92 protein-coding genes, 4 tRNA genes and 2 pseudogenes (1 of these 98 running past the window's edge) are annotated in these 115343 nt (G+C 62.8%); 65 read left to right on the forward strand and 33 right to left on the reverse strand.

Annotated features, from left to right (window positions below):
• Positions 1-722: fructosamine kinase family protein (locus HMPREF3227_RS07180; RefSeq protein ID WP_066511738.1), on the forward strand; the 722-nt coding region annotated here is incomplete at its 5' end.
• A 24-nt stretch (positions 723-746) separates the two neighbouring features.
• Here the strand turns inward: HMPREF3227_RS07180 and nadE are convergent.
• The gene (gene nadE, locus HMPREF3227_RS07185; RefSeq protein WP_066491933.1) at positions 747-1571 is read right to left on the reverse strand and encodes an ammonia-dependent NAD(+) synthetase; all 825 of its coding nucleotides are present in this window, start codon (positions 1569-1571) and stop codon (positions 747-749) included.
• Between the two features lie 27 nt (positions 1572-1598).
• On the opposite strand from nadE, the gene HMPREF3227_RS07190 reads away from it, so the two are divergent.
• The 5 genes from HMPREF3227_RS07190 to nrdE all read left to right on the forward strand — a co-directional run bounded on the left by HMPREF3227_RS07190 (position 1599) and on the right by nrdE (position 6920).
• Positions 1599-2933 (forward strand): sugar porter family MFS transporter, encoded by a 1335-nt coding sequence (locus HMPREF3227_RS07190; RefSeq protein ID WP_066511740.1) that lies wholly within the window; start codon positions 1599-1601, stop codon positions 2931-2933.
• A gap of 119 nt (positions 2934-3052) precedes the next feature.
• Positions 3053-3175 (forward strand): type B 50S ribosomal protein L36, encoded by a 123-nt coding sequence (ykgO, locus tag HMPREF3227_RS07195; RefSeq protein WP_012732041.1) that lies wholly within the window; start codon positions 3053-3055, stop codon positions 3173-3175.
• 681 nt (positions 3176-3856) lie between these two features.
• A complete protein-coding gene (gene nrdH / locus HMPREF3227_RS07200; RefSeq protein ID WP_066491460.1) occupies positions 3857-4090 on the forward strand; it encodes a glutaredoxin-like protein NrdH in 234 nt (77 codons plus the stop codon).
• Between the two features lie 81 nt (positions 4091-4171).
• Positions 4172-4600, forward strand: a complete 429-nt coding sequence (gene nrdI, locus HMPREF3227_RS07205) for a class Ib ribonucleoside-diphosphate reductase assembly flavoprotein NrdI (protein ID WP_066491463.1) — start codon at positions 4172-4174, stop codon at positions 4598-4600.
• Between the two features lie 157 nt (positions 4601-4757).
• Positions 4758-6920, forward strand: a complete 2163-nt coding sequence (nrdE, locus tag HMPREF3227_RS07210) for a class 1b ribonucleoside-diphosphate reductase subunit alpha (RefSeq protein ID WP_066491466.1) — start codon at positions 4758-4760, stop codon at positions 6918-6920.
• Between the two features lie 132 nt (positions 6921-7052).
• Here nrdE and HMPREF3227_RS07215 read toward each other — a convergent pair whose 3' ends face one another.
• Positions 7053-7766 carry a FadR/GntR family transcriptional regulator gene (locus HMPREF3227_RS07215; RefSeq protein WP_066491470.1) on the reverse strand — a complete coding sequence of 238 codons (714 nt, stop codon included), beginning with the start codon at positions 7764-7766 and terminating at the stop codon, positions 7053-7055.
• Between the two features lie 288 nt (positions 7767-8054).
• Here HMPREF3227_RS07215 and nrdF point away from each other — a divergent pair, with 288 nt between their 5' ends.
• The 4 genes from nrdF (at position 8055) to HMPREF3227_RS07235 (ending at position 13201) form a co-directional block, all read left to right on the forward strand.
• The gene (gene nrdF / locus HMPREF3227_RS07220) at positions 8055-9044 is read left to right on the forward strand and encodes a class 1b ribonucleoside-diphosphate reductase subunit beta (RefSeq protein ID WP_066491475.1); all 990 of its coding nucleotides are present in this window, start codon (positions 8055-8057) and stop codon (positions 9042-9044) included.
• A 427-nt stretch (positions 9045-9471) separates the two neighbouring features.
• Positions 9472-11223, forward strand: a complete 1752-nt coding sequence (ctaD, locus tag HMPREF3227_RS07225; RefSeq protein ID WP_066491481.1) for an aa3-type cytochrome oxidase subunit I — start codon at positions 9472-9474, stop codon at positions 11221-11223.
• An 86-nt stretch (positions 11224-11309) separates the two neighbouring features.
• On the forward strand, positions 11310-12482 hold the full coding sequence (gene serB, locus HMPREF3227_RS07230) for a phosphoserine phosphatase SerB (protein WP_066511742.1): 1173 nt from the start codon (positions 11310-11312) through the stop codon (positions 12480-12482).
• Positions 12479-13201: a peptidyl-tRNA hydrolase gene (locus tag HMPREF3227_RS07235; RefSeq protein ID WP_066491486.1), complete on the forward strand. Its 723-nt coding sequence runs from the start codon at positions 12479-12481 to the stop codon at positions 13199-13201. The genes serB and HMPREF3227_RS07235 overlap by 4 nt, the downstream gene beginning before the upstream one ends.
• A 133-nt stretch (positions 13202-13334) precedes the next feature.
• On the opposite strand, the gene HMPREF3227_RS07240 is transcribed toward HMPREF3227_RS07235, so the two are convergent.
• Together HMPREF3227_RS07240 and HMPREF3227_RS07245 are read right to left on the reverse strand one after the other, a co-directional pair.
• Positions 13335-15290: an ATP-dependent DNA helicase gene (locus HMPREF3227_RS07240; protein WP_066491489.1), complete on the reverse strand. Its 1956-nt coding sequence runs from the start codon at positions 15288-15290 to the stop codon at positions 13335-13337.
• Between the two features lie 111 nt (positions 15291-15401).
• On the reverse strand, positions 15402-16751 hold the full coding sequence (locus HMPREF3227_RS07245) for a nicotinate phosphoribosyltransferase (RefSeq protein WP_066511751.1): 1350 nt from the start codon (positions 16749-16751) through the stop codon (positions 15402-15404).
• A gap of 524 nt (positions 16752-17275) precedes the next feature.
• On the opposite strand from HMPREF3227_RS07245, the gene clpS reads away from it, so the two are divergent.
• The 8 genes from clpS to rdgB all read left to right on the forward strand — a co-directional run bounded on the left by clpS (position 17276) and on the right by rdgB (position 22897).
• Positions 17276-17599: an ATP-dependent Clp protease adapter ClpS gene (gene clpS, locus HMPREF3227_RS07250; protein ID WP_066491494.1), complete on the forward strand. Its 324-nt coding sequence runs from the start codon at positions 17276-17278 to the stop codon at positions 17597-17599.
• Between the two features lie 19 nt (positions 17600-17618).
• On the forward strand, positions 17619-18155 hold the full coding sequence (locus tag HMPREF3227_RS07255; RefSeq protein ID WP_066491496.1) for a DUF2017 domain-containing protein: 537 nt from the start codon (positions 17619-17621) through the stop codon (positions 18153-18155).
• A gap of 12 nt (positions 18156-18167) precedes the next feature.
• Positions 18168-19172, forward strand: coding sequence for a P1 family peptidase (locus HMPREF3227_RS07260; RefSeq protein ID WP_066491503.1), 1005 nt, complete (start codon positions 18168-18170; stop codon positions 19170-19172).
• Between the two features lie 31 nt (positions 19173-19203).
• On the forward strand, positions 19204-19890 hold the full coding sequence (locus HMPREF3227_RS07265) for a rhomboid family intramembrane serine protease (protein ID WP_066491508.1): 687 nt from the start codon (positions 19204-19206) through the stop codon (positions 19888-19890).
• Positions 19887-20693: a glutamate racemase gene (gene murI, locus HMPREF3227_RS07270; RefSeq protein ID WP_066491510.1), complete on the forward strand. Its 807-nt coding sequence runs from the start codon at positions 19887-19889 to the stop codon at positions 20691-20693. Before HMPREF3227_RS07265 ends, murI begins: the two co-directional genes overlap by 4 nt.
• 68 nt (positions 20694-20761) lie before the next feature.
• Positions 20762-21529, forward strand: coding sequence for an MBL fold metallo-hydrolase (locus HMPREF3227_RS07275; protein WP_066491512.1), 768 nt, complete (start codon positions 20762-20764; stop codon positions 21527-21529).
• A gap of 13 nt (positions 21530-21542) precedes the next feature.
• Entirely contained in the window at positions 21543-22274 is a 732-nt protein-coding gene (rph, locus tag HMPREF3227_RS07280) for a ribonuclease PH (RefSeq protein WP_066491519.1), read from the forward strand.
• Positions 22275-22288: 14 nt separating this feature from the next.
• A complete protein-coding gene (rdgB, locus tag HMPREF3227_RS07285; protein ID WP_066511756.1) occupies positions 22289-22897 on the forward strand; it encodes an RdgB/HAM1 family non-canonical purine NTP pyrophosphatase in 609 nt (202 codons plus the stop codon).
• 45 nt (positions 22898-22942) lie between these two features.
• On the opposite strand, the gene HMPREF3227_RS07290 is transcribed toward rdgB, so the two are convergent.
• Positions 22943-23296 carry a DUF3817 domain-containing protein gene (locus HMPREF3227_RS07290; protein WP_066491524.1) on the reverse strand — a complete coding sequence of 118 codons (354 nt, stop codon included), beginning with the start codon at positions 23294-23296 and terminating at the stop codon, positions 22943-22945.
• Positions 23289-23726, reverse strand: a complete 438-nt coding sequence (locus tag HMPREF3227_RS07295) for a hypothetical protein (RefSeq protein ID WP_066491532.1) — start codon at positions 23724-23726, stop codon at positions 23289-23291. Before HMPREF3227_RS07295 ends, HMPREF3227_RS07290 begins: the two co-directional genes overlap by 8 nt.
• A gap of 89 nt (positions 23727-23815) precedes the next feature.
• On the opposite strand from HMPREF3227_RS07295, the gene HMPREF3227_RS07300 reads away from it, so the two are divergent.
• Positions 23816-23897, forward strand: a tRNA-Leu gene (locus HMPREF3227_RS07300).
• A 154-nt stretch (positions 23898-24051) separates the two neighbouring features.
• On the opposite strand, the gene HMPREF3227_RS07305 is transcribed toward HMPREF3227_RS07300, so the two are convergent.
• Positions 24052-25995, reverse strand: a complete 1944-nt coding sequence (locus tag HMPREF3227_RS07305; RefSeq protein WP_066491534.1) for a solute carrier family 23 protein — start codon at positions 25993-25995, stop codon at positions 24052-24054.
• 316 nt (positions 25996-26311) lie between these two features.
• Here HMPREF3227_RS07305 and pflB point away from each other — a divergent pair, with 316 nt between their 5' ends.
• From pflB to HMPREF3227_RS07330, 5 genes are all read left to right on the forward strand, one after another.
• Positions 26312-28405, forward strand: coding sequence for a formate C-acetyltransferase (pflB, locus tag HMPREF3227_RS07310; protein WP_066491537.1), 2094 nt, complete (start codon positions 26312-26314; stop codon positions 28403-28405).
• An 11-nt stretch (positions 28406-28416) separates the two neighbouring features.
• Positions 28417-28734: an autonomous glycyl radical cofactor GrcA2 gene (grcA2, locus tag HMPREF3227_RS07315; RefSeq protein ID WP_255356877.1), complete on the forward strand. Its 318-nt coding sequence runs from the start codon at positions 28417-28419 to the stop codon at positions 28732-28734.
• 82 nt (positions 28735-28816) lie between these two features.
• Positions 28817-29686: a pyruvate formate-lyase-activating protein gene (pflA, locus tag HMPREF3227_RS07320; protein WP_066491552.1), complete on the forward strand. Its 870-nt coding sequence runs from the start codon at positions 28817-28819 to the stop codon at positions 29684-29686.
• A 10-nt stretch (positions 29687-29696) separates the two neighbouring features.
• Positions 29697-30944 (forward strand): alpha/beta fold hydrolase, encoded by a 1248-nt coding sequence (locus HMPREF3227_RS07325; RefSeq protein ID WP_066491557.1) that lies wholly within the window; start codon positions 29697-29699, stop codon positions 30942-30944.
• 183 nt (positions 30945-31127) lie between these two features.
• Positions 31128-32201, forward strand: a complete 1074-nt coding sequence (locus HMPREF3227_RS07330) for an SPFH domain-containing protein (RefSeq protein ID WP_082723292.1) — start codon at positions 31128-31130, stop codon at positions 32199-32201.
• 206 nt (positions 32202-32407) lie between these two features.
• Here HMPREF3227_RS07330 and HMPREF3227_RS07335 read toward each other — a convergent pair whose 3' ends face one another.
• Positions 32408-33124, reverse strand: coding sequence for an HNH endonuclease family protein (locus tag HMPREF3227_RS07335; protein WP_066491565.1), 717 nt, complete (start codon positions 33122-33124; stop codon positions 32408-32410).
• A 37-nt stretch (positions 33125-33161) separates the two neighbouring features.
• On the opposite strand from HMPREF3227_RS07335, the gene HMPREF3227_RS13300 reads away from it, so the two are divergent.
• The gene (locus HMPREF3227_RS13300) at positions 33162-33308 is read left to right on the forward strand and encodes a hypothetical protein (protein ID WP_154666922.1); all 147 of its coding nucleotides are present in this window, start codon (positions 33162-33164) and stop codon (positions 33306-33308) included.
• Here the strand turns inward: HMPREF3227_RS13300 and HMPREF3227_RS07340 are convergent.
• Positions 33262-34677, reverse strand: a complete 1416-nt coding sequence (locus HMPREF3227_RS07340) for a peptide MFS transporter (RefSeq protein WP_066491567.1) — start codon at positions 34675-34677, stop codon at positions 33262-33264. The genes HMPREF3227_RS13300 and HMPREF3227_RS07340 overlap by 47 nt on opposite strands.
• Positions 34678-34722: 45 nt before the next feature.
• Between HMPREF3227_RS07340 and HMPREF3227_RS07345 the strand changes: the two genes are divergently transcribed.
• The 7 genes from HMPREF3227_RS07345 to HMPREF3227_RS07375 all read left to right on the forward strand — a co-directional run bounded on the left by HMPREF3227_RS07345 (position 34723) and on the right by HMPREF3227_RS07375 (position 49135).
• Complete coding sequence (locus tag HMPREF3227_RS07345) at positions 34723-35994, forward strand: adenosylmethionine--8-amino-7-oxononanoate transaminase (protein WP_066491569.1); 1272 nt, start codon at positions 34723-34725, stop codon at positions 35992-35994.
• 8 nt (positions 35995-36002) lie between these two features.
• Complete coding sequence (bioD, locus tag HMPREF3227_RS07350; protein WP_066491572.1) at positions 36003-36683, forward strand: dethiobiotin synthase; 681 nt, start codon at positions 36003-36005, stop codon at positions 36681-36683.
• A 75-nt stretch (positions 36684-36758) separates the two neighbouring features.
• Positions 36759-45563 carry a type I polyketide synthase gene (locus tag HMPREF3227_RS07355; RefSeq protein WP_231732333.1) on the forward strand — a complete coding sequence of 2935 codons (8805 nt, stop codon included), beginning with the start codon at positions 36759-36761 and terminating at the stop codon, positions 45561-45563.
• A 338-nt stretch (positions 45564-45901) separates the two neighbouring features.
• Positions 45902-46885 carry a substrate-binding domain-containing protein gene (locus HMPREF3227_RS07360; RefSeq protein WP_066511758.1) on the forward strand — a complete coding sequence of 328 codons (984 nt, stop codon included), beginning with the start codon at positions 45902-45904 and terminating at the stop codon, positions 46883-46885.
• Complete coding sequence (locus tag HMPREF3227_RS07365; RefSeq protein ID WP_066511761.1) at positions 46882-47943, forward strand: ABC transporter permease; 1062 nt, start codon at positions 46882-46884, stop codon at positions 47941-47943. The genes HMPREF3227_RS07360 and HMPREF3227_RS07365 overlap by 4 nt, the downstream gene beginning before the upstream one ends.
• 4 nt (positions 47944-47947) lie before the next feature.
• Positions 47948-48706 carry an ATP-binding cassette domain-containing protein gene (locus HMPREF3227_RS07370; protein WP_066491591.1) on the forward strand — a complete coding sequence of 253 codons (759 nt, stop codon included), beginning with the start codon at positions 47948-47950 and terminating at the stop codon, positions 48704-48706.
• A gap of 9 nt (positions 48707-48715) precedes the next feature.
• On the forward strand, positions 48716-49135 hold the full coding sequence (locus tag HMPREF3227_RS07375) for a holo-ACP synthase AcpS (RefSeq protein WP_066491593.1): 420 nt from the start codon (positions 48716-48718) through the stop codon (positions 49133-49135).
• Here the strand turns inward: HMPREF3227_RS07375 and HMPREF3227_RS07380 are convergent.
• Positions 49125-49757: a TetR/AcrR family transcriptional regulator gene (locus HMPREF3227_RS07380; RefSeq protein ID WP_066491604.1), complete on the reverse strand. Its 633-nt coding sequence runs from the start codon at positions 49755-49757 to the stop codon at positions 49125-49127. The genes HMPREF3227_RS07375 and HMPREF3227_RS07380 overlap by 11 nt on opposite strands.
• Positions 49758-49763: 6 nt before the next feature.
• A complete protein-coding gene (gene bcp / locus HMPREF3227_RS07385) occupies positions 49764-50246 on the reverse strand; it encodes a thioredoxin-dependent thiol peroxidase (RefSeq protein ID WP_066491606.1) in 483 nt (160 codons plus the stop codon).
• A 107-nt stretch (positions 50247-50353) separates the two neighbouring features.
• Here bcp and HMPREF3227_RS07390 point away from each other — a divergent pair, with 107 nt between their 5' ends.
• A complete protein-coding gene (locus tag HMPREF3227_RS07390) occupies positions 50354-50629 on the forward strand; it encodes a DUF3618 domain-containing protein (RefSeq protein ID WP_066491608.1) in 276 nt (91 codons plus the stop codon).
• Here the strand turns inward: HMPREF3227_RS07390 and HMPREF3227_RS07395 are convergent.
• On the reverse strand, positions 50626-51174 hold the full coding sequence (locus tag HMPREF3227_RS07395; protein WP_066511844.1) for a nicotinamidase: 549 nt from the start codon (positions 51172-51174) through the stop codon (positions 50626-50628). The genes HMPREF3227_RS07390 and HMPREF3227_RS07395 overlap by 4 nt on opposite strands.
• Positions 51175-51202: 28 nt before the next feature.
• Here HMPREF3227_RS07395 and HMPREF3227_RS07400 point away from each other — a divergent pair, with 28 nt between their 5' ends.
• The gene (locus HMPREF3227_RS07400; protein WP_066491610.1) at positions 51203-52483 is read left to right on the forward strand and encodes a glutaminase; all 1281 of its coding nucleotides are present in this window, start codon (positions 51203-51205) and stop codon (positions 52481-52483) included.
• 212 nt (positions 52484-52695) lie between these two features.
• Here the strand turns inward: HMPREF3227_RS07400 and HMPREF3227_RS07405 are convergent.
• Positions 52696-52768: transfer RNA gene (locus HMPREF3227_RS07405), tRNA-Lys, on the reverse strand.
• 377 nt (positions 52769-53145) lie between these two features.
• Between HMPREF3227_RS07405 and HMPREF3227_RS07410 the strand changes: the two genes are divergently transcribed.
• The 3 genes from HMPREF3227_RS07410 to HMPREF3227_RS07420 all read left to right on the forward strand — a co-directional run bounded on the left by HMPREF3227_RS07410 (position 53146) and on the right by HMPREF3227_RS07420 (position 56438).
• Positions 53146-54366, forward strand: coding sequence for a L,D-transpeptidase (locus HMPREF3227_RS07410; protein WP_066491612.1), 1221 nt, complete (start codon positions 53146-53148; stop codon positions 54364-54366).
• The gene (locus HMPREF3227_RS07415; protein ID WP_066491620.1) at positions 54367-55293 is read left to right on the forward strand and encodes an MsnO8 family LLM class oxidoreductase; all 927 of its coding nucleotides are present in this window, start codon (positions 54367-54369) and stop codon (positions 55291-55293) included.
• 269 nt (positions 55294-55562) lie between these two features.
• Positions 55563-56438 carry an endonuclease domain-containing protein gene (locus tag HMPREF3227_RS07420; RefSeq protein WP_066511767.1) on the forward strand — a complete coding sequence of 292 codons (876 nt, stop codon included), beginning with the start codon at positions 55563-55565 and terminating at the stop codon, positions 56436-56438.
• Between the two features lie 51 nt (positions 56439-56489).
• Here the strand turns inward: HMPREF3227_RS07420 and HMPREF3227_RS07425 are convergent.
• Positions 56490-56565, reverse strand: a tRNA-His gene (locus HMPREF3227_RS07425).
• Between the two features lie 49 nt (positions 56566-56614).
• Positions 56615-57262 carry an oligoribonuclease gene (orn, locus tag HMPREF3227_RS07430; protein ID WP_066491630.1) on the reverse strand — a complete coding sequence of 216 codons (648 nt, stop codon included), beginning with the start codon at positions 57260-57262 and terminating at the stop codon, positions 56615-56617.
• 223 nt (positions 57263-57485) lie between these two features.
• Between orn and HMPREF3227_RS07435 the strand changes: the two genes are divergently transcribed.
• Positions 57486-59033 (forward strand): alanine/glycine:cation symporter family protein, encoded by a 1548-nt coding sequence (locus HMPREF3227_RS07435; protein WP_066491632.1) that lies wholly within the window; start codon positions 57486-57488, stop codon positions 59031-59033.
• A 61-nt stretch (positions 59034-59094) separates the two neighbouring features.
• Here the strand turns inward: HMPREF3227_RS07435 and cmrA are convergent, their stop codons facing one another.
• Positions 59095-59904, reverse strand: coding sequence for a mycolate reductase (gene cmrA, locus HMPREF3227_RS07440; RefSeq protein WP_066491641.1), 810 nt, complete (start codon positions 59902-59904; stop codon positions 59095-59097).
• 189 nt (positions 59905-60093) lie between these two features.
• On the opposite strand from cmrA, the gene HMPREF3227_RS07445 reads away from it, so the two are divergent.
• Positions 60094-60285, forward strand: a complete 192-nt coding sequence (locus HMPREF3227_RS07445; RefSeq protein WP_066491643.1) for a PspC domain-containing protein — start codon at positions 60094-60096, stop codon at positions 60283-60285.
• A gap of 14 nt (positions 60286-60299) precedes the next feature.
• Here HMPREF3227_RS07445 and HMPREF3227_RS07450 read toward each other — a convergent pair whose 3' ends face one another.
• The gene (locus HMPREF3227_RS07450) at positions 60300-60959 is read right to left on the reverse strand and encodes an alkaline phosphatase family protein (RefSeq protein WP_066491645.1); all 660 of its coding nucleotides are present in this window, start codon (positions 60957-60959) and stop codon (positions 60300-60302) included.
• Positions 60960-61281: 322 nt separating this feature from the next.
• On the opposite strand from HMPREF3227_RS07450, the gene HMPREF3227_RS07455 reads away from it, so the two are divergent.
• The 5 genes from HMPREF3227_RS07455 (at position 61282) to HMPREF3227_RS07475 (ending at position 69467) form a co-directional block, all read left to right on the forward strand.
• Positions 61282-64080: an FAD-binding and (Fe-S)-binding domain-containing protein gene (locus HMPREF3227_RS07455; RefSeq protein ID WP_066491648.1), complete on the forward strand. Its 2799-nt coding sequence runs from the start codon at positions 61282-61284 to the stop codon at positions 64078-64080.
• A 663-nt stretch (positions 64081-64743) separates the two neighbouring features.
• Positions 64744-66282, forward strand: a complete 1539-nt coding sequence (locus HMPREF3227_RS07460) for an AbgT family transporter (protein WP_066491650.1) — start codon at positions 64744-64746, stop codon at positions 66280-66282.
• A gap of 3 nt (positions 66283-66285) precedes the next feature.
• Entirely contained in the window at positions 66286-67656 is a 1371-nt protein-coding gene (locus tag HMPREF3227_RS07465; RefSeq protein ID WP_066491653.1) for a M20 family metallopeptidase, read from the forward strand.
• 214 nt (positions 67657-67870) lie between these two features.
• Positions 67871-69214 (forward strand): TRAP transporter large permease subunit, encoded by a 1344-nt coding sequence (locus HMPREF3227_RS07470; protein ID WP_066491661.1) that lies wholly within the window; start codon positions 67871-67873, stop codon positions 69212-69214.
• A 16-nt stretch (positions 69215-69230) separates the two neighbouring features.
• Positions 69231-69467, forward strand: a complete 237-nt coding sequence (locus HMPREF3227_RS07475; protein WP_066491671.1) for a hypothetical protein — start codon at positions 69231-69233, stop codon at positions 69465-69467.
• An 89-nt stretch (positions 69468-69556) separates the two neighbouring features.
• On the opposite strand, the gene HMPREF3227_RS07480 is transcribed toward HMPREF3227_RS07475, so the two are convergent.
• Entirely contained in the window at positions 69557-70312 is a 756-nt protein-coding gene (locus HMPREF3227_RS07480) for a GntR family transcriptional regulator (protein WP_066491673.1), read from the reverse strand.
• 95 nt (positions 70313-70407) lie between these two features.
• On the opposite strand from HMPREF3227_RS07480, the gene HMPREF3227_RS07485 reads away from it, so the two are divergent.
• Both HMPREF3227_RS07485 and HMPREF3227_RS07490 read left to right on the forward strand, forming a co-directional pair.
• A complete protein-coding gene (locus tag HMPREF3227_RS07485) occupies positions 70408-73290 on the forward strand; it encodes an FAD-binding and (Fe-S)-binding domain-containing protein (protein WP_066511770.1) in 2883 nt (960 codons plus the stop codon).
• A 506-nt stretch (positions 73291-73796) separates the two neighbouring features.
• On the forward strand, positions 73797-75044 hold the full coding sequence (locus HMPREF3227_RS07490; protein ID WP_066511772.1) for an SGNH/GDSL hydrolase family protein: 1248 nt from the start codon (positions 73797-73799) through the stop codon (positions 75042-75044).
• A gap of 131 nt (positions 75045-75175) precedes the next feature.
• Here HMPREF3227_RS07490 and hutI read toward each other — a convergent pair whose 3' ends face one another.
• The 4 genes from hutI to HMPREF3227_RS07510 all read right to left on the reverse strand — a co-directional run bounded on the left by hutI (position 75176) and on the right by HMPREF3227_RS07510 (position 80684).
• Complete coding sequence (hutI, locus tag HMPREF3227_RS07495; RefSeq protein ID WP_066511775.1) at positions 75176-76363, reverse strand: imidazolonepropionase; 1188 nt, start codon at positions 76361-76363, stop codon at positions 75176-75178.
• Between the two features lies 1 nt (position 76364).
• On the reverse strand, positions 76365-78041 hold the full coding sequence (locus tag HMPREF3227_RS07500; protein WP_066491708.1) for a urocanate hydratase: 1677 nt from the start codon (positions 78039-78041) through the stop codon (positions 76365-76367).
• Between the two features lie 196 nt (positions 78042-78237).
• On the reverse strand, positions 78238-79791 hold the full coding sequence (hutH, locus tag HMPREF3227_RS07505; protein WP_066491719.1) for a histidine ammonia-lyase: 1554 nt from the start codon (positions 79789-79791) through the stop codon (positions 78238-78240).
• Between the two features lie 149 nt (positions 79792-79940).
• Positions 79941-80684: an IclR family transcriptional regulator gene (locus tag HMPREF3227_RS07510; RefSeq protein ID WP_066511777.1), complete on the reverse strand. Its 744-nt coding sequence runs from the start codon at positions 80682-80684 to the stop codon at positions 79941-79943.
• 112 nt (positions 80685-80796) lie between these two features.
• Here HMPREF3227_RS07510 and hutG point away from each other — a divergent pair, with 112 nt between their 5' ends.
• Positions 80797-81708 (forward strand): formimidoylglutamase, encoded by a 912-nt coding sequence (hutG, locus tag HMPREF3227_RS07515; RefSeq protein WP_066511783.1) that lies wholly within the window; start codon positions 80797-80799, stop codon positions 81706-81708.
• 39 nt (positions 81709-81747) lie between these two features.
• Here hutG and HMPREF3227_RS07520 read toward each other — a convergent pair whose 3' ends face one another.
• Positions 81748-82779 carry an alcohol dehydrogenase catalytic domain-containing protein gene (locus HMPREF3227_RS07520; RefSeq protein ID WP_066511786.1) on the reverse strand — a complete coding sequence of 344 codons (1032 nt, stop codon included), beginning with the start codon at positions 82777-82779 and terminating at the stop codon, positions 81748-81750.
• A 212-nt stretch (positions 82780-82991) separates the two neighbouring features.
• Between HMPREF3227_RS07520 and HMPREF3227_RS07525 the strand changes: the two genes are divergently transcribed.
• The 9 genes from HMPREF3227_RS07525 (at position 82992) to HMPREF3227_RS14010 (ending at position 92437) form a co-directional block, all read left to right on the forward strand.
• Positions 82992-84341 carry a Na+/H+ antiporter family protein gene (locus tag HMPREF3227_RS07525; protein WP_066511790.1) on the forward strand — a complete coding sequence of 450 codons (1350 nt, stop codon included), beginning with the start codon at positions 82992-82994 and terminating at the stop codon, positions 84339-84341.
• A 745-nt stretch (positions 84342-85086) separates the two neighbouring features.
• Positions 85087-85974, forward strand: a complete 888-nt coding sequence (locus HMPREF3227_RS07530; RefSeq protein ID WP_066511793.1) for an aldose epimerase family protein — start codon at positions 85087-85089, stop codon at positions 85972-85974.
• 136 nt (positions 85975-86110) lie between these two features.
• Positions 86111-87772, forward strand: coding sequence for a sodium:solute symporter family protein (locus tag HMPREF3227_RS07535; protein ID WP_066491768.1), 1662 nt, complete (start codon positions 86111-86113; stop codon positions 87770-87772).
• Between the two features lie 49 nt (positions 87773-87821).
• The gene (locus HMPREF3227_RS07540; protein WP_066491778.1) at positions 87822-88151 is read left to right on the forward strand and encodes a hypothetical protein; all 330 of its coding nucleotides are present in this window, start codon (positions 87822-87824) and stop codon (positions 88149-88151) included.
• Between the two features lie 2 nt (positions 88152-88153).
• Entirely contained in the window at positions 88154-89263 is a 1110-nt protein-coding gene (gene galT, locus HMPREF3227_RS07545) for a galactose-1-phosphate uridylyltransferase (RefSeq protein ID WP_066491780.1), read from the forward strand.
• Positions 89250-90455, forward strand: a complete 1206-nt coding sequence (gene galK / locus HMPREF3227_RS07550) for a galactokinase (RefSeq protein ID WP_066491794.1) — start codon at positions 89250-89252, stop codon at positions 90453-90455. The genes galT and galK overlap by 14 nt, the downstream gene beginning before the upstream one ends.
• 128 nt (positions 90456-90583) lie before the next feature.
• Positions 90584-91411: a YwiC-like family protein gene (locus HMPREF3227_RS07555; protein ID WP_066491800.1), complete on the forward strand. Its 828-nt coding sequence runs from the start codon at positions 90584-90586 to the stop codon at positions 91409-91411.
• Between the two features lie 62 nt (positions 91412-91473).
• Positions 91474-91914 (forward strand): transposase, encoded by a 441-nt coding sequence (locus HMPREF3227_RS14005; RefSeq protein WP_082723293.1) that lies wholly within the window; start codon positions 91474-91476, stop codon positions 91912-91914.
• Positions 91811-92437 carry a transposase gene (locus HMPREF3227_RS14010; RefSeq protein WP_353935767.1) on the forward strand — a complete coding sequence of 209 codons (627 nt, stop codon included), beginning with the start codon at positions 91811-91813 and terminating at the stop codon, positions 92435-92437. Before HMPREF3227_RS14005 ends, HMPREF3227_RS14010 begins: the two co-directional genes overlap by 104 nt.
• On the opposite strand, the gene HMPREF3227_RS07560 is transcribed toward HMPREF3227_RS14010, so the two are convergent.
• From HMPREF3227_RS07560 to HMPREF3227_RS07570, 4 genes and pseudogenes are all read right to left on the reverse strand, one after another.
• Positions 92364-93242 (reverse strand): substrate-binding domain-containing protein, encoded by an 879-nt coding sequence (locus HMPREF3227_RS07560; protein WP_070594058.1) that lies wholly within the window; start codon positions 93240-93242, stop codon positions 92364-92366. The genes HMPREF3227_RS14010 and HMPREF3227_RS07560 overlap by 74 nt on opposite strands.
• Positions 93243-93267: 25 nt before the next feature.
• A pseudogene (locus tag HMPREF3227_RS13745) lies at positions 93268-93405 on the reverse strand (LacI family DNA-binding transcriptional regulator); the annotation flags it as partial.
• Between the two features lie 263 nt (positions 93406-93668).
• Positions 93669-95051, reverse strand: a complete 1383-nt coding sequence (locus tag HMPREF3227_RS07565) for a sugar porter family MFS transporter (RefSeq protein ID WP_066491805.1) — start codon at positions 95049-95051, stop codon at positions 93669-93671.
• A gap of 157 nt (positions 95052-95208) precedes the next feature.
• Positions 95209-96228, reverse strand: coding sequence for a LacI family DNA-binding transcriptional regulator (locus tag HMPREF3227_RS07570; protein WP_066511795.1), 1020 nt, complete (start codon positions 96226-96228; stop codon positions 95209-95211).
• A 178-nt stretch (positions 96229-96406) separates the two neighbouring features.
• Between HMPREF3227_RS07570 and HMPREF3227_RS07575 the strand changes: the two genes are divergently transcribed.
• From HMPREF3227_RS07575 to araA, 3 genes are all read left to right on the forward strand, one after another.
• Positions 96407-98056 (forward strand): FGGY-family carbohydrate kinase, encoded by a 1650-nt coding sequence (locus HMPREF3227_RS07575; RefSeq protein WP_197418404.1) that lies wholly within the window; start codon positions 96407-96409, stop codon positions 98054-98056.
• A 20-nt stretch (positions 98057-98076) separates the two neighbouring features.
• Positions 98077-98790: an L-ribulose-5-phosphate 4-epimerase gene (locus tag HMPREF3227_RS07580; RefSeq protein ID WP_066491827.1), complete on the forward strand. Its 714-nt coding sequence runs from the start codon at positions 98077-98079 to the stop codon at positions 98788-98790.
• Between the two features lie 64 nt (positions 98791-98854).
• Positions 98855-100363 carry an L-arabinose isomerase gene (gene araA / locus HMPREF3227_RS07585; RefSeq protein WP_066491836.1) on the forward strand — a complete coding sequence of 503 codons (1509 nt, stop codon included), beginning with the start codon at positions 98855-98857 and terminating at the stop codon, positions 100361-100363.
• A 143-nt stretch (positions 100364-100506) separates the two neighbouring features.
• On the opposite strand, the gene HMPREF3227_RS07590 is transcribed toward araA, so the two are convergent.
• Both HMPREF3227_RS07590 and HMPREF3227_RS07595 read right to left on the reverse strand, forming a co-directional pair.
• Complete coding sequence (locus HMPREF3227_RS07590; protein WP_066511797.1) at positions 100507-101634, reverse strand: 5-methylcytosine restriction system specificity protein McrC; 1128 nt, start codon at positions 101632-101634, stop codon at positions 100507-100509.
• On the reverse strand, positions 101618-103360 hold the full coding sequence (locus HMPREF3227_RS07595; RefSeq protein WP_066511798.1) for an McrB family protein: 1743 nt from the start codon (positions 103358-103360) through the stop codon (positions 101618-101620). The genes HMPREF3227_RS07590 and HMPREF3227_RS07595 overlap by 17 nt, the downstream gene beginning before the upstream one ends.
• 128 nt (positions 103361-103488) lie before the next feature.
• Between HMPREF3227_RS07595 and HMPREF3227_RS13555 the strand changes: the two genes are divergently transcribed.
• Together HMPREF3227_RS13555 and HMPREF3227_RS13560 are read left to right on the forward strand one after the other, a co-directional pair.
• On the forward strand, positions 103489-103749 hold the full coding sequence (locus HMPREF3227_RS13555) for a hypothetical protein (RefSeq protein WP_066511799.1): 261 nt from the start codon (positions 103489-103491) through the stop codon (positions 103747-103749).
• A 12-nt stretch (positions 103750-103761) separates the two neighbouring features.
• Positions 103762-104016 carry a hypothetical protein gene (locus HMPREF3227_RS13560; protein ID WP_066511801.1) on the forward strand — a complete coding sequence of 85 codons (255 nt, stop codon included), beginning with the start codon at positions 103762-103764 and terminating at the stop codon, positions 104014-104016.
• On the opposite strand, the pseudogene HMPREF3227_RS14015 reads toward HMPREF3227_RS13560, so the two are convergent.
• Positions 104014-104229 (reverse strand): annotated as a pseudogene (locus HMPREF3227_RS14015) (hypothetical protein); the annotation flags it as partial. The gene HMPREF3227_RS13560 and the pseudogene HMPREF3227_RS14015 overlap by 3 nt on opposite strands.
• A gap of 2 nt (positions 104230-104231) precedes the next feature.
• Positions 104232-109247 (reverse strand): DEAD/DEAH box helicase, encoded by a 5016-nt coding sequence (locus HMPREF3227_RS07610; RefSeq protein ID WP_066511807.1) that lies wholly within the window; start codon positions 109245-109247, stop codon positions 104232-104234.
• 102 nt (positions 109248-109349) lie between these two features.
• Between HMPREF3227_RS07610 and HMPREF3227_RS07615 the strand changes: the two genes are divergently transcribed.
• Positions 109350-110498, forward strand: a complete 1149-nt coding sequence (locus HMPREF3227_RS07615; RefSeq protein ID WP_066511812.1) for a YihY/virulence factor BrkB family protein — start codon at positions 109350-109352, stop codon at positions 110496-110498.
• A 406-nt stretch (positions 110499-110904) separates the two neighbouring features.
• Here HMPREF3227_RS07615 and HMPREF3227_RS07620 read toward each other — a convergent pair.
• Positions 110905-110981 (reverse strand) — tRNA-Arg (locus HMPREF3227_RS07620).
• Positions 110982-111035: 54 nt separating this feature from the next.
• Positions 111036-111959: a LysR family transcriptional regulator gene (locus HMPREF3227_RS07625; protein WP_066511817.1), complete on the reverse strand. Its 924-nt coding sequence runs from the start codon at positions 111957-111959 to the stop codon at positions 111036-111038.
• Between the two features lie 66 nt (positions 111960-112025).
• Between HMPREF3227_RS07625 and HMPREF3227_RS07630 the strand changes: the two genes are divergently transcribed.
• From HMPREF3227_RS07630 to ettA, 3 genes are all read left to right on the forward strand, one after another.
• Complete coding sequence (locus tag HMPREF3227_RS07630; protein WP_066511820.1) at positions 112026-114083, forward strand: bifunctional copper resistance protein CopD/cytochrome c oxidase assembly protein; 2058 nt, start codon at positions 112026-112028, stop codon at positions 114081-114083.
• Positions 114084-114303: 220 nt separating this feature from the next.
• Entirely contained in the window at positions 114304-114861 is a 558-nt protein-coding gene (locus tag HMPREF3227_RS07635) for a single-stranded DNA-binding protein (RefSeq protein WP_066511823.1), read from the forward strand.
• Between the two features lie 93 nt (positions 114862-114954).
• A protein-coding gene (gene ettA, locus HMPREF3227_RS07640; protein WP_066511833.1) for an energy-dependent translational throttle protein EttA crosses the window boundary here: on the forward strand, positions 114955-115343 show its start. 1282 nt of this gene lie beyond the right edge of the window; the window shows 389 of its 1671 coding nt (coding positions 1-389); its start codon is at positions 114955-114957; the stop codon falls past the right edge of the window.

Consider the following 115343-nt stretch of genomic DNA (forward strand, 5'->3'; position numbering starts at 1 on the left):
GCACATCCGGACACACATTCTGTCCCTTAACCCGGCTTGCCGATGCCGTCCCGGGTTCCGTCGTGCCCGTCCTCAGCGTCGGCGGGACGGAGCTCACTATCGAAAGGCTCGCCGCGGCGCGGGCCACTCCGCGCGCGGCGCACGAGTTCGGTGCGGCACTCCGGCGCCTCCACCAAGCCGGTGCGCCCGCCTTCGGCGCCCCTCCCGCGGGCTGGGCCGGACGTACGTACATTGGCAGCATCGAGCAGCCTTGTGAGCCGACGGATAACTGGGGTGAGTTCTACGCGGAGCAACGCGTGCGCCCCTTCGCCCGCGCCGCCGCACGGGTGGGAAACCTCGCCGCGCCGGCCCTCGCCCTCGTGGAGCGCGCCTGCGACGCCATCGCTGCCCGTGACTGGGACGTCGCCCCCGCGCGCCTCCACGGCGACTTGTGGTCCGGCAACCTCATCTTCACCCCGGCTCCGGGCGGGGGAGTGCGCGGCGTCATGATTGACCCCGCCGCGCACGGTGGCCACCCCTACACCGACTTGGGCATGCTCGCGCTGTTCGATGCCCCCTTGCTCGACGAGATCTTTGGCGGCTATGGCGCACCGGAGGATATCTGGGAGCAGCTCCCGCTCCACCAGCTCCATCCGCTCGCAGTGCACGCGCAGACACATGGACCCGCCTACGCCCAGCCACTGACGCGCGCGGCGCAGGCGACGCTCGAGCTTCTGCGCTAGCGCCGCCCGCGGCGGAGCGTCCGACTAATTAGTGACCGGACCGCCCGGCATGCGGCGCTTGTGTGCGCCGCGGCGCCACAGCTCCTCGATGCGCTCCTGCGCAGCGGGGGAGACCTCCTTGCCTTCCAGGAAATCATCGATATCGGTATAGGTCACGCCGAGCGCCTGCTCGTCCGGCAGCTGCGGCTTGTCCTCCTCGAGGTCGGCTGTGGGGATCTTCTCCCACGTGGAGTCCGGCGCGCCGAGGGCCTGGAGGAGCGCTGCACCCTGGCGCTTGTTGAGTCCCTCGAGCGGCAGCAGATCCGCTGCGCCGTCGCCCCACTTGGTGAAGAATCCGGTGACATTTTCTGCGGCGTGATCCGTTCCGAGCACGAGCGCGCCCACCTCGCCGGCGAGCGCGTACTGCGCCGTCATACGTAGACGAGCCTTCACGTTGCCACGGTTGAAGTCGCCAAGGCCGACCTTGCCTAGCTGTTGCGCGACTGCGTCATCAAGCGCCGCCGTTGCGTCCTTGATATTGACCGTGAGGGAGTGATCCGGCTCAATAAATCGCAACGCCACCTGCGCGTCCTCCTCGTCCGCCTGCACGCCGTGGGGCAGGCGCACGGCGTAGAACTCCGCGCCGTCGACGCGGTCGCACGCCAGCTGGGCGAGCTTGCCGGCGAGAGTGGAATCCTGGCCGCCGGAAATGCCAAGGACAAAGCCCTTCGCGCCGGTCGTGCGCAGGTAGTCCACGAGGTAGGTGACGCGGGTCTCAATCTCTCGGTCTGGATCGATAAAGGGCTTAACACCCAGCGCTTTTATGATGGTGGACTGGAGATTTCCGGTGGTAGTAGACATGCAGCCCATCGTAGTGGGCTGGAACAATAGCTGCTCGTGAATGAACGCACTTACATTCGCCTTGTCGCGGGCATAGCCGCGCTCGGCGGAGTACTCTTCGGCTATGACACAGGCGTCATGTCTGGGGCCCTCCTTTTTATTGCGCCGGAGTTTGGCATGTCTGCCCACGGGGAGGGGCTGGTGACCTCCACGCTGCTTATCGGCGCGGCCCTGGGCGCGCTCGTGGCCGGCCGCGTCGCAGACCTCCTCGGCCGTCGCATCACCCTCATCCTCGGCGGCATAGTCTTCGTCCTGGGCTCAGTGTGGTGTGCCCTGTCGGAATCCATAACGGGGCTTGCCTGCGCCCGCGCCTTCCTCGGCGTCGCCGTCGGCACCGTGTCCATCGTGTCGCCCATGTATATCGCGGAGATGGTCCCCGCTCGCGTGCGCGGACGCATGGTCTCGCTCAATACTCTCATGATCGTGGTGGGACAGCTTGCCGCCTATCTCGTGAACTCCGCCCTGGCTAGCGGCGGCAACTGGCGTCTCATGCTGGGGCTTGCTGCCGTTCCTGGCACCCTGCTCGCCGTGGGCATGGCCTTCCTGCCGGAGACTCCCACGTGGCTCACGCAGCACGGCCACAGCCGCACCGCCGCACGCGTGGCGTGCCGAACCAATATGCCTGTTCCTGACATGGATACGGATGACGCCGCCCCGTCTGTCGGCACGCAGCTACGCGAGCTCCTCAGCAGTCGCTGGATGCGCGTCTCGGTAGGTCTGGCCATGCTCATGGGGCTGACTCAACAGATCACCGGGGTTAACGCCATCGTGTACTTCGCCCCGACGATGATGAACCACGTGGGCATCTCGACACAGAACTCTGTCTACACCTCCATGCTCATCGGTGCCGTCTCCGTCGTTGCGTGCTGGGCCGGACTCCACGTCGTCGACCGGATTGGCCGCCGGCGCCTTCTTCTCATTGGCCTCGCGGGTAACGCCGTGTCCCTCTTTATCCTCGCCGTGGTCTATTCCTTTGCGGAGGACTCCACGACCATGGCCGGGGTCTCGCTCATCTTCATGGCGGTCTTCATCGCCTCGCAGCAGGCCGCCGTCTCACCCACGACCTGGCTGCTTATCTCTGAGCTCGTGCCGCTGCGCGTGCGCGGGCTGGGCATGGGTATCGCGGGGCTGACCCTCTGGGCCGCGAACTGGGTCGTGGCACAGTTCTTTCTGCCGCTGGTCGAGTGGCTCACCGGTCCCATAGCCTTCGCTATCCTCGGTGTGCTGGGCATCGTGGCCATGGGTTATACGCGTGCGCTCGTACCGGAAACGATGGGCCGCAGTCTTGAAGAGGTGGGCCGCACCCTGCGGCGTCGCTACTCCGAAGACTAAGCGTTTTGGTGTATGGGTAGGGCGTGGGGTAACATTTCACCTCGTGTCATGACGCGTATGTGTCATGCTATATTATTCACCCGCTGTTTATTTATAGCGCATAACGAAAGGAGCGCCCGATGAAGGTCCGCAAGTCGCTTCGGTCGCTGAAGAACAAGCCGGGCGCTCAGGTTGTGCGCCGTCACGGCAAGGTCTTCGTGATCAACAAGAAGGATCCGCGCTTCAAGGCTCGCCAGGGCTAAGAACTGCACATCTTTCACTGCGCCCCGCGCCACGGTTTTGTGGCCGCGGGGCGCAGTGCGTTTTGTCTTAGCCTTGGGGTGGCTGGGGAAATGGACGAAAGTCGAATCGACGGAGTGTGAGGGTCACGCTAGGGTCGGCTGGGTTGTGGCTCCGGGGCGTAGTCATCCCCGTGGGAGTGCGGGCTGTCGTGCGGGCCGTTCTGGCCGCGAGGGGCCTGGCAGTGTGCGCCTAACGCGAAGGCAGGGGAGAAGGGGCGATGGCACGAGTTCGGCGGCGTTGAGCGACGCCACAGGCTATCGGGGAACGTCCGGCAGGGGGATGGCGGTTGCACAAAAAATGTGACGTTGCTCACGCGCCCTGTGAATTTCCCAGGGACGGGTTGTGGATAAGTCTGGGGAATTCCATGTGTGTAACTTCGTGGGTGTGAAGCGGCTACCAACATGTAGGGCTGGGGGCAGTGCCCAGCTGGGAATTCCACCCCTGTAACTACTATATCTAGTATCGGTTGCGGCATATGGCCACAAAGTATAGTGTCATTCATGTTGAAGCGGTCGAGCTAAGGCGCTCGCTTGTGGCGGTCAGCAGTCCTCCGGGGAAGGAGGGAATGGGCCCGCTGCGACGCAATCGCACACGCCTTCAACGACCGAGAAACTCAGCTTTATCTTAAGGGAATCGCCGCTATGTCTATCACCGTTTACACCAAGCCCGCTTGCGTCCAGTGCAACGCTACGAAGAAGGCTCTCGACCGCGCAGGTCTTGAGTACAACATCATCGATGTTTCCATGGATGACGAGGCTCGTGACTACATCATGGCTCTCGGCTACGTCGCCGCACCGGTCGTCGAGGTCGACGGTGAGCACTGGTCTGGCTTCCGTCCGGACCGCATCAAGTCCCTGGCGAAGGCTGCTGCCTAGTTCTGGCTAGCTCCGGCAGCGTGGTCTCCACGTGAGCCGCGCGGCACCGTTTCATACCGCACAAACAAAGAAGGTCGCACCATGTTGGTCGTGTACTACTCCTCCGCCACGGAAAATACGCGCCGCTTCGTAGACAAACTTGGTCTGCCCAGCGCCCGCATTCCCCTCCGCAAGTCGGAAGAGCCGCTCATCGTTGATGAGCCGTATGTGCTGGTGTGTCCCACCTATGGTGGCGGCGCGAGCATCTCGCACCAGAACTCGCGTCCTGTGCCGCCACAGGTCATTCGTTTCCTTAATGACGAACACAACCGTTCGCTTATCCGCGCGGTGATTGCCGGCGGAAACTCGAACTTCGGTGCAGACTTTGGCAAGGCGGGCGATGTTATCGCTGCCAAGTGCAAGGTTCCCTATGTCTATCGCTTCGAGCTCCTGGGTACGGACGAGGATGTTCGTCTGTGCCGCGAGGGTCTCCTGGGAGCGGCCCAGGATCTGGGCCTCGAGGCGGCGTAAAACTTCATATTTCCATCCCTCGGCCAGGCGCCGTCTGCGCCTGCCGGGGGTTTATCAGTTCAGTGCTGTGACCACGTGCCCTGCGGCCGTGGCCAAGCAAAACTAAAGTGGGCGTACGCAGTCGTTATACCCCACGAATTTTAGGAAGGGCTCATACGTGTCGAATCTTGTAGGAAAGACCGTTCCGGAACCGGTCACCCAGGAGCAGCAACTCGATTACCACGCGCTCAACGCGCTTCTTAACCTCTATGACGAGAACGGTCGCATCCAGTTCGACAAGGACCGTGAGGCGGCAAACCAGTACTTCCTTCAGCACGTCAACCAGAACACGGTCTACTTCCACGATCTGGAAGAGAAGATCGACTACCTCATCACGAACAACTACTACGACAAGGCCGTCATCGACGCCTATGACTTCGCCTTCATCAAGTCGCTGTTCAAGCGTGCGTACTCGTACAAGTTCCGCTTCCAGTCCTTCCTCGGTGCGTTCAAGTACTACACGTCCTACACGCTGAAGACCTTCGATGGCCGCCGTTACCTCGAGCGCTTCGAGGATCGTGTGTCCATGACGGCGCTCTTCCTCGCTGATGGTGATACGGCTCTCGCTGAGAACCTCGTGGATGAAATCATGACCGGCCGCTTCCAGCCGGCCACCCCGACCTTCCTCAATGCAGGTAAGGCGCAGCGCGGCGAGCTCGTGTCCTGCTTCCTCCTGCGTATTGAGGACAACATGGAATCCATCGGTCGCTCCATCAACTCCGCTCTGCAGCTGTCCAAGCGCGGCGGCGGCGTGGCTCTGCTCCTGTCGAATATCCGCGAGTCCGGCGCGCCCATCAAGCATATCGAGAACCAGTCCTCCGGTGTCATCCCGGTCATGAAGCTGCTCGAGGATTCCTTCTCCTACGCCAACCAGCTCGGTGCTCGCCAGGGCGCCGGCGCGGTGTACCTCAACGCCCACCACCCGGACATCCTGAGCTTCCTCGACACCAAGCGCGAGAACGCGGACGAGAAGATCCGTATTAAGACCCTCTCGCTCGGCGTCGTCATCCCGGATATCACGTTCGAGCTGGCCCGCAAGAACGACGATATGTACCTGTTTAGCCCGTACGACGTGGAGCGCGTCTACGGCAAGGCCTTCGGCGATATCTCCATTACCGAGCACTACGCCGAGATGGTCGAGGATCCGCGCATCCACAAGAAGAAGATCAACGCGCGCCACTTCTTCCAGACCATCGCGGAGATCCAGTTTGAGTCCGGCTACCCGTACATCATGTTCGAGGACACCGTGAACCGTGCGACCCCGGTAAAGACCGGCTGGATCAATATGTCAAACCTCTGCTCCGAGATCATGCAGATCAACGAGCCCTCCGAGTTCAATGACGATCTCTCTTACGAGAAGCTGGGCTCCGATATCTCGTGCAACCTGGGCTCGCTCAATATCGCGATGACCATGGATTCCCCGGACTTCGCCAAGACCGTGGAGACTGCCGTGCGCGGACTGACCTCCGTTTCGGATAGCACGGCAATTAACTCTGTGCCGTCCATCCGCAAGGGCAACGATGACGCGCACGCCATTGGCTTGGGCCAGATGAACCTGCACGGCTACCTGGGCCGCGAGCACATCTACTACGGTTCGGAGGAAGGCTTGGACTTCACCAACGCCTACTTCGCGGCGGTGCTTTACGCCGCGCTGCGCGCCTCCAACGCCATTGCGAAGGAACGCGGCGTGCGCTTCGCCGACTTCGAGAAGTCCGAGTACGCCTCTGGCGCGTACTTCGACAACTTTGATCCGGAGGGGTTCAAGCCGCGCACTCCGCGCGTCCAGGAGCTTTTCGATGCTTCCTCGATCCACACCCCGACCGCGGACGAGTGGGCGCAGCTTAAGGCAGACGTCATGGAGCACGGCCTCTACAACCGCTACCTCCAGGCTGTCCCGCCGACGGGTTCGATTTCCTACATCAACAACTCGACCTCGTCCATCCACCCGATTGCCTCCAAGATCGAGATCCGTAAGGAAGGCAAGATCGGCCGTGTCTATTACCCGGCTCCGCACATGGATAACGACAACCTTGAGTACTTCCAGGATGCTTACGAGGTGGGCTACGAGAAGATCATCGACACCTACGCTGAGGCCACGAAATACGTGGACCAGTCGCTGTCTCTCACGCTCTTCTTCAAGGACACCGTGACCACCCGCGACATCAACAAGGCGCAGATTTACGCATGGCGCAAGGGCATTAAGTCCCTGTACTACATCCGCCTGCGTCAGATGGCACTCGAGGGCACCGAGGTTGAAGGCTGCGTGTCCTGCATGCTCTAAGCAGCACGCGATATGAGGAATGCCCCGTCGCTCCGTTCATACTGAATGGAGCGACGGGGCATTCGCCGGTGAGGGGGCGCTGTGCCGAGGGTAGGGGGCATCGGCAAGCGCGAACCTGCCTGGAGCCTGTGGCTAGATGCTGGTGGAGCTGGTCTCATCCAGAATCTCGCGGGCGAGACGCTCGGCCTGAGCGGCCTCGCCATCGCGGATGGCCTCTGCCAGCTCGATGTGGAGATCCACGGTGCCGGACATGGGGTCACGCTTGCGGGAACCGTAGACGGACTTGCCCTTGAGCATGGCCAGCAGAGACGGCGCCAAGGCCGCGAACATCTCATTGCCGGAGGCGTAGAGGATGGACGCGTGGAAGCGGAGATCGATAGCCAGCTCCTCGCCGACACGGTGGCTGGGGGAGACCTCCAGCTCGTGCAGGCGCAGTGCCAGATCGAGGATCTCTCCACGCTGCTCCTCGCTGGCCGTGCTGGCGGCAAGACGCGCGGCGATGGGCTCGATGGCCAAACGCACCTGGTTGAGGGAGTGCAGCTGCGGGCCGCGGGACTTCTCGCCGGCTAAGCGCCAGTTGATAACTTGCTGGTCGAAAACGTTCCATTCGGTCATGGGGAGGACGGTAAGTCCCACTCGGCGTGAGGACATGACCAAGCCCATTTGCTCGAGGGCGCGCATGGCCTCGCGCGCGACGGTGCGTGAAATGCCGAAACGCACGGAAATGTCCTGAAGTGTGAAGCGTTGATCGGTCTTGATCACGCCGGTGACGATTTCTGCACCGATCTCATCGAGAACGTGCGACAAGAGGGGGACTGCCGCCTCTGCGTGGGTTGAAGTCGTCATTGTGTGCTCCTTTGGGAAAGATAGGGGAATAATATGATTTTTGGAAACTAGACCTTGGCTTTCCATCATCAAGATAAATCGTAAGTCATATCAAGGCTAGACTTTAAGCGAAATTCCATGTAGCAAATTTGAAATATGACCTGTACACAACGTTATGTACGGTATCGATCAAGGAATAAAAGATCTTAACTGATCCCAGTGACCTGCGGTTGTGCTGGAGGGGGCGCGGACGGGTAGACTTGCACGAGTTACACACATCCTTTTCCGACAGAGCAAGGGGAGTCTGCAGTGACGCAGGATTACGAGGCGTACGTCAATAGCCATGAGAAGCCCATCAAGGCGATCAACTGGAACACCGTTCCGGATGAAAAGGACGCGGAAGTCTGGGACCGCCTGACCGGCAACTTCTGGCTGCCAGAAAAGATTCCGGTGTCCAATGACATCCCGTCCTGGAAGACACTCAATGACAAGGAAAAGGAAACCACCATGCGTGTGTTTACCGGCCTGACCTTGCTTGACACCATCCAGGGCACCGTGGGCGCTATCTCGCTGTTGCCGGATTCCCAGACGCTTCACGAGGAGGCCGTCTATACCAATATCGCGTTCATGGAGTCCGTCCACGCGAAGTCGTACTCCAATATCTTTATGACGCTGGCCAGTACGCCGGAGATCAACGACGCATTCCGTTGGTCTGAGGAGAACGAAAACCTGCAGAAGAAGGCGAAGATTGTCCTGTCGTACTACGAGGGCGAGGATCCGCTGAAGAAGAAGGTCGCCTCGACGCTGCTCGAGTCCTTCCTTTTCTACTCCGGCTTCTACCTGCCCATGTACTTCTCCTCGCGCGCGAAGCTGACCAATACGGCGGATATCATCCGCCTCATCATTCGCGACGAGGCCGTGCACGGCTACTACATCGGCTACAAGTATCAGCAGGGCGTGAAGAAGCTCGGCGAGGCCGAGCAGGAAGAGCTCAAGGCCTACACCTTCGACCTTCTCTACGATCTCTACGACAACGAGATCGACTACACCGAGGATCTTTACGACGACCTGGGCTGGACTGAGGACGTCAAGCGCTTCCTGCGTTACAACGCGAACAAGGCGCTCAACAACCTGGGCTATGAGGGCCTCTTCCCGGCGGATGAGACGCGCGTATCGCCGGCCATCCTCTCCTCGCTGTCGCCGAACGCGGACGAGAACCATGACTTCTTCTCGGGCTCTGGTTCGTCCTACGTCATCGGCAAGGCCGAGGACACCACGGATGACGACTGGGACTTCTAATCTCAGGGCTAGCGCGCCGCGGGGGAGCGCGCAGCAGGCCTATATATAAGGAAAGCGTCGGTGTGGTGCCGGCGCTTTCGTCGTGTCTTGGGCCGTAGTCCAATGGGGAGGGGCGCTGAGACCTCAGGGGCGATCAACCGATCGGTTGATACCTACCGGGGGTACAGTTCGTAGCTTTTTCCCAGGCACGTCCCAGTGTTTCTGTGGGGTACACCACTTAAAAACCTTGGGCGAATATGGAACTATTTCGACGGACGGCGCACGTCCTGCAGGAATGTGAGTCACATGTGTCACATGTGCAGGTGAGCGGAATGTTCAACATTGGGAAGGGCTGGAAAAACGCCCGCCGGCTCGCCTATTATTAACGCCTGTAAACCAACGGCGCGCGCGACTGCAGTCCCACGCGTCTTACATTCAGGAGGATTTTATGACCGCTGTGGCGCCAAGGCTGGAAAATTATGTCCAGCCCACCCGCCCGGAGCCTCAAGGAAACGGCAAGAACGGTTCCAAGGCTTGGGTGTTTTTGACCACCACCGACCACAAGCAGCTCGGCATCATGTATTTGATCATGGCCTTCAGCTTCTTCTTCCTCGGTGGCCTCATGGCACTGCTCATCCGCGCCGAGCTGTTCAGCCCGGGTCTGCAGTTCCTCTCTAACGAGCAGTTCAACCAGCTGTTCACCATGCACGGCACCGTCATGCTGCTGCTGTTCGCTACCCCGGTTGTCTGGGGCTTCGGTAACTACGTCCTGCCGCTGCAGATTGGCGCACCGGACGTGGCTTTCCCGCGTTTGAACTCTTTCGGCTTCTGGATCACCTTCCTCGGCGGCATCGTCATGCTCCTCGGCTTCGCTACCCCGGGTGGCGCTGCTGACTTCGGCTGGACGATGTACATGCCGCTGGCAGACTCCGTCCACACCCCCGGCATTGGCGCTGACATGTGGATCGTTGGCGTCGGTGCTACCGGTGTCGGTACCATTGCTTCCGCTATCAACATGGTCACCACCATTTTGACCATGCGCGCACCGGGCATGACCATGTTCCGTATGCCGGTCTTCACCTGGGCCATCTTCACGGCGTCTGTTATCGCCCTGATGATCTTCCCGCTGCTGACCGCCGCCGCCCTGGGCGTCCTCTACGACCGCAAGCTTGGCGGTCACATCTACGACTCCGCTAACGGCGGCGCCATCCTTTGGCAGCACCTCTTCTGGTTCTTCGGCCATCCGGAGGTCTACGTCCTGGCCCTTCCGTTCTTCGGCGTTATCTCCGAGATCGTCCCGGTCTTCTCCCGTAAGCCGGTCTTCGGCTACATCGGCCTTGTCTTCGCCGTCCTGGCGATTGGCTCCCTGTCCATGGCTGTGTGGGCACACCACATGTTCGTCACGGGCGCCATCCTGCTGCCGTTCTTCTCCTTCATGACGTTCCTTATCGCGGTCCCGACCGGCGTGAAGTTCTTCAACTGGGTCGGCACCATGTGGAAGGGTCACATCACCTGGGAGACCCCGATGATCTGGGCCATGGGCTTCCTGGCAACGTTCCTCTTCGGTGGTATGACCGGCGTTATGCTGGCTTCCCCGGCACTGGACTTCCACCTCGCTGAGTCTTACTTCCTCATCGCGCACTTCCACTACACGCTGTTCGGTACCGTCGTGTTCTCCGCCTTCGGTGGTTTGTACTTCTGGTTCCCGAAGATGACCGGCCGTATGCTGGACGAGCGCCTGGGCAAGATTCACTTCTGGCTGACCTTCATCGGCTTCCACGGCACCTTCCTGGTTCAGCACTGGGTCGGCAACATGGGTATGCCGCGTCGTTACGCCGACTACCTCGAGTCTGACGGCTTCACGGTCTACAACCAGATCTCCACCGTCTTCTCCTTCGTCCTCGGTGCTTCTGTTATCCCGTGTGTCTGGAACGTCTTCAAGTCCTGGCGCTACGGCGAGATCGTCACCGTCGACGACCCGTGGGGCTACGGCAACTCCCTCGAGTGGGCGACCTCTTGCCCGCCGCCGCGCCACAACTTCGTCTCCCTGCCGCGCATCCGTTCGGAGCGCCCGGCCTTCGAGCTGCACTACCCGCACATGGTTAAGCGCATGCGCGTCGAGGCACACGCTGGCCATAAGCCGGACCCGCGCGAGGGCGCTGCACGCACGAACCCGTCCGGTAAGGGCATCACCGTTTAATTCGGTACTCTCCTGAAGCTCTCGCCGCCGCCTGTTACGGGCGGCGGCTTTTGCCGTTTTTCCTATAGAGGCTCATAATCTTATTCATGACTAATGCTGTGATTACCACCACGGGCCCGGATAAGCCTGGCGTCTCCGCCGCCTTCTTCCGCGTTCTCGGCTCCTACAACGTGGAGCTCGTGGACGTCGAGCAGGCCCTGTTCTCGGGCCGCATTTCATTGTCTGCCTATGTCGACCTGAACCCCAACCGCCTCGAGGATATTGAGCAGGGGCTGCGCAATACCTTGAGCATTTACCAGCAGCAAATTTCTGCGGAGCTTTCCGATGCCCTGCCGCGCTCGCGTTCCACTCACGCCGTGGTCGTCATGGGGCGCCCCCTCACGGCATCCCACCTGTCTTCTGTTGCGCAGGAACTGGCCAACTTCAATGTCAACATCGATCGTATTCGCGGCCTGTCGCAGGAGCCCGTCACCGCTCTCGACCTGTCTGTGACGGTGCCGGGCGAGGAGGAGTCACTGCGCAAAGCGCTGGCGGCACTCTCGGCACAGCTGGGTATCGACATCGCGGTGGAGTCCGCTGGCCTGTCCCGTCGTTCGCGTCGTCTCATCTGCTTTGACTGCGACTCCACGTTGATCACAGGTGAGGTCATCGAAATGCTCGCGGCCCACGCCGGTAAAGAGGCCGAGGTTGCCGCGGTCACGGAGCGCGCCATGCGCGGCGAGCTTGATTTTGAGCATTCCCTGCGTGAGCGCGTCGCGACGCTAGCGGGTCTGCCGGCAAGTGTCATTGACGAGACTGCCGCGTCGCTCACGCTTACCCCGGGCGTGCGCACGACGATTCGCACGCTGAAGAACCTGGGCTACCGCGTGGCGGTGGTCTCGGGCGGCTTCATCCAGGTGCTGGAGGGGCTGGCCAAGGAGCTCGATCTCGACTACGTGCGTGCTAACACCCTGGAGATCGAGGATGGCAAGCTCACGGGTCGTGTCATTGGCAAGGTGGTCGACCGCCAGGCGAAGGAAGACTTTTTGCGCGAGTTCGCTGCGGATGCGGGCATTTCCATGTCGCGCACCATTGCGGTGGGCGATGGCGCAAACGATATCGACATGATTACCGCCGCCGGACTGGGTATCGCGTTTAACGCTAAGCCGGCCTTGCGCGAGGTGGCCGACGCACAGGTCAACCACCCGTACATGGACGAAATCCTGCAGATCCTCGGCATCCCGTCTGATGACGTCGTGCGGGCTGAGGACGCCGAATGAGCCTCGCCGTAGCGCATGCGCGTCTCGCCACGGCCTGCAACGACCGGTCCTGGCGCGATGACCCGGAGGATCCGGACCGTCCGGAGACTATCCAGGCCATGCAGATTGTGCTCAACCTGCCCAAGCAGGACACACCCACACGCACGGAGGTCCTCGAGGCCGCTGCACGTGCCGTCGTCGCTGCGTGCCTTGACCCGCGCGCCGGCGACGACACCGCTTATGCCGAGGCCTTCGCGGCGTGGTACGGCCATCGTATTCGCAAGGTGGCCCGCCGCGCCCGCAACAAGGCATGGCGCGACGTGCAGAACCTGCCCGGCGTCACAGTCGATGACCGTGCTCGCGCGTTTGCGCCCTCGGCGGTGGTAGACGTGGACCCGCTCATCTCCAAGCTGCAGATCGGCCACACCGAGCTCGAGCACGATGTGCCCGGGCCCGCAACGCCGGGCGAGCCCGTCATCTACATCGACGAGGGGCTTGCGATGACCGCCGGCAAAGCCGCCGCCCAGGTCGGCCACGGTTCTATGCTGCTCGCCGCGGCACAGCCTTATGCCTGGGTCGCGGACTGGGCCGAGCGTGGTTTCCCGCTGTCCGTACGCGAGCTGCCCACGGCCGAGTTCCAGGCTGCCTGCGCACGCCCCGGTGCTGTGGTTGTTCGCGACGCGGGCTACACCGAGGTTGCGCCGGACTCGGCGACGGTGGTCGCGCTTCCTGCGGCCTAGGTTCGCCGCTGACACCTGGTGCTGGAGGCTGCAACGACAGAGTCGGAATCTTAGGACATCGAAGGCCCAGATTGTCGAAAAATCTGGACCTTCGTTGTTCCGAAATCCGGCGCGTAGCCGGTGCGAGCGCGTGCTAGAGCTGCTGCACGAGCCGTTTGAGTGCGCCGCGGACGGTCTCTGGGTTCGTGGTTTGCCAGAAGCGCGGCATCGAGGCCTTGAGGAAGCCGCCGTAGCGCTTGGTCTCCAAGCGTGGGTCGAGGACGGCGACGACGCCACGGTCGCCGACGTGGCGCAGCAGCCGGCCGGCGCCCTGCGCCATGAGGAGCGCTGCGTGCGTCGCCGAGACTTCCATGAAACCGTTGCGGCCCGCGGCCTTGGCGGCATCGGTGCGTGCCTGCATGAGGGGATCATCGGGGCGGGGGAACGGAATGCGGTCGATGAGGACGAGCGAGCAGGCCGGTCCGGGGACGTCGACGCCCTGCCACAGCGTGAGCGTGCCGAAGAGACAGGAATTCTCGTTCTTCGCGAATTTATCGACGAGCGCGCCGATCGTGTCGTCTCCTTGGACGTAGAGGTCGAAGGGGAGGCGGGCACGGAGGGCATCGGCAGCCTGATTCGCGGCGCGGCGGGATGAGAAGAGGCCGAGGGTGCGCCCGCCCGCGGCCATGATGAGCTCATAGATTTCCGCGAGGGTTTCCGGGGACAATCCGTCGCGGCCGGGCTGCGGCAGGTGTGCTGCGGTGTAGAGGATGCCGGACTTCGCGGGATCGAAGGGCGTGCCGGCGTCGAGCGAATCCCACGTGCCGGTGGGCAGGCCCCATTGTGTGGCCATGACGTCGAAGCGGCCGCCGAGGGCCAGCGTGGCTGAGGTGAGCACGACGGTCTGTTCGCCAAAGAGATTGGAGCGCAGCAGGTCCGCGACAGACAGCGGCGCGACCGCGAGGGTGGCGGGGCCCTCCCCATTGCGGCGCGAGAGCCACACGACGTCCTCGTGCTCAGCCGGGTTGCCTTGGGCAAAGACGGCGCGCATGCGGGCGACGGCCTCGGCGAGATCGGAGAGGTGATTGGTGAGGTTCTGGCGCTCCGCGAACTTCTCTGGGTCGTCCTTTTGTTCGCCTTCGGGCGCACGGGCGATCTTCTCACGCATGCGCCGAAGGGTGTCTTCCATACCGGTGAGGTGCTGGGAGACGGGCTCGGGCATGTCCGTCCAGCGGCCCTCAGGGCAATCCGCGGTGACGATGGTGAATTCCTCCGCGAGGTCCGTCAACCCGGAGTCCGAGGCGAGTGCCTTGACGCGGTTGCCCGCCATGGAGATAACGCGGGCGGTAATCTCCGCGGTCGTGACGGAGGTAATTCGGTCATCGAGTTCGTGCGCCTCGTCGATGACCACGGCATCGTGGTCGGGCAGGATATTTGCCTCGGAGAGCGCGTCGATGGCGAGCAGCGCGTGGTTAGTGACGATGACGTCTGCGTCCGCGGCCTCGCGGCGGGCGAGCTCTGCAAAGCAGTCCTCGCCGTGCGGGCAGCGCGAGGCCCCTAGGCATTCGCGGGAGGTGACGGAAAACGCCTTCCACACGTCGTCTGGGACGCCTGGCTCGAGGTCGTCACGGTCCCCCGTCTCCGTTTCCTGGGCCCATTCCGTGACGCGTTGGGCGGCGCGCTCGCGCCACGAGCCACCATCGAGCCCCGCGCCGTCATCGAGCATGGCTTCCGGCGACTCCGGCTGCGCCAGCTTATTGAGGCAGAGGTAGTTCGCGCGGCCTTTCATAATGGCGAAGGTGGGCTCGCGGTCCATCTCCTCGGCCAGCGCCTCGGTGAGCCGCGGGAGGTCGCGGTGGACGAGCTGGCGCTGCAGCGCGAGCGTCGCCGTCGAGACGATGACCGAGGTCTCCGCGCCTTGGGCATGACGCAGGGAGGGGACGAGGTAGGCCAGCGACTTACCCGTACCAGTGCCCGCCTGGACGGCGAGGTGGCGCTGGGTCTCGAAGGCCTTGGTCACGGCCTTGGCCATGCGGACTTGGCCTTCGCGGCGGGCACCACCCAAGGCGGCGACGGCGGACTCTAGAAGCTCTTCGGTCGATTTCTCCACCCGGCCAGTCTAGCCTGCTGCCCCAACGTGCTGAAGGCAGCTAAACATGCGGAAGGGCGACGAGGCGTGGACGCGTCAGGCGATCACCGTGCGGGAAAGAAAGCCGATGGACTACTTGGCTGGCGGGAAGCCCACCATGCGCGTTGACACCGGCACATCGCCCTTGGACAGCGCCAGGCCCTCCCACGGCAGGGTGCCGCGGATTTCAGCGAGGAAGGCTCGGGATTCCTCGAGCGTGGGCAGGCCCTCGACCACATGCCCGTCGCGCATGAGCGGCACGGTGAGTTCGCGCACCGTGAGGTGCGACGGAACTTCCGGCTGCTCCGCGTTGAAGGGGAAGACGATTTCCTCGAGCGCGACGCCAGTGGAGCGGTGCGTGCGAATGGCGCGCTTGGCTCCGCCTACGGAGCGCTTGGAGGAGGAACGCTTGGCCACGGGGTGGCCCTCGACCTCAACAACCTTGTAGACCATGGACGCGGTCGGCTCGCCGGAGCCGGTGACCACGGACGTGCCCACGCCGTAGCCGTCGACTGGGTCGCCGCGCAGACCCGCAATGGAGAACTCATCCAAGTCGGAGGAAACAACAATGCGCGTGTTGTGCGCGCCCAGGTCATCGAGTTGCTTGCGCACGCGGCGCGTCACGGCACCCAAGTCGCCGGAGTCGATGCGCACGCCGCCGAGTTCCGTGCCCGCGACCTTGATGGCCGTCTCCACGCCCTTCGTAATGTCGTAGGTGTCGACGAGCAGGGTGGTGTCCACGCCGTCCGTTTCAATCTGCGAACGGAAAGCGGCCTCCTCGTTCGGCGTGCCGTCATCGTTGACGTGGGCGAGCGTCCACGCATGCGCCGCCGTGCCAGAAGCCGGAATGCCGTAGCGGTACGCTGCCTCAAGGTTCGACGTGGAGGTAAAGCCCGCAAGGTACGCGGCGCGGGTCGCGGTGACCGCGGCGTACTCGTGCGTGCGGCGCGAGCCCATCTCGATGATCGGGCGGCCGTCTGCGGCCACCACCATGCGGGAGGCTGCCGATGCCACCGCAGAGTCCGCGTTCATGATGGACAGGATGACCGTTTCGAGGATGACGCATTCGCCAAACGTGCCGCGCACGGTCAGCAGCGGCGAATTAGGGAAGTAGAGCTCGCCTTCGCGGTAGCCGTCCACCTGGCCGGAGAAACGGTAATTACGCAGGTACTCAATCGTCTGCTCGTCGAGGAAGTCGAGGTCTGCAAGCTGGTCCTCGGTGAAGCGGAAGGACTCAATGGCTTTGAGCACGCGCGGGATGCCCGCGACCACGCCGTAACGGCGCTCGCCCGGCAAGCGGCGAGCGAAAACTTCGAAAGCTGCCTTACGGTGCGCGGTGCCGTCACGCAGCCCTGCCTGAAGCATGGTGAGCTCGTACTTATCGGTCAACAAGCCCGTCGAGCGGCTGCCAGGGGAGGAAACGGCGGAAGCAGAGTCATTCATGCCGCTCAATCATACGCGGCGCACGATATTTTGTGAGGTCTTTAACAAGCCCCAGTCCAGATCACCACGGCAACGCAGGGGGCTCGCGAACTTACTCCATCGTCACAACGGTGTCGACGTAGCCGCTGTTGTAGTCGTACGCTACGCCGATCGTGGTGAGCGAGGGGTTGAGCAGCATCTCACGTCGTCCATCGGTGGAATCACCCGCCGGGGTCGAGGAGCCGTCCTTCGCGGCACCGACGAAGATGAAGAGAGTGCCAATGAGGGCTGCGACCGTCCACGCAGTTGTGACCAGATTGACCAGACTCTACAGACTCAGATTGCCGTTGCGAAGCTCGGCACAGAGCTGGGGGACGTTGATGGGTTCGTTCACAGAGGGAGGGGAGAGAATGCAGCTCTCGAAATAGGAAATAAACAGTTTCTGAGATTAATTTACGCCCTTGGCAAGGCAATTGCGCTCTTTCTCACGCGCCGGTGGGGCGGACTGTGGTCGAAAGAGGGACAGATTGATTAGGCTAAGTACCATGAATCTCTCCCTTAACCCGACCCTCGGTTCGCCGATGGCCACCCCGGAGCTGGATGAAGACATTCAGATTGATGTCGCCACGAGCGAAAACCTGCCGTGGATGTGCATCGTGTGGGACGATCCGGTCAACCTCATGTCCTATGTCTCCTATGTCTTCCAGACCGTGCTGGGTTATGACAAGAAGCGCGCGAACGAGCTCATGATGCAGGTCCATACCGAAGGCAAGGCCGCAGTGAGCACGGGCGAGCGCGACAAGATTGAGGCCGACGTAAAGAAGCTGCAGATTGCTGGTCTGTGGGCCACCATGCAGCAGGCCGGCTAGAGCAGACAGGACTGAATACATGCAGGCATGGAAGAAGAAAAAGTCGCTCATGCGTCCGGCGCGGTACGTCACGCGCTTTGAACCCATCGAGCGCGAGGTCATAGGCGATCTCACGGCGACGGTCTCCGAGGCGATCATCAAGCGCGCCCAGTCCGCGCCCAAGGACGACTTGGCGGAGATGATGGGCATTGCCTCCGGCCATAAGGAGGCCCCCGAGGATCCGTCGCTCGCGCGTCTCTTCCCGGACTTTGAGAAGGAAGGAGACGAGGAATTCGAAGGCGATAATGCGCTGCTGCGATCACTCCACGAAAACGACATCGCGCGCGCAAAGCTACAGAACCTCCAGGTCATCAACGAGGCACTCGGCCCCACCGGTGGCGTCGAGGTTTCCATCGAAGAATCCGAGGCCCCCGCGTTTGTCGCAGGTCTGAACGACCTGCGCCTCTACGTTGCCGCGGGCGATATGCGCGGCGAGGGAGCCCTTGCGGATCAGGAAGCCATCATCGAGTGGCTCGCCTTTGCGCAGGATTCGCTGCTCCAGGCCATGATGAACTAGGCGGTCGGGCGCATGGTTTCCATCGGCCACGCCACGCTCGGAGACACGGGCGTCACCGTCCTCTACGCCGGCCCGCAGGGCGCCGTCGCGTCCGTCGATGTCCGCGGCGGCGGTCCCGGCACCCGTGAGACCGATCTTCTCGAGCCGCATAATACGGTAGAGCGCGTCCACGCCATTGTTCTCTCCGGTGGGTCCGCCTTTGGCCTCGCCGCGGCGGACGGCGCCATGCGCGAGCTCGCCACGCGCGACATTGGCTTCCCCGTCTTCGGCGAGGGCCGCCCCGGCCCGCGCGTGCCCATCATCCCCGCGGCCGTCATCTTCGACCTCATCGTCGGCGAGGTCCACTATCCCACCGCCTCCGATGGCGCCGCCGCCCTGCGTGCCGCGCTTTCCGATGCCGCCTTCGCACCACTGCTGGAGGTTTCCGGCACCGTCGGCGCCGGGACGGGCGCCACGGCTGGCCGCCTGCGCGGCGGCTTTGGCAGCGCGAGCGTCACCGCACATGCGCCGTCTCACAACTATCAGGTCACCGCTTATATGGTCGCGAACCCGGCGGGTGAGGTCGTCGACGCCGAGACCGGAGAGCTCTTCGGCGCCCGCGCTTACGAGCGCGCGACGGGGGAGAGCCTCGAGGCGCTCGACCCAGAGGCCTACGCCGCGGTGCCGGACCCCAAGCAGTCGAAGCTCAACACGACCATTGGCGTGGTCGTCACCGACGCCCCGGTGACCAAGGCCCAAGCCAAGCGCTTGGCGCTTACAGCGCACGACGGCATCGCCCGAGCCGTGCGTCCGGCGCACTCGCCGCTCGACGGTGACACCATCTTTGCCCTCTCTGCTCCCCCTGCCGACGCGACAGCGGCGGCACCGGCAGCGGCGGCAGGCGTGGACACGCCGACCATGATGGCGCTCGGCGTCGCAGCAGCTGACGCCGTCGAGGCCGCCATCGTCGACGCAGTCGTGCATGCCGCGCCGGGATTTGGGCTTGCGACGTACGCGACGCTGCCGAAACGCGCCTGATGTCGCCCGCCGCGCTAAAGTAGGTCGCATTATGACTTATGGCGGAATGCAGAATTACCAGTACCGGCCCGGCGGCGCGCCCGCCCCGCGCCGGAATTCTGGTGATTCGAAGAATTACACGCGCAGCGGACGCATCCGTGCAGGCCTGACGTTTGCTATTGGCTACCTCGTCATCGAGTGGGGCGTGCACATCATCAACGCCGTCATCTTCGGCGGACACCTGGGCTACTTCGGTATCCGCCCGCTCGACTTCTCCGGTATCTGGGGTATCTTCTTCGCGCCCTTCCTTCACGCCAACTTCGAGCACCTCATGGGTAATTCCATTCCGGGCGCCATCTTCTGTTTCATCGTGGGCTTGTCCGGCCGCCGCGCGTTCTGGGAAGTTTCCGCTATCGTTCTGCTCGTCGCTGGCGTGGGTACGTGGCTCTTTGGTGGGCCGGGTACCTTGCACATTGGCGCCTCGGGCATGGTCTACGGTTGGCTCGCGTACCTCATCGTGCGCGGTGTGTTTAACCGTTCGCTCGTGCAGTTCTTTACCGGCGTTGTGTTGGCCTTCGCCTACTCCGGTCTTATCTGGGGCGTGCTGCCTGTCTATGAGGGCGTGAGCTGGCAAGGCCACCTCTTCGGCGCCATCGGCGGCATTCTCGCCGGCATGACCATTACCTCCGACGATCCAGTCAGGGCTCTGTCCGGTTCGCGAAAGCAGGAACTGCGTTGAGTTCTCCTGCTGCAGACGCTCCCATCGGCGTCTTTGACTCTGGTCTGGGCGGGCTCACCGTGGCTCGCACGATCATGGACCAGCTGCCTCACGAGTCCATCCACTACATCGGCGATACTCTTCACGGTCCGTACGGCCCACGCTCCATTGCCGAGGTGCGCCAGTTCTCTCAGAACATTGCGGACGAGCTCGTGGAGCGCGGCTGCAAGATGATCGTCATCGCGTGTAATACGGCGACGGCGGCGTTCCTGCACGACGCGCGCGAGCGCTACGACGTCCCCGTTGTCGAGGTCATCCGCCCCGCCGTACGCCGTGCGATGGCGACAACCCGCAACGGCAAGGTGGGTGTGATTGGCACGCAAGGCACCGTCAACTCTGGCGCGTACCAGGACCTCTTCGCGGTCAATCCCGGCGTCCAGGCCTTCGCCACCGCGTGCCCGGACTTCGTGCCCTTCGTGGAGCGCGGCATTACCTCCGGCCGCCAGATTCTGGGCGTGGCGGAAAACTACCTCGCGCCGCTGCAGGCCGAGGGCGTCGACACGCTCGTACTCGGCTGCACACACTACCCGCTGCTTTCCGGTGTCATCCAACTTGCGATGGGGGACAACGTCACGCTCGTCTCCTCTGCAGAGGAAACCGCGAAAGACGTGCTCAAGGTGCTCACGGAGTCCGATATGCTGCGCGCCAACCCCGAGCCGCCCACCCGCGTCTTTGAGTCCACCGGTGCGCCGGAGCTCTTTGATAAACTCGCCGCGCGCTTCCTCGGCCGCGGCCCCGGTGAATTCAACCACATTCAGGGATAACCCAGAAGTTTCTCGCAATCGAGTGACGATTGCCTGACTTTTGGTTACTTTCGTGCAACGATGTACCCATGAAGTTGACCATCCTTGGTTGTTCCGGCTCTGTGCCCACGCCTGCTAATCCGGCGTCGGGCTACCTCGTGTCCTTCGATAACGCCCCGTCCATCGTCATGGACATGGGCCCGGGGACGCTCGCACAGCTGCAGAAACACCAGGATCCGTGTGACGCTCACGTGACCTTTAGCCACCTCCATGCTGACCACTGCATGGATTTCCCGTCACTCATGGTCTGGCGTCGCTTCCATCCCACGGCCCCGGCCGCCGCGCGCAACCTGTGCTTCGGCCCGGCCGCCACTCCGGTGCACCTCGGCCGCCTGTCCGCAGACGTGCCGGATGAGGTCGACGATTTCTCGGATACCTTCGCTTTCGACAACTGGCGCCAGGGCGAACGCCAGCTCGTCGACGAGGTCTACATGACGCCGTACCGCACCATCCACCCCACTGAGACGTTCGCACTGCGCGTGGAGCACGCGAAGTCGGGCCGCGTTATCGCATACTCCGGCGACTCCGCATTTACCGAGGACCTCATTCCGGCCGCCCAGGATGCGGATATCTTCCTCTGCGAGGCGGGCTGGGGCGAAACCTCGGAGGGCAAGGCGCCGAATATGCACATGTCTGGTGGCGAGGCAGGGCGTCTCGCGACACTCGCCGGTGTGAAGAAGCTCGTGCTCGTCCACCTCCAGCCGTGGGGCGACCGCGAAGCCACCGTGGCCGCGGCCCGCGCCGAGTTCGATGGAGAGATCGTCGTTGGTGCTCCCGACATGGAGTTTGAGCTCTAGTACGCTAGAGCCCATGTCTGATTTCATTCGCTTCGATGGCCGCGCGCTCGATGAGCTGCGCCCTGTTCGCATCACCCGCAATTTCACGACCAACCCGGCAGGCTCCGTCCTCGTCGAGTTCGGCAACACCCGCGTCATGTGCACCGCGTCCGTCGAGTATGGCGTCCCGCGCTTTAAGAAGGACTCCGGCGAGGGCTGGCTTACTGCCGAGTACTCCATGCTTCCGTCCGCAACGCACGAGCGCATGCCGCGCGAGTCCATGAAGGGCAAGGTCAAGGGCCGCACGCATGAAATCTCCCGTCTCGTCGGCCGCTCCCTGCGCGCCGCCGTGGACCTGCGCGAGCTGGGGGAGAACACCATTCAGCTCGACTGCGACGTCCTCCAGGCCGATGGCGGCACCCGTACCGCCTCCATCACCGGCGCCTATGTCGCGCTGGCTGATGCTGTCGCACACCTCAAGGAAGCTGGCGTCGTCCCTGGCGAGCCGCTGCTCGACCCCATCGCTGCGGTCTCCGTGGGCATCATTGACGGTCGCCCGTCACTCGACCTGCCCTACGAGGAGGACTCCCGCGCCGAGGTCGACCTCAACGTCGTCATGGCCTCCTCCGGCAATTTCGTGGAGATCCAGGGCACCGGCGAGCACGGACTTTTCGGCCGCGCTGAGCTGAACCAGATGCTCGATCTCGCGGAGAAGGGCTGCTACGAGCTTATTGAGGCCCAAAAGGCAGCGCTCGGCTGGAACTAGGACTGGGACTTCACATGCAGATTCTCGTCGCATCGAATAACAAGAAGAAGCTGGGCGAGCTCGAGACCATCCTCGCCGAGGCTGGCATCGCCGGCGTCGAACTCCTCCCGCTGTCCGCGGTGGAGGCGTACGAGGAGCCGGTTGAGGACGGTCGAACCTTCGCCGACAATGCGCTCATCAAGGCACGCGCCGGCGTCGCCCATACGGGCTTGGCCACCATTGCGGATGACTCCGGCATCGCCGTCGAAGAGCTCAACGGCATGCCGGGAGTGCTCTCCGCGCGCTGGTCCGGCACCCACGGCAACGACGAGGCGAATAACGACCTTCTGCTCGCACAGATGGAGCACGTGCCGGATGAGCGCCGCGCCGCCGCCTTCGTGTCCACGTGCGCGCTCGTCACGCCGGATGGTCAGGAATTCCTCGCCGAAGGTCGCTGGCCGGGCATGCTCCTGCGCGAGCGCCACGGCGAAAATGGCTTCGGCTACGACCCACTCTTCCAGCCGGAAGGGGAGGAGTGCTCCTCGGCCGAGATGACCCCTGCCGAAAAGAACGCTGTCTCGCACCGCCATCGCGCGCTCGAGCAGCTCGTGCCCCACATCGCGGAGCTCGCCAAGTCCGCATAAAAAATCGCCGATCCCGCGTGGGGACCGGCGATTTTTGTATGCATCTTAGAGGTTGAACGCTGCGATGACTTCCTTGCGGCGCTTGGCTTCCATGAAGAAGGAGAAGAAAGGCACAACGCCGGCGAGGGCGGTGCCGAGCATCTTCGGGAAAGGCCACAGTGCCTTGGTGCCCAGGTTGAGCACGGAGAGCAGGTAGCCGACGTAGACCCAGCCGTGGGCGATAGCGATCCACGTGGCCCACTCCGGGATGTCGAGCTTCAGAATGTACTGGCACACCATGCGGACAACGAGGGCGAGCAGGAAGACACCGGTGACCCAGGCGAAGACGGAGAAGATGTTCAGGGCGGTCTTCACGCGTGCCTGGCGTTCGGGGTGGTGCTGCGCGGGCTGGTTAGTCATTGCTTTCACTTTCGTTGCGGGTTGAAGGGCGCTCACGGCGCTGGACATTCAAGGCGTTAAATTCCTCGACGTCCATCTGGGGACGGGAGGGCAAAAAGTCCTCGTCGATGGCGGTCATCGTATGCTTTGGCGCTTCGCGCTCGGAGACATACTGGTAGTCCTCGTCGCCGTCGGCGGCCGCCGCGTTCTCGGCGTCGATGCGCTCGTTTTCATACTTGAGCGCTGTGCGGTAGGCGTAGACCACGAAGACGGCGAACAGCGGCCACTGGAAGGCATAGCCCAGGTTCTGGAACGTGCCGGAGCCGGACTGAAAACGCGTCCACTGCCACCACGCGAGGAACAAGAACGTCACCACGAAGAACGCGATCAAGAGGATGTGCCACCATTTGACCTTGATCTTTTGACGTTTACGCGGTTCCTTGCTGCTCACTCGTCATAGCCTACCCACCCCGTGCCCCAATTTTCTAACCCCGCGCATTAACTCCCCGCCCAGTCCACTTGCTAAGCTTTATCCCGCACGCGCCCGTGGCGGAATTGGCAGACGCGCTAGATTTAGGTTCTAGTGTCTTAGGACGTGGGAGTTCGATTCTCCCCGGGCGCACAATAAAAGGGCCGGCCTCGTATCGAACGAGGCCGGCCCTTCGCGCGTTTGCGGCCAGCTTTGGTTTTATGGCGGTTGGTGGTGCGGTACGCGCTGCGAAACGCCATAAACCCAAAGCCAGGCTCGCGGGGCGCGGATGGCGAGCTCGGTGCTGCTAGTCGATTTCCGTGAACTTGCGGTCCCACGCCGAGCGCACCGGGTTGGCGTCGGCGAGCAGCAGGTCGAAGCGGTCGTTGGCGATTTCTACGATTTCGCTCAGCGCCACGCGGCGTTCCTGTTCTTCGGAGTTGGCGAGGCGGCGCACGCCCGCGTCGAGGACGCGCTCGACCGTGTCGGTGGTGTCGAGATACGCCACGAAGGGCAGCCCAAAGCGCGAGCGATAGGCGGCGGAGAGCTCTTGCAACTTCTCCGATTGGGCATCGTCAAGCTCGGCCAAGCCAATGGAGCCGCGGTCGGCCGTGGCGACGTCCTGCGGGCGTAGAAGGAGGTCGTCCATGGCGGGGTAATCGTGGATGAGGGCCTCGCGGCGCTCCGAAGGAGCGGTGAGCACCGCGACCTGGATGGCCGCGCGCAGCTCGTTGATGTCGGCGAAGGGGCGGGCTTCCCAGGCGGTCTCCAGCGGCCACGTCTCGTTGTTGAAGAGGGGACGCAGGGCTGCGACGAAATCGTCGCGTTCCATGTTGTTGAGCTCGTCGAGGGACACGCCGGTGCCCGTCGCGCGCGAGACATCGGCGCCGGACTGGCGGCCGAGGTGGAAGAAGAGGAGATTGAGCACGATGGCCGTGAGCGCGCCGATGGACATGCCGGAGGAGACGAAGGTCTGTGCCCAGTTCGGGAAGGCGGCCGCGATATCCGGTTTGAAGGTCACGAGCATGGCCAGGCCGAGGGCAGTGGTGACGATGGCGGCGTTGCGGCCGTCAGAGAGGTCCGACTTGGCGATGGTCTGCAGGCCGACCCAGGCGACGTTGGCGAACAGCGCGAGCGAGGCGCCACCGAGGACCGGCGAGGGGATGGCGGCGACGATGGCGCCGGCCTTGGGAAGCAAGCCGAGGAGAATCATGAAGCCTGCGGCGGCGACGGCCACCCAGCGCGACTTGACGCCAGTAAGCCGCACGAGGCCGACGTTTTGGGCGAAGCAGGTGTACGGGAAAGAGTTCATGACACCGCCGAGGACGGTGGATACGCCGTCAGCCCGGATGGCGCGCACGACGTCGTCGCGGCGAATGCGTTTCTTGACGATTTCGCCGGTGGCGAAGACGTCGCCAGTGGTCTCGACCATGGTGATGATCATGACGATGATGAGGGAGAAGATGGCGACGAGGTCGAACTTCGGAATGCCGAAGTAGAAGGGCGTGGTGATGCCAAACGCGTCGGCGGTGGCGACCTCGGCAAAGGAGGCATCACCCAGCGCGAGAGCGACGGCAGTGCCGAGCACGAGGCCGATGAGGACAGAGAGCGTACCCAGGAAGCCGCGGAAGAAGCGCTGGACAAGGACGATGACGGCGAGGGTGCCGAAGCCGTAGAGGAGGTCGCGGGTGGCCGGCACGCCTTCCGCGTAGTTGATGAAGTCGTTGGCGGAGACCGCGAGCAGCGATGTGCCCATGACGAGGAGCACCGTGCCGGTGACGATAGACGGGAAGAAGCGCAGCACCTTGCCAAAGACAGGAGCGGCGAAGAAGGTGAACAGACCCGCGACGATGATGGCGCCATAGATGGTGGGCAGGGAGGCGGTGCCGCCTTCCCCGTTCGTCGCGCCCAGGCCAATGGCGATGATGGGGGAGACCGCCGTGGTGGTCACGCCTTGGATGATGGGCAGACGCACACCCACGTGCTTGCCGATGCCCGCCGATTGGATAAGGGTCGCCAGACCACAGGTGAGCAGGTCAGCGTTGATGAGGTGGATGGTCGTCGCGGTGTCGAGATTGAGCGAGCCCGCAATGAGGAGAGGAACGATGACGGCGCCGGCGTAGAACGCGAGGACGTGCTGGAGGCCGAGCGCGGCGAGCTTGGGCGCAGGAGGGACGGCATCGACAGCGTTGGTGGGACGGGAAGTCACAGTGTTCGCCGTGTCTGGGGGAGGAAGCGGAGAAGAAGTCATGCGAATAAAAGTAGCCGGTGCGCAGTGCGGAAGCCTAGTCGCGTGACGTGAGCGAAGTCTGAACATACCAATCTGAACCGCTTCAGCACCGGGGGCGATGGGGGTAATTTGCCCCCGATAGATACGGAACGGCCGTTTTATATGAATTCGCTGAGCAGTAAGTACGGAAAAACTTGTGGTATTGGTCTCTTTGTGACCCAGGACTGAGGTAGGAAACAAGCAGGTGCACGGGTAAATTCGAGCGTGTCAGGGCACTGCCGGTTGAAGTAAAACGGCGAGCCCTTAAAAACGTCGAAACAGAAGGGAGTCACGCCTCGTGACCACCGCAACCGAGCCGCTGCAGTTTACCGCCTGGGAAGGTTTCAACCCGGGACCGTGGACCGAAGGAATCGACGTCCGCGACTTCGTGCAGCGCAACTACACTCCGTACGATGGCGACGCTTCGTTCCTCGAAGGCCCCACCGAGAAGACCATGCGTACCTTCGATTACTTGGAGAAGAACTACCTCTCCATCGAGCGCAAGAAGCGCATCTTTGATGTCGATACCCACACCGCCAGCGATATTGACGCTTTCCCGGCTGGCTACATCTGTGAAGACGACAACGTCATCGTCGGTCTGCAGACGGATACGCCGCTCAAGCGCGCCATGATGCCGTTCGGCGGCTGGCGCATGGTCGAGCAGGCCATCAAGGAAGCCGGCAAGGAATACGACCCGGCCGTGAAGGAAATCTTCACGCGCTACCGCAAGACCCACAACGACGCAGTCTTCGATATCTACACCCCGCGCATTCGTGCCGCTCGTTCCTCGCACATCATCACCGGCCTGCCGGACGCCTACGGCCGCGGCCGCATCATCGGTGACTACCGCCGCGTCGCCCTCTACGGCGTCGACTACCTCATCGAGGAAAAGCAGCGTTCCAAGGACGCCGTGGCAGACCTGGGCTTCTCTGAGCACTGGGCACGCTACCGTGAGGAGCACGCAGAGCAGATCAAGGCTCTGAAGAAGCTGAAGAAGATGGCTGAGTCCTACGGCTTCGATATCTCCGGCCCGGCTTCCACCGCTCATGAGGCTGTTCAGTGGACCTACTTCGGCTACCTGGCCTCCATTAAGTCCCAGGACGGCGCTGCCATGTCCATCGGCCGCCTGTCTGCATTCTTCGACTCCTACTTCGAGCGCGACTTCGCTCGTGGCATCCTTACCGAGTCTGAGGCTCAGGAGATCATCGACTCCCTCGTCATGAAGCTGCGCATCGTTCGCTTCCTGCGTACCGAGGATTACGACCAGATCTTCTCGGGCGACCCGTACTGGGCAACCTGGTCTGACGCCGGCTTCGGCGACGACGGCCGCCACATGGTCACCAAGACCTCCTTCCGCCTCCTGCAGACTCTGGTCAACCTGGGCCCGTCCCCAGAGCCGAACATCACCATCTTCTGGGACCCGAAGCTGCCTGAGGGCTACAAGAAGTTCTGTGCTCATATCTCGATTGAGACCTCGTCCATCCAGTACGAGTCCGACCGCCAGATTCGTGAGCAGTGGGGCGACGACGCCGCCATCGCGTGCTGCGTGTCCCCGATGCGCGTTGGTAAGCAGATGCAGTTCTTCGGCGCTCGCGTCAACGCTGCAAAGTCCCTCCTCTACGCCATCAACGGTGGCCGCGACGAGGTCACGGGCAAGCAGATCATGACCGGCTACGAGCCCATCCAAGGCGACGGCCCGCTCGACTTCGAAGAGGTCTGGGCAAAGTACGAGGACATGCTCGACTGGGTCATCGGCACCTACGTTGAGGCCCTCAACATCATCCACTACTCGCACGATAAGTACGCGTACGAAGCAGTCGAGATGGCTCTGCACGACTCGGACATCGTCCGCTCCATGGGCTGCGGCATCGCCGGTCTGTCCATCGTGGCCGACTCCCTCTCCGCCATCAAGTACGCCAAGGTCTACCCGGTCCGCGACGAGACCGGCCTGGTTGTCGACTACCGCACCGAGGGCGAGTTCCCGTTCTACGGCAACGACGATGACCGCGCGGATGACATCGCCGCCACCGTGGTCCACACCGTGATGGACAAGATTAAGGCCATCCCGATGTACCGCAACGCCATCCCGACCCAGTCCGTCCTGACCATTACCTCCAACGTGGTCTACGGCAAGGCCACCGGTTCCTTCCCGTCCGGCCACAAGGCTGGTACCCCGTTCGCGCCGGGCGCTAACCCGGAGAACGGTGCCGACTCCCACGGCATGGTCGCCTCCATGCTGTCCGTGGGCAAGCTGGACTACCAGGACGCACTGGACGGCATCTCGCTCACCAACACGATTACCCCGACCGGCCTGGGCCGCACGCCTGAGGAGCGCATCACCAACCTGGTGGGCGTCCTGGACTCCGGCTTCATTATGGACAACGCGGAGTAGTCCGAACCCCCATCCTTGCCGCGGCCAGCTCGGCCGCGGCACCCCAACCACTCACCACATTTCAGGAGACATACACAATGGCAACCCACACCTTCGAAGAGCGCCTGGCCGACATGAAGGCAAAGCGCGACGAGCACAACATGAACTCGGGTCTGTACCATGCCAACATCAACGTGCTGGACAAGTCCACCCTCGAGGATGCTGTGGAGCACCCGGAGAAGTACCCGAACCTCACCGTTCGCGTCTCTGGCTACGCCGTGAACTTCGTCAAGCTCACCCGCGAGCAGCAGCTGGATGTTATCTCGCGTACCTTCCACCAGGGCAGCTAGTAACACTCACTTATCCAGTAGCGGTCGTCGGCTCCCACGGAGCCTGCGGCCGCATTGGACTATTCGCAAGGAGCATTGAGCAATGGCAGATGGCGTAACCGGCGTCGTTCACCTCGAGCCGGAAGTCGGCGAGAAAGTCCGCGGCGTCGCGGGCGGCCTCGGCTCTGATAATCACTTGGACGAAATCACGCGCCCGGAGCTTATGGAAGCCCGTCGCACCGGCGATATCGCACTCATTCACTCGTGGGAGCTCGTCACGGCCGTCGACGGCCCTGGCACGCGCATGACCATGTTCATGTCCGGCTGCCCTCTGCGCTGCCTGTATTGCCACAACCCCGACACCATGGAGATGAAGACTGGCACTCTGGAGACCATCGAAGACGTGGTCAAGCGCATCAAGCGCTACAAGCCCATATTCAACGCCTCCGGCGGTGGACTTACCATCTCCGGCGGCGAGCCGCTGTTCCAGATTGCCTTTACCCGCCGCGTGCTCAAGGAAGTCCACGACGCTGGCATTCACACCGCGATCGATACCTCCGGTTTCTTCGGCGCGCGCCTGCGCGACGAGGATATCGACAATATCGATCTCTTCCTCCTCGATGTGAAGGCGGGCGACGAGGAGACCTACAAGTTGGTCACCGCCCGCGAGCTGCAGCCCACCATCGACTTCGGTGACAAGCTGCACCGCATGGGCAAGAAGGTATGGATCCGCTTCGTCGTCGTACCGGGTCTCACTGACTTCCCGGAGAACGTCGCCAACGTCGCGAATATCGTGGCCCGCTGGAAGGGCAACGTCGAGCGCGTCGAGGTGCTGCCGTTCCACAACATGGGCAAGGACAAGTGGCACGAGTTGGGCATGGACTACAAGCTCGAGGACGTTAAACCGCCCGCAGTCGACGAGATGGAGAAGATCCGCGACGTCTTCCGCGAGAAGGGTTTCACGGTCTACTAGCCTGGAGCGCATGAAGCGCTTTGGCCACGAATTCAAAGAACATCACGTCACGGTCCCGTGGGATTACTCCAATCCCGATAGCGGGACCTTTGACGTTTTCGCCCGCGAGATCATCCCGCCCGGCGGCGAGAATTATCCCGCGCTCGTCTACATGCAGGGCGGCCCCGGCTTTCCGGCCGAGCGCCCCGCCGCCGGTCTCGGCGGGCTGCTCAAGGCGGGGCTCACGCGCTACCGCTGGATTTTGCTCGACCAGCGCGGCACCGGCCGCTCGCATCGCATTGATGAGCTTTCCGATGCCGCCGACTTCGACAAGCTTCATCTCCTGCGCCAAGACAACATCGTGCGCGACGCCGAGCGCGTCCGCGAGCACCTGGGCTTGAAGAAGTGGTCGCTCTACGGTCAGTCCTTCGGCGGTTTTATCATCACCGCCTACCTGTCCATGTTCCCCGAATCCATTGAGCGCGCCTTCCTCACCGGAGGCCTGCCCACCACGCGCCTGGGCGCCGACGACCTGTACCGCGCGACGTATACGAAGCTGCGTGCCCGCGAGAGTCAGTTCTTCCGCGAAATTCCTTGGGCGCAGCAGCGCATCGAGGAGATTATCGACCACCTCGACAACCACGAGGAGACTGTGCCCACGGGCGAGCGCCTGTCCTCCCGTCGCTTCCGCACCATCGGCATTGAGCTCGGCCGCGGCGCCGGCTTCGATACGCTTGCGTTCCTCCTCGAGGAGCCTTTCCGCACCGTGCGTGGGGAGAAGCGCCTGCGTTCGGATTTCCTGCAGGACGTCGGCCAGCGCGTGACCTTTCAAGGTGGCCCGCTCTACGCAGCCATCCACGAGTCCATCTACGGCGGCGTCGTCGACTCCGCGCCCACGAACTGGGCGGCGCACCGCGTCCGCGAGGAATTCGACGAGTTCGCCGAAGACGGCACGTGGCTCACCGGCGAGCACATTTACCCCTGGCAGTTCGACGAGGATCCTGCGCTACGCCCGCTTAAGGCTGCTGCAGAAAAGCTCGCCCAGCACCCGTGGGAGTCCAGCCCCTACGACCTAGAGGTCCTCAAGGACGCGCCCGCCATTGCTGCGGCGGCCGTCTACCTCGACGACATCTTCGTGCCCTTCGAGGAATCGATGCACACCGCACACCTCTACCGCGACCTGCGCCCGCACGTGACGAATAAATACCAGCACAACGGTGTCCGCGTCGACGGCGAGGCCATTTTCACCGAGCTCTTGCGGCTGGCGGACGACCACTAAAGATGCGCATTTTTATCGGCTACATATTATAAATCTGCGAGTTTATCGACCGTAGTCGATAAAACTGCGAGCCAGATTCCGCAGAATCGTCACTGAGTTGTTACGTCTTCCAGACGATCATGAGGCCCAAAGTTATGGCACCCTATGTAGTGACAACCCCTCTCACTACGAAGGAGCTCTTTCATGTTCGGTGCCATTGTCGGAGTGATCTTTGCTCTGATCATCATCGCCACCATTCTCGACGGCTTCGTGGTCGTGCGCACGCGCGAGGCCGCCATCATCGAGCGCCTGGGTAAGTTCCAGCGCGTCGCCCACGCGGGTCTCAATTTTAAGATTCCCTACATCGACCGCGTCCGCGACAAGATCAACTTGAAGGTCCGCCAGCTTGATGTCATGGTGGAGACGAAGACGCAGGACAACGTCTTTGTCCAGATCCCCGTCGCCGTCCAGTACCAGGTCGTCGAGGGCCGCGAGCGCGAAGCGTACTACATGCTCTCCAACCACGAGCAGCAGATCATCGCCTACGTCCAGGACAACGTCCGTTCCTCCGTCGCGAACATGGGGCTTGACGAGTCCTTCTCGTCCAAGGACACCATTGCCCGCAATGTCGCGGTCTCCCTGCGCGACAATATGGCGGCCTACGGCTGGAACTTCGTCAACACCCTGGTCACCGATATCCGCCCGGACGCCCGCGTCCGTGAGTCTATGAACTCCATCAACGCCGCGCAGCGCGAGCGCGAGGCCGCCATTGCTCAGGCAGAAGCCGAGAAGATTCGCGTCGTCAAGGAAGCTGAAGGTGCTGCCGAGGCCCGCAAGCTCCAGGGCCGCGGTGTCGCGGAGCAGCGCAAGGAGATCGTCGAAGGTATTGCTGCCCAGTACGAGCTGCTGCGCGCCGCCGGCGTCGAGGAGAACCCAGAGACCCTCATGCTCGTCTCGCAGTACCTCGACGCGATGGTCGACGTTGCGGACCGCTCCCACACGAACGTCCTGTACATGCCGTCCAACCCGGGCGGTATGACGGAGCTCTTCAGCGGCATGCGCGACGTCCTGCTCTCCACCAATGCGCTCACCCAGGCCGAGCAGGCTGCCGATGCCCCCACCCCCTCGCCGCGCCCCAAGCGCTCGGCGAAGCCCCAGGCACCGTCCCAGCCGCAAACCGCACACGAGGTCTACGGCGCCCAGTCTGGCCCTGCATCGGGTTCTGAGCTCGAGGGCCCCTACGCTGAAATCAAGCGCCAGATCGAGGGCAACATGTAGCTCTCAGGTTGTCTCGCCGAGGCTTCCCTGGTTCGGTGAGGCACCGCGTCATTCCTCCATCCCCGCGTCCAACTCGCTTGGGTGCGGTGGGTGGAGGGATTTTTTATGCGGCTGTGAGGGCGAGGCGTCCGGTGAGCGCCGAAATCGTGGGGCGCTCGCGGGGCGTCCAATGGGGGAGCGCAGGGCCGAAGCTCATCTACGAATGCTTACGGGCAGTGTGCGAGTTGGCGGGCGAGCGCGTCGTGTTCGGCCTGCGTGACCCATAATCCGTAGGCGGACTTCACGTCGATGATGCGCTGTGCGTAGTCGCAGCGGAACGCCTTATTGGGCGGCAACCACGTTGCGGCGTCGCCCGCGCCCTTCTGCTGGTTGAGGCGTCCGTCCACGGCGAGTAGGTTGCGCGGGTCGTTGGCGAAGTTGCGGCGCTGCTCTGGCGTCCAGGCCTGCGCGCCTTTCTGCCACGCATCCGCGAGCGGGACGACGTGGTCGATCTGTACTGCCGAGGACGTGGATTTTCCGCGTTGGAATGCGATGTCCGTGCCCGAGTACGGGTCGTGCAATGTGCCGGAGAGCACCACGCACCCGTGCGTATTGTCTTTAATGACAACATTTGTGAGGTCGCGGCGCAGGATGTCGTTGCGGGTATCGCAGCCGTTATGGCCGAACTCGACGGTGACATCGTCCGACCAGCGCTGACCGAACTGCTCGCGTTCGTAGCCGGTCTTCGGCGCGCGACCCTTGACGGTCAGTGCGTCGAGACTGGCGAGTTCGACGGTGGTGTCGGTGGCGGCAGTGGTGTCTTTGGTCTCGGCGGCAGAACCAGAGCTAGAGCCGGGCAGCTCCGGCGTGGGCGCGTGATAGAACTGCGTCACCGCAATGAGAACGGCGGTGAGCGCGGCGACGACGTAGGGGGACTTGGACATGACCCAGATATCCTAACGCGCGGTAGGATCACGAGCCATGAGCATCGATAAGTTATTCGACGACTACCTCGCGGAGCAGGGCCTTGAGCGCCGAGTCGACGAGGGCTTGGACTACGACGTGCCGGTCGATGAGGCGCTTAGCTGCGTGCGCGAGGGGCTAGCGCCACAGCCAGACCAAGAATGACGGGTACGGCGCCCACGGCCACGATGTACGCCGTCTCATGGTCGAGCGAATAGAACGTGGAGATCGTTCCGGTAAGAGCGGTGCCGATGGCCATCGTGAGGAAGTAGAGGGCTGAGAAGCGCGTTGCGAAGGCGCGCGGGGCGTGCGCCGCTGAGGCTGCCATGCCTACCGGTCCGATGAGCATCTCGCCCAGGCTCATCGTGGCGATGCACCCGGCGAGTGCGATAAACGGCGCGGTGCCGCCGCCCGAGTAGGGCAGCAGCAGGAACATTCCGGCGCCGGCGAGCGCAAGCCCGCCGCCCATGAGCACGCGACGGGCGGGCATGCGGTAGCGCGCCATGATGGCCGCAAGGGGCAGCGTGAATACCAAAATGTAGAACGGGTTGAGCGACTGCGTCCATGCGGCCGGGATCTCAAAGGAACCGATGGTGCGGTCGAGACGCTCGCGCGAATAGACAGCGAGCACGCCGTAGATCTGCGACTGCAGCGCCCAGTAGACCGTGGAGCACGCGAAGAGCGGAATGAAGGCAAGGACGCGGCGGCGCTCGGGCGCGTCAACCTGCGGGGAGCGCAGCATCTGCATGAAAAGCGCGAGTGCTGTGCCCGCCGTGAGAATGAGCAGCGTGAGTGCCAAGCGCGAGGGAGGTAGGAGCGCGATGGCACCGAGGACAAGGGCTGCGACAGCAACGATAGCCAGCACTGCGCGGCGCGGCGCGATGGGCGAGGTGGGGGCGAGGATAAAGGGGGCATCGGCAAGCGAGGCGAGCGCGCGGCGGCGCAGGGAGAGATAAAAGACGCAGCCGATGGCCATGAGTCCGGCCGCCGCGGCAAAACCTGCGTGGTATCCGTGGTACTCGGCGAGCCAGCCGGTGAGCAGGGGGCCTAGGAGCGCGCCGACGTTGATGCCGAGATAGAAGATCTGGAATGCGCCATCGCGCTTGCCTGCCTCAGGCGGGAACGCGGCGCCGAGGATAGTAATCGCTGCGGTTTTGAGCAGACCCGAGCCCAGCGCGAGGGGGAGGAGCCCCGCGATGAGTCCGGCGTAACCGGGCACGAGGGAGAGCGAAAGATGCCCGGCCATGAGGAGGGCTGCGCCGGTAAGCAGGGTTTTCTCCGCGCCGAGGAGGCGGTCTGCTACCCAGCCGCCGGCGTAGGTGCACAGGTAGAGCGCGGAACCGTAGGCGCCGACGAGCGCGGTGGCCTGCGCTTGATCCATGCCCAGGCCGCCCTCGGCGGCGGTGGAATAGAGGTAGTAGGCGAGCAGTGCCTGCATGCCGTAGAAGCTGAAACGTTCCCAGGCTTCCACACCGGCGATGGCGGGCAAAGTAAGCGGAATACGCGTTCTTGAACGCCGTTCAATTATGGTCATGGATATTGAGTATGCACCATTCGGGCGTGTGGTAGACCTATTTTTATGAAAAACTTGAACAGTGTTCAATTTGTCCTTGACGTGGACTCTAAACATATGTGGCACCCCTACGCCGTGCCTGGTGCGCCGGCTCTGCCCGTCGCGCGCACCGAAGGCGTGTACCTGGAACTCATGAATGGGCGGCGGCTCATCGATGCCATGAGCTCGTGGTGGGCCGCGGCCCACGGGCATTCGCATCCGCGGCTCGTTGCGGCGGCGAAAGGCCAGATTGACCGGATGAGCCATGTCATGTTCGGAGGGCTCACGCACGAGCCCGCGGCACGGTTGACGGAGAACCTCATGCAGCTCACGCGCGGGGACTTCGCGCAGGTCTTTTACTCGGACTCCGGCTCGGTGGGCGTGGAGGTCGCGCTCAAGATGGCGCTGCAGTATGCGCGCGGCATGGGACATCCGGAGCGCACACAGTTCTTGACATGGCGCTCGGGCTACCACGGCGACACCTTCGGCGCGATGAGTGTGTGCGACCCGGAAGGCGGCATGCATGCGATGTGGGAGGGCATCCTCGCCCGTCAGATTTTTGCGCCAGCGCCGCCCGTGCGGGGTGCCTCGGCCGAGGAGCGCGCCGCGTACCTGCGGGAGTTCGAGTCCTTTATTGATGAGTCGATCGCAGCCGTCATTATCGAGCCTGTCGTGCAGGGCGCGGGCGGCATGCGCTTTCACGACCACGAGCTCGTCGCGGGAGTGAGGGAAATCTGCGACCGGCGGGGGATTGTGCTCATCGCCGATGAAATCGCTACCGGTTTCGGGCGCGCTGGTGACCTTTTTACCACCCAAACGGCCGGTATCGTGCCCGATATTTTATGCCTGGGCAAGGCGCTCACAGGCGGGTTCATGACGCTTGCAGCGACGCTGGCCACCGCGAAGGTAGCCGAGGGTATGGCGCCGCGCGCGCTCATGCATGGGCCGACGTTTATGGCGAATCCGCTCGCGTGTGCTGTGGCGGCCGAAGCGACGCAGATGATCCTCGACGGCGACTGGCGTACGCAGGTTTCCGCCGTGGAGGAGGGGCTGCGCTGTGGGTTGCAGGATGCGTGGGAGATCCCCGGCGTCGCGGACGTGCGGGTGCTCGGCGCCATCGGGGTGATCGAGATGGACCGCGACGTCGACATGACACGCGCGACTGCGGCCACGGTGAACGAAGGTGTGTGGCTGCGCCCCTTTGGCCGGCTCATCTACGCCATGCCGCCATTTATCGCGACGTCCGAAGAAGTCCAGGCCATCTGCCGCGGCATGTGTGCCGCGGCGCGGAACTACTAGGAGAAGACATGATTATCTGCGTAACCGGCACGAATACGGACGTCGGGAAAACCATCGCCACGGCGGCGTTGGCGAGTGTTGCGGCGGGCGACGGTGTTGACGTCGTTGTGGCCAAGCCCATCCAGACCGGCGAGCCCGACAGACAGGGGGATGCGAACACCGTTGCCCGGCTCACAGGGCTCGAGACCAAAGAGTTCGTGCGCTACCCCGAGCCGCTCGCGCCGAACCTCTCCGCGCGCCGGGCGGGCATGGCCGAGCCGGACCGGGCGGAGCTCGTTGCCTGGATTCAGGGGCTCGATGCGCCGGGTCGTCTCGTCCTCGTCGAGGGCGCTGGCGGTCTGCTCGTGCGCCTGGGCGATGAGCTCACCCTCGCCGATATCGCGGCTGACCTGGGCGCGCCGCTCGTCGTCGTGACGTCGATGGGGTTGGGCAGCCTCAATGCGGCGGAGCTTACCGTCGAGGCGGCCCGCCGCCGCGGACTAACGGTGAAAGGCCTGGTGGGCGGCTCGCTGCCGGAGGAGCTGGACCTCGCCACGCGCTTGAATCTTGAGGAGATGGAGCAGGTGACGGGGGAGGAGTTCTGGGGCGCGTTGCCTGGGGGCATCGGAAAGCTGGGGAAGGGGGAATTCGCGGCGGTGGCGCGGGAGGTTTTTCCGCGTGTCACCCAAAAGATGATGGATCCCTCATGATTTTGTGGCATGCTTAGTCATTGAATTTGTATCACTGACAAAACTGATCGCAGGACAAGAGGAGCACTTTCCATCGTGAGCTCAATCAACACCGAGTCATTTACCCTGCCCGCCGGCGCGCGTCCCCTCATCGAGCGCCTGGCCGAGGAGCCCTTTGCGCTGGAGTTTTCCGGCCAGGGCTACGCGTGGCTGCCTACCCTGCGTGCGCAGACCGCCGCGCACGCCACGGTGGCAGGCTATGTCACGCAGGCGGCTGCCGTGCTCGAACCGCTCGCCGATGAGCTCGCTCCTTTCTTCCCACACGGCTTCGACCCGCTCACCTGGGCGCGCGAGTCGGCGCCGGGCGACCCGACCGACGCGGCCGTGTCCACGCCGGGCATCCTCGTCACGCAGATCGCCGTGCTGGAGCAGCTTGCGGCGCAGGGCCTGGATATCTCTCGCGCGGTAGCACGACTGGGCCATTCCCAGGGCACCCTTGCCACCTTCGTGGCGGACGGCTCCATGCAGCCGGAGCATGCTATCGCCCTGGCGCAGCTCATTGGTGCGGCGCTCACGCGTACCGCGCGCGCCGAGGGACTCCTGCGTACGGCGGACAACGCCCCGATGCTTTCTGTGAAGGGTGCGACCCGCGCGCAGCTCGAGGCCGCTGGCGCGACGATTGGCCTGCGCAATGGCCACAAGAACTTCGTCATCGTGGGCGCGGACAACACTGCCGTGCGCGCACGGCTGGAGAAGGCCGCGGCGCGCTCTGCCCAGGCGCATGAGAATAAGGAACGCGGTGGCGCCGTGTTCGCGCCGAAGTTCACTGAGCTCGATATTCAGACGGCCTACCACCACGCGTCGCTGGAGGCCGCGGTCACGCAGGTCGTGGCCTGGGCATCTGATCTTGGTCTGGATGCGCAGCTTGCCGAGCGCGGTGCGCGTGTAGTGCTCACCGACACGGTGGACTGGAGTGCAGAAGTTTCCAGCGCCGTCGAGGCCGGTGCTAAGTGGATCCTCGAGTGCGGGCCCGCCGGTGGCGTCGCATCGCTGACCCGCGAGCTTGTCGCGGGCCGCGGCGTGGGCGTCCTCGCCGTCGACTCCGCCGCAGGCCAGGCCGCGCTCTTCGACGCGGGTCGCGCGCCGGAGCTGCCGTCCTCGTGGGAGCGCTTCGCGCCTCGTATTCTTCCGGGGACCGAAGGTCTCCGCGTGTCGACCCGTTTTACCGAGGTCACCGGCTACTCGCCGGTCATGCTCCCGGGCATGACCCCGTCCACCGTGGACCCGGCCATCGTCGCCGCGGCCGCGAACGCCGGCCACTGGGCCGAGCTCGCTGGTGGCGGGCAGACGACGAATGCGTTGCTCGTTTCCAATCTCGAGCGCCTAGAAGAGCTCCTCGAGCCGGGGGTCAACGCCCAGTTCAACGCCATGTACCTCTCTGCCTCGCAGTGGCGCCGCCAGATCTCCGGCGAGCGCGCGGTGCCCAAGGCGCGCGCGAATGGCGCCCCGATTTCCGGCATCATCGTCTCCGCCGGCATCCCGCCGCTCGAGGAGTCCGTCGCGCTCGTGGAGCAGCTCCACGCCGATAACTTCCCGTGGGTGGCCTTCAAGCCGGGCACCGTGCGCCAGATCGAGCAGGTGCTCGCCATCGCTGACGCGGTGGAGACGCCTGTGATCATGCAGGTCGAGGGCGGCCACGCCGGCGGCCACCACTCGTGGGAGGACCTCGATGAGCTCCTCATCGCCACCTACGCCACGATTCGCGAGCGCGACAATGTCATCCTGGCTGTGGGCGGCGGCATCGGCACGCCCGAGCGCGGCGCCGAGTACCTCACCGGTTCGTGGGCAGGCGCCCACGAGATGGCGGACATGCCGGTGGACGCCATCATGGTGGGCACCGCCGCCATGGCGACCCTCGAGTCCACCGCGTCCCCGCAGGTCAAGCAAGCCCTCGTCGACGCGCAGCCCGTCACCGACAATGACGGCTGGGCCGGCGCTGGCCAGGCCCGCGGCGGCATCGCGTCCGGCCGTTCGCAGCTGGGCGCCGATATCCACGAGATCGATAACGCCTGGGCCCGTGCGGGCCGCCTCCTTGACGACGTCGCTGGCGACGCCGAGGCCGTCGCCGCCCGTCGCGACGAGATTATCGCCGCCATCAACACGACGGCCAAGCCCTACTTCGGCGACCTCGAGTCCATGACCTACGAGGAGTGGCTTAACCGCTACCTCGAGCTGTCTTACCGCGGTGAGTGGGCGGATGTCTCTTGGGCCAACCGCTTCGCCCAGATGGTCGCGCGCGTGGAGGCCCGCCTCAATGATGCGGACCACGGTTCCTTCGATGCGCTCGTCACGGTCGGCTCCAACCCGGCCGTTGCTGTTGCAGACCTGCGCGCGGTCTATGATGACAAGCTTGACCTCACGCTCGTGGCTGCCGATGCCGCCTGGTTTATCACTCTGCTCGGCGAGCGCGGCAAGCCCGCTAACTTCGTGCCCGTCATCGACGCGGACGTGCGCCGCTGGTGGCGCCAGGATTCCCTGTGGCAGGCCCACGATGACCGCTACGACGCGGATGGCGTCTCCATCATTCCGGGCACCACCGCCGTTGCTGGCATCACCCGCGTCGACGAGCCGGTGGCCGAGCTCCTCGGCCGCTTCGAGGCCGCCGCTGCTGCCCAGGTTTCTGAAACGGCTACCGTGGCCCCCGCCATCGCCGACGCTCCCTCCGTCAACTGGGTCGGCCGCGAGCAGACCAATCCGTTGCGTGTTACCGCTGAGGTCGAAGGCGTGCACTTCAACGGCTCGACTCTGACGGTTCCGCTCGCCGGTGCCATCAAGGGCGCGGAGCTCAACCTTCACTTCACCGAGCCCACCATTCCGGGTGCCTCGCCGTTGATCACCGAAATCGACGCCGTGAATTCTATGCGCGAGCTCGCCCGCGTCGCCGCCGGCGGTAAGCTGCCGTCCGTGACGGAGGGCACCGCAACCTGGACGGCGGAGCTAACCGCCGAGGATCGCGCATCCTACGAGAACGTCACCGCTGGCTACGCGCCCGGCGAGACCGGCGTGGCTGCCGACATCCTGGTCGGCAAGGCCTGGCCGGCCGTCTTCGCGCTCATCGCCGCCGCTGAGACTCCGGATGGCGCGCCCGTCGTCGAGGGCCTGCTTAACCTCGTCCACCTGAACCACCACCTGGAGCTGCGCCGCGAGCTCCCGAACGCCGCGCAGCTCGACATCACTGCGAAGCTAGGCGACGTCGCCGACACGCAGCTCGGACGTGTCGTCCCCGTCACGGTCGACATCGAGGCCGATGGCGAACTCCTTGCCATCCTCGATGAGCAGTTCGCCATCCGTGGTCGCAAGGGCGGGGACGAAGTCCCGAAGACAGCGGGTGGCGAGCCCGTTGTCGAGAAGACCAAGTCTCACCGTCATCGCCTCGAACTCGACGCGCCGGAGTCCATGCACCCGTTCGCCGTCGTCACGGGCGACCGCAACCCGATCCACGTCTCGGACGCCGCAGCCAAGCTCGCCGGCCTGCCCGGCGTTATCGTCCACGGAATGTGGACCTCCGCTGTGGCCCAGCTCGCCGCCGGATTCGATGGCACGCACCTCGAGTCCTGGGACGCGCAGATGCTCAGCCCCATCCTGCCCGGCGCGCATCTCGTCATCGACGTCGCCCGCACCGCGCTGTCGGCCCGCGGCGGCGAGGTCCGCACCGTGACCGTCAACGTCGACGGCGAGCCCGCGCTCATCGGTACCGCCACGATGGCTGCACCGGTGACCTTCTACGGTTTCCCGGGCCAGGGTATCCAGTCCCCGGGCATGGGTATGGACGCCTTCGCCAACTCGGCTGCGGCCCGCGACGTGTGGGAGCGCGCGGACCGCCACACCCGCGCCAAGCTGGGCTTCTCCATCCTGGAGATCGTGCGCACCAACCCGCAGTCAGTCGTCGTGGCAGGGGAGACCTTCGCTCACCCGGACGGCGTGCTCTATCTCACGCAGTTCACGCAGGTCGCTATGGCGACCCTGGGCTGCGCCCAGATCGCGGAGATGGAGGAAGCCGGCGTGCTCCAGCACCCCGCCTTCTTCGCGGGCCACTCCGTGGGTGAGTACAACGCGCTCGCCGCGTACGCGCAGGTCCTCTCGCTCGAGGCGGTCGTTGACATCGTCTACGCTCGCGGTCTCACCATGCACCGCCTCGTCGAGCGCGACGAGCACGGCGTCTCCAACTATGGCCTGGCGGCCCTGCGCCCCAATAAGATGGGCATCTCCGCCGAGGACGTCTTCTCGCACGTCGCCGCCATCGCGGAGCAGACCGGCGAGTTCTTGGAAATCGTCAACTACAACATTGCTGGCGTCCAGTACGCCGTCGCCGGCACCAAGGCTGGGCTCGCTGCGCTCGCTCAGGACGCAGAACGACGCGCCCCGGGCACGCGGGCCTTCATCCAGATTCCGGGCATCGACGTGCCGTTCCACTCCTCGCACCTGTTGAACGGCGTTCCGGCCTTCCGCGCGCACCTCGACTCGCTCATCCCGGCTGACGTGGACCTCGACGTCCTCGTCGACCGCTACATTCCGAACCTCGTCGCGCGCCCCTTCGAGCTCACTCGCGAGTTCGTCGATTCCATGCTCAGCGTCGTGGAATCCGAGATCCTTGCCGGCATCCGCGCGGACTTCGACTCCGCCATGGAGGACCCGGTGAAGCTCGGTCGCACCCTTCTCATCGAGCTGCTGGCCTGGCAGTTCGCCTCGCCCGTGCGCTGGATCGAGACCCAAGACCTGCTGCTCACGGGCCTGGGCGTCGAGCGCTTCGTCGAGGTCGGCGTTGGTTCCTCGCCGACGCTCGCCAACATGCTGGGCCAGACCCTGCGCCTGCCGCAGTATGCGGAGTCCACCATCGAGGTCCTCAACATCGAGCGCGACCGCCCTAAGGCCTTCGCCGAGGATGCTGCCGATGCCCCCGCTGCTCCCGTCGCAGAGCCCACTGAGGAAGCTCCCGCCGAGGAGACCTCGGCTCCGGCCGCCGCTCCGGCAGCAGCGCCTGCCCCGGTCTCCGCTGCTCCCGCGGGCGCAGCCGCGCCGGCGGACAAAGCCTTTTGCGTCGCCGATGCCGTGGAGATGCTCGTCGCCGTGTGGACCAAGGTTCGCCCGGACCAGATGGGCGCCACGGATACCATCGAGGCTCTCGTTGAGGGCGTGTCCTCCCGCCGCAACCAGTTGCTGCTCGACCTCGGCGTCGAGTTCGGCCTCGGCGCCATCGAAGGCGCTGCCGATGCCCCGCTCGACGACCTCAAGCAGACCGTCGCCGGCATGGCCAAGGGCTACTCCGCCTTCGGCCCGGTGCTCGCCGACCAGGTTGCGGATACCCTGCGTCGTCTCACCGGCCCGGCGGGCAAGAAGCCGTCCTACATTGCGGAACGCGTCACCGGTCCGTGGGGTCTGGGCTCCGGCTGGGTTGACCGCGTGACCGCCGAGATCGTTCTCGGCGCGCGCGAGGGCGCCTCCCTGCGCGGCGGCGACCTTGCCACTCTGCCCACGGCTGCGGCCAACGCTGCGGCGCTCGACGACCTCATCGATGACGCTGTGCGCGCCGCCGGCCAGAAGGTCGGCCTCGACATCGCTATGCCGTCTGCCGGCGGTGCCGCCGGTGGCGTTGTCGACTCCGCTGCCCTCGACGAGTTCGCCGGCCAGATGAATGGCGCTCTCATCGAGACCGCCCGCACGCTGCTCGCCAAGCTCGGCGTCGAGCGGGCCACCACGGACTTTACCGATGCTCCAGATGAGCTCGCGGAGCTTGTGGCCAATGAGCTCGGCTCCGACTGGCCGCGCCTCGTGGCACCGGCCTTTGATGCTGACAAGGCCGTCCTTCTCGACGACCGTTGGGCCTCCGCCCGCGAGGACCTTGCGCGGGTCGCGAACGGCGAGGAGCTCCAGGTCGACGTCACGGGCGCCGGCGAAGAGGTTGCACAGATCGCGGATTACCTGGGGCTTGAAGAACACGCCATCGCCGCGCGTACCACCGTGGCCCTGGAGCACGCGAACGATATCGCGGTCGTCACCGGCGGTTCGCCGCGCTCCATCGCAGCGAGCGTCATCGGCGAACTGCTCCACGCAGGTGCCACCGTCGTCGCGACCACCTCGCGCCTGAACCATGAGCGCCTGGAGTTCTACAAGGAGCTCTACCGGACCCACGCCCGCGGCCGCGCCGCACTGTGGGTCGCCCCGGCGAACCTGAGCTCCTTCGCGGACCTCGACGCCTTCATCGACTGGGTCGGCCATGAGCAGACCGCGACCGTCAATGGTAAGTCCACGCTGCTTAAGCCGGCGCTCATCCCGACGCTGCTCTTCCCGTTCGCGGCTCCGCGCGTCCAGGGCACCCTCGCCGATGCCGGCGCTGCCGCCGAGTCCCAGATGCGTCTGCTGCTGTGGTCCGTGGAGAAGCTCATCGCGGGTCTCTCCGCGCTTGGCGCCGACACCCACGTGGGCCAGCGCCTGCACGTCGTCCTGCCGGGCAGCCCGAACCGCGGCCGCTTCGGTGGCGACGGCGCCTACGGCGAGGCCAAGGCTGCACTCGACGCGCTCGTGACCCGCTGGAAGTCCGAGCCCGTCTGGGGCGAGCGCACCTCGATCACCCACGCCCACATCGGCTGGGTCCGCGGCACGGGCCTGATGGGCGGCAACGACCCGATGGTCGAGCTCGTCGAGGCCAAGGGCGTGACCACCTACTCCACCGAGGAGATGGCCGCCAAGCTCGTGGGCGAGGGCACCAACGCCGAGACCCGCGCCCAGGCCCTCGAAGCACCCGTCACGCTGGACTTCACCGGCGGCCTGGGCGGCGCAGACCTCAATCTGCCGGAACTCGCGCGCCAGGCGGCGGCGAAGGCCGACGCGTCTGCGGAGACGGAGTCTCTCACTGCGCCAGTCACCGTGCGCGCGCTGCCGAGCCCGCGCCAGCCCATCGCGTGGACGCAGCCGGACTTCTCCGGCGTGACGACGAACCTCGAGGACATGGTCGTCATCGTCGGCGCCGGCGAGCTGGGCCCGGTGGGCTCCTCGCGCACGCGCTACGAGGTCGAGCTCACCGGCGATCTCACCGCGGCGGGCGTGCTCGAACTCGCCTGGACCACGGGCCTTATCAAGTGGGACGAGACCAACCGCACGTGGATGGCCGGCGACGAGGCCATCGCGGAGGAAGACATCTACGAGCGCTTCCACGATGAGGTCCTCGCGAACGTGGGCGTCCGCCGCTACCACGATGACTTCGGCCCGCACATGCCGATGGTCGACAACCTCGCGCCGGAGCTCACCACTATCTACCTCGAGCGCGACATGACGTTCGCGGTCGCCGACGAGGCCACGGCCAAGTCCTTCGTCGACGAGGTCGAGGGCGCGTCCGCGTACTTCGACGGCGAGGAATGGCAGGTCACCCGCCCGAAGGGTTCGCCGGTACGCGTGCCGCGTCGCGTCGCCATGTCGCGCTACGTCGGCGGGCAGGTGCCGAAGGGCTTCGACCCGGCTGTCTACGGCATCCCGGCGGACATGATCGATAACCTCGATCGCGTCGCGCTGTGGAACATTGTGTGCACCGTCGACGCGTTCCTCTCCGCGGGCTTCAGCCCGGCCGAGCTGCTTAGCATGGTCCACCCGGCGCGCGTGTCCTCCACGCAGGGCACCGGCATGGGAGGCATGGCGTCGCTGCGCTCGCTCTACGTGGACAAACTGCTCGCGCAATCGCGACCGAACGACATCCTGCAGGAGGCGCTGCCTAACGTCGTCGCCGCGCACGTCATGCAGTCCTACGTCGGCGGCTACGGCCAGATGATCCACCCGGTCGCCGCGTGTGCGACCGCAGCGGTCTCCGTCGAGGAGGCCATGGATAAGCTGCGCCTGGGCAAGGCGGACTTCGTGGTTGCCGGTGGTATCGACGACCTCTCCATCGAAGGCATCACCGGCTTCGGCGACATGGCCGCCACCGCGGATTCCGCGGAGATGGACGCCAAAGGCATCGACCACACGTACTTCTCGCGTGCGAACGACCGTCGTCGCGGCGGTTTCATCGAGTCCGAGGGTGGCGGCACTCTGCTGCTGGCCCGCGGCTCCTTCGCCGCGGAACACGGCCTGCCGGTCCTGGGCGTCGTCGCGTTTGCCGAGTCCTTCGCGGACGGTGCGCACACCTCCATCCCGGCTCCTGGCCTGGGCGCGCTCTCCGCTGCTCGCGGCGGCGTGAACTCCCGCCTGGCGGTGGCGCTGCGCGAGCACGGCGTGACCCCGGACGAGGTGTCCATCATTTCTAAGCACGATACCTCGACGAACGCGAACGACCCGAACGAGTCGGACCTGCACGAGCGCATCGCTGCCTCGATGGGCCGCGCGGAGGGCAACCCGCTGTACGTCATCTCGCAGAAGTCGCTCACCGGTCACGCAAAGGGTGGTGCCGCGGCCTTCCAGCTCGTCGGCCTTACCCAGGTCCTGCGCGAGGGTATTCTCCCGCCGAACCGCTCGCTTGACTGCGTGGATCCGGCGCTGCGTCAGTACAGCCACCTCACCTGGCTGCGTCGTCCGCTTGACCTGCGCTCCGCGGCGCCGAAGGCGGGGCTGGTGACCTCCCTGGGCTTCGGCCACGTCTCGGCGCTCATTGCAGTCGTTCACCCCGGCGCGTTCCTTGCGGCACTCGCCGAAACCTGCAGCAACGCCGCGGCGCAGTGGCAGGAGGCCGCTCATGCTCGCGAGGCCGCCGGCCTTGCCCGCTACGATGCCGCCATGCACGGCGGGGCCGCTCTCTTCGAGCGTCCCGTAGACCGCAACTTGGGTGGCAACGGCGATGCCGTCAAGGACCGCGAGGTTGCCGTCCTCCTCGACGAGAACGCGCGCCTCGTGGACGGCGTGCTCACGCCGGGCTCTTAAGTTCCTTGCGAAAATCTCCTCCCGCGTTGATGCGGCGAGAGGATTTTTGGCAGCAACTGTCTTGTTCCTTGCGAAAATCTCCTCCCGCGTTGCTCGCAGGAGGAGATTTTCGCAATCAACGGCGGAGGGCAGGGTGTGAGGGCCTTGTTGGGCGAAAATGCGCACGGGCACAGGCGAGGAGTGAACCGACCCATCTTTTAAAGAACACGCCGTCATGAGACGGGGCCGCGAATGGGGGTACAAGAGCGTAGGAAAAGCGCAGGCGGTGTGCGCTTGAACGATAAAGGTGCAGGTCATCGGGGTTGAGCTGGGGGAGTGGGGTGGGGCACGATACTCGAATGAGAAAGATGTGGAAGGCTTGGGCGACCGTTGTGACGGTCGCGGCGTTGGCGGGATGCTCGGCGACGGGTGGTGCGCCACGCAAGGATGCGGGCGTTGGAATGGCCGGTGGTGTCGACACGCCGCGGCTCACGGTCGCGATGGTCTCGCACGGCGCGCCGGGCGATACGTACTGGGACCTCGTGCGCAAGGGCGCGGAGGACGCGGCGCAGAAGGACAATATCGAGCTGCGCTACTCTTCGGACCCGCAGGCGCCGAACCAGGCGAACCTCGTGCAGTCCGCGATTGACGCGGGCGTCGATGGTATCGCGGTGACCATGCCGAATGCGCAGGCCATCGGGCCGGTCGCGCAGAAGGCCGTAGACGCGGGGATTCCGACCGTGGGCCTGAACGCGGGCATGGATGAGTACGAAAAGTACGGCATGAGCGCGTTCTTCGGCCAAGACGAGTCCGTCGCCGGTGAGAAGGCTGGCGAGAAGCTCAAGGGTGAGGGCGCGAAGCACACGCTGTGCGTCATCCACGAGCAGGGCAACTCCTCGCAGGAGGCGCGCTGCGCGGGCGTGAAGAAGGGCTCGGGCGCCAACGTGGAGCTGCTCTACGTCAACGGCCAGGACCTCACGGCGGCGCAGTCGACGCTGCAGGCGAAGCTGGCGCAGGACAAGAGCATTGATTGGGTCATGGCGCTGCAGGCCCCGGTGGCGTTGCGGGCTGTGGACGCGGTGAGGGACGCGGGCTCGCAGGCGAAGATCGCCACGTTTGATACGAACGCGGAGCTCGTCGGTGCCATCCAGGACGGCACCGTCGCCTGGGCCGTGGACCAGCAGCCGTACATGCAGGGCTACATGGCAGTCGATGCCCTGTGGCTGGCAAAGCGCAATGGCTCGACGCTCGGCGGCGGGCAGCCGGTCTACACAGGCCCGAGTTTCGTCGATGCCGAGAACGTCGACGCTATCGCCGAGTCCGCTAAGGAGGGCCTGCGATGAGTATCGCCGTGACAGAAGCAGACATCACCGCGCCGGAGACGGTGGGGGATGAACGCGTGCGGGAGCGAGGGGGCATCGGAAGGCTGGTGCGCCGCCCGGAGATGGCGAGCGTGCTCGGCGCGGTGGTCATCTTCGCGCTGTTTATGATAGTCGCGCCGGCGTTCCGGTCGCTCGAGGCGTTCTCGACGGTGCTCTACTCGAGCTCGACGCTGGGGATTGTGGCGCTCGCCGTGGGCCTGCTCATGATTGGTGACGAGTTTGACCTGTCGAGCGGTGTCGCGGTGACAACCTCGGCGCTCGTGGCGACGATGCTCAATTACAACCTGCACCTCAACTCGTGGGTCGGTGCGGGGCTGTCGCTGCTCGTGGCGCTGGGGATTGGTGCCCTGAACGGATACCTCGTGGTGCGCACAAAGATCGCGAGCTTCCTCATCACGCTGGCGGCGTTCCTCGTGCTCCAAGGCCTGAACCTGGCGGTGACGAAGCTGGTCACCGGCCAGGTGGCGACGCCGACGATTGCGGATATGGAAGGCTTTCCGTCCGCGCAGGTCGTCTTTGCGGGCACGATTCACATCGGTGGACTGAGTATCCGCGCGACGGTGATGTGGTGGATCTTCTTCGTCGCCGTGGCGTCCTTCTTGCTCTATAAGACGAAGTTCGGCAACTGGATCTTTGCGGTGGGCGGCAACGCGGACGCGGCGCGCGCCGTGGGCGTGCCCGTCAAGCGCGTGAAGATTATCTTGTTCATGTTCGTCGGCTTCGCGGCGTGGTTCGTGGGCATGCATACGCTCTTCGCGTTCGACTCCATTCAGGCGGGCCAGGGTATCGGCAATGAGTTCTTGTACATCATTGCGGCGGTCATCGGCGGCTGCGCGATGACGGGCGGCCGGGGCACGGCGGTGGGCACGGCGATCGGTGCGCTCATCTTCGGCATGACCAACCAGGGCATCGTCTACGCCGGCTGGAACCCGGACTGGTTCAAGGCCTTCCTCGGCGCCATGCTGTTGTGGGCGGTGCTCACGAACACCGGATTTACGAGCTGGGCGAAGAGGAGCTAGGAAGATGACAATTTTTGAAGCGCGGGATATCGCGCAGCAGTTTGGCAATTTTCAGGCTCTTTCCGATGTGTCGTTGCGGCTGGAGTCCGGCCAGGTGACATGCGTGCTGGGCGATAACGGCGCGGGTAAGTCGACGCTCATCAAGATTCTGTCGGGCTTGCAGCGTCCGACCGCGGGATCGTTGGCGCTGGACGATGCTGAGGTTTCTTTCACCAGCCCGCGAGACGCCCTCGACCACGGTATCGCGACGGTCTACCAGGACTTGGCGCTCGTGCCGTCCATGCCGGTGTGGCGCAATTTCTTTGTGGGGCAGGAGCTCACAGGAGCCTTCGGCCGGCTGAAGGAAGCCGAGATGCGACGGATTACCTCGGAGCAGCTTCAGGAGATGGGCATCGATCTGCCGGATGTGGGCGTGGACCTGGAGGCGCTCTCCGGCGGCCAACGCCAGGTCGTGGCGATTGCACGTGCCATCTACTTCGGCGCGGAGTTCCTTGTGCTCGACGAGCCGACCGCAGCATTGGGCGTGAAGCAATCCGGGATGGTGCTGCGGTTTATCGCGGCGGCGCGCGATCGCGGGATGGGTGTTGTGTTCATTACGCACAACCCACACCACGCGCACCTGGTGGGCGACCACTTTGTGGTGCTCAACCTGGGGCGGATGGTCCTCGACGCGGCGCGCAAGGATGTCACGCGTGAGGAACTCACCCGCTGGATGTCCGGCGGGGCGGAGCTGGAGGTGCTCGAGCACGAGCTCGCCCGCTAGTCTGAAGACATGTTCTCCGTCGGCACAGACCTCGTCCACATCCCCGGTTTTGCGGAGCAACTCGCGCGGCCGGGCACGCGATTTACGGGTGTGTTTTCCGCGGCGGAACTGCGCCTGGCCACGCAGCGTTTCGGGAGCGGATCGGCGCGTCAGGCCGAGCACCTGGCCGGTCGCTGGGCCGCGAAGGAAGCATTCATCAAAGCCTGGTCGCAGGCGCTCTACGGGCGCCCGCCGGTCATCGCACCGGACGACGTGGACTTCGCTGAGATCGAAGTTCGCGCGGACGCATGGGGACGCGTCGGCCTTGAGCTGCGCGGCGCAGTGAAAGACGCCGTGGACGAATCGCTGGGGCAGTGGACTGCGTCCCTGAGCATCAGCCATGATGGGGATTACGCGACGGCCACGGTGCTGCTTGTCGCTAACTCGTAGCGACCGCAAAGAGGTAGGCGACGAGCATGCGCTTGATCTCCGCGACGACGTGGTCGAAGTTTTCCTCTGGGCCAGAAACGGCGTAGTTGAGCAAGGAGACGACGGTGTGCACGAGGAAGCCGGCGAGCTCGATGCGCTGCTCATAGGGGGAATCGGGAGCAAGCGGCGCGAGGATATCGGCGAGGGGCTCGAGCATCTCGCGCTCGGTCGCGGCCGCGGTAGCACGGGTGGCCGGCGTGGATTGGACGGCGTGCCACACGGCGCGGCGGGAGGGGTCCTCGCGCCACATGCGCGCGAGGTGGTCGATGAACTCGTCTAGGAAGTCCGGCCACTGGAGGGCAGGGACGTGCTCCGAAAAGGAACGGATCTCCTCGAGGTTCGCCGCGGTGTCTTGGCGGTCGAGCTCACAGATGAGCACGTACTTGTTGGCGAAGAACTGGTAGAGCGTGCCGATGGGTACTTCGGCGCGCCGGGAGACCTCGTCGAAAGTGAAAGACTCGAAGCCGGCCTCGATGAGCACCGCGCGCGCCTCTTTGAGGATCCGCTCAAAGCGCGCGCGGCTGCGGGCTTGAGCGGGGCGGCGGCGCGGGACGAGGAGCTCGGCGTCGGAGGAACTGATCATAAAACGCTAGTCGAGCTCTTTGAGAATACGCGCGACGTGGCCGGTGGCCTTGACGTTGTACTTGGCCAGACCGATGGTGCCATCCGGCTCGACGAGGAAGGTGGAGCGGATAACGCCCTGGATGACCTTGCCGTAGTTCTTCTTCTCTCCAAACGCGCCGTAGGCCGTAAGCGTCTCCTTCTCCGGATCGGACAGCAGCGGGAAGTTGAGGTCGTGGTCCGCGCGGAACTTGGCCAGGGCCTCCGGCTTATCAGGGGAGATGCCCACGATAGCCACGTCAGAACCGTTGAGCTGCTCGAAGGCGTCGCGGAAGTCGCAGGCCTCGGTGGTGCAGCCGGGCGTATTCGCGCGCGGGTAGAAGTAGACGAGTACGCGCTGGCCCGCGAAGTCGGACAAGGAGACCGTGTTGCCCTTGTCGTCGCTCAGGGAAAAGGCGGGGGCGGTGTCGCCCTCAGAAAGTCGAATCTGCTCAGTACTCTTCTCAGTCATGTATCCCACCATACCGCGTAGGAGTGAGCAGCCTATCACAGCACGCAGACGCGCTGTGCGCTAGTGTGGGGAGAGCAAAAACTTAGGCGAAACTTGAGGAGTACACCATGGCACGCAGCACCGATGACATCCAGCGCGATATCGAGCGCACCCGCCGCCAGCTGGCCGGCACCCTGGACGAGCTGACGAACCGCACGAAGCCGCAGAACTTCGTTAACGACGCAAAGGTACAGGCCACCAGCAAGCTGCAGGAGCCGCAGACCCAGAAGGTCCTCGCCGGCGTCGCCGTAGCTGTCGTTGGCCTTATCGCCCTGGGCGTTGCCCGTTCGCGCCGCCGTTCCAACGACATCAAGGAGCTGCAGAAGCTCCTCGCGCAGCGTTAAATTACTTCAGCGCCGCCCTCTGCCAACTCGGTGAGGGCGGCGTTTCCGCGTTTTTCATCCACCGGCGAGCACAACTCCCGCAGTACCCGCACCTCAAAGCCCGCCTTCAGCGCGTCGAGCGCCGTGGCGCGCACACAATGGTCCGTCGCAATTCCGCAGACGTCGAGCTTTCCGATGCCCCGTTCCCGCAGCCAGGCTTCCAGCCCCACCCCCGAGCCATCACCGTTCGTGTCGGCCTCGAACCCTGAATACGCCGCGGTGTAGGCGCCCTTTTTAAAGGCGGCATCGGCAGGCTGGAGCGCCGGGTGAAGCTCGGCGCCGGGGGAACCGGCGACGCAGTGGACGGGCCACGTGTCGATGAAGTCTGGCTCGTCTGCGAAGTGCCCGGCTGGGTCGATATGCCAGTCCTGGGTTGTGACCACCATGTCATAGGTGCCCTGCAGAGCAGCGATTTTCTCGGCGATCTCGTCGCCGCGGGCGGTGCCCAGCGCGCCGTCGGGGCAGAAGTCATGTTGGACGTCGACAATCACGAGTGCACTCTTCATGGCGCATAAGTCTATATGCTGGGCAGGCATGAAGACGCCGATTCCGTATTACCTGGGCCAGATTCTCGAGTCAGTCCGCGACGAGGACGGGGGAGAGGTCGCTGACTACATCCCGGAGCTTGCCAACGCCGACCCAAACAAGCTCGCCGTGGCGCTGTGCTCGTCTACCGGGCACGTCTACTCGGCGGGCGATGCGGAGCATGAATTTTCCATTCAGTCCATCTCTAAGCCCTTCGTCTATGCGCTGGCGCTCCAGGAGCTGGGACTCGATGCCGTGCGTGACGTCGTGGGCATGGAGCCCTCCGGCGAGGCCTTCAACGAGCTCTCGCTGGGCCGCGACTACCGCCCCGTCAACCCGCTCATCAACGCGGGCGCCATCGCGGTCAATCAGCTCATCAACGGCGTCGACTCCTCCGTCGAGGACCGCAACGCGCGCCTCAACGAGTACTTCTCCCGCCTCGCCGGCCGGGACCTCTCCGTCGACGCTGGTGTCGCCGACTCGGAGCTCAACCACGCCGACCGCAACCTCTCGCTCGCGCACATGCTGCGCAACTACGACATCATCAAGGATGACGCGCACGACGCCGTCCTCTCGTATACGCACCAGTGCGCCATCCGTGTGGACGTGCGTGACTTGGCCGTCATGTCCGCGACGCTCGCCAACGGCGGCCGCCAGCCCGTGACGGGCGACAAGATCCTCGACGCGGACGTCTGCCGCCTCACGCTCGCCGTGATGAGCTCCTGCGGCATGTACGACGGCGCCGGCCGCTGGATGGCCGAGGTCGGCATTCCCGCCAAGTCTGGCGTCGCCGGCGGCCTGTTGGGTACCCTGCCCGGCCAGCTCGGCGTGGCGACCTTCTCGCCCCGTCTCAATGAGTCCGGCAACTCCGTGCGCGGCGTCGAGGCCTTCAAGCTGCTCTCCTCAGACATGGGCCTGCACCTTATGAGCACGGACAACCGCGTGGGTACCCACCCCATCCGCTCCAAAGAGGAAGACGAGGACCACGCCGTTATTCACCTCCAAGGCCACATCAACTTCTCCGCCGCCGAGGCCATCCTCTACGAGCTCCAGGGCTACGACCTCGACGCGTGCCGCGTGGCCCTCGATATCTCCCAAGTCCCCAGCCTCAACCGCGTGGGCCGCCGCATGCTCAAAGAAGGCCTCCGCCGCCTGCGCGAGGGCGGCAACGAGATCGCCGTCATCGACCCCGACGGCACCCTCACCGACCGCGAGCTTTCCGATGGCACCGTCGTCCCTCTCGCAGACGCCGAGGACTATCACATCAACGGCGAGGACGTCCGCGATTAAGCCCTGGCTCCGTGTCCTGCGGTGACCTGCTCTTACCTTACGAGACGCCCACGCGAATATCGGGCGCGTGAGAGCCTATCTTCGCCTAGAATCGCTCGCAACGCGCCCGAAAACGACGTGCCAGCGCCGTAAGTCCCGCAGCGACGCGGAGCTCCCCTCAGGGCGGGCGGGAAAACGCAAAATCCCGCCGGGCGAACCCGGCGGGAAGATTGTGCGCCATCAGGGACTTGAACCCCGAACCCACTGATTAAGAGTCAGTTGCTCTGCCAATTGAGCTAATGGCGCTCACGTTGTCCGTCTGGGCTGTGCGCCCTGCCGTGCAACGAGAAATAACTTTAACCCGCGTTGGCTTGGATGTAAAATCGCCTGGTAGGCACTGCTTTTTACCCCTGTTCTATCGTCCGAGTCTAGCGCGAAAATGTGGGAAGCGTGCCTCGGCCTCTCGCGGTGGGGCGCTCTCTAGGTGCTCCGTACGCCGGTGGCCGTCGGTGATTAAAGGTGTGATGTGCCCGAATTTAAATCGGTGCCAACGCGGGCGATCGCCGCGGCGCAGTGGGCCATTGTGCTGCCGCGCCACTCCGAGAATTGGGTTAGCAATTTAAGAAATTTCACATTAGGATATTGCGCGTATGTCTGCCCCCTTATCACTTAAGGCTTGAACCGTGACAATTCCTCGCCGTCTGTCGGTCATTGCTACCCTGACCGTTGCCTCTATTTCCCTCGCTGCCTGCTCGTCCGCTGGTAACGGCGAAGACACCTCCCCCGTTGCGGAAGTTTCTTCCGTGGCCAATGAAGCTCATGACGCCGCCGCATCCTCGGCTGCACAGGCTGCTAAGAAAGCGCCTAAGTTCTCCGTGAAGAACAATGCGACGGGCGTCTCCGTCACGAAGCCCACTACCGTGACCTCGGACGAAGGCGACGGCCTCGCTAAGGTCACCATGACTAATGAATCCGGCGGCGCCGTGGAAGGCGAGTTCTCCGAAGATAAGCAGACCTGGTCCACGACGGAGGTCCTCGGCTACGGCCGTACCTACACCGTCACGGCGAAGGACAAGAATGGCAAGTCGAAGACCATCACGTTCACCACGGATAGCCCGGCGTATACGACGGGCGTGGGGCTGAGCCCGCTGCCGGATTCCACTGTGGGCGTGGGGCAGACCATCGGCTTTAATTTCTCGTCCGCCCCGCAAGACCGCCAGGCAGTTCAGGACGCTATCGAGATTGAAACCTCCCCGCACGTGGATGGCGCTTTCTACTGGCTGAGCCCCACGGTCCTGCGCTGGCGTCCGCAGAAGTTCTGGGAGCCGGGCACGCAGGTCAAGGTGAAGGCCAACATCTACGGCCTCGACATGGGCGGCGGACTCTTCGGCGACGCGGACAACGAAACGAACTTCACGATTGGTGACCGCACGGTCTCCATCGTCGATGACAACACGAAGACCATGCAGATCTGGAAGAACAAGAAGCTCATCAAGACCATGCCGGTCTCCCTGGGCCTCGAGGTTCCTGGCCGCGTGACCCCCAACGGTTGGTACACGGTGGGCGACCAGTATGACCAGCTCATGATGGACTCCACCACCTACGGCCTGGCTCTCGACGCCGGCGGCTACCAGACCATGGTGGACGACGCGACGCAGCTGTCCTACTCGGGCATCTACGTCCACTCCGCCCCGTGGTCCGTGTGGGCACAGGGAAGCCAGAACACCTCGCACGGTTGCATCAACGTCTCCCCGGAAAACGCTCAGTGGTACCTGGATAACGTCAAGCGCGGCGACGTGGTCTATGTCAAGCACACCTCCGGTGGCATCCTGCCTGCCACGGATGGCTTGGGCGACTGGAACATGGGCTGGGACGAGTGGTCCGCAGGTAACGCGGAGCAGTAAATGCGTTTCTCTGTCCTCGACCGTGCCGACCGTGCGACCGGCGAGGGCTTTCCGGACGTCGTGGGTCATGCCCGCCACGTCGAGCGCCTCGGCTTCGAGCGCTTCCTCGTAGCTGAGCACCACGGCGTGCCCGGTATTCCCGCGGGCCAGCCCGCGCTGCTTGCTGCCCACGTCGCGGCGCACACGCAACGTATTCGTGTCGGCACCGGTGGCATCATGGTGCTCAATCACGCGCCTTTCATCGTCGCGGAGCAAATCCGCCTGTTGGAGACCCTCTACCCGGGCCGCATCGACATCGGCCTCGGCTCCTCGGTCGGCTTTACCGCGCCCATCCGCGAGGCCCTCGGCTCGCGCCCCAAGGAGCGCTTTGAGGCCCACCTCGGCGAGCTCCTCGCCCTCCTGGACGGCACTCCTCCCACGCCCCAGCCTGCCGATGCCCCCACACCCTCACTCTTCCTCCTCGCCGGCTTCCGCTCCGCTTTGACGGCCGCCCGCTTCGGCCTTGGCGTCATCCTGGGCGGGCCCGTCCACACCCAGGAGGCCGCGGCGAAGGCCTACCGCGAGAACTTCGCGCCCGGCGTTCTCGACGCGCCGCACGTGATCTCCTCGCTCAATATCGCGGTGGCTGATACGGAAGACGATGCCCGCGCGCTTCTCCTTCCTGAGGCCGTCGCGAAATCCCTCTCTCTATCTACAGGTGAGTTCCCCTCGCTCGATCCGCGTCCGGACCTCGAAATGCTCACAGCCCAGCAACGCCGCCGCGTCACCGAAGCCCAAGCCCACGACGTCTTCGGCACCCCACGCGTCGTCCGCGACCGCCTCCATGCCATTGCGCAGACCCTCGGCGTCGACGAATTCCTCGTCACCGGTGACATGCCCGACCGTCCCGGCCGCGCCCGCAGTGAGGAACTCCTCGCACAGCTCTAACCTCGCATAGACCAGCCTCGGGCACGTCTTTTTTTGTCCCGTTTGCTCTCCCCGTGAACCTCATTCAGGACGTAGGGACAAGGAAACCCCACAGGCAGGCGTTTGCATCCTGCGGAGGTCCGGCGGTCTCCAGCGACTGTCTTTTCTTGTCCCGTTTGTCCTCCCCGCGCCCCTCGTGCCGGAAGCAGGGACGAGAAAACTTCTGCCCTGCGCGAGGTGGGATTGTCCGCTAATCTGTGGGCAACAAGGAATGAAGGGGGGAGAGTTCCATGGGGGATCTCGTCGCGACCGGTGCGAGTCCGCGGGAATTGAGAGCGGCAGCGCAGAAGAATCACGTCATCAAAATCTGTCACGGCTTGTACGTCACCAGGCGGCCGACGGCACACGAGCTCTGGGCTATCGTGAGCACTCGGTGGCCGCGGGCGGCGCTGACCGGAGAGACTGCAGTGCAGGTCTTCTTGGGTGAAGAGCTCACCTTTCCGCTGGAGATAGCTGTGCCTAGTTCCATGCCGCGGTCTATGTGGTGGAACGTTCGTCGGCGTAAAGGTGCAGCCGTGGTGAACGTGAACGGCCTGCGCGTCGTGTGTCCTGCGCAGGTCATTGAACACCTTGCCGACGATGAGCGGGCCGTGCAGCTCCTTGAACACCGGTATTCGGGTAGGAACGGCAAAGAATTCCTCGATACCGAGCTTCAGGACGTCCCCAAACTTCCGCACCGCACGCGAAGGTTGCTTGTGCAGGCTGCGATCGGGGCCGATTCCGTACCCGAGCGCACCGTGGCTCGAGCATTGAAAGAGAAAGGATTCCATGTCGAGTCCAATTTCATCATCGGGCCCTACCGTTGGGACATTGTCCTCCCGAAGGAGAGGATTGCGGTGGAGATTGACGGCTATGAGTTTCATATCGACAAGAAGCCTTTTGTGCGCGACCGGTGGAAGAACAATGACGCCGTTCTACGTGGCTGGCTTACGCTGCGCTACAGCGGGATGTGCGTTACTCACCATCCGAGTTATGTCATTGAGCAAATAGCCACTGCCCGTAAACCGAATTTATCCTCAGCTTGGCATTCGTTTGTGGGGCGCTGGCACCGACTCTGGAACAATATTACGCATTTCGATCCATGGGATGCGCCGCCGGTTCATTAGCTAGGCGGACGACAAAAGCTCCGAACCCTGAGGTTCGGAGCTTTTAGACTTTGGGGTGGCTGACGGGGCTCGAACCCGCGACACCCAGGATCACAACCTGGTGCTCTACCAGCTGAACTACAGCCACCATCGCTACTCAAAAGCAGCAATGAGTAGATTAACCCACAGGCGCTAAATTACAAAAACGCCTGGTAGACGGCCACAGACTCTTCCTGCGCGGCGAGCGCCTCATCGGAGTCGGGGCCTTCGCCTGGAACGAAGACGCTGCGGCGGTAGTAGTCGAGCTCGCGGATGGACTCGATGATGTCGGCCAGCGCGCGGTGGGCCATGCCCTTTTCTGGCTGGTGGTAGTACGCCTTGGGGAACCAGCGGCGCGAGAGCTCCTTGATAGTGGAGACGTCGATCATGCGGTAGTGCAGGGCGGCGTCAAGGCGCGGCATGTAGGCGCGGATGAACGTGCGGTCCGTGGCGATGGAGTTGCCGGCCAAAGGCGCGGGATGCTCCGGATCGCAGTGCTCAGCGATAAGGGCCAGTACAGCATTTTCGGCCTCGTGCACGGACACGGTGGAGGCGCGGATTTCGTCGAGCAGCCCATTGGAGGAGTGCATATTGGTGACGAAGTCATCCATCTCGGCCAGTTCTTCCTCGGTGGCGTGAACGACGAGGTCCAAGCCTTCGCCCACCACGTTGAGGTTGCCGTCGGTGATGATGGCGGCGACCTCCACGATGACGTGGCGGGAAGTATCCAGGCCTGTCATCTCGAGGTCAATCCACACGAGGCGGTCATGCTTGGGGGCGATGTCAGCTTGAGTCATGGCAACCATTGTAGCCCTCGTGTCTTACCCCCAAAGCGGGGCGTTGTGTTCAACGTTTTCGACGCAGCCTGAGTCCAAACGTGCTGCATATCACAACTAATCGCATATTGCGGAGTGAAACATGTACGAGAAAATTCGTTATCTAGCTCACTTTTTCTTAACTGTTGGTGCATTATCGTTATCAACTCATCGCCCTTCTCTGGATGAGGACTCACTTGAGTAGGAGCCCGCAATGTCAGCGTTTTTAGACTCACTCAATTCAATTATTTGGTCGCCAGCACTCGTCTTCCTTTGCTTGGGGGCTGGCATTTACTTCACCCTCGTCACGAAATTCCTGCAGATCCGGTGTATCCCGGACATGTTGCGCCAGCTCGTCCACGGCGAGAAATCCGAAAACGGTGTCTCATCATTCCAGTCGTTGATGATCTCGCTGGCTGGGCGCGTCGGCGTGGGCAATATCGCCGGCGTGGCCACGGCTATCGCCTTTGGTGGGCCAGGAGCCGTGTTCTGGATGTGGGCGGTGGCGCTGCTCGGCTCGGCGACGTCCTTCGTGGAATGTACGCTCGCGCAGATTTATAAGGAACAGGACCGCGATACCGGCGAATACCGCGGTGGTCCGGCGTACTACATCGAAAAGGCGTACAGCCACACCAAGGCTGCTCCATTCATGCTCATCTATGGCGTCGTGTTCGCGATCTCAATGATTCTCGCCACCAGCTACTTCCTGCCGGGAATCCAGGCCAACGGCGTGGCGGCAGCGGTCAACAATGCGTGGGGCATCGACTTCACGTGGTCTGCGGTGGTCCTTGCCAGCATCCTCGCCATCATCATCATCGGTGGCGTGAAGCGCATTGCCAACTTCGCCTCCGTTGTCGTGCCGTTTATGGCGGCGGCGTACATTATCATCGCCGTGGTCATCCTGTTCATGAACTTCTCCGACATCCCGCACGTCTTCGGGCTGATCTTCCGCTCCGCATTCAACATGGAAGCTGGCTTCTCCGGCATGCTCGGCGTGGCGATTATGTGGGGTGTTAAGCGCGGTATTTACTCCAACGAAGCCGGCCAGGGCACCGGCCCGCAGTCTGCCGCCGCAGCTGAGGTTTCCCACCCGGCGAAGCAAGGTTTCGTCCAGGCCTTTGCGGTCTACATCGACACGCTCTTCGTGTGTTCTGCGACCGCGTTCATCATCATCTCGACCGACATGTACAAGGTCTTCGAGGGCGAATCCGAGGACGGCCCGGTGCGCTACGCAGGCTCGTTGGCAGAGGGCATTCCCGTCGGCCCTGGCTTCGTGCAGGAGGGCATGAGCTCTGCCTTCCACGGCGTGGGCCCGACCTTCGTCGCCATCGCTATCGCATTCTTCGCCTTTACAACGGTGCTTGCGTACTACTACATGGCAGAGACCAACCTGACCTACTTCAATCGCTGGGTGAAGAACCGCACCGCCCGCCGCGCGCTCGTGTGGCTGTTGCGCGTGCTCATCATCGTCTCGGTGGTCATCGGTGCATCCACGACGCCGGGCGCGGCCTGGGCGCTGGGCGACATCGGAGTCGGCGCTACCGCGTGGCTGAACATCGTGGCCATTCTCTTCCTGCAGGTCCCGGCCCTCAAGGCTCTCAAGGACTACAGCGCGCAGAAGAAGCAGGGGCTCGATCCGCAGTTCGATCCGGAGGCGCTGGGCATCAAGAATGCGGGCTTCTGGACCGAGCGCAAGGCCGCGCGCGAAGGGTTCGCAGCGGACGTGCGCGCCACCGAGCGCACGGCCCCCGAAAACGTCTAGCTTGCCGATGCCCCCGTTCTACTCCCCGCCGCGCCCCCAGCGCCGCGGGGAGTAGTCGTCCTTAAGCCATTTTCGCGTAGAAACTGCCGATGACCGGCGCGGCGATAGGCGTGGGCACGACCTGGCCGGCCAGGTTCATGAGCTTCGACAACGGGCCGGGGACCACGCGGCGCTGGTTGCGCGCCATGGCTTTCAACGTTTCGGCCGAGCAGGACTCGTACGTGGTCCACAGGAAGTCCGGCACGACCTTGTCCACGATGGACTGCTCTTCCTCGGGAACGACGGCGTCGCGCACGGGTCCCGGCGCCAGCAGCGTGCAGGTCACGCCGGTGTCCTTGAGCTCGTAGTGCAGTGCTTCTGTAAACGCGTTGACGCCGGCCTTGGTAAACACGTACGTCGCGTTGTTGGGAATGGAGACGTTGCCGGCCGCCGAGCCGACGTTGCAGATGGCACCGCGGCGGCGCGGCAGCATCTGCTCGAGCGCTGCGCGGGTGAGCCGGTGGACGGCTGTGCCGTTGAGCGCGAACTGCTTGGTCTCGTAGTCCCAGTCCTGGTCCATGAATTTGCCGAAGCTGGCGATGCCCGCGGAGTTGATAAGGATGGTGACCTCGAGCTCGCCCATGCGGGCAATGAGGCGGTCGACATCGGCGGCATCGGAAAGATCGGCGGCAAACGCCTCAGACTCCACGCCGAAGCCGCGCAGCTCGGCTGCGATGGATTCCAGTACGGCCTCGCGGCGCGCGACGAGGATCGTGTTGTAGCCCATCTTGGCCAGGTCCGTGGCCATTGCCTTGCCGATGCCCTGGGAGGCGCCGGTCACCACCGCGTACGAGGTGGGGGAAGGGGCAGGCAGGCCGTGTGCACGGGTCATGAGGGTCCTTTCAACAGATAAATTACGTTGGGCACCAGCGTAGCGTGTCGCACGGACACGAGGCGGCAATTGTGGCGAGCACAGGTGAGGCTGGAAATCAGGGTAAACCCGGATGCGCAGGGCTTCTACTTCGAGTTGAATAAAAAGTGTCAGACAACACTAGACACGACGACCAGCAAGGAGACCACCATGAACAACCGACTTACTCGTTCGACGACCGACCGCTACGTCGCAGGCGTTTGCGGCGGCATCGCGGAGACCTACAACGTTGACCCCGCTGTGGTTCGCATCATCTTCATCGTGCTGACCCTCATGGGGTTCTCCGGAGTGTTGGCCTACGCCCTCATGTGGTGGATCATCCCCGAGGGCCCGGCCATCTAGGCACTGTCATCTCGCTACTGCAGCGGTCCGAACCCCATAAAGCCGCGCCAGGTGTCCCATTCGTCCTGGAGCGCCGCGCGCAGGCTTTCGGGGTGGGCCTCGCCGTCGATGAGAGAGGCGTCGATGGTGCGGATGCCGTTGTCAAAGAACAGGGCCGCGTGTCCCGCCGCGCCGTAGCGCAGGACGGGCACGAGGTTGAGTCCGTCGAAGGACAGGCGCGCGTTAGGGCGCACGTCGAGTCCGGCGATGGCCGCGAGCGTCGGTGCCAGATCAAGGGGCGAGACGAGCTCGGCGCAGTCGCCATCTTCGACAACGCCAGGCCAGTGCAACGACATCGTCGTGTGGTCGCCTGTGAGCGTCACGGCTGCCAGCACGCACTGTGGGTTCGTGTCGAGCAGGTCTGTGAGAATCGCGGGGTCGGGTTCTTCCAACAAGAGGAATGTGGGCCCAGCGTGTTGCGCGGTGGGATCCTCGGTGACGGTCCAGCCAGCCTCGGCGAATACGTCGGTGATTCGCTTCGTCGCTTCTCGCTGCGGATATTGCCCGGTCAGTGCGGCTCGGCGGTTAGCCGGATACGCCGGGGCGGGGTTGTAGCAACGGCTAAAGGCTTGGCCGGGGGCATCGCTAAGCGGGGCGGCGAAGGTGGCGAGGACAATAAGGCTAGGCGAGTGCATATTCCCATGGTGCCACTGGGCCGTGCTCCGTGCGGGCGGTGACCTCGACGCGGGAGTATTCGATGCCTTCGAAATCGTCGAGGTGTTCCCCACGCGGCCGCGAGGTTTCCGGTCATGGTCACGATCCGGGAGCGCACCCAGATGTGGTCGGTGTTCGACCACAGTGATGGTTAGCTTGGCGGTGCACACGATACAGCCGCGCTGCAGGGGCTGGGCTAGACCCAGAAGGCCACAAGCGGCCCTGTGGCAGCGCCCCTATGCGGGGTAAAACTAAGGCAATACTTCATCGTTAAAGCAGGTTTGAGCTTCTACGATGAAGCATATGACCACGCCTGTTTTGGATAAGTCCCTGCCCGCCCAGGATGTTCGCACGCAGCTCGTGGAGCGCGTGAAGTACGCCTCGGATGCGTCCCACTACTATCAAATGCCGGAGGCCGTCGTCGTCGCGAAAGACGCGGCCGAGGTCGCCGCGGTGTTCAAAGCCGCCGCGCGCGATGGCAAGCCGGTGACGCTGCGCTCCGGCGGCACTTCGCTGGCCGGCCAGGCCTCGGGTGACGGCATTCTGGTCGATACCCGCCGCCACTTTAAAGACATCGAGGTCCTCGACCAAGGCAAGCGCGTGCGCGTGCAGCCGGGCGCGACAGTCCGCCAAGTCAATGCGCGCCTGCAGCTGTGGGGCTACAAGCTTGGACCGGACCCGGCCTCGAGCTCGGCTGCGACCATTGGCGGCGTCGTCGCGAATAACTCGTCCGGCATGGCGTGTGGCACCGAATTCAACACGTACCGCACGCTCGAATCCATGACGTTCATATTGCCGTCCGGCACGATGATCAATACCGCGGACAAGGACGCCAACGCGCAGTTCAAGGCCCAGGAGCCGGAGCTCGTGGAGACGCTGGAGCGCCTGCGCCGCCGGGTCAACGACAACCCGGAGTCCGTGGACATCATCCGCCGCCACTTCGGGCTGAAGAACACGATGGGCTACGGTCTCAACTCCTTCCTCGACTTTGAGGATCCGGTCAAGCTCTTCGAACACCTGCTCATCGGCTCCGAGGGAACCCTCGCCTTCGTCGCCGAGGCTGTCTTCCGCACCGTGCCCATTTCCAAATTCGCCACCACCACGGTCGCGGTCTTCGACGACCTGGATTCCGCGACGCGCGCACTGCCGGACCTGCTGGATTCTGGCGCTGCGACGCTGGAGCTCATGGACTCCTCGTCTATCCGCGTGGGCCAGGAATTGAAGGGCGTGCCTGCGGCGATCACGGGCTTCGACGTGGACAAGCAGGCCGCGCTGCTCATCGAGTATCACGCCAACGAGGAAGAGGAACTACGCTGCCTCCAGGACAAGGGCTCGGCGCTCCTGCGTGAGCTGCCGCTGCGCGCACCGGCGGAGTTCTCCCAGGACCGCGTGGACCGCGCGGTGGCATGGGCCTTCCGCAACGGCCTCTACGCCTCCGTCGCCGGCGCTCGTAAGTCCGGCACGACGGCGCTGCTCGAGGACGTCGTGGTGCCAGTTCCGGATCTTGCGCCGACGTGTGAGTCTCTCCAAGAGCTGTTCAAAAAGTACGGCTACGACGACGCCGTCATCTTCGGCCACGCCAAGGACGGCAATATCCACTTCCTGCTCACGGACCGCTTTGAGGGCGACGAGGCACTGGGCCGCTACAACAACTTCAACGAGGGCATGGTCGACCTCATCCTCGCCGCTGGCGGCAACCTCAAGGCCGAGCACGGCACCGGCCGCGCCATGGCACCGTATGTGCGCCGCCAGTACGGTGACGAACTCTACGACGTCCACTTGGAACTTAAGCGCGCCGCTGACCCGCGCGGCACCATGAACCCGGGCGTCATCATCGACGATGACCCGGAGGCCCACATCCGCAACATCAAGCTCAACCATGAGGTCGAAATCGACATCGACCGTTGCGTCGAGTGCGGCTACTGCGAGCCGGTCTGTCCGTCGCGCAACCTCACCATGACTCCGCGCCAGCGCATCGTCGTGCGCCGCGCCATGGCCAAGGCCCGCGCCGAAGGCCGCGAAGAGGATGCCAAGGAGCTCGCCGAGGCCTACGAGTACCAGGGCATCGACACCTGTGCGGTCGACTCCATGTGCGTTACCGCCTGCCCCGTGGGCATCGACACCGGCAAGTTCGTGAAGAAGCTGCGCTCCCAGCGCACCGGCGCCAAGCAAGAAGTTACCCGTGCCGTGTGGGCTGGGGCGGCGAAGGCGTGGCCGGCGGTGCCCACGGTGGCATCGGCAGCCTTGACCGGCGTCAACGTCCTGCCTACTGGCCTGGTACAAAAGGTCACCGATGTCGCACGTGCCTTGGTGGGCGAGGACATCATGCCCGAGTACCAGCCGGAGCTGGGCAAGGGCGGCAAGCTGCGCTCGCGTCTGGGTGAGCATGTCGGCGCGCCGGGCGAGCCCATTGCCGTCTACGTTCCGGCCTGCGTCAACACCATGTTCGGCCCGTCTGGCTCGGGCGTCGGCGCTACCGATGCCTTTGTGGCCCTCGCCGAGCGTGCCGGCGTGAGCCTCCGCGTGCCCAAGGACATCGATGCGCTCTGCTGTGGCACCCCGTGGACCTCGAAGGGTATGAAGACGGGCCACGCGATCATGGAAAAGCGCGTCCAAGCCTCCCTCATGGCCGCCACGGATCACGGCCGTTTGCCCGTGCTTTCCGATGCCTCCTCCTGCTCCGAAGGCTTCAAGGCCATGGCCGAAGCCGCGGGCCTTACCGTCATCGATGCCGTGGCCTTTACGGTCGAGCACATCCTGCCCACCCTCGAGGTCAAGCACAAGGTCTCCTCGATTACGCTGCACCCGACGTGCTCCTCGAAGCACCTCGACATCATCGGTGACCTCGAGACCGTCGCCAAGGCCGCCGCCCGTGAGGTCCACATCCCCGCCGACTGGAACTGCTGTGGCTACGCCGGCGACCGCGGCATGCTCCACCCGGAGCTCACCGCCTCGGCGACGCGCGATGAGGCGAAGGAGGTCGCGGAGATCGACTCCGCGCACCACGCCTCGCTCAACCGCACCTGCGAGCTCGGTCTGTCGCGTGCGACTGGACACGAGTACCAGCATGTGCTGGAGCTGCTGGAAGTCGCGAGCCGGTAGTTCCTAGTCGCTACTTGGTCCATTGAGGTTGGACATAGCCGCAGGTTGCGCTTTTCTCCGCGAAGAGCGCGACCTGCGGCTATGGCCTTTTTGAGGGGCCATCTACCGCACAATGTGTAGCCATGTCGTACGCGCTGCGCGTTGCCCTCGACACGGATGCCTCTCCACACTGGGGCACACCTTTCACCCAAACTATCTATCGGGATATGGAGTTTCCCGATGGCGCGACGCTGTCCACGCTCCACGTCGCTCAAGCTTTCCGATGCCCCCGTCACCGCATCCTCCGCATAATCCAGCAACGCGACCTTATCCTTGGTGCCCCACTGAAATGTCATGACGTACTCCTTCTACTGAAGTGTTCTCCTTCCTTCGTGGAACTACTGACGTGCGGGCAGGGAGGATTGGGCGATGTGATGGGGGAGAGGAACTTCGCAGAATTCGCGCACTTCGGCGTGATGTCGGTTATAGTCACGCACATAGTGAGTAACTTGTATCACACTGAAAGAAGTTCGTCTCTACCGTCACGTCATTGACTCTGAATGTAAGGAGCCAGCCATGGCAACACCGACATCCGAAGGTGCGCCGCGCGCCGAGGACCGTTCCTAGAAGAAGGCCGCCGCGCAACGACAATCGGGCGGCTGGCTCGATACATTCCTCAACGGCGTGGAAGCAGTAGGCAACAAGCTGCCCGAGCCGTTTACTATCTTCCTCATTCTCTACGTCATCACGGCGGTAGCCTCGTCTATCCTCGCGTGGAATGGCACGAAAGTCATGGTTCCGGGCAGCGATGAGGAACTGGCCATCAAGGGCCTGTTTACGGGCGAAGGCATGGCGTGGTTCACCACGACGCTGGGTGAGAACTACATTGGTTTCCCGCCACTGCTCACGGTGCTTCCCATCCTGCTGGCCGTCGGCGTGGCGGAGCGCTCCGGAATGCTCTCCGCGCTCATTCGCAAGCTCTTCGGCTCGGCGCATCCCACGCTGCTGCCGTACGCGGTCGGCGTCATCGGCGTCACTGCGTCCGTCATGGCGGATGCCGCGTTCGTCGTCGTGCCGCCGCTCGCCGCGATGGTCTTTAAGGCGGCGGGCCGCCACCCGGTCGCGGGTCTCATCGGCGGTTTTGCGGCCGTCGGCGCGGGCTACTCCACAGCACTCGTGCCCACGAGTTTGGATGCCCTCTTCGCCGGAATCACCAACGCCGTCATGCAGACGCTGCCGAATTTTCAGTTCGCGGACGTCAACGCGGTGAGTAACTACTTCTTCAACATCACGAGCTCGATTGTCCTCGGCATCGTGGCCGGCTTCATCATCGACAAGGTCATTGAGAAGCGCATGTGGCAGCAGGAGGTCCCCACCGAGGAGCACATCAACCTGGAGGAGGCCGCCAAGCGCGGCGACCGCGACGAGAACGGCGAAGAGCTCAGTGCCGAACTGTCCAAGAAGGAAATGCGTGGCCTCATCTTCTCGGTCCTCGCGGCCGTCATCGTCACCGCGGTTATCCTCTTCGCAGCGCTCATCCCGGACTCCCCGTGGCGCAACGAGACGGGCGGTTACTTGCCCAAGTCGCCGCTGCTGAGCTCCATTGTCTTCATCGTCTTCCTCTACTTCCTCGTCATGGGCATCGTCTACGGCCGCATCGTGGGCACGGTGAAGAACGTCAAGGACGTCGTGGACATGATGATTGGCTCGCTCAAGGACATGTTGTCCTTCCTCGTCCTCGCGTTCATCCTTGGCCAGTTCGTCGCGCTCTTCGCATGGACCGGCATCGGTACCTTCACGGCGGTCCATGGCGCGGCCTTCCTCGAATCCATCGGGCTCACCGGCTTCCCGGCAGTCCTCGCGTTCATCGTGCTGGCCTCGCTGCTCAACCTGCTCATCATCTCAGGTTCGTCCATGTGGACGCTCATGGCCTCGGTCTTCGTCCCGATGTTTGCGCTGCTGGGCTATGAGCCGGCCTTCATTCAGGCCGCGTTCCGCGTGGGTGACTCCGCGACGCAGATCATCACCCCGCTTAACCCGTACATGATTGTTATGCTGGGCCTGCTCCAGCGCTACGAACCGAAGGCGGGCCTGGGCACGCTGATGTCGCGTCTTATTCCTTTCGTCATCCCGTTCTTCACGGCATGGGTCATCCTGCTCGCCATCTGGTTCTACGCGGACCTGCCGCTGGGGCCGGGCAACGGAATTATGATCGAGGGATAATGCATGGCTGATTCACCTGAAGAACATCCCACTGTGCCGTCGACGGCGTACCTCGACGCGATGCATCGCCAGCTTGAGGGCGATATCGAGCGCGTCATTGAGGCCGTCGTCGCCCCCACCGCACCCACTGCAGCGTGGGATCTCATCGAAAAGTGCGTGGAGGACCTCACGGACACCCTCAACCACATCGTGGCGGATCTTCACGCACATCCGGAGACCGCCTTCGAGGAATACCGCAGCTCCGCCCTGCTCGCGGACATTATCGAAGAACGCGGCTTCACCGTCACGCGCGGTGCCTACGGCGTCGGGACCGCCTTTGAAGCGTCCTGGCAAAGCCCCGATTTCGACGAAAGTAAGCACCCCACCGTCGCTATCCTCGCTGAGTACGATGCTCTGCCTGGCATCGGTCATGCGTGCGGCCACAACATCATTGCGGCCGCGGGCGTGGGCGCGTTTCTCGCGCTCACTGCGGCGCTGCAGCGGATAGAGACGGTGCCCGCGGGGCGCATCGTCGTGCTGGGGACCCCGGCCGAAGAGGGGCATACGGGGAAGGAATACATGATTCGCGGCGGCGCCCTTGACGGCGTCGATTGCGCGATGATGGTCCACGGCTTCGGCTATGACATCGCCTCACACGTGTGGCTGGGACGTCGCAGCGCCACCATCACGTTTGAGGGCGTGCCCGCGCACGCCTCCGCAAGCCCATTCATGGGGCGCAACGCGCTCGATGCTGCAACACTCGCATACCAGGGCCTGGGACTTTTGCGCCAACAGATGCCGCCGGGGGATAGGCTCCACGCGATTATCGAGGACGGCGGCGATTCACCCAACGTCATCCCGCGACATGCCTCGCTCAACCTCTACGTGCGCTCGGGCGAGGTGGAAACCCTCCTCGATTTGTCCCGCCGCGTCGACGACATCATGCATGGTGCCGCACTCATGTCCGGCTGCGGCTACCGCGTCGAGTGGGACCTCAATCCCATGTCGCTGCCGGTGCGCAACAACGAGGTCCTCGCACAGCGGTGGGCGCGCACGCAGTCCCTGCGCGGCCGTGTTGCCTTGCCTGCCGGCGTCGTTCCGGAGACCCTCGCTGCGTCCACGGATTTTGGCAACATCTCGCACCTTGTGCCCGGTATCCACCCCGTTATCAAGGTCTCGCCCGACGATGTCGTCCTGCATACCGAAGCCTTCCGCGAATGGTCTATCAGCGACAACGCCCGCACCGCCGCTGCCGATGCCGCCGTGGGGCTCGCCCAGACCGCCTTCGACGTTCTGGCAGACCCGGAGCTTCTCGATGCCGCCCGTGCCGAGTTTGCCGCCGCCGGTGGCGCCAAATCGGTGGAGCAATTGTTGAGTGGGGAGCATCAGATTTAGTTTCTGTATCTATTGTGCCGGGGTGTGGTTGCGCCGCCCCGGCTTTCTTTGTTTTCAGTCACTGATGGAGGGGAACCCGTGCATTCTTCGTGGTTTAGCACCGAAGAAGTGGGGTATTCGGGGGTGTTTGAAAATTAGCAAACTTTAAACGTGTGACGTGTAACATGCTACGGTGACTCGTATCACTTAATTGGAGCACTATAAGGAGGCGCATATGGGCATCGCAGCCCTTGTGGTCTTTATCGCGGTGACGGTGATTATGAACACCGCCCTTAAGCGCGAGATTTCGGAGTCTCTGGTCGTAGCCCTCATTGCCACGGCATTGCTGGGCGGCACCCATGCCCCCGCGATGCTGGGCAAAGCAGTTTTTGGTGCGGCGCAATCAGAGGTCACGTTCGCAGGTATGGCTTTCGTGTTCATGGGCATTGTCGTGCAGTCGACGGGTCTCATCGACCGTCTCATTGAAATTTTGAACTCCATCTTCGGTCGGTTGCGTGGCGGCGCTGCGTACGTCTCGACACTGGGTTCTGCGATGATTGGCCTTATTGCTGGTTCAACCGCTGGAAACTCTGCAACGGTTGGCTCGGTGACTATCCCATGGATGAAGCGTGCTGGGTGGTCTTCGGAACGCGCCGCGACGCTCGTCGCTGGCAACTCCGGACTCGGCGTCGCGTTGCCGCCGAACTCTACGATGTTTATCATCCTGGCGCTGCCAGCAGCTACTGGTGCATCGGCTTCAAGCGTCTATGTCGCTCTAGCATGTGGTGGCGCCTACGCGGTCCTTTACCGTTTGGCGGTCGTGTTCTTGTGGACTCGTACCGATAAGATCGCGGCCACTCCGCGTGAAGACCTCAAGTCATTCGCGCAGGCGATGAAGGAAGGCTGGCGCTCGCCGTCTATCTTCTTGGGCATCATCATCCCCGTCATTCTCACGATCGGCCCGGTTGCCGGTTACCTCACGTCCCAATTGGGCAAGGAAGCTGTGAAGTCGATCTCGATCATCGTGTGGGTGCCGATTCTTATTACGCTCATCGCGCTTCTCGAAGGTGCGAAACATATCCGTAACAACAACGAGCATTTCCGTATTCAGCTTAAGCAGGACGCGCATCAGTTCGCCACGGTAGGAATTTCCCTCTTTGCTGCCTTGGCTGCAGCGAAGATTATGGAGGAACTCGGCGTCGGACCGCAGCTGTCTGGCCTACTTGACTCGATGAGTCTGCCGCGCTGGCTCATGCTTATTGTCGTCGGCGTCCTTGCAGTCCTCGTCGCCACGCCACTGTCTTCGACTGCAACTGCGGCGGCTATCGGTGCGCCAGCTATGGCGGCTTTAATAGCTGTGGGGCTCGACCCGACTGTTGCCATTGTCGCCATCCTGCTGTGTACCTCCACTGAGGGAGCCTCCCCGCCGGTTGGCGCACCCATTTATCTCTCGGCAGCTATGGCGGATGCTAATCCGCCGAAGATGTTCGTGCCGCTCATTGTTTATTTTGTGTTGCCGATGATCGCGTTGTCCTGGCTCATCGGAATGGGTTGGTTGCCCATCTACGTCGCTCAGTAAGAAAGGGAAACCAAAAATGAAAATGGTCTTTAGCGCATTTCAAGTGCTGTTCTTCGTATTCATGGCGCTGTTTCTTATCGGCGGCGTGTGCATCATTCTCACCCAGACCTTCGGCATCGTCATTGGTAGTGGCGACGTGGTTTCCGGAGTGGAGAATTGGCTTGCTCCGGTTACCTACAGCTGTGCCACACTCTGTGCTGTCTGCGCGTTCGTGCTGACTTATCGCCCGAAGCCGCAGAGCACCAAGCACTAGGTCCTTAACGCTGGAAGCGGGCGCCCGTGGAGCAATCCACGGGCGCCCGCTTTATGTACTGCCCTCTCAGTCCTAGTGTGTGACCTGCTTTAAAACTGTGCGACTTGCTGTTGCCAGATCTCTTCGATTGCGGTCGATAATTCGTCCTCTGAGTATTCGGGATGCTTCTTGCTCACCGCCTGCTCGAGTAGAAGACGGCCGGTTGCGGTGATGTGCTCGGTCATAGCTGTGTGTGCTGCTTCGCTGTCACGTACGGCAATGGCCTCGATGATAGGGAGGTGCTCGGAGTGGACTTGCTCGAGTGACCGATAGCGTCGCACCGTTGAATCCGAAAGCAGGCGCGTATGTGTCCGCAGCTTCGATAGAATGTCGCGGCCACGGCGGGCATGTCCGGCGGCCAAAATGGCGTCGTGTAGTTCTTGGTCCCACGTGAAGAAAACGTTCTCGTCGCCATCTGTACAGCTGGCCTTCATTGCCGCGATAATGTCCTTCATGTGTGCGAGCTCGTCCGCGCTGCGGTCGCGTGCAGCGCGAGCTGCGGCGTTGGGCTCGATGCTTAATCGAAGGTCGAAGATATCCGCGACATCGGAAGGCTGAGACTCGACGATACGGAAGCCACGATTGCGGACGAATTCGATGAGACCAGCTTCTTCGAGACGCAGTAAGCCGTCGCGCACGGGGGAACGGGAAATACCTAACTCCTCGGAGAGCTGATACACGCTGTACCAGTTGCCGGTCGACATCGTGCCGTCGTGAATGCAGTCGCGGACGTGGTTCATGACCTGGGTGGCCATGTTGGGCGCCGCAGTGACTCGGGGAGTGGGGGAGCTTGAAGAGGGGGTCATTCGGAGAATTTTACCTACAGAAACCACGAAACATGTAACATGTTACCCAAGATACGGCGTTGAGTTGCCCTCGTGAAGATTTGGAGCATCTGACCATGACTAGCACCATCAAGTTTGATCGCCTTGAACCCAGTGTGTACGCGAAGATTGCGCGTTCCGGGTTGCGCATGGATATGACCACGCGCGCGGCGTACACTTCGGACGCCTCGATTTTCCGCCGCGTTCCTGCGGCTGTGCTCGAGCCTAAGACCGTTGATGACGTGCGCGACGGTATCTCGGTTGCACGCGAGCGTGGATGGAAAGTTGTGGGCCGTGGGGGCGGATCTTCGGTGGCGGGCAATGCCATTGGCGAGGGACTCATAATTGACACCTCTCGCTACTTTAATCGCATCCTTGATATTGATCCGGAAGCACGGACAGCGACCATCGAGCCGGGGGTAGTGTGCGACGCACTGCGTGACGCTGCTGCGCCGTTCGGCCTGACGTATGGACCAGATCCTTCAACTCACTCACGCTGCACTGTAGGCGGCATGGTTGCGAACAACGCGTGTGGCTCCCACTCCGTGGCCTTTGGTACTGCAGCGGAGAACCTCATTGATGTCACCATCATGCTGGCCGACGGGCGTGAGGTGACTTTCAGCGAAGGTGGCTGCTCCGATCCGGAACTGGAGACCAAACTGCGTGCGCTCGTAGCCGACAACGCTGAGCTCATCGAGGCGGAACTCGGCCGTTTCCCTCGCCAGGTCTCTGGCTACGGCCTGCACTACCTGCTGGACCGCAAGGGATTTGACGTGGCGAAGGCGCTTGCCGGTTCTGAAGGAACCACGGGCATCATCACCAAGCTCACCGTCAAGCTTGTCCCGGTTCCTAAGGTCAAGGCCTTGGCCGTGCTTGCCTTTGAGACAGTCTTCGATGCAGCGGCTGCGGCCGCGAAGCTGCGCCTGCCGGGTGTAGCGACCATCGAGGGCATGGGTGGTGACCTACTCGGGGCGCTGCGTTCCAAGGTCGGCCAAGAGCATGCCGGTGAAAACCTGCCTGGTAACCGTAAGGGCATCGAAGCTGGCGGTTGGCTCTATTGCGAGACCGGTGGCGATACTCTCGAGGAAGCGTTGACGCTGGCCGAAGACGTCGCGGCGTCCGTTGAGACTGTGGACCACGTCATCGTCCATGAACACGCGGAGATGCGCGGGTTGTGGCGTATCCGTGAGGCATCAGCGGGCATCGTCACGCGCCTACCTGATGGCGGTGAGGCTTGGCCGAACTGGGAGGACTCTGCCGTGCCACCGGAAAATCTCGCCGAATATCTACGCGATCTCTACGCTCTCATGGATAAATACTCTCTGCGCGGCATTCCGTTTGGTCACTTCGGTGAGGGCTGCGTGCACGTGCGTATCTCTTTCGACTTCGGTACCGAGGAAGGTGTGCGCCAGTTCAAGGCGTTCATGGAGGACGCCGCGGAGCTCGTGTCTTCTCACGGTGGATCGCTGTCGGGCGAGCACGGCGATGGCCGCGCACGTTCTGCGCTCCTAGACCGTATGTACTCGGCGGAAATGCGTCGCGTCTTCGAGGAATTCAAGCTCATCTTCGACCCCGACAAGCTCTTTAATCCCGGCGTGCTTGTGTGGGCGGATGCCACGGATCAGGGCCTGCGCATGGCGCCCGGCCAGCGCACCTTCGAGCTCACCCCAGTCCATGCTTTTAGTCACGACAAGGGATCGATGGTCAACGCCATCAATCGCTGCGTGGGCGTGTCCGCCTGTCGCTCTGAGACCGGCTCCATGTGCCCGTCCTTCCAGATCACCGGCGATGAAATCCATTCAACCCGCGGCCGTGCCCGCTTGTTTTCCGAGATGTTCCGTGGTGAATCCATCAAGGATGGATTCCAATCCAAGGAAGTCGAGGAGGCCCTTGACCTGTGTCTGTCCTGCAAGGCTTGCGTTTCCGAGTGCCCCGTCAACGTCGACATGGCGACGTACAAGGCGGAGTTCCTCCACGAGCATTACAAGGGCAAGCTGCGCCCGGGTGCGCACTACGTCATGGGCTGGCTGCCGCTGTTGGGCTATGTCGCGCACAAGATTCCGTTGGTACCAACGCTCATCGATAAGGCGATGTCCACGAAGGGCTTGGATAAGCTCATCGCACGTGTGGGTGGGCTCGACCCCAACCGTCCGCTCATCCATTTCGCGCATACCTCGCTGCGCACGTGGCATGCCAAGCGTGTACAACCCCAGCGGGATGACTCGATGACGGTCGTGCTGTGGCCGGACTCCTTCAACTCTTCGCTCGGCACGTCGCCGGCTACGGCCGCAGTTGAGGTACTCGAAGCGCTGGGCTACACGGTGGAAATTCCTCAGGAGTTTGTCTGCTGTGGCTTGACGTGGCACTCCACCGGACAGCTCGATATGACCAAGCGTGTGCTGGAGCAGACCGCGAAGGTGATGAAGCCTTACCTTGACCGTGGTCTACCCGTCATCGGTGTGGAACCTTCGTGCACCGTCATGTTGCGCTCTGAGGCGACCGAGCTTTCCCCGAACCCTGACATCAAGCGCCTCGCGCAAGCGACGACGCAGTTCTCCGAGTTTGTCGTCCCGCGCATCAAGGAGCTCGTTGCTGAAGGAAAGATCGTTCCGGGCGATGTCTCGGCACTTACCCAGGTCCATTGCCATGAGAAGTCGCTGGGTGATCCGTCTCAATCGCAGCAGCTTCTCGATGCCCTCGGTATCAGCGACGAGTCAATCGCCACAGGGTGTTGCGGCCTTGCCGGCAACTGGGGCTTCGAGAAGGGTCACGCGGAGGTCTCCATGGCGCTCGGCGAGCGAGAGCTCTTCCCCAAAGTTCGTAAGGCTACGAAGGAAGGCTCCATCGTTATCGCTGACGGTTTCTCGTGCCGCACCCAGATCGAACAGGGTACTGGTGCGCAGGCGAAGCATATCGCGGAGATTGTGAGGGACGTCTTGGCTGCTTCCTCCATGAAATAGTGGAGCGCTGAGAGGGTCGGTGATTCTCATCGTGACGTGCTGATGCTGTGCGCTACACAGCATTAGCACGCTGGATACTAGACGCCGGTAGTATGCTTCAGCACGGCGGAATGCCTGTCGTAGACCGTGCTGGAGCATTATTCGTATCTGGGGAGTTTTGCGGCTTCGATTGAAGGGGATGGAAATTCCGCCACACGTCGCTACCTCGATGAGCTTTTTACGAAACGTTGGACGATGTTTTCGGTAAGGCCGACGTAGCGTTCCCCGTTAGTGAATTCCAGAATATAAATTCCGCGCCGGAACCTCGTACCGACGAGAGGAGCGACAGGGGGAGTTGGAGTCGATCTCCCAGCGCTTGAAATTGAGTGAGAATGTGGTCATGAGTGAGAGAAGGTAGACGTCGTTTATCTCATCGTAGGCACAATGCGCGGCGCGCCAAGGGTGTTTGTACGCGGCCGTCTTGAAACCAGACGTAGAGCGTGCTCTGTAGTGCTAGGTTATGCAGCATGAAACGTCTCGCTCTCATTGCCGCGGCTGCGCTGTGCATGAGCACGCTCGCACCCGTGGCCGCCTCTGCTCAATCGTCCGATATGACGCAACAGGAACGCGACCAGTGGCGCACCGATCCGCTGGGCGCCGTGCTGTGGACCGGTATTAAGAGTAGTTCGAATGCGCTCCGCGGTGACCCGGTCGCGATGTCGGTGGCCTCGGTGTATTCGATGGGCTCGCCGAGCGACACCTACCCAGGAGCCTTCGGCAAGGTGGACCAGTGCGCGAAGTTCCTTACCTCGTCCAGCCCACTGGGGGGGCGTGCGTTTTACTGCTGCGGGGCTGTGCATCATGGCGAATCCGTCGCTGCGAGCGGAGCTTGCGGAGCAACCGGGGATTCCGCTGTTCTAGGCGGTCACTTTGTACTTAAACTCGGGAGAATTATGAATCGCCTGCTCATCGGTCTCGCTTTCTTAATTCTTGCAGGGTGTCTTGCTGCATGTAGTTCAGATACCGCGTCTGAGCAGATGACGTTGACAACGCTGGTCGAGGAACCGGTGCACTATGTCGCTCTCGGAGATTCCTACGCCGCGATGGGCTCCCACGCTGCCACGGATCCCGGCGACGCTTGCGCGGTCGCGGCGGATTCGTACCCTGTTCTCCTTGCGGACGCGCTGGGAGTGGAAGATTTCGTCAACGCGTCGTGCCAAGGCGCCGTGACGGCGGACGTGGGGGAGAAGACGGCGTTGGGGACGGCGGCATCGGAAGGCTCGCCGCAGGTGGCGGCGCTGGGGGAAGAGACGGACCTGGTGACGCTGAGCATCGGCGGCAATGATGTGAGCTTCATCGACATGACGCGGTGCTTCGAGAACGCGTGCCCGGCGGGGCTGCGCGAGAAGGTGGCGGGCGAGCTTGAAGAGCTGCCAGCGCGGCTGGACGATGTGTACGTGGTGATTGAACAACGAGCACCGGGTGCGCGCGTCGTCGCCACGGGGTACATGCCGTTGCTCAACGACGCATGTACGGACGTGCCCGACGCGGCGTGGCTCGCGGAGCAGATCACTCGCATCAACGGGGAAGTGCGCGCGGCCGCCGAGAGGTACGGCGCGACGTACGTGATGCCGGCGGGCGCGGGGGAGCACACTGGGTGCTCGGCGGAGCCGTGGGTGGATTTCACGGGCGAGGCGACGGGCTCGTACCCCATGCACCCCACGGCGGCGGGGCAGCAGGCGATGGCGGAGGCCATTGCCGCGGCAGTTGGCTAAAGACGGTCATCTATAGGTGCAAGGCGAAAAATTAGCGACGGGTGGTGCGCGTGCGGTCAAGAAAAGAATGAAATTCGTATGAGTCGCGCGAAAATCAGAAAATTTTCGGCAACTCATACGAGTTATTCACGCTAGACCAGCTTTCCGGCGACGTAGGTCTGGTATGTCTGCGGCATGCCTGGGCGGTAGGCCAAGTCGATGGCGCTGGTGCCTTGGAGGACGTGGAGGTCCGCAGCGGCGCCGGGGACCAGCGTGCCCTTGGCCGGGCGTCCCTGGGGGTCGAGACCGTCGCCGACGTCGTGGCGGCGCAGGGCCTTGGCACCGCCGGTCGTCGCGGCGGCAATGGCCTCGTCGAGCGTGAGGTGTTGCTGCAGAACCGCGGTGGCCACGCAGAAGTTCATCGACGAGGTATACGAGGTGCCTGGGTTGAGATTGGACGCGATAGCGATGGTCGCGCCCGCGTCGAGGAGACGGCGGCCCGGGGCGAGCGGCTGACGCGTGGACAAATCGCACGCGGGCAGGAGCGTCGCGACGGTATCGGAGTTCGCAAGGGCCGCGATGTCCGCGTCCGTAACGTAGTTGACGTGGTCGACGCTCGCCGCGCCAAGGTCGACGGCGAGCTGGACGCCCGGGCCGTCGCCCAGCTGGTTGCCGTGGACGCGCACACCCAGACCGCGGGCGATGCCGGCCTCCAGGACGCGGCGGGACTGTGACTCGTTGAAGGCGCCGCGCTCACAGAAGACGTCGATCCACTGGACGTACGGTGCCACGCCGTCGAGCATCGGACCGACGACCTCGTCGAGGTACTCGTCGGCGTCGGCACCCGGCGGGACGAGGTGGGCACCCAGAAACGTAACGTCGTCGGCGAACTCGGCGGCAATCTGCGCGGATTCCACCTCCGAGGCCGTGTTGAGCCCGTAGCCGGTCTTCGTCTCAAAGGTCGTCGTGCCACCGGCGCGGCCGGCGGCGATGCGGTCGCGGACGAGCGCGCGGAGCCGGTCAGCGCCGGCCGAACGTGTCGCCTCCATAGTCACCGCGATGCCGCCAGCCTCATACGACGAACCAGCCAGGCGCGCCTCGAACTCCGCGCCGCGGTTGCCGTCGAAGACCATGTGCGTGTGCGAGTCGACCCAGCCAGGCAGGACGGCCCGGCCGCCGAGGTCGATGGTCTCCTCGCAGGCGGGAGCCTGCGCGGGGGCATCGGAAGCCGAGCCAACCCAGGTGATGACGCCGTCGGCGACGGTAAGGGCGGCATCGGCAAGCGTGCCAGCGGAAGAGACGGTGCGCAGTTCGCTGATTCCAGTAAAGAGCGTGGACATATTAATCGCGCGCCTTGAATTCCATGGGGATGCGCACACCGCGCTCGTCTGCAACCTCCTTGGCGCGGGTGTAGCCCGCGTCGACGTGGCGGATAACGCCCATGCCCGGGTCGTTGGTAAGCACGGCGCGCAGCTTGGCCGCGGCGAGCTCCGTGCCGTCGGCGACGGATACCTGGCCAGCGTGGATGGAGCGGCCCATGCCCACGCCGCCGCCGTGGTGGATCGACACCCAGGTCGCGCCGGAGGACACGGCCGTCATGGCGTTGAGCAGCGGCCAGTCCGCGACGGCATCGGTGCCGTCGAGCATGGACTCGGTCTCGCGGTAGGGCGAGGCCACAGAGCCGGAGTCGAGGTGGTCGCGGCCGATGACGATGGGCGCGGAGATTTTTCCCTCGCGGACCAGCTCGTTGAACTTGAGGCCAGCCTTGTGGCGCTCGTTGTAGCCGAGCCAGCAAATACGTGCGGGCAGGCCCTCGAACTCGACGTACTCCTCGGCAGCGTCGAGCCAATTGTGGAGGTGCTCGTTGTCCGGGAAGAGCTCCTTCAAAGCTTGGTCGGTGACCTTGATATCCTCCGGATCGCCCGACAGCGCGGCCCAGCGGAACGGGCCCAAGCCCTCGCAGAAGAGCGGACGGATGTAGGCGGGCACGAAGCCGGGGAACTCGAAGGCGCGCTGGTAGCCGGCGTGGCGGGCCTCGTCGCGGATGGAGTTGCCGTAGTCGAAGACCTCGGCGCCCTCGTCCTGGAACTCGACCATGGCCTGCACCTGGGCGGCCATGGACTCGCGGGCCTTCTTCGTAAAGGTCGTCGGGTCTGCCTTGGCCTCGGCGTGCCAATCCTCGACGCGGATCTCCGTGGGTAGATAGGAGAGCGGATCGTGCGCGGAAGTCTGGTCCGTGACGATGTCGACGGTAAATTCGCCGGCGCGCTGGCGGCGCAGCATCTCCGGGAAAACGTCGGCGGCGTTGCCCACCAGACCGACCGAGAGCGCACGCTTTTCTTCCTTCGCGGCGAGCACGAGCTTCAGGGCCTCGTCCAGATCCGTCGTCACTTCGTCGAGGTAGCGCTTGGATTGACGGCGCTTGAGGCGGGTCTCGTCCACATCGACGATGAGCACCGCGCCTCCATTGAGCGTGACCGAGAGCGGCTGGGCGCCGCCCATGCCGCCACAGCCGCCGGTGAGAGTCAGCGTGCCGGCGAGCGTGCCGTTAAAGCGCTTGCGGGCGACGGCGGCGAAGGTCTCGAAAGTGCCTTGGAGGATGCCCTGAGTGGCGATGTAAATCCAGGACCCGGCCGTCATCTGACCGTACATCATGAGCCCCTCGTCTTCGAGCTTGCGGAAGTGCTCCCAGTTGGCCCAGTCGCCCACGAGGTTGGAGTTGGCGATGAGCACGCGCGGCGCCCATTCGTTGGTCTTCCAGATGCCCACGGGCTTGCCGGACTGGACGAGCAGGGTCTCATCGGATTCCAGGTCCTTGAGCGCATCGACGATGGAGTCGAAAGCCTCCCACGAGCGTGCGGCGCGGCCAGTGCCGCCGTAGACTACGAGGTCCTCGGGGCGCTCCGCGACCTCAGGGTCCAGGTTGTTCATGAGCATGCGCAGCGGCGCCTCGGTCTGCCAAGACTTGGCGTTGAGCGTCGTGCCGCGCGGGGCGCGGACTTCACGGGGTGCAGACATGGGAGTTCCTTTCTTCGACAGGTAAGCTGCGCGTGGTTGCAGGGCCGGTTACCCGGGGCTGTCCCCTTCTACCGTGGCGCATGTCTCACAAAGGTAGCGTCTGTGATGTTGATGCACGAGGCGCTTGCAGGGTTGGGTGTCTGGGATACGAGACTCCCAGAGGGTCGCAAAAAAGGGCCCGCATGGGCCCTCCTGCTTAGCGCAGCTTTCCGATGCCGCCTTCCACCGCGTCCAGCAGCGTCCCTGCCTTGACCAGACGTACCGTCTCCTCGATCTCGGGGGAGAGGAAGCGGTCGGTGCCTGCACCCTGGACAGTCTCGCGTAGTTTTTCGATGACCGCGCCGGTTCCCTTCGCGGGCTCGCCGTCGCGCATGTCGATGGCGCGGGCAGCAGTGAGGATCTCGATGGCCAGCACGCGCTGCAGTCCGTCGACGGACTTGCGCAGCTTGCGCGCGGCGGACCAGCCCATGGAGACGTGGTCTTCTTGCATGGCTGACGACGGGATGGAATCCGCCGAGGACGGGTTGGCCAGGCGCTTGAGTTCACTGACGATGCCGGCCTGGGCGTACTGCGCGATCATGTGGCCGGAGTCGACGCCTGGGTCGTCCGCGAGGAAGGCGTTGAGGCCGCGGTTGCGCGCGGGATCGAGAAAGCGGTCGGTGCGGCGCTCAGAAATGGAGGCGAGATCCGCTGTGACGATCGCGAGGAAGTCGAGCACGTAAGCGACCGGCGCCCCGTGGAAGTTGCCGTTGGACACCACGCGGCCGTCCTTGGCGACGACGGGGTTATCCACGGCAGCGGCGAGCTCGTGGCCCGCGACGGTGGCGGCATGTTCGATGGTGTCGCGGAAGCCGCCGGCGACCTGCGGCGCGCAGCGCACGGAGTAGGCGTCCTGAACCTGGTTCTTCTTGAACTCTTCGAGCGCCGCGGCGAGGATCTCCGAGCCTTCTGCGACCTTGAGGATGTTCGCCGCCGCGGCCGCCTGACCCGGATGCGGGCGCAGCTCCTGGAGGTCTTCGGCAAAGACGACGAGCGTGCCCAGCAGGCCCTCGACCGTCATCGCCGTCGCGATGTCCGCGGTCTTGGCGAGCTGGCGCAGATCGGTAATAGCCAGGCACAGCATGCCCAGCATGCCGTCCGTGCCGTTGATGAGCGCTAGGCCCTCCTTCTCGCGCAGGACGAGTGGCTCGATGCCTGCGGCCTTGAGTGCCTCGCCCGCGTCCTGGAGTTCGCCGTTCACGCGGACCTCGCCTTCGCCGAGTAGGGCCAGGGCGCAGTGGGCGAGTGGCGCCAAGTCGCCGGAGCAGCCCAGCGATCCGTACTCGCGCACGACCGGCACGATACCTGCGTTCAGCACGTCCGCGTACGTCTGTGCGACGACGGGACGCACGCCGGTCCGGCCTGTACACAGCGTGGACAGACGCAGGAGCATGAGCGCGCGGATGACTTCTTCCTCGACCTCCGGTCCGGTGCCCGCGGCGTGAGAGCGCACGAGCGACAGCTGCAGCTGGGCTCGCATCTCCTCAGGAATGTGGCGACGCGCCAGCGCGCCGAATCCAGTGGAGATGCCGTAGACCGGCGTGGGATCCTGGGCGAGTTCCTCGACGCGCTCACGCGTCGCCTCGACTTCAGCAAGCGCCTCGGAAGTGATTTCTACCTTCGCGCCGTAGCGGGCGACGGCGACGACCTCGTCAATGGTCAGTGCGCCGATGCCGACGGACACGGTCTGGGAAGTAGCAGCGTGGGACATATCTGGCTCCTTATCGCGGATGATGTGCGTGGACGTACCACCGGTGGATGCACCCCAGTGCACCCCGGCGGGGAATGAATGGATTTCTCGCGCGACAGCCAGACGCGTTGGCAGTAATGTTACACAACGGCTGGAGCGCGCGCTACGGATTAACCGGAGCGGTAAACCTTCGCTGCAATCGCTGCGGCGGCCGAGCGCAACTGCTCGATCGCCACGGCGCGCGTGGCGGCATCAATCCGCCCGCGCTGGAAGGTGACGGCGAGCGCGCCCGCAGGCCGGTTGACGTGATCGAGGATGGCCACGGCCACGGATTCCTGGCCGCGGGAGACCTCCTCGACCTCCTCGGCCCAACCGCGCTCGCGAGTCTGGGCGAGCATGTCGTGGAACTGCCGGAAGGCTCCGGCGTCGCTGGAGGTGGAGTACGCGGCGCGCGCCTCGGCATCGGGAAGCTGGGCGAGCATTGCGCGGCCGGATGCGGTGCGGTGAGCTTGAAGGCGCACGCCCTTTTCGGTGACGAGCGAGACCGCACCAGGGGAGCGAACTTCCTGGAGATAGACAATCTCGGAGCCAGCCATGCGGGAGAGGTGTCCCGAGCCGTGCACGAGCGCGGCGATCTTCTCGAGCGGCTTCGTTGCTGCGCGCACGAGCGGCTGCTGTGTCGTATATGCCGAGGCCATTGCGTACGCCGCCATGCCCAATCCGTAGGTCTGATTTTCCGGAATGTGCACGACAAAGCCGGCGGCGACCATCTCATTGAGTAGGTGATACGTGCTCGAACGGGGTAAGTCGAGTTCACGACGAATGCGGCTCGCGGAAATGGGCACGTCGATGGTGGACAGCAGCCGCAGGATGTCGAGCGTGTGGCGGGCGGCGGGAACGCGGGAAGACGACATGGAAGGCAAGTCTAGCGGTGGAGTCTGAAATTTCAGACGATTAGATTCCGCTGGCGGTGCGCGCAGCGCACGCGCACTTTAAGCTGGGCACGACGTCAACCAAGGAGGCACCTTGTTTACTCCCGCTCCCGCATGGACCGGCCGCAACGACGGACCCGGACCGGAACACGCGCGCTGGCACTCGGTCATCAATACATCGACCGCCCCTGGGGCGGCGCTGCTCGGCTTTGCCACGGATGAGGGCGTGCGCCGCAACGGTGGGCGCGTGGGTGCCGCCGACGGACCCGAGGCGCTGCGGGCGGCACTGGGATCGCTCGCCGTGCACGACGAGTTCCCACGCCACGACGCCGGCACCGTCGTCACCGAGGGCAAAGACCTTGAGTCCGCGCAGGCGGAAGTCTCCGACAAGGTCGAGGAGCTCGTGCGCGCCGGGCACCTGCCCATCGTGCTCGGTGGCGGGCACGAAACCTCGTTCGCGACGGGCAGGGGATTAGCCCGCGTGCGTCCGTCCGCGATTATCAATCTCGACGCACACTTCGACTTGCGCATCGCGGACCAACCCACGTCCGGCACACCGTTTCGGCAGTTAGTGGACGTCTATGGCGATGACTTCGACTACTCGGTACTGGGTATCTCGCGGCCGAATAATACGAAAGTTCTTTTTGATACCGCCCGCGATCTGGGCGTCAAAGTCGTGCTCGACGAGGAACTTGCCGCTCTCAGCGCCCAGGACGCGGCTGCGCGCGCCGTGGAACTCGTCGCCGACGCCGAGTCGATTCATCTGTCCATTGACCTCGACGTGCTGCCTGCCGCCGTCGCCCCAGGCGTCTCCGCGCCAGCAGGGCTTGGCGTCCCGCTGCTGCATATCCATGCCATCGTCCGCGCACTCGCCGCGACGGGCAAGCTGGCGCTCGTCGACGTCGCTGAGCTCAACCCCCGTTTCGACATCGATGGACGCACGGCCAAGGCGGCGGCGAGGCTGATTGATTCAATCGTCGTCGCGCATGCGGAAGCACGATCCTAAACGCGTAGTTCCGAATTCTTCGCTGTTATCGCGTCTGACCTAAAGTACCGCAACGGTCATGCCGAAGCTGCCCGTGCGCGACGGCTCGTTCATCGCGGGGAGCGCGGCGGGCAGATCGTCGAAGCCGATGCGGGTGCCGACGGTGCCGGCGAGGTCAAGGTGGCCGGAGGCGACATCGGAAAGCAAGGCAGCGTATTCGCTGGTGGCCAGGCCGTGGGAGCCAAGCAGCTCGAGTTCGAGCGCAATGGCGCGACCGTAAGGCAGCGGGGGATTGGCGTCCTCGCCGAGAAGGAGGCCAACCTGGACGTGGCGGCCCTTGGGGTGCAGGGACTCGATGGCCATCGTGGCGGTGATGCGAGCTCCCAGGGCATCGATGGATACATGCGCGCCGCCGAGCTCGTGGATGCGCGCGACGGTGGTCTCGTCCGAGTAAAGGGGAGTGGCGCCGAGCTTTTCCGCGGCATCGAGGGCGGATTGAGCGCGGTCGACAGCGATGACGCGGGCGCCGGCGGCGCGGGCGATCATGACGCACGACAAGCCGACGCCGCCGCAGCCGATGACAGCGACGGTCTCGCCGGGCTGGACGCGGCCTTGCACCGTGACGGCGTGATAGGCAGTGCCGAAGCGGCAGCCTAGTCCCGCGGCAATATCGAAGTCGAGCTCATCCGGTAGGTGCACGAGATTCGTCGCGGTGTTGGTAACGGCAACGTATTCGGCCCAGGATCCCTTGAGATTGAAACCCGGTTGTTGCTGGTTAGGGCAGACCTGCGTGTGGCCCGCGCGGCACTGCGCGCAGTCGCCGCAGGCAAAGATGAAAGGCGCCGTGACGCGGTCGCCCTTCTTAAAACCGGGGACGGCGGGGTCGATTTCTTCGATGACACCGGCGAACTCGTGGCCAGGGATGTGAGGGATCGACACGGAGTCATCGTGGCCGGACCACGCGTGCCAGTCGCTACGGCATACGCCGGTGGCCGTGACGCGGACGACGGCGCCGCCGGCAGGCAGGAGCGGAGGGGGGACGTCCTCGATGGTGGGCGTGGAAGAGAACTCGGTGAAAGTAACGGCGCGCATGAGGCTAGCGTGTCAGAAACATGGGGTGAAGAGGCGACTTTTATGTCACCAACTGCTGGGAAGACGGTAGCGGGGTGAGATGTTTCGACATTTCGTACCTAGCAAGAGGCTTTCGTATGTCGCGCCGGGCGTACGGGCCAAAGGCGATGGCTCTATGGAAGCAGTATTGAAAAATTTCATAGAAATGAATACTATGCACTACGCTTACGTGCATGAACGCCGTACTCATCGCAGTTATCGTGATGCTCGTGCTTTCCGTGGCACGCGTGCACGTTGTCATCGCCCTGTTCTTAGGCGCCCTCACGGGTGGTCTCATGGCCGGCATGGGCCTCGATTCCACCCTTCTCGCTTTCCAAGACGGCCTGGGCGGTGGCGCGAAGATCGCGCTGAGTTACGCCTTGCTCGGCGCGTTCGCCATGGGTGTTGCGGCGGCGGGCTTGCCGGAAAAGCTGGCGCAGACGCTCATCCACAAGATGAACGGCAACGCGGGGGAGCTTAACCCCAAGGCCGTGGCAATGACGAAGTGGACCATCATCCTCGTCGTGGTTGCGATGGCGATTATGAGCCAGAACCTCATCCCGGTCCACATCGCGTTCATTCCGCTCATCGTCCCGCCACTTTTGGGTGTGATGAGCAAGCTGCAGTTAGACCGCCGCCTTATTACGTGCTGCCTCACCTTCGGTCTGGTCACCACGTACATGTTCGTGCCGGTAGGCTTCGGTTCCATCTTCTTGAATGACATCCTGCTGTTCAATATCGGTGAGGCGGGCCTGGACACGACCGGTATGAACATCATGAAGATCATGGGAATCCCGGCACTCGGCATGTTTATCGGCTTGCTCATCGCGGTGTTTATCAGCTACCGCAAGCCGCGCACGTACCTTGACGCACCCATTGCGGAGGAGAAGGATAAGGAAGAGATTTCCGCCTACAAGCTGTGGGTTTCCGTCGTCGCCATCATCGCCACGTTTAGCGTGCAGATTGTCATGCAGCTCATGGACTTCGAGGCGGATGGCCTCATGGTCGGCGCACTCGTGGGCCTGGGCATCTTGCTGCTCTCCGGTGCGGTGAGCTGGCGCAACGCGGACGATGTCTTCACCAACGGCATGAAAATGATGGCGCTTATCGGTTTCATCATGATCACCGCCCAAGGTTTCGCGTCCGTCATGACGGAGACAGGGCAGGTGGAGTCGCTCGTGACGACCACCGCCGAGCTCTTTGGCGATAACAAGCTGCTGGCCGCGGCGGCCATGCTTCTGGTCGGCCTCATTGTGACGATGGGCATCGGCTCGTCCTTCTCCACGCTGCCCATTATCACGGTCATCTACGTGCCGCTGTGCATGACGCTGGGCTTTAGCCCTGCGGCGACGGTTGCCATCGTCGGTACCGCAGGCGCGCTGGGCGACGCGGGCTCGCCGGCGTCCGACTCGACGCTCGGCCCCACGATGGGCTTGGGCGCCGACGGCCAGCACGACCACATTCGGGATTCGGTCATCCCGACGTTCCTGCACTTTAATATTCCGCTGCTCATCGCCGGGTGGGTTGCGGCGATGGTTCTGTAATTCGTTCTCCTGAGACAGTTGCGGCCCCGCGTGCGGATTCGTCCGGGCGCGGGGCCGCTCAATGATGCGTGGCTGGAAACACGAAAATTAGATGGCTTGGGGAAAACCCTTTTCGGAGTGGAGACGCAGCGGCGCAGGTCTGAGGAGAATAGCCGTGGGCTGAGTAGCTTTGTCGAATACGTTGAGAACGTAGGGGAGGTTCGTGATGAGCTGGCCGGCCGTTGCTGCCTGACGGGTTGCGTCCGTTAGCGAGGTGTACGAGTTAGTTCCTGTGATGGCCCCCATCAGGCATGCATTCGCACTGGCGTGAAAAGATCTGCGCCACCTGCTGCAGTGGGCTGAGCGTGCCGATGCCCCCTTTGGGCCCAGGTGTGTGTGCGAACGAAGCGGGCAGTCCGCGGAGGAAACTACAACAAATTCAACCCCACTTGGAGCGGCGGAGGCAGTCTTTTCCGTGCAAAATATCACAGGTTATGACCAGTGAAAGTGCTGTGTAGTTGTCTGAGCTGCGCTATTAGGGGAATTTGATTGTGTGCGATTGTGTGGCAATGCCCCCGTTTGAGGAGAAATATCTTGTTGATATTTGTGGCTTCGAATTAACCTCATATGCAGGGCTATCGTGGCGCATCCGCGCCATCGATGCCCCACGAGTGACACGATACGGATGCCAACAGCGCGCATCATAGACCGCCCCGGATTGAGGCGACGCGGCGTGCAGTCGGTCCGCGAAGTGGAAAGGAATGCCATGCCGGAAACCATATCCAGGAGATCACCAGTTGCACCCACCGTCCGGCTGATCGCGGGGCGCTATAGCGCACAGATTGACCTCCGTTCTGGGGGTATCGCTGCGCTGTCCTATGACGGTGCGCCTTTGCTGGAAAGCTACGACACTGCGCAGCTTCCGCCGGCTGCGGCCAATAGCGTGCTGGCGCCGTGGCCCAACCGCACCGAAGACGGAATCTTCTCGTGGAAGGGCACCGAGCACCAACTAGCGATCACGGAGCCGGAGCGCCACAACGCAATTCACGGCTTCGTGCTCGATGCCGCCTGGCAGATCGTAAACCACGACCCAGATCGCGTGGAGATCGCCGCGGACATCGCCCCGCAGCAAGGCTGGCCGTGGGCGTTGCGCGTCACTGCGTCGTACCTCCTCGACGAGCAGGGACTGCACTGCACCTATGGGGCATCGACGCAGGAAGACAGCGTTCCCTTTGCCTTCGGTCTGCACCCATACCTTTCGCCGCAGGGCACTACGGTGGACGAGGCCGAGCTGCGCTTGCCGCCGGTGGAGCACCACCTACTCGACGCGCGCAACGTGCCCACAGGCGAGCACGCACCGGTGGAGCTGAGTCACTGCGTCGCCGAGCTAGAACTCGATGATCTCTTCTACGTGGGACCCGAGCCGCACACGGTGGAACTTGCCGCCGACGGGCGCGGCGTGCGCATGGATTCCGGGGAGGGACTCGGCTGGCTGCAGATTTATACCGCGCCGGATTTCCCGGGGCGCGGGCGAGCGATTGCCGTGGAACCCATGAGCGCGCCGCCCAACGCCCTGCGCACTGGTACCGACCTCGTGGAGCTGGGCCCGGATCGGCCATGGCAGGCCACCGTGCACTTCAGCGTCATTGAATAGCCACGAAAGACTGCACCGTCAGACTGTAACTGAATACATAACTGCATACGTTTCTCCCAAGTAATTCTCTCGTGCTCGGGGTCGGCGTGCGTTCGCGCGGCGGTGGCGGGTACTTATCGTGAAAGGTTCAAGAGCTATGGAGACTGCACAATCAGTCCTACGCCTGGACGCGACGTGGGTGGACTACCTCATCGTCGCAATCTACTTCCTGTTCGTGCTCGGCATTGGCTGGGCAGCGAAGGCCCGCGTGTCTTCGTCGATTGACTTTTTCCTCTCCGGCCGCTCGCTGCCGGCGTGGGTGACCGGCCTGGCCTTTATCTCGGCCAACCTCGGCGCGGTGGAAATCATTGGCATGTCCGCCAACGGCGCGGAGTACGGCTTCCAGACCATGCACTACTTCTGGATTGGCGCCGTGCCGGCCATGATCTTCCTGGGCATTGTCATGATGCCGTTCTACTACGGCTCGAAGGTTCGCTCCGTGCCGGAGTTCATGCGCCGCCGCTTCGGCAACGGCGCCCACTTGGTCAACGCCCTGTCCTTCGCGCTGGCCCAGCTGCTCATCGCCGGCGTGAACCTGTTCCTGCTCGCCACCATTGTCGAGGCCCTGCTGGGCTGGCCGATGTGGGTCGCGCTCGTCGTTGCTGGTGTCATCGTGCTGTCCTACATCACGCTCGGCGGCCTGTCCGCGGCCATCTACAACGAGGTGCTGCAGTTCTTCGTCATCGTCGCTGCGCTCGCACCGCTGACGATCATCGGCCTCAACCGCGTGGGCGGCTGGGAAGGTCTCAAGACGGCCGTCGCGGAAGGATCCCACTTCCACACCTGGCCGGGCTCTGAGCTCTCCGGTTTCGATAACCCGGTCTGGTCTGTCATCGGTATTGTGCTGGGCCTGGGCTTCGTTCTGTCCTTCGGCTACTGGACCACCAACTTCGTGGAGGTGCAGCGCGCAATGGCCTCGGATTCGCTTTCGGCTGCACGCAAGACGCCTATCATCGGTGCGTTCCCCAAGATGTTCATCCCGTTCCTCGTCGTCATCCCGGGCATGGTCGCCTCCGTTCTGGTGAGCGAAATCGCTGCCGGCTCCGCGAAGCCGAACGACGCCATCCTGCTGCTCATGCGCGACCTGCTGCCCAACGGGCTGCTCGGCATCGCCATCGCTGGCCTGCTCGCCTCGTTCATGGCCGGCATGGCCGCCAACATTTCTGCGTTCAACACCGTCATTTCCTATGACATCTGGCAGACCTACGTGGTCAAGGACCGCGAGGATGATTACTACCTCAAGTTCGGCCGTATCGCGACCGTCGCCGCGACGCTGATCGCCATGTTCACCGCGCTGCTCGCGCAGAACTTCGGCAATATCATGGACTACCTGCAAACGCTCTTCGGCTTCTTTAACGCCCCGCTGTTTGCCACCTTCATTCTCGGTATGTTCTGGAAGCGTATGACCCCGCATGCCGGCTGGTCCGGCCTCATCGCCGGTACGGCGTCCGCGATTGGCTACTGGTACGTTGCTACGTTTACCGATGCCACCAGCACGATGTTCAACCTGCCGGGCCAGGGCACCGCGTTCGTGGCTGCCGGCGTGGCCTTCGCTGTCGATATCCTGGTCTCCGTCATCGTCACCATGTTCACCACGCCGAAGCCGGACAGCGAACTGGTCGGATTCGTCTCCTCGGTGACTCCGAAGGGCCACTTCGAGGACATGACAGAGTCCAACCTGCCGTGGTACCAGCGCACCGTTCCGCTGGGCATGATCTGCCTGGTCATGGCAATCGTACTCAACGTCATCTTTGCCTAAACCATCTACCGATTGAGTCTTTGAAGACAAGAACTAGGAGTCAATAACAATGGCTACTGCACAACCTGCACCGCGCTCGACCGGTACCGCCAGTCGGGCCACTCGCCAGAAGGCGGGTGCCTTTGACCTGCGCAACGTGATCGGCGCACTCATGGGCATCTATTCCATCATCCTGCTGCTGAGCTACTTCTTCCTGGATCCGGGCATCAATCCGGAGACCGGTGCCCTCAAAAACGCCACGGACAACCTCTGGATGGGCTTGGCGCTGCTGGCCGCATCCGTAATCTTCCTTGCGTGGGCGAAGCTTCGCCCGATCATCATTGAAACCCCCGTTAAGGCTACGTCCGCAGATACAGCTGCTGTTCGGGAGCAGAGGTAATTATGGTTGACATTCAACGCACGAAGCTCGCCGATGGCCGCGACCTCATCTATTTCGATGAGCAGCCGCACCCAGACCGCGTGCTCGAGGACCCGCGAGACCTTCCCCAGGTTCACCCGGCCTCTGAGATGCGCCGCGATCCGCTCACTGGGGAGTGGGTGGCCTACGCCGCCCACCGCATGAACCGCACGTTCATGCCGCCGGCGAACGAGAACCCGCTGGCGCCCTCCACATCCGGTAACCTGCCCACGGAGATCCCCTCGCCCAGTTACGACGTGGTGGTCTTCGAAAACCGCTTCCCGTCGTTCGCGCTCAACGTCGACGACGTCGCGGATAACGACGTGGACGGCATGGGACTTGTGCCGCGCTATCCCGCCAAGGCCCGGTGCGAGGTGGTGTGTTTTACCTCGGATCCCACCAAGAGTTTCCGGGATCTGCCGGTGAGCCGCATTCGCACCGTCATCGAGGTCTGGGCGCACCGCACCGCCGAGCTGTCCCAGATCCCAGAGGTCAAGCAGGTCTTTCCGTTCGAGAATCGCGGCGCTGAGATCGGCGTGACCCTCCAGCACCCGCACGGCCAGATCTATTCCTATCCCTTCTACTCCCCGCGCCTGGCCAACCTGGTCGCGCGCTCGAAGGAATACAAGGCTGAGCACAACGCGGACCTCTTCCAGACCATGCTCGACAAGGAGAGGGAGGCAGGCACGCGCGTCATCGCCACGACGGAGCACTTCACCGTCTTCGTTCCTGCGGCGGCCAAGTGGCCTTTGGAGGTCATGGTCATGCCCAATGTCCACGTGCCCAACTTCGCAGAGCTTTCCGAAGCCCAGCGCGACGACCTCGCCGTCGTCCTCAAGAAGCTCTACACCGCGGTGGATCAGTTCTTCGAGGGTGTGGAGAAGACCCCGTACATCGCGGGTTGGAACCAGGCGCCGACGGATGATTCGGACGCGGTGCGCATGCACCTGCAGCTCTTCTCACTCATGCGCTCCCCGAACCGCATGAAGTTCCTCGCCGGTTCCGAGTCCTCCCAGGCGGTGTGGATCAACGACACCACCCCGGAGCGGATCGCCGAAAAATTCAAGGAGTTGTGGAACGATGACCTCGTATAAGTGGATTGAAAGCCGCACCCCGGACGCCCTTGCTGCCGATGCCACCGCCCTGTTTAACGCCGAATTCGGCACCGCGCCCACCGGCGTGTGGGCCGCTCCGGGCCGCGTCAACGTCATCGGTGAGCACGTCGATTACGCCGGTGGCGTGTGTATCCCATTCGCCCTGCCGCTGCAGATTGCCGCGGCCGTCACCCCGCGCGAGGACACGAAGGTTGTTGCCGCCTCGCAGAAGACCGACGGCACCGTCGCACGTGCGGAGGTCGACCTTAAGGACATCCGCCCCGGCGGGGACATCGGCTGGCTGGGCTATGTTGCCGGCACCGTCTGGGCCGCGCACGAGTCCGGCGCACTGGAGAACCTCACCGGTTTGAACATCGCGCTTGTCTCCGACGTCCCGCTGGGCTCTGGGCTGTCGAGTTCTGCCGCGCTCGAGTGCTCCGTCGCCGTCGCGGCTTACGAGCTCGACCACGGGCAGGGCCCGGATGACGCTGCGCGCCACCAGCTGGCCGATGCCGCCATGCGCGCCGAAAATGACATCGTCGGCGCCTCCACGGGAGGGCTCGATCAGACCGCCAGCCTCTTTGGCGCGGAGGGCAAGGCGCTTGTCATCGACTTCGACAGCCACACCCACCGCTTGGTTAATTTCGACATCGCCGATCAGGATTTGGTGTTGCTCATTGCGGATACCAACGCTCCTCACGAGCTCAACGACGGCCAGTATGCCTCGCGTCGCGGCGTCATCGACGATGTCCAGAACGCCTTGGGCTCCCTGCGCCACCTGTCCGAGGAGCAGATCGCCGCGTGGGCGCATGAGAACGGTAAGGACGCAACGCTCTACGCCAAGCGCACCGGACACGTCCTCCACGAGACCGCGCGCACGCTCCAAGCTGCCGATGCCCTCGAAGCCGGGGACTTCGACACCTTCCGGCGTTTCATGGCCGATAGCCATGCGTCGCTGCGCGATGACCTCGAGGTCACCACGCCGGAGCTCGATTCCGCCGCGGAGGCCGCCGGCACCCTCGGCGCGCGCATGACAGGCGGAGGCTTCGGCGGCGCCGTCATCGCGCTCATCGCGAAGGCTCGCGTTGGCGACACCGTCGCTGCCATCGCAAGCGCCGCGGAGGAGAAGGGCTTTGCGGAGCCCACGTTCTACATCGCGACGCCGGGCGACGGCGCGCGGCGGCTCGTCTAGCTCCATCCGCGTCAAAGGCCGAGGAAAACTCGGCCTTTTTGCGTGCGTTTTCTGTATTCCGCCTCCTGCCACTCTTTGGTACGATTTAAATATCAATCGAAAGTTGTAGCAAGTGGGGGGTTGCCGGGGTGTCGCGAAAGCACGGAATCAGCCCGTGGTGCCCGAATCAGCACGGGGCGTGGGCGATGCTCGTCGCTCCCGCGGTGGCGGTGACGGTGCCGGCCATCGCGTTCTTTAGCGCACATGAGTCGACGTGGCGCGGGCCAGCCACGGTGCTTGTGGTGCTGCTGGCGTGGTTCTTTGGCTATTTCACGTTCTTCGCGCTGTGCCTCGTGGCCAAGGCCCGCACGCCAGCCCGCCGGCGCACTTACGCCCGCCCGCTCGCCGTCTATGGCCCCGTCGCCGGCGCGGCGATGGTGGGGGCGCTGCTTGCCCAGCCGCGACTGGTCGTGTGGGCGCTGTTCTTTGGCCCGCTCATGGCGGTCGCACTCTGGGAGACGTTTCACGGACGGCCGCGTTCGATGGCCAGCGGGATCTCGACGACCATCGCCTCGGCGCTGCTCGTCCCCGTACTTTGGATGGCCGCGCGGGAGGTCTCGCTCGCTGATATCAGCGGCCGGGCGTGGCTATGCTTCGCGTTTCTCGCGCTGTATTTCTCCGGCACGGTACCGCTGGTCAAATCGATGGTGCGCGAGCGCAAGACCCCGGGGTTTGTCCGGCTGTCCATCGGTTTCCATGCTGCAGCGCTCGGCATCTTTCTCTTAGTGGGCGCACTAGCCGGCATGCCGTGGTTCGCCATACTGATGGCGCTGCTGCTTGCCGTCGCGCTACTGCGAGCCTGGTGGATTCCGCACACCGCCGCGCGCGGGCGCGCGTGGACGGCGCGGAAAGTGGGGTTTGCGGAAGTCCCCCTCGTTATCGTGGCGGCACTGCTCGTCATCGCCACCTTGTGGTGAAAACGGCGCGGCAGTTATGCCGCGCCGTTGATCGGGGAAGGCTAGGGCGTGTCTCGTAATTTGTGATCGGTGAATGTAGAAGACTTTTCGGTATAAGCAGACCCGAGAGTTTTCGCGAGATTCCCGAGGCTACCTGGGAAATTATCGCTCCACTCCTCCCCTCTACCGCCGGAAAAGTCGACAGGTCATTTTCCGCTAATCGCACCATCATGGAAGCTATTGTCTACAGGTTCCGCGTCGGATGCCCATGGCGGGATCTTTCAGAACGTTTCGGGCCTTGGCAGGCGGTGTGGAAACGCCACACTCTCTACTCGCGTACGGGAGTCTATGATGCCATTTACCAACACGTCATGGCGCTCAAGGACGCTGAAGGCGACATCGACTGGGCGCTTAGTGTCGATGGCACGATGTCACGTGCACACCAGCACGCCACGAAGACACCCCGACCCGATCAGCACACAAGGGGCTCGTACACATTACAAGAATTCCTCGCCACTGAGTGATGAACCTGCAGTTCACGCTGTAGGCAGGACATGCAGAGGTCGTGCGAGGAAAACACATGCCGGCGTTGATGGCAACCGTCGCGCGATGGTCATCATCGTCACCGGTGGGCAACGCCACGACGGTGTGGTCTTGCCTTACGTCCTCGAAGAGCTGCGTGTTCCTTACCTGCCAGGCGTCGGTCGGCCGCGTGTGCGCCCTGACGTCGTGATTGCGGATCGAGCGTATTCGTCTGCCGCTCACCGGGACCTTTGCCGCCGACGGGGTATTAAGTTTGTTTCACCTGGGAGAAAAGGCCAGGTCAATAACCGCAGATGCAAAGGCGCCAAAGATGGGAGCCCTCCCAAGCGTGATGCGAATCGGTACAAAAATTGCAACGTCGTCGAGCGATTCTTCTCCCGTGCCAAGCAGTGGAGGGGCCTTGCTAACCGATGTGAAAACACGTCATCGACTATCGAGGCGGCATGGTCCTATCTGCCGTGTGTGACTGGCTTAAACCCAATGAAGAGACACGACCTAGCTTGACGTTGTCGCGCTCGGTCTGCGTTGGCGGATAGGCCCACGACAATCGAGAGAAAACGCGTGGGGCGCCGCAGCCCAACGGGAGGGGATTTGGTGTTGATTGCGGTGATGAGTGAGTGAGCTGCGAGCTGTCCCAGCGTCGCCACGTCCTGGTCGATGACGCTGAGCGGCGTGGGCTGGAAACGCAGAAGATGAAGTCGTCGAAACCGATGAGTGCGAGTTCTTCTCCGATTGTGATGCCAGCGTTGTGGCATGCCTCGAGTGCGCCAAAGCTCATCATGGAGTCGCCCGCGATGATGGCGGTGACACCGGATTCGAATAGCTCGATAGTTCCGACGTAGCCTTCCTTGTAACGGTATCCACCCTGGTAGATGACCTTTTCCAGGTCTTCGGTGTCCGCGGTAAACACGGCGAGGCGTTCGCGGCCGGTGGAGGTGTCCTGCGGGCCGGCGAGGTAGCCAACGCGCGTGTGCCCAAGCTCGCGCATGCCTGCTGCAGGGGAGGCAACGACAGCGGGCAGCTCGCCCAGCTGGTGGTCGAAAAGCAACAACGGGCGCTCGGTCGCGATCGACGTCAGCGTTGCGTCCGTTTCCTCCATAGGCACGACGATGATGCCGTCGACCTGCCGGTCCGCCAGCGCCAGCGCCGCATGCACCATCTTGTCTGCGTTCTCGGCTGATGAACTGATAATGGTGGCAAAACCGTGGTGCAGGGCTTCTTCCTCGAAGCCGGCAGCCATCTCGGCGAAGAACGGGTTGACGAGGTTGACAACGATTAGCCCGATGGCGTCGGTGCGGCTGCGGCGCAACGCACGCTTGCGTGTTGCGGCGGTACCCGAGCTCTTTTGCTGCCAGCACGACGTTCGCTCGCGTCGTCGCAGAAATGGACGTATTCCCAGCCAGAGTGCGCGAGGCAGTGGATACGGATACACCGGCGCGCTGCGCGACAGGATTGAGCGTTGCTCCCGCCATATCCCTGTCTCCCTTCGCCGGCCCGGGATAACCCACTTTGTGCAATCGATTACACAGGCTAGAAATGAAACGACTGGCAGCGATGGAAGGCTGTCAAGAGGGGCGTTCGATAAACGGTTGCTCGCCTCGTCCGCAGCCGAAAACTTGTGGGGTGAAGGTGAAAGATGGGGCGGGAGAGGCAAGACAGAGGCGCAAATAACTACACCGCCGTATCGGGTGATATGGCGGTGTAGTTAGTGAATGTTAGGCGATTGCCCGTGGGATTAGGCGCGAACGTTGTCGCGCTCAATGTCCTCGAGCTCGCGACCCTTGGTCTCTGGGACGCGGCTGCGGATGAACCAGACGCCGATGAGGCAGATGACGCCGAAGATTGCGAAGACGAGTTCCTGCGGCATATTGGCGGTCATGATGGGGAACAGGAGGCCCACGGCGAAGGAGCCGATCCAGTTGAATGACGATGCCAGGCCTGCGGCCCGACCACGAACGCGCAGCGGGAAGACCTCGCCGACGATGACCCAGGTCAGCGGTGCCCAGGTGAAGGAGTAGAAGGCGACGTAGATGGACAGGAAGACCACGATGAGCATCGGGTTGGCGTCGGTGACGGCATTGATGATCGACGGGAACAGGAAGGACAGGCCCATGACCGTGCCGCCTACCATCAACAGGGTGCGACGGTTGAAGCGCTCGGCGATGGCCATGAACACGAGCGAACCCAGAACGAGGATGATGCCTTGGACGATGGGCCAGATGAGTGCATTCGTTGCGTCGCTGCCGCTAGCCTGTCCAACAATGAGCGGGATGTAGTAGAAGATGGCGTTTGCGCCCTGGAACTGCTGGAATGCCGCAACGCCGACGCCGGCGATGACCAAGTAGCGGTACTTTCCGGTAAAGAGTTCGAGCGTCGAGGCCTGCTCTGCGTGGCTCTCGGATTCGAGGATCTCACGGATGCTCGCCATTTCTTCGTCGATCTCTTCCGGCTCGCGGATGTAGGTTAAGACGCGGCGCGCGCCCTCAATATCGCCCTTCTTGTGCAGGTAACGGGGCGACTCTGGGAGACGTAGCACTCCGAGGAACAGGATGATGGCGGGTAGTGCGGCGAGGGCCAGCATGGAGCGCCATGCCCATTGCTCGGGAAGATGCTGGAGGAACCACGCTGCGATATACGACAACAGCATGCCGGAGACGATCATCGTCTGGTTGAGGCCGGAGAGTCGGCCGCGCACGCTCGCTGGTGCCATCTCGGACATATACGCAGGGACCAAAGCCGATGCGGCACCGACCGCGAGGCCCAAGAAGATGCGCGTAAAACCGAGGAAAATCCAGCCACCGTGTGGAGCGACCGCGCAGGCGAGCGAGAATGCCATGAACAAGGCGGCGGCGTAGAGGATCATGCGGCGGCGTCCGAGTTTGTCGGAGAGCTGGCCAGCCAGCGCGCCGCCGAGGATGGCGCCGAGCATGAGCGAGGACGTAATCCAGCCGATGATTCCGGCTTGGCCGGTGAGGTTCCAGTCGTTCTGAAGGAACGGTAGGGCGCCGGTCATCACGCCGATGTCGTAGCCGAACAAAATTCCGCCGAAGGAACCGAAGAAGTAGATATATCCTCGAGAGATTCGGTCTTCAGCCAGGGATGAAGCAGTAGCAGCCATGAGAACTCCTAGATCCGAGTTAAGTGACTCGTCTCACTTTCAAAAGGCTCGGGAGTGCGAATCACATCTTTAATTTTGAACGTATCTGCCGGAACCAAAAATGTCAACGCTAACATTTGTGGGATTTGCATCATATGGCCCGTTTGCCTTGCGAAAATTAAAAACCCGTGGAGTCGCGCAGGATCAGTGTGGGGCGGAGCGGGGGTAGATCGGCGGGGGAGTTGCGGAGCTGTGAGACCAACGCCTGTACGGCACAGTGGCCCAGTTTGGAGAAGTCTTGGTGCACCGTTGTGAGGCTTGGGTCGAAATACTCGGCTCCCGGAATGTCGTCGAACCCGACGATGCAGACGTCCTCGGGGACGCGAATGCCGGTGTGTTTGAGCGCAGAAATGAACCCGTATGCGGAGACGTCATTCGCTGCAAACACTGCGGTGGCGCGCGTTTCGGCTGGCATCCGAGAGAATTCTACGCCGCGCGTGAAGCCGGTTTCCGCAGTCCAGTCGCCGTTGAAAATGTGCAGCTGAATGCCGTTTCGGTAGCAGCATGCGGTGGCGCCGTTGAAGCGTTGTTGGGCATCCACCCAGTCGGGCGGCCCAGTGAGGATAGCGATCCGGGTGTGTCCTTGTTTGATGAGGTGCGTGATTGCATCTTCCGCGCCTTGCGCCTGGTCGATACTGACCCGCAATTGTGTCGCGGTGGCGGATGTCTGCGGGCCGACGATAACCAGGGGGATATCAGGATCGAGTTCTTGGACGTGATTGAGGAGATCTTCGCGCGAAGCGATGACGGCCAAGGCATCGACGCCAAGGCCGAGCATCGAATCAAGCACCTCGTCGACTTCCTCAAGGTAAGGGGCGTTCACGGTCGCCACAAGGGTCTGGTATCCCTGCTGTCTAGCTGCCTTTTCGATGGAGGCGAGGGTAGAGAGCGGGCCGTTGAATTCCGTATCGGCGGCGATGACTCCGATGAGCCGCGACTCGGAGGTCACTAGCGCCCGTGCCGCTGCGTTGCGCCGGTATCCAAGCGTGTGAATAGCCTGCTCTACGCGCTGCCGTGTGGTGTCTTTTACGTTGGCGCTGCCATTGATGACGCGGGAAACGGTTTGGTGTGAAACCCCGGCGAGCTCAGCCACCTCTGCCATGCTCGGTCGGTGCTTGGGTTGTTCTTTGTTACGCATGACTATTCCTCAAAAGTTGCTGTGGCACCGCATCCTGGCGAAATGCTCAACTTCTCATCGTAAGCCATGTTGGATCGTGGGAGGAAACACATCATCGATTGTGAGTGAACCAATTGACAAGGGGGGTGGAGACGGTAAATATGGAGGTAGATGTTAACGCTAACGAATGGAGGGCAAAGTGACATTCACTCCTAAAAGTGGGGGTGGCCGCGCTACCGCGGCTCTGCCCGAGGCCGCCTCGCATATCGCGGCTGGCCACGTCACGCTCGGCATTGAGCTTGGTTCAACACGAATCAAAGCCTGTCTCATCGATCGCTACGGCGCCGTTCTCGCAACCGGCAGCTCGCAGTGGCAGGACCACCTTGTCAATGGTCACTGGAGCTACGCGCTCGATGCGGTCTGGAATGGCCTGCAAGAATCGGTCGCCCAGCTCAAGGCAACCGTCGAAACGGACTTCGGCACCAAACTCGAATCCTTTGAGAACTTCGGCGTCTCTGCCATGATGCATGGCTACTTGGCTTTCGACCAGAATGGTGAGCAACTCGCGGAGTTTCGAACTTGGCGCGATACCACCACCGCAGCGGCAGCCGACAAGCTCACCGAAGCTTTCGGAGTCAACGTGCCGATGCGCTGGTCGGCTTCCCACTACTTCCAAGCGGTGCTGGACAACGAACCTGAGGTCAACGACGTTAATTTCCTCACGACGCTGGCTGGCTACGTGCATTGGCAGCTGACTGGGGAGAAGGTCCTGGGAATCGGCGATGCCTCGGGCATGTTCCCGTGCGACGAAGGTACTCTCGACTACGACGCCACGTGCCTTGAGAAGCTCGATGCTTTGCTAGCGGACAACGGCGTAAATAGGCACTTTAAGTCCCTGCTTCCCTCCATCAAGGTCGCGGGCGATGATGCCGGTCGGATTACCGAAGAAGGCATTCGGCTGCTTGACCCCAAAGGCCATCTTAAGGCTGGGGCCATCTGCTGCGCACCGGAAGGCGACGCAGGTACCGGCATGGTAGCGACAAACGCGGTGCGTCCGAAGACCGGCAACGTAAGCGTGGGTACGTCGATCTTCGCCATGGTCGTCCAGGAAAATCGCTTGCAGAACCTGCACCGTGAAATCGACCCGGTGATGACTCCCAGCGGCGCGCCTGTTTCGATGGTGCACTGCAACAACGGCGCTGCAGAACTGTCCGAATGGATGGAGATGTTCAGCGAAGTCGCAGTGGCCTTCGGCCGTCAGAAGATTCACGATATTGATGACGTCTACAGCGCGATTTTCACCGAAGCCCTGCACGGCGATCCCGATGCCGGCGGAGTGCTGGTGTACAACTACCGCGCTGGCGAACCCGTGAGCGGTCTGGCCGACGGGCGCCCGATGCTCGTGCGCTCGTCCGAGTCCAAGCTATCGCTGTCGAACGTGGTCCGCGCCAACCTCTACAGTGTCTTCGCTACGTTGGCGCTTGGCATGCGCACGCTGGACGAAGAAAACGTTCACGTGGACTTCCTCCAAGCGCACGGCGGCGTGTTCCGCACCGCTGCAGTTGGCCAACGGTTCCTCGCAGCTGCGCTCAACACCCCGATCAAGGTCGCGGCTCAAGCTAGCGAAGGCGGGGCATGGGGCATCGCCCTGCTGGCGTTGTACGCCGGTACCGACACCGCGCAATCCCTGCCGGATTATCTCGACGCGACGGTCTTTGCTGATTCCGATGTTCCCGCGCGTGAACCTGCTGCTGATGATGCCGCGGGATTCCGTACCTACCTTGATCGCTTCGAGGCAGGACTCAAAATGCAGCACGTCGCCGCCGAAGTTGTTCCGGCGCAAAGCTAGATAGGAAAGGGTAAATACTCATGGAAAACCTAGGCTTGGCCCAGTACTCGCAGGAGATTCAGGACAAAGTCGCCCAGGCGCGTCAGCGTGTGTCAGACCTTCACGCGGAGTTGCCGCGATGGGGCCTGGTGGTCTGGACAGCCGGCAACGTCTCCGAGCGCGTCGTCGTCAACGAATCAGGCCCTAGCACCGATGATCTGTTTGTCATCAAGCCCTCGGGCGTGCGCTACGAAGAACTCACGCCGGAGGCGATGGTTGTGTGCGACATCAAGGGGCAGCTTATCGATGGCGACCGTTCACCGTCCTCCGACACTGCAGCGCATGCATACGTCTACGAACACATGCCTGAAGTTGGCGGCGTTGTTCACACCCACTCGAGCTACGCCACGGCGTGGGCGGCACGCGGTGAAGAGATCCCCTGCGTACTGACCATGATTGCTGATGAGTTCGGTGGCCCAGTGCCAGTAGGTCCGTTCGCGATTATCGGCGATGACTCCATCGGCCGCGGGATCGTGGAAACGTTGTCCAATTCTTCTTCTCCGGCGGTATTGATGAAGAACCATGGCCCGTTCACCATCGGCAAGACGGCGGAAGCGGCAGTGAAGGCTGCCGTCATGGTTGAGGAAGTCGCGAAGACGGTTCACCTGGCGCGCGAACTCGGCGAGCCTGTTCCTATCCCGCAGGAAGCAATCGACTCTCTTAACGATCGATACCAAAACGTCTACGGACAGTAATCCCACAAGTTTTCTCAACCCACACTTCACTTCGCACTGCGAAGCACCAGAAAGGAATTTCCTCATGAAGAACCCATTTGAAGGCAAGGTTATCTGGTTCCTGACGGGCAGCCAGGGCCTTTACGGGCCGGAGACCCTCGAGCAGGTCGCCGATCAGTCCAAGGAAATCGTCGCTGCACTCAACGACTCGGCTGACATTCCGGTCGACATCGAGTGGCGTCCGACCCTCACCGATGAGCAGTCGATCTTCCGCGCCATGGCGGATGCTTCGGCGGATGACTCGGTTATCGGTGTCATTACCTGGATGCACACGTTCTCCCCGGCACGCATGTGGATCCGCGGTCTCGATGCCCTCCACAAGCCGCTGCTGCACCTGCATACGCAGCACCATCTGGAGATCCCGTGGGACACCATTGACATGGACTTCATGAACCTCAACCAGGCCGCTCACGGCGACCGCGAGTTCGGCTACATCCTCACCCGCATGGGCGTTCCGCGTGTGAGCGTTGTTGGCCACGTCACCGACGAGCGCGTTCCGCAGCGCATTGGCGTGTGGATGCGTGCCGCCGCTGGCTGGAACGAAGCACAGAACATGCGCATGGTGCGCTTTGGTGACAATATGCGCAACGTCGCTGTCACTGAGGGCGACAAGACTGAGGCTGCCATCCGTTTCGGCGCGACCGTCAACACTTGGTCGGTCAACGAGCTCGTCGAGGCCGTCGACGCCATCTCGGAGGAGCGCGTCGATGCGCTCATCAAAGAATACCAGGACCTCTACGAGTTCGACCCAGTCCTGGATTTGGGTGGGGAGAAGCACCAATCCCTGCGTTATGCAGCGAAGCAGGAAGCAGCGCTGCGCGACTTCCTGGAGGCCGAGGGCGCTACGGCATTCACGGATACGTTTGAGAATCTCGGTGGCCTCAAGCAGCTACCAGGCTTCGCTGTCCAGCGTCTGATGGCCGACGGCTACGGCTTCGGTGCTGAGGGCGACTGGAAGACCGGCGTTCTCATCCGCATCGCCAAGGTCATGGGCTACGGCCTGCCGGGTGGTGCTTCCTTGATGGAGGACTACTCCTACAACATGGCTCCGGGGAACAAGAAGATTCTCGGCGCCCACATGTTGGAGATCTGCCCGTCCCTGACGGAGAAGAAGCCACGCCTGGAGATCCACCCGCTGGGCATCGGCGACCGCGAGGATCCGGTCCGCCTCGTCTTCGACACAGACCCGGGCGATGCCACCGTCGTTGCGCTGTCCGATCTGCGCGACCGTTTCCGCCTGACCGCGAATGTGGTCAAGGTTGTTGAGCCCGACAAGCCGCTGCCGAAGCTCCCCGTGGCACGCGCCGTCTGGGAGCCTGCTCCGGATCTGGTCACCTCGGCCACCTGCTGGCTGGCTTCCGGCGCTGCTCACCACACCGTGATGAGCACGGCTCTGCCGCTCGACGCATGGCGCGATTTCGCTCGCATCGCTCAGATGGAGCTGGCCGTCATCGATGAGGACACCACCGTCGAAGGCTTCGAAGAGGAGCTGCGCTGGAACAACGTGTACTACCGCGTTGCTCAGGGCTTCTAATCTGCGTCACTAACTCGGGCCGGCCAGGTCAAACGAACCCCGTTTGGCTTGGTAGGTTTGGGGTTTTGTGGGGGGTGAGCCCGGTATGGAAATGACCGCCAGTCATAGCTTTCCGATGCCCCCTTATCCTCCCTGTCAGCACATCAATTTAGCGCGAGAGGCTCGTGCTTGAGGCTCTGGATCATCGTGAGTGCCGTTTCGCGAATTCTGCTGGCCCTTGTAGTTAGGTCGAGTGCTCCGAACACGAAATCGTGGTTGTGCATGCGAAAATTCTGAATGGTATCGAATGCGGCGGCAGGAGCACCTAAATCGGCGTAAACCATTACTCCAGCCACGGGACGAAAATCGCTGTACTCAGTCAGCGCCGCTGAGTGTGACAGCACGTAGGACTGGATTTGGTAGAGATGTCCGGACTTCAGCGTGTATCCGCTGTTTGTGCGATTGCTTGTCGCCATAGATGCGAACTTGGCATCGACGATGACCTCGGTGCCATCGGGTGCAGTGAGCATGATGTCGGTGAGCATTCGCGGAAGCTGCGCCGTCGTCGCCTCGTTGATTGGCCAGTCAACATACTTTGCACCGCGTACAGTCCACCCCAATGGAGCGAGATGGTAGCGGTAGATTCCCAGCAGGGCACGCTCGAAGAGCGCACGTAAGTACGTCTCGGTGACCGCCGCGCGGGCGAATGCGTGAGGGCCGAGACCAGAGCGCGGGACATAAAGGTTGAGCAAGAGCGATGCCACTGCTGTGGGATGGGCATCAGCAGGAGAGAGTCGGCCAGTGGGCTCGGCGGTACTAGGCACAGATGGCACTCCCGCAGCTTCGAAGGCACGCGCCAAGCGACGGCACCGAGTCGCTACCGTCGTATCGAGCGGTTGGATGAGCTTTTCTGCGTAGTGCAACGCATGGAGCAGGAATCGATTGACCGGGTGATCACTGGTGAGCTCGTTGAACTCGCACCGTATCTGGCCCTTGTCGAGTAGCCGGTGCCGTTGTGTTGCATAGACATCGATCTTGCCTCGCACCCGGTGGAGCGTCGCAGTGCGTCTATTAAATCCCACGCTGAGCTCACGCGTGAGGCGGCGCTCGACGGCTTCACACAACATGGTAGTGAGAAGTAATGGCAGCTCGGCGTCCGCAGCATCGACCGCGGCGTCGGTGATAACTCCGCGCCGATAAGCCTCGGATGCATAGAGCTGCAGCAGCCATACGCTGCGCATCGGCACGTGCTTGCTGATGGACTCTGCAGAAGTCTCAGGCTCGAAGTTCACGAAGCGCTTCCTCCAGGACCTCAGGCTGGTCGTACCAGTATTCGCGTAGAAGCGGTGCCAAATCCGTGTCGATAATTGCATCGAACCATTTGTGCGTCTCTTCACTGGTCAACGGCTTCGATGACTTACGCGGTGTCACGAAGCTGTGCCCCACTCCGTAATCGCGTCCCAGATTGATGTCGGCGGCAATGCGAGCGTTGAGTGCATCCAGCTTCGTGCCGATAGTTTCCAGCGTCCCTCGATCGTAGCCACAATGAGTCGAACAGTAATCGAGCCACCGTTCATTGAACTGAGGCTGAAGATCAACAAATGCGAAACGTCGGCGCAACGCCATATCGACCATCGCAAGGGATCGGTCCGCCTGGTTCATCGTGCCAATTACGTAGAGATTTTCGGGGAGAAAGATTGGCTCACTGTCTGGTGAGTAAATCGTCGTCAGTGCACTTTCGACGTTGCGTTTGTCGGCTTCGAGGAGCGTGAGCATCTCGCCGAAAATCTGTGCTGGGTTTCCGCGGTTAATTTCCTCGATGATGATGAAGTGTTTGCGTCCTTCGTCCTCACTGGCCGCTCGTACGGCTTTGAGGAAGGGGCCAGGCTGCAGACGAAGATGGCCATCGCTCGCAGGGCGGAAGCCCTCGATGAAGTCTTCGTAGGACGTTGACGGGTGGAACTGCACTGCGGTAATCGTCTCGTCAGAGGAGTCCTCGAGCATCGCGTAAGCAAGCTCTCGGCCGAGCCAGGTCTTTCCGGTCCCCGGCGGCCCTTGCAAGATGAGGTTCTTCTTTTCCCGCCATCGGCGGAGGATAGTCTCGAGTTGTTTGCGGTCGAGGAAGCATCCAGCGTTGAGAATATCCTGGATGGAGTAAGTCTCCTGCGCTTCTTCAGTGAGTTCCTCAAGTTCTGATTCGACAGGTGCTTCAGATTCGTTCTGCGCGTATTGGAATGCTGTTGCCGATAATCCTGCGAAAGTTGGCGGATCAATCGTGGAATCCTGGAGCCAGTCGGCGACATCTGTAAGCGTTGCGAGATACGAGGCACCGTCAGTTACAGTGCCAACCACATCGATACCCATGCCGTCTTCGGATTTAAGGAAGTCGGCATTGCGACGGTCGAGAGCCATGAAGGTTTCAGGGCGAATCCAAAACAGCCCCATGGTGTATGCCACTTGTGAACGGTCCTTGACTGCGGCGTCGTACGCATCAATGAAGTCGACTCGGGAGTGGCCGTGTTTCTCGCGTGGGTTGTATCGCAGAGCGGCCTCGAAGAGCGTCCAGATTCCGTCATAGAAGGCGGTATTTCCAGGATCGGTGTACTTCGATTCGAAGCGTGCCGACAAGTTGTTACGTACCGGCAAGCCATCAACCGATGTTGGAACCTCGGCGCTAATATCGAATGCTTCCTTGAGCCCTCGATAGATAGCTTCCTTGTTGGACATCGTGAGTGAGCGGTTGATGAGGGCATAGACCGTGAACGGATCGATATCCGTGGCCTCCTCTTTACCGTTTTCAGTTGACCATTCCCACAGCATATTGAACAGCGATGGGCGCTCCGATAGCCGTGCAGCCTCACGAAGTGTGTCCAGCAGCGCTGTGCGATTGTGACGATAAGGCAGAAGGCGCTCTGCGAATTCGCGATTGAAGCCAATCCAGTCGAGCGTAAACGACTCTGCTGGGGAGAAATCCTGCACGTTGAAGTCCGGGTCCCCAGCACCGTCGATGACCGACAAAAGCGCTCGTGTGCGTTGTTCCTTTTTACCTGCGAGATCGTCAGCAAGCTTGTGATGGAACGCCGCAGATCGATTCCTAATTCATCGCGCTGGAAAGGTTCTTTACTCCACTCGATCGGAACGCGAAGATGAGCCTCGACGTCAGGTTCGCTCCGGTCAATGGTGACAGGACCAGTGACCGTACCGTGGTACACCGCACCATGGACATGGTTGCTCGGTATAAGAACGATGTCGCCCACTTGGAGCTTCGTACGGAAACGGTAAAGTTGCCCTGCCTGAGTATTGATCTGGCCGCGCTTCCACTCGGGATAGGCGGCCCGCATGGCCTTTTTGATCTCGTCAAGGGTCTCGGCATTTTCTACCTCTTCGTTGTAGTACAAGCCCGGTAGACCGAGGTTTTCTTGAAGGGCACGCTTCTCACGTACGCCATCTTTGCCAGCGCGGAGAACCCAGACGTAATCATCGCTTGTTTCGGGCTCGTCGGCATCGTTATCAGACGAGGATTTTTTGATCGTCCCCTTCGCTTCGAGAACACGATCACGCATCTTCACAAACTCTCGCTGTTGTTCGCGGCTCAGCGGATAGGGATTGTCCTTGAGCCATTGGATGCCTTCAGGCGTAATTTGCGTTACGGCGCGCTCAACATCGGCGAGTAACCCGGAGCGACGCAGCTCAAACGTCGCCCATCCAGCGCGATCTTCGTATGCGAGCTTAGTTGTTAACTTGCGGTACGCCTCGTCTCCAAAATCCCTTTCGGAGATGAGGCGAACAGCCTCTTTGTACTCGCTGCGATGATGGGGCTTTCCATCCGCAGCGACCTCAAGGACCACCGGCAACATGGATTTCCAGTTATAAATCTGTGAGCTCATTGCTACTGCTTATCCTCTCGAATCCCCTCAACAATCCTCACCGTCTCCACCGCCACACGCGTGACCTTCGCGATGAGATCCACGATGTACCGCGGATTGCCCACCTCGTCAGCCCAATCGTTGGGGTCGTTGACGATTCCCGATGCCTTGTCCTTCTTCACCTGGTACCGGTCAATAATCCACGCCAGCGCAGAACGCGAGCCGAGCATGTACTCGTCCGCCTCAGCCGGAATGTCGCGCACGGTCACGGACTTGTTGTAGACGAGCGTCGTCACGTCATTGACGTTCTTCCCAGTAGATGGGTCCTTCTTCTTCGCCCACTTCATCTTTTGCACGCGCCACGTCTCGCGGTCGTTCTCGTCTGCCGATGCCTTCACATCCACCGTGACCGGCCAGGGCTCTACGTCCTCGTAGTTCACATGCAGATCCATGAGCTCCCGGCCGGCAGCAGTCAGCTGGTCGAACCGCGCCCGCAACGTCGGCGTTTCGATATGCGGCAGCATCTTCTTCAGGTCCGCGGCGTACTTCTCCCGGTACCCTGGGTCATGCAGCTGCCCATAGACGAAGTAGAAGATGTCATCCTTCGTCACATTCGAGCCCAGCGCCTCGCGGTAAATCCCCAGAATCTCGTCCGTGACGTTGTCCACGCGCCGGTACCCGTCGAGGATTTCTCCTTCCGTACCAGGCTCCGAGCCTTCCGATGCCCCCATCCCAAAGTCCAGCTCTCCCTCCGGCGTCTCGACGGGCTCCCAGGTCCAGCGGGGAAAGTTTTGGCTTGCCGTGAGCACGTTGAGATCTGGCAATACCTTAGTTGAGAAACAGTGCCCTGCAATATTTGGGTATGGTCCAGCTAACAAGATGGTCATGTTGTCATGATGGGGAGTAGGGAAGAGCTTTGGGAGCTGATAAACCATGTCATTGACTGGCTGGTGGAAGTAGGCGAATTGAACATGGAAAGGTCGATACAGCGATTTCATTATGCGGCTCGCATTAAAGCTGATGATCTTATTGCCCGCTAGCTGTTGTTTAAGACTGCGATTCCAGGAGATCTTGGATAGGTCAGCATATTCTGGACGTTTGGCAAGGAATGCATTGACGTCAGTCTCGCGGGGTTTGGTAATTCTTGCGCTTTGAATCCAGTCCCTAAACTCGTCGCGCGCGGCATCGTAGGTCGTTATTAAAGTCTGCATCTGGCTGGTGACAGCTGAAGGCGTTGACCCATAGCACCAAACATCTCGAGCTGTGCTTAGACCACGCGAATAGTTGTGGAAAACGACTGGGGTCTTTTTGTCCTTCTTTTCTCCGATCGCCGGCCACGTCTCAAAATCTTCGTCACGCTGATTGAGCCACTCACCGTAAATATTGGGCTCAATATTTTGCCACTCGACATTATCGAGCGTGGAGCGATCAACAATCGCGAGCTTTTCGTCTGCGCTGAGGTAGTCACCGATATCGCGATAGTGGATACAAACATCGTCGGGGATTTCACGTTTAACGGCGATGATTACAGCTACGGTGTTTCGACTTCCGGAGCCGAAGACTTTGCCTCCTTCCTTGCGGGATTGCTCGCCGGCAGTTCGTTGGTTGCCGCGGAGGTTGTAGACATAGATGTCGCTGAGCTCATCTTCTAGTGAAAGTCGGACGCCGTCCGCAGTGTTACTATCTATCCAACCTCCGTTTGAAACAAATGCCAAGACACCATGCGTGCCGAGCCGATCGATAGACCATCGGAAAGCTCGTAGGTAAGAGTCATACAGTGAGTTCTTATTTGTTGCCGTGGAGTTTGCAGCAAATGTACTTTCAATGCGGCTGTCTAGGGTCGGGTACTTCAGATTGGCATTATCATCGTTTGCGCTAGTCTGCTTTGCAGAATAGGGCGGGTTGCCGATGATGACGTTAATTGGCGCATCAATCTGCCGCTGGATGGCGGCGTTGTTTTCTTTGAAAACCTTGAGGTCGGGGATGTCGCCTTCTTCGTGGATCTGGAAAGTGTCCGCGAGCGCGATGCCGTCGAAGGGGACGTACTCGGGCTCGGGTTCGCCGTTGCGCTGGGCGCGCTCTGCTTGGAGGGCGTTGTAGGTGGTTTCGATGTTGACCGCGGCGACGTAGTAGGCGAGCAGCATGATCTCGGTGGCATGCAGCTCGGTCGCGTACTTGCGGGCGAGGTCGTCGGGCTCGATGAGGCCGGACTGGAGGAGTCGGACCATGAATGTACCGGTACCTGTGAAGGGATCGAGGATGTGGACGCCTTCGTCGGTAAGGCCCTTGCCGAAGTGCCAGCGGGAGATTTGATCGGCGGAGCGGAGGATGAAGTCGACGATCTCAACCGGGGTGTAGACGATGCCGAGGGCCTCGGACTGCTTCTTGAAGGCCTTGCGGAAGAATCGCTCGTAGAGGTCCTTGATGACTTGTTGCTTGCCGGAAGCGGAGGAGACCTCGGAGGCGCGCACGCGCACGGACTCGTAGAAGTCGGTCAGAGACTTGGTCTCAGACTCGAGCTTGGCGTCCGAGAGCGCATCGACCATGCGCTGCATGACGCGAGCGACCGGGTTGTGCGCGGCGAAGTCGTGCTCGGTGAACAGCGCGTTGAATACCGGGGCAGTGATCAGGTGCTGCGAGAGCATGCTGATGGCTTCGTCCTCGGTGATCGAGTCGTTGAGGTTGCCGCGTAGGCCCTCGATGAAGACCTCGAATTCTTTGCGGATGGTGTCGTCTGCAGCATTGATGAGTGCCTTGATGCGGGCGATCTGTGCCTCGGCGATCGTGGCGACATCGTCAGCCCAGTCCTCCCAATAAGTACGCGTACCGACCTTGTCGACCAGCTTGACGTACATGGCTTCCTGCCAGGCTTCGAGGGAGAACAGCGCAATCTGTGCCGAGGTAAGGTCCTGCTCACCGGAGGACTCAGATTGGCTGGCCGGGGTGGCATCGGAAGCATCGAGCTTTGCCTGTGCGTCTTTGGCTTTCGTTTCGAGGCTCTGTTCATCGTCTCGCTTCGTCTTCTTCACGCTCTCGATGTCGATGGGCAGCTCGACCTTCTCGTTGAGCGCAATCGAGTTGACCTTCGCGTTGAAGCGGTCATCGTGGGCACGCAGGGCGTTGAGAATCTGCCAGACCACGCGGAAGCGCGTGTTGTCATTGAGGGCCTGGGACGGGGAGACTCCCGGCGGGATGGCGACGGGCAGGATGATGTAGCCGTAGTCCTTGCCCTCGGCTTTGCGCATGACGCGGCCGACGGACTGGACGACGTCGACCATGGAATTGCGAGGGTGGAAGAAGATGACGCTATCGAGGGCGGGGACGTCCACGCCCTCGGAGAGACAGCGAGCGTTGGTAAGGATGCGAGTCTCGTCCTCAGGGATGGAGGACTCGAGCCACGAAATCTTGTTGCCGCGCTCGAGGGCGTTCATGGTGCCATCGACGTGCTCGACGGCGACTTGGAGATCGATGTTGAGCAGGCTCACGTCGTTGGTGGCGGCGTGGTCCTTGAGCTGCTCTTGGTACTGGCGGATGAGCGTGGGGAAGGTCTCTTGGATAGTCTTTGAGGCCTTGATGTCCTTGGCGAAGGCAACGGTGCGGCGCATGGGTTGAGCACCTGCCTCGAAGCCGGACTTCGTGTCCTGCTCGGCACCCGAACGCTTCGCGAGTCCGTTCCACGCGCCGATCATGGCTGAGGCGGTGGTGAGGTTGATTTCGTTGGTGGGGTAGGCGGTCAGGACGTCCGCAGCGATGTCTTCCTCGACCGTCATGACGAGGACCTTGTAGTCGGTGAGCAGGCCCTTGTCCACAGCCTCGCCGAAGCCGAGGCGGTAGAACTCGGGGCCGTAGATGTCCTCGTCATCCATGGAGGCAAGCTCCGCGGAATGTTCCTCGGCCTTGCCCTTGACGTTGTCGTCGAAGAGTCGGGGAGTCGCCGTCATGTAGAGACGCTTGCTGGCCTTGATGTAATTTTCGTCGTGAATCTTCACGAAGTTGGAGGCGTCCTCCCCGGCGAGGGTGACGCCGGTGGTGCGGTGGGCTTCGTCGCAGATGACGAGATCGAAGTCATCCATGCCGAGCTCTTGGGCCTCGTGGATGGCCTCGATGGACTGGTAGGTGGAGAAGATGACGTTGAGGCCTTGGCGGCGCTTGCCTTGCTCCGTACGCAGCTTGATGTCCGCACCGTTGGTGGAGACAGGGACATCGAGATCGTAGGAGGCGATGTCCTCGGCCTTCTTGGAGACCTTCTGGTCGGAGCATACGGCGTAGGGCTTGAGCGGCAGGTGGGTTTGTGATTGCGCGGTCCACTCCTTGAGCGTCTGCGAGAGCAGCGAGATGGAGGGAACGAGGAAGAGGACGCGGGCCTTGTTGCCGTTGAGCTCCGCGAAGCGCTCGGCGAGGCGCAGCGCAGTGAAGGTCTTGCCTGTGCCGCAGGCCATGATGAGCTTGCCGCGGTCGTGGGCCTCGAAGCCGGCGATGGCCTTCGCGATGGCCTCATCTTGGTGCGGACGCGGCTGGTAGACCTCTTTGCGGGTCAAATTAATGGCGATGTCGCTGCCGGGGAACGTGATGTCCCAGTCGATGGGGGACTCGGCGATGGAGGCGGTGCCGATGCGGTTGGTAGGGATGAGCTGGTTGTCCAGCATTTCCTCGGCATTCTTGCTCCAGCGGTCCGTGGTCGAGATGATGATGCGCTGGGCGAAAGAGTCCTTGCCGTGCTCGGTATCGAAGGAGCGGCCGGATTTCTCGAAGAAGGAGTCGAGGTGGGACTTCTGGAGGTAAGCGGTCGGCTCATAGAACTTGCACTGGATGGCGACCCAACGGCCGTCCTCGCGGCGGCGGGCTACAAGGTCAATGCCGGTATCGGACTGTCCGTCGTAGTATTTCCAGTCGATGAAGCGTCCGACGTCTTCGTACTCTTCGCTCAACGTCGGGTCATTACGGAAGTAATTGACCATGAGCTTCTCAAAGGCGATGCCGTACTTGCCTTGCGGCTGGTTCTTGCGCAACTGGTCGAGGACGTCGGAGAAGGTAGACATAGTCTCTATTATGGCGGGTACTGACGTGCTATGAGTCGAGAGACTCGAATTAGCTTCCTAGATGTGTCGGCCCGCGCTGAGTACGCCCGGTAAGCTGCAGGTATGACACAAAACGCCACGCCGGGCGACGGTGAGAAGAAGGGGGCACGGCCAAGCCCTGCCGTCGCTGCGCCCAATAGTGGGGAGCTCGTGCGCACGGAGGTGCCCCGGGCGTATGGCTCGGCGGGGGAGAGTGCGTGGCACTTGTCGCGCCGTGCGTGGGGGTTAGTTGCGCGCCGGGTGCGCCATGAGCTCTTCATGAACGCGATGATGGACCGCGCTGCGACGCTCACGTTCTTTACGGTGCTCACGGCGCTGCCCATGGTGTTGGGCGTGTACTCCATTGCGACGTTGGTGCTCGCGCGCAATGAGGAACAGGTGCAGAAGCTCACGGCCGATTTCATCGGGACGTACCTGCCGCCGGAATGGGAGAATGCCGCACAGCGGGTCGTGGATGCGGTGGTGGGCTCGACGCAACAGTCGACGCTCATGCTGGTGTTATCGGTGGTCCTTGCACTGTTTTCGTCCTCGGCGTATGTGCGGGCGTTCGCGCGCAGTGCCAATGCGATGTATGGGCGAGTGGAAGGCCGCGGGCTCGTGCGCACGTGGACAGTGATGTGGCTGCTCACCATCGCTGTGGTACTGGGCCTCGTGGTGATCTTTGTGGCGCTCATGCTGCAGCGTGACATCGTGGTGGGACTGTTGCGGCCTTTTGGCGGGGTCCCGGGTGTTTCTTCGGTGCGTTCTTTCCTCGTCGATTCCTTCCTACCTGTGTGGCAATGGCTGCGCTGGCCGGTCGTGGCGGTGATGAGCGTGACGCTGTTGGCGTTGCTGTATCGCTTCGCGCCGAATGTGCGGACGCAGAAATTCCAGTGGCTCACGGTGGGCTCAACCATCGCGTTGCTGGGCGCTGTCGTGGCGTGGGGACTGGTGCGGGTCTATTTCACGGTGGTGGGTGCGCGCAGCGCGTACGGCGCGCTGGGAACCGTCATCATCGCGCTGTTTGCGTTGTGGATCATGAACACGCTGTTTATCCTCGGCGTGAAGATCGACGCGGAGATTACGCGCGCGATCGAGCTAGAGCGAGGGCTTGAGTCGGAGCGCGTTATTCAGGCGCCGCCGCGCGCGACGGACTCGGCGGTGGCGCAGTCCGCCGCTGTGAGAGAACTGGAGGGGTTGGGCAAGGAGATCCGCGGTCAGGCGCGCTCGTAGACGGTGCGGCGGTGGCGGATTAGGAGACCGCTTTCGAGGACTTGAGTCCCGTACGGCAGTGGGGCTGGGGTGGGAGCGAGCAATGTCGTAAAGGACGTGAGGGCGCGCGGGAATGCCAGAATAATGGGCCGCGAGGTGGGTGTTCCCACATGAAGAAGTAACGGCGCACGAGACGTTCGGCCGGGCTGCCCGTGATTTTTGTAGTTCGACGAAGAGGGCGTCGTCCTGGGCGAGGCGTTCGGTGCCCAGGGCCATGAGGAGCTTCACCTTCGTCTCCTTGGTACCGAAGTAGTGGCGCACCAGGCCTGGGGCGACGCTGGCCGTTGCGGCAGTAGAGCTCGGCGGCATCGCAAAGCGCAAAGGCTCGGGAGGTACCGAGCCTTTATGGATATTAAACTATGAAAATTGGTGCCCCCAGCAGGAATCGAACCCGCGACACAAGGGGTAGAAACCCTCTGCTCTAATCCGCTGAGCTATGGGGGCGCAGCGCGGTCATATATTACACCAGCGCGGAATGAACTCTGTGATGGGTGGCGACTAGTGGTACTTACCCTCGGTGCCGACCTCGAGGATGATGTCCACGAGCTGGTTGGCGGCGGGGGAGAGGTCCTTGTCCTTGCAGTAGATGAGGATGGCCTGCATGCCCGGGAAATCGCCCTTGATCTTTTTGAAGAAGACGTGGTCGCCAGCGTGGCGCTGGGCGGAGTCCGGAAGCAGGGCCACGCCGATGCCGCCCGCGACGAGCGGCATGGCGGTCTGCAGGGTGGAGACTTCCTGGATGTGGGCGGGCTTGGACTCGGGGTTCTGGAACCAGGCGGTGCGCAGGAGGTCTGGCAGGCCGGGGAACTCGTCATGGTGCTGAGGGAGGATCCACGTCTCATGCGTGATATCGGCGAGCGCGACCTCGTCCGGGAGATCCTTGAGGCGCTCCGGTACGGCGAGCAGCATGGGGAATTCGGTGACGACGTGGACGACGAGCTGGTCCTGGTGCTGCTGCGCGAAGGCGCGCGGGTCTATGGACGGCATGAGGCCTAGGTCGATGGAGCCGTCGAGGACGCGCTCCAGCGTGATGATGGGCTCGGGGTCTTCGAGGAAGAGCTTGACGTCAGGGGCGACCTCAAACATGCGGGAGAGGACCTCGGGCATAAAGGCCCAGTTGAACTCCGGGGCGGCGTTGATGGAGATGGAGCCAGCGAGGCCGCCGGCAATCTCGCGGATGCGCTGGTCGGCCTCCGTCATGAGGGTTTCCATCTTGATGGCGATCTCGTAGAGGTAGTCGCCCGCCTCGGTTGTGGAGACGCCGGCGCGGCCGCGGGTGAGCAGCTGCACGTCGAGCTCTTTTTCCAGCTTGCGGATCGACAGAGACAGCGACGGCTGCGTCATGTCGAGCGCCGCAGCGGCGTGGGTAAACGACCCGTGGTCGACCACGGACCGGAAGTACGATAATTGTCGCGAGTCCATAGGCAAATATAATGCCATAATTGGAAGTAATGGTCACTTTTCGTGGTGTAACGCTCACGTCGTAGAATGCGACACATGTCTGAAGAGCAGTTGTCCTCCCAGGATGGGGACGGTTTCGCAGTCGCGTCTGTCCCCGCCGCGCGGCGCCGCGCCCGTGGCTCCGCATGGATCTACGTCTGTATTGCCATCGTCGCAGGTATCGCAGCCGGCGGCATCGCGTCCTTCTTCCTCGCGGACTCGCTTAAGGCGCTCGGCATCCCGGATCCCGGTCGTGTGACGACGGTGGGTTTACCCTTCGTTCGTGCCGCCGCATGGATTGCCATGGCCACCTCCGTGGGCTCTTTCCTGGCCTCATCCTTCTTCATTTCCCCGCGAGAACACGACGCTGAGACACTCAACACAGCGCCTCTCACCGTGGACGGACACGTCGCGAAACGGGTTGGCGCGCTTGCAGCTCTGGTCACCGCGGTTCTCGCAGTGCTGGAAGTCCCACTCGTGCTTTCCGATACCACCGGCTCGTCCTTCCTTGAGGTTCTCGACCCCCAGCTGTTTACCTACGCGTTCCCCAATATCTCGACCGCGCAGGTGTGGCTGCTTACTGCGGGCCTCGCGGCTGTGGTGGGCATCGGCGGGCTTATCGCTTCGCGCTGGGGCTCGCAGCCGGTCCTGCTGGTTCTTTCGGTCCTCATGGTCGTGCCGCTGGGCATGGAGGGGCACTCGGCCTCGGGCGGCGACCATGACTACGGCACGAACTCCTTCCTCTGGCACCTCATCTTCATGGTGCTGTGGGTAGGTGGGCTGCTCGCTCTGCTTGCGCATGGCCGTCGCCTGGGACCGGATCTCACGATGGCCGTGCGCCGGTACTCCAATCTGGCGCTCTTCTCCGTCATCGTCATGGTGTGCTCGGGCCTTATCAATGCCGCCATCCGCATCGAATGGTCGGACTGGTTTACCACCCGCTATGGCCTCATTATCGTGGCGAAGTCAGTGCTCACGCTCGTGCTCGCGCTCTTCGGCTTCGCGCACCGCCAGCTCACCATGCCGCAGCTGAAGTCGCGTCCGGAGCTCTTCCGCCGCGTCGCCTTTGTCGAACTGTTGGTCATGGCGCTCACGGTCGGCGTGGCTGGCACCATGGGCCGCACGCCGCCCCCGCCGCCGCGCGATCCCAACCTCAACTCCATGCAGATTCTGTTGGGCTACGAGCTTTCCGAAGCCCCCTCTGTCGCCGGTCTCTTCACTCACTTCCGCTTCGATATCTTGTGGGGAACCCTGGGCCTGTTGCTCGCTGGTTTCTATGCGTACGGGGTCTGGCGTGTACGTCGGCGCGGCCTGACGTGGACGTGGACTCGTACAGCGTGGTGGATGGCCGGCTCCCTGGGCATGACGCTGTTTATGAGCTCGGAGCTGGGCATGTACATTCCCGCGCTCTACTCCATGCACATGCTGGGCCACATGGTGCTGTCCATGGTCGTTCCACTCCTGCTCGCGCTGGGCGCGCCGCTCACCCTCATGATGGAGGCCTGGGAACCTGGATTTGGGCCGCACGAGTGGGCGCTGGCGGCGACGCGCTCGCGGATCGTCGGATTTATCACGCACCCGGCGGTCAACCTCGTGCAGTTCCTGTTCTTCTTCTACATTCTCTACCTGTCCTTTGACCTGTACGAGTACGCGGTCTCCGAGCACGCCGGGCACGTCATCATGAACGCGTGCTTCCTCGTCTCCGGCTACTTCTACTTCTGGGAGCTCGTGGGCCCCGACCCGATCCCGCACCGCCGGCCCACCGGCCTGCGCCTGCTTTTGCTGTTTATCTCCATGCCCATCCACCTCTACGCGGGCGTCTATCTCATGCAGCTGGGCCAGATCCTGGGCGAGAACTTCTACCTTTCCCTCGACCTGCCGTGGAACCCGGACTTCGCCTACGACCAGAAGGTGGGCGGCGGTATCGCCTGGGGCTTCGGCCAGTTCCCGCTCGTTATCGTCTTTGGCACGCTCTTCCTCGAGTGGCTGCGTGAGGACCGCTCCGCGGCGCGACGCCACGACCAGAAGGCGGACCTCGATGGCGACCAGGATTTGGAGGACTACAACGCGATGCTCGCGCGCCTCAACGACGAGGATTACCGGTAGCCAGAACCGGCACGAACGCGCCGGTGAAACTGAGATACCGGTGAGAAAGCCCAATTTCTGTGGATAACTCGTCCCTTTTTGCCCACTCTATTGGGCAACCGCGGGGAGTTATCCACAGCTGCGGTTTTGGGGGTTGGCGCGGCGCATTCGGTGGTTCACGATGGTGCTGCGAGGGAAAATTCTTCCCCGCGTCGACTACCGAATAGAAGGAATAAACCTTATGTCTCAACTACCTGTCACCATCACCGGCCACCTCGTTGCAGATCCGTACATGACGCAGGTCTACAACGGCAACCTCAAGACCACCATGCGCGTGGCGTCCTCGCGCCGCCGCCGCAACCCGGATCCGGAGGGCCCCGAGTGGATCGATACGGACAACCTCTTCATCGACGTCGAGATGTGGGGTGCGCTCGCCCAGAACGTCCGCACGACGCTGCGCAAGGGCATGGCCGTCATCGTCCTCGGCTCGCTCAACACCATTGGATGGAAGGACGAGGAAGGACGGAACCGCGCCAAGATTGAGATGCGTGCCAACCAGGTCTCCCTCGAGCTGTCCCACTACGTCGCCACCGGCCTCAAGATCGGCGCCGATGCCACGGTCACCGGCATTCCTGTCCCTAACTTCGAGCACACGGGTCCGGACAAGATCCTGAGCCGGGACGACAATACCGGGAACACGGAGAACTCGGGGGACGCCGGCGCCGATACCTCGGTGGACACGGCGGCGGACGCCCAGGCGGCGGCATCGGAAAGCCGGGAGCCTGCCGCACCGTTCTAGCTCCCAGCCCCGGGGGATGATGTACTCTTTGTGTTGTTTGACGTGTGTGCCCGGGCTGCGGGCACACTCACCCAACCGACGTAAAGGGGAACAATGGGCGAGTTCATCTACACGATGAAGAATGTGCGCAAGGCCATCGGCGACAAGGTCATTCTGGACAATGTCACCATGGCCTTCTACCCGGGCGCCAAGATCGGCGTGGTCGGCCCGAACGGTGCCGGCAAGTCGTCGATCCTCAAGATCATGGCGGGCCTTGATCAGCCGTCCAACGGCGAGGCTTTCATCGATCCGGGCAAGACCGTGGGCATCCTGCTCCAGGAGCCGCCGCTCGACGAAGAGAAGACCGTCCGCGAGAACGTGGAAGAGGGCCTGGGCGATATCTTCCAGAAGAAGCAGCGCTTCGAGGAAATCGCGGAAGAGATGGCCACCAACTACACGGACGAGCTCATGGAAGAGATGGGCAAGCTCCAGGAGGAGCTCGA

It is taken from the genome of Corynebacterium sp. CMW7794, assembly GCF_001563605.1.
GTDB lineage: Bacteria > Actinomycetota > Actinomycetes > Mycobacteriales > Mycobacteriaceae > Corynebacterium > Corynebacterium phoceense.

Excerpts from the sequence above, each read along its gene's own strand:
- ctaD (WP_066491481.1), top strand. The coding sequence starts at position 9,472 with ATGACCGCTGTGGCGCCAAGGCTGGAAAATTATGTCCAGCCCACCCGC.
- cmrA (WP_066491641.1), bottom strand. The coding sequence starts at position 59,904 with ATGACCCGTGCACACGGCCTGCCTGCCCCTTCCCCCACCTCGTACGCG.
- ykgO (WP_012732041.1), top strand. The coding sequence starts at position 3,053 with ATGAAGGTCCGCAAGTCGCTTCGGTCGCTGAAGAACAAGCCGGGCGCT.
- HMPREF3227_RS07290 (WP_066491524.1), bottom strand. The coding sequence starts at position 23,296 with ATGACTAACCAGCCCGCGCAGCACCACCCCGAACGCCAGGCACGCGTG.
- serB (WP_066511742.1), top strand. The coding sequence starts at position 11,310 with ATGACTAATGCTGTGATTACCACCACGGGCCCGGATAAGCCTGGCGTC.
- HMPREF3227_RS07500 (WP_066491708.1), bottom strand. The coding sequence starts at position 78,041 with ATGTCTGCACCCCGTGAAGTCCGCGCCCCGCGCGGCACGACGCTCAAC.
- HMPREF3227_RS07395 (WP_066511844.1), bottom strand. The coding sequence starts at position 51,174 with ATGAAGAGTGCACTCGTGATTGTCGACGTCCAACATGACTTCTGCCCC.
- HMPREF3227_RS07265 (WP_066491508.1), top strand. The coding sequence starts at position 19,204 with ATGACTTATGGCGGAATGCAGAATTACCAGTACCGGCCCGGCGGCGCG.
- galT (WP_066491780.1), top strand. The coding sequence starts at position 88,154 with ATGGTTGACATTCAACGCACGAAGCTCGCCGATGGCCGCGACCTCATC.
- HMPREF3227_RS07485 (WP_066511770.1), top strand. The coding sequence starts at position 70,408 with ATGACTAGCACCATCAAGTTTGATCGCCTTGAACCCAGTGTGTACGCG.
- HMPREF3227_RS07610 (WP_066511807.1), bottom strand. The coding sequence starts at position 109,247 with ATGTCTACCTTCTCCGACGTCCTCGACCAGTTGCGCAAGAACCAGCCG.
- HMPREF3227_RS07375 (WP_066491593.1), top strand. The coding sequence starts at position 48,716 with ATGTTCTCCGTCGGCACAGACCTCGTCCACATCCCCGGTTTTGCGGAG.
- bioD (WP_066491572.1), top strand. The coding sequence starts at position 36,003 with ATGATTATCTGCGTAACCGGCACGAATACGGACGTCGGGAAAACCATC.
- HMPREF3227_RS07400 (WP_066491610.1), top strand. The coding sequence starts at position 51,203 with ATGAAGACGCCGATTCCGTATTACCTGGGCCAGATTCTCGAGTCAGTC.
- HMPREF3227_RS07335 (WP_066491565.1), bottom strand. The coding sequence starts at position 33,124 with ATGTCCAAGTCCCCCTACGTCGTCGCCGCGCTCACCGCCGTTCTCATT.
- HMPREF3227_RS14010 (WP_353935767.1), top strand. The coding sequence starts at position 91,811 with ATGGCACGATGTCACGTGCACACCAGCACGCCACGAAGACACCCCGAC.
- HMPREF3227_RS07625 (WP_066511817.1), bottom strand. The coding sequence starts at position 111,959 with ATGGACTCGCGACAATTATCGTACTTCCGGTCCGTGGTCGACCACGGG.
- HMPREF3227_RS07540 (WP_066491778.1), top strand. The coding sequence starts at position 87,822 with ATGGCTACTGCACAACCTGCACCGCGCTCGACCGGTACCGCCAGTCGG.
- HMPREF3227_RS07525 (WP_066511790.1), top strand. The coding sequence starts at position 82,992 with ATGAACGCCGTACTCATCGCAGTTATCGTGATGCTCGTGCTTTCCGTG.
- orn (WP_066491630.1), bottom strand. The coding sequence starts at position 57,262 with ATGGTTGCCATGACTCAAGCTGACATCGCCCCCAAGCATGACCGCCTC.
- hutH (WP_066491719.1), bottom strand. The coding sequence starts at position 79,791 with ATGTCCCACGCTGCTACTTCCCAGACCGTGTCCGTCGGCATCGGCGCA.
- HMPREF3227_RS07520 (WP_066511786.1), bottom strand. The coding sequence starts at position 82,779 with ATGCGCGCCGTTACTTTCACCGAGTTCTCTTCCACGCCCACCATCGAG.
- nrdI (WP_066491463.1), top strand. The coding sequence starts at position 4,172 with ATGTTGGTCGTGTACTACTCCTCCGCCACGGAAAATACGCGCCGCTTC.
- HMPREF3227_RS07470 (WP_066491661.1), top strand. The coding sequence starts at position 67,871 with ATGGGCATCGCAGCCCTTGTGGTCTTTATCGCGGTGACGGTGATTATG.
- HMPREF3227_RS07535 (WP_066491768.1), top strand. The coding sequence starts at position 86,111 with ATGGAGACTGCACAATCAGTCCTACGCCTGGACGCGACGTGGGTGGAC.
- rph (WP_066491519.1), top strand. The coding sequence starts at position 21,543 with ATGTCTGATTTCATTCGCTTCGATGGCCGCGCGCTCGATGAGCTGCGC.
- HMPREF3227_RS07255 (WP_066491496.1), top strand. The coding sequence starts at position 17,619 with ATGCAGGCATGGAAGAAGAAAAAGTCGCTCATGCGTCCGGCGCGGTAC.
- HMPREF3227_RS07475 (WP_066491671.1), top strand. The coding sequence starts at position 69,231 with ATGAAAATGGTCTTTAGCGCATTTCAAGTGCTGTTCTTCGTATTCATG.
- HMPREF3227_RS07260 (WP_066491503.1), top strand. The coding sequence starts at position 18,168 with ATGGTTTCCATCGGCCACGCCACGCTCGGAGACACGGGCGTCACCGTC.
- HMPREF3227_RS07365 (WP_066511761.1), top strand. The coding sequence starts at position 46,882 with ATGAGTATCGCCGTGACAGAAGCAGACATCACCGCGCCGGAGACGGTG.
- araA (WP_066491836.1), top strand. The coding sequence starts at position 98,855 with ATGAAGAACCCATTTGAAGGCAAGGTTATCTGGTTCCTGACGGGCAGC.
- HMPREF3227_RS07490 (WP_066511772.1), top strand. The coding sequence starts at position 73,797 with ATGAAACGTCTCGCTCTCATTGCCGCGGCTGCGCTGTGCATGAGCACG.
- pflA (WP_066491552.1), top strand. The coding sequence starts at position 28,817 with ATGGCAGATGGCGTAACCGGCGTCGTTCACCTCGAGCCGGAAGTCGGC.
- nadE (WP_066491933.1), bottom strand. The coding sequence starts at position 1,571 with ATGGGCTGCATGTCTACTACCACCGGAAATCTCCAGTCCACCATCATA.
- HMPREF3227_RS07570 (WP_066511795.1), bottom strand. The coding sequence starts at position 96,228 with ATGCGTAACAAAGAACAACCCAAGCACCGACCGAGCATGGCAGAGGTG.
- HMPREF3227_RS07580 (WP_066491827.1), top strand. The coding sequence starts at position 98,077 with ATGGAAAACCTAGGCTTGGCCCAGTACTCGCAGGAGATTCAGGACAAA.
- nrdH (WP_066491460.1), top strand. The coding sequence starts at position 3,857 with ATGTCTATCACCGTTTACACCAAGCCCGCTTGCGTCCAGTGCAACGCT.
- HMPREF3227_RS13555 (WP_066511799.1), top strand. The coding sequence starts at position 103,489 with ATGAGCCTCGACGTCAGGTTCGCTCCGGTCAATGGTGACAGGACCAGT.
- HMPREF3227_RS07275 (WP_066491512.1), top strand. The coding sequence starts at position 20,762 with ATGAAGTTGACCATCCTTGGTTGTTCCGGCTCTGTGCCCACGCCTGCT.
- HMPREF3227_RS07245 (WP_066511751.1), bottom strand. The coding sequence starts at position 16,751 with ATGAATGACTCTGCTTCCGCCGTTTCCTCCCCTGGCAGCCGCTCGACG.
- HMPREF3227_RS07445 (WP_066491643.1), top strand. The coding sequence starts at position 60,094 with ATGAACAACCGACTTACTCGTTCGACGACCGACCGCTACGTCGCAGGC.
- HMPREF3227_RS07305 (WP_066491534.1), bottom strand. The coding sequence starts at position 25,995 with ATGACTTCTTCTCCGCTTCCTCCCCCAGACACGGCGAACACTGTGACT.
- HMPREF3227_RS07420 (WP_066511767.1), top strand. The coding sequence starts at position 55,563 with ATGGGGGATCTCGTCGCGACCGGTGCGAGTCCGCGGGAATTGAGAGCG.
- HMPREF3227_RS07380 (WP_066491604.1), bottom strand. The coding sequence starts at position 49,757 with ATGATCAGTTCCTCCGACGCCGAGCTCCTCGTCCCGCGCCGCCGCCCC.
- HMPREF3227_RS07345 (WP_066491569.1), top strand. The coding sequence starts at position 34,723 with ATGAAAAACTTGAACAGTGTTCAATTTGTCCTTGACGTGGACTCTAAA.
- rdgB (WP_066511756.1), top strand. The coding sequence starts at position 22,289 with ATGCAGATTCTCGTCGCATCGAATAACAAGAAGAAGCTGGGCGAGCTC.
- HMPREF3227_RS07340 (WP_066491567.1), bottom strand. The coding sequence starts at position 34,677 with ATGACCATAATTGAACGGCGTTCAAGAACGCGTATTCCGCTTACTTTG.
- HMPREF3227_RS07325 (WP_066491557.1), top strand. The coding sequence starts at position 29,697 with ATGAAGCGCTTTGGCCACGAATTCAAAGAACATCACGTCACGGTCCCG.
- HMPREF3227_RS07370 (WP_066491591.1), top strand. The coding sequence starts at position 47,948 with ATGACAATTTTTGAAGCGCGGGATATCGCGCAGCAGTTTGGCAATTTT.
- HMPREF3227_RS07215 (WP_066491470.1), bottom strand. The coding sequence starts at position 7,766 with ATGACGACTTCAACCCACGCAGAGGCGGCAGTCCCCCTCTTGTCGCAC.
- HMPREF3227_RS07415 (WP_066491620.1), top strand. The coding sequence starts at position 54,367 with ATGCGTTTCTCTGTCCTCGACCGTGCCGACCGTGCGACCGGCGAGGGC.
- galK (WP_066491794.1), top strand. The coding sequence starts at position 89,250 with ATGACCTCGTATAAGTGGATTGAAAGCCGCACCCCGGACGCCCTTGCT.
- clpS (WP_066491494.1), top strand. The coding sequence starts at position 17,276 with ATGAATCTCTCCCTTAACCCGACCCTCGGTTCGCCGATGGCCACCCCG.
- hutI (WP_066511775.1), bottom strand. The coding sequence starts at position 76,363 with ATGTCCACGCTCTTTACTGGAATCAGCGAACTGCGCACCGTCTCTTCC.
- HMPREF3227_RS07565 (WP_066491805.1), bottom strand. The coding sequence starts at position 95,051 with ATGGCTGCTACTGCTTCATCCCTGGCTGAAGACCGAATCTCTCGAGGA.
- HMPREF3227_RS07330 (WP_082723292.1), top strand. The coding sequence starts at position 31,128 with ATGTTCGGTGCCATTGTCGGAGTGATCTTTGCTCTGATCATCATCGCC.
- HMPREF3227_RS07635 (WP_066511823.1), top strand. The coding sequence starts at position 114,304 with ATGTCTCAACTACCTGTCACCATCACCGGCCACCTCGTTGCAGATCCG.
- HMPREF3227_RS07615 (WP_066511812.1), top strand. The coding sequence starts at position 109,350 with ATGACACAAAACGCCACGCCGGGCGACGGTGAGAAGAAGGGGGCACGG.
- HMPREF3227_RS07465 (WP_066491653.1), top strand. The coding sequence starts at position 66,286 with ATGGCTGATTCACCTGAAGAACATCCCACTGTGCCGTCGACGGCGTAC.
- HMPREF3227_RS07435 (WP_066491632.1), top strand. The coding sequence starts at position 57,486 with ATGTCAGCGTTTTTAGACTCACTCAATTCAATTATTTGGTCGCCAGCA.
- HMPREF3227_RS07390 (WP_066491608.1), top strand. The coding sequence starts at position 50,354 with ATGGCACGCAGCACCGATGACATCCAGCGCGATATCGAGCGCACCCGC.
- HMPREF3227_RS07510 (WP_066511777.1), bottom strand. The coding sequence starts at position 80,684 with ATGTCGTCTTCCCGCGTTCCCGCCGCCCGCCACACGCTCGACATCCTG.
- HMPREF3227_RS07360 (WP_066511758.1), top strand. The coding sequence starts at position 45,902 with ATGAGAAAGATGTGGAAGGCTTGGGCGACCGTTGTGACGGTCGCGGCG.
- HMPREF3227_RS07455 (WP_066491648.1), top strand. The coding sequence starts at position 61,282 with ATGACCACGCCTGTTTTGGATAAGTCCCTGCCCGCCCAGGATGTTCGC.
- HMPREF3227_RS07530 (WP_066511793.1), top strand. The coding sequence starts at position 85,087 with ATGCCGGAAACCATATCCAGGAGATCACCAGTTGCACCCACCGTCCGG.
- HMPREF3227_RS07235 (WP_066491486.1), top strand. The coding sequence starts at position 12,479 with ATGAGCCTCGCCGTAGCGCATGCGCGTCTCGCCACGGCCTGCAACGAC.
- HMPREF3227_RS07480 (WP_066491673.1), bottom strand. The coding sequence starts at position 70,312 with ATGACCCCCTCTTCAAGCTCCCCCACTCCCCGAGTCACTGCGGCGCCC.
- HMPREF3227_RS07450 (WP_066491645.1), bottom strand. The coding sequence starts at position 60,959 with ATGCACTCGCCTAGCCTTATTGTCCTCGCCACCTTCGCCGCCCCGCTT.
- HMPREF3227_RS13300 (WP_154666922.1), top strand. The coding sequence starts at position 33,162 with ATGAGCATCGATAAGTTATTCGACGACTACCTCGCGGAGCAGGGCCTT.
- bcp (WP_066491606.1), bottom strand. The coding sequence starts at position 50,246 with ATGACTGAGAAGAGTACTGAGCAGATTCGACTTTCTGAGGGCGACACC.
- HMPREF3227_RS07630 (WP_066511820.1), top strand. The coding sequence starts at position 112,026 with ATGCGACACATGTCTGAAGAGCAGTTGTCCTCCCAGGATGGGGACGGT.